Consider the following 115,343-nt stretch of genomic DNA (forward strand, 5'->3'; position numbering starts at 1 on the left):
CAACGGTCTCCTTTACTTTGAATTTATATATTAAATAAGAGAAAGAGGAGAACTAAAACGGTCTCTAAGTTAAGCCTTACTAGACGTATCAGTCCTCTTTTCTCCTAAAAGTTGCATAGAACCAATTGGAATACCAGGTGTTGTAGCACCCAATAAAGGAAATAGTTTTTGCAACATAATTTAACCGTCAATTTTAAAATTATGAAAAATTACAAAGAAGCCATTGGTATCGATGTATCAAAGAAGACTTTAGACGTTAGCTGTCATCTATTGGGCAAGCACAAGGTGTTTACGAACGACATAAGGGGTTATCGTTCCATGTTGTCCTGGGTGGGAAAAGAAGTAAAGGACTCCTTTTTTTACTGTTTTGAAAACACGGGGAACTATTCCTTGAAACTGTCTTGCTATTTAAGTAGGCAAGGTGTTGATTATGTAGAGGAGAATCCGTTGAGGATAAAAAGATCCCTGGGTCTGGTAAGGGAAAAGACTGACAAGGTGGATTCCCGGCTCATAGCAAGATATGCCTGGTTGTGCAGGGAAGAACTGACCGTGAGCGAGGCAAAGAGTTTGGTTTATCAGGAGTTAGGGAGATTATTGGGCCTTCGTGATCAAATGGTACGCAATAGGGCGGGGCTATTGGGCACCTTAAAGGAGATGGAGCATTTGTTGGGGAGTCCTTCCACGGATATAGGCTGTATTTCCATCAAGAGGGCGATAGCTTCACTTGATAAACAGGTCAAGGCCATTGAGGCTAGAATGGATCAGATATTAAGGGAGGATGAGGAATTGTCGGGCAATTACGGACTGTTGCTTTCTTTACGTGGGATTGGTTTTGTGGTGGCGTGCCAGCTGCTCTATCACACCCAAAACTTCCGACAATTCGATTCATGGAGAAAATTTTCGAGTTATTGTGGCCTGGCTCCCTATGACCATCAATCCGGCAGTAGTTTGCGAAAAAGGAAACAGTGTCATTGGATAGGGGACAGGAAGATGAAGACTTTGTTGAGCATGGCCGGTATATCGGCGATACAACATGATCCGGAACTCAGGGCGTACTATAAACGGAAAATAGCGGAAGGGAAGCCTAAGATGGTTGCTTTGAACAATGTCAGGAACAAACTTTTGGCAAGGGCATTCTCTGTGGTTAAAAGAGGGACACCATACGTGGTTTTACAAAAATTCGCTGCTTGAAAAAGGTTGAAATAAGTTTGGATTTGATCTTGGAATACGGCTATGAGTAGTTGCGTGGGTTTGCAATTAACTTTGCAAGTACACACCAAACTGAAAATCCGCAAGGATTTTCAGAAATAGGCGAGAACAAGCAATTACTTATAGCCATTGTTGTAGTGCGTTTTTATTTATTTTCCGATAATAATTTTACAATATTCACTCTATATTCTTCGTCCTTTTCATTCAATTCAACAGTTCCATTTTTCAAGTCAGGATTCAGGAATATTTCTGCGTATAGATTCCGTTCGTCATTCTCGTCAAAGAATAGTTTAAAATGAAATCGTCCATTTTCCAAAACAGCTTTCTCTTTATTTAAGGGAAAAGCAGTAAATGTCAATTTTTCGCTTGTAAATTTTGACTTATTTGGTTGACCATAAAGTTTAGAAATTACCTCGATTAGTTTGTCGCTTTCTTTTCCGATTGAGTGAATTTCAACTCCTTTTGCAGCAAAACTTGTATTGTCGATTTCTTCGTTCACAATTCCTGCTGGAATTTCGTCAGCAATGTTGATTTTCAGTCCGACAATTTGGTTTTCATATTTTGCTTTACATGTTAAACTCCAAAATCCATTGGCTAATTTTTCTTTTTCCTTTATAGAGAAAATTAAATCTTGCCAACCTTCTTCAGCGTCTTGTTTGGCAGTCAATTCAATCAGATTATTATTTTGACCAAATCCGAAAACGCTACTTAAAATTCCCATTATCAATATCAGTTTCTTTATTTTCATTAGGTTGCTCTCAAATGCACTACAACGGTTCTCGGCTATGATTTCGTTGTGGCTGGCGGCTGGTGAGCGACGGCGCGGGCCGGTGCGATTTTCCAGCGAGCCATGGCCGCGTTACGAAAGCATTCCCGTAGTTAATAGTTTTATTAAAAGTAGGGAATTTAGATCAAGGCAGGAGGGAACAATGAATTATAGCCAGTGTTGGCACCAGTTTTTATTTTTTATTTAGCTCATTTTTTAACCAATCCGAATCGTCAATTTTTATTTTTTTCTTTAAATCCAATGACAAACCTGTATTACAAATCAAAGCATGGCGAACTGTTTCCTCTGAATCGGTTTTGAGTAGGTCAAAAATCCGATTATTAATTTTTCTTTTTCTTGCTACGACATATCTAACTTTTACATCTATGTCGGTTGCAAGTAATTCGAGAATTTCAAGCGGAACAGTTTTATTATGAGCTACCCATTCTCTCATACTGGGATAATTTTCAATAATTTTTAACCAAGTTTTCACATCAGCTGAATCAGTGGCGGACTTCCTTTGCTCATCTAAGTTTTCACTTGTCCTTAATCGTATAAATTCTTCTGGTGAATGTATCATTTCAAATTGGTGCCAACGGCCGTGGCTATGTGCAGTGCGGGATTTGAAAGCGATAGTTTCAAATTAGCACGAACATAAGCGAGCTGTGTTTATATTTTTTAATTTTTGTTTCATAAATATACTAACTGCGAGCGGAATAAATGTACAGACCTTTCAGTTTTACACTTCAACCCGCATTGCATATAGCCGATGTTGTAGTGCGTTTTATAATTTAATTTCCGCTAAGAATCTCAGTTCATCAGTTTCTGCATTTTCCGATTCCACGTTTTGGTTATTATAAGTCAGTTTGGTCGGTATATAGTAAGATACTTCACAAGGAAGTTCAACAAACCTTGCTTCAAAGTTCAAAATGATTGATGTCGAGTCGTCCAAATTAATTGTGAACTCAAAATTTGATTCATTAGGAATAAATAGATAAATAGTATTGTCATACTTTTTTATATATTCATCGTCATATTGACTGGGCGGAATATATCGAAAGCCTGGATTTGAAAAGTCACCTTCGACAGTTATATTTTCAGGGTCGATTGTTCCATTTTCAATTAAGTTGGCACCAGTTTCATCAACTAATCTAATATACAATTCCGGAAATGCTGGGTCAAAAAGTGAACAGTCAATTCCGTTGTCATCGTCACTAGAACAACTTGTGAATAAAATTCCAATTAAAAAAAGAGTAAGTAATTTTTTCATAATTCAGATTTCTATTGAAATGCTTTAACATTCGATTGGTTGCGTTCAAATGCACTACAACTTGTTTATATACTGAACTCTTTTGGGTATATGAAATCAAAATGGGTGGCTATGCCCAGGTTTTGCCGTTCACACTTCAGTATAGATTACATGTATTATTTTCTTACAATGCAATATAATCATATTTATAGGTCATCGAACGGATTGCTGATGTTTTTAATACTATGCTCCGTTACATGGGTATAGATCATGGTCGTCTTAGGACTGCTATGTCCCAAAAGCTCCTGTATATACCTTATATCCGTCCCGTTTTCCAATAAATGTGTGGCAAAACTATGCCTAAGAGTATGTAATGTAACTTCTTTTCGAATACCGGACCGGGCTATGGCCCTCTTTAAGATCCATTGCGCGCTACTTGTACTATACGTGGGTGAGTTTTGCCCTTCGAACAAATAATCTTTGGGCTTATACTGCTTGTAGTACAATCGAAGGATTTCCAAAAAACTATGGGACAACAAAGTATATCTGTCCTTCTTGCCCTTAGCACTTTTTATGTGGATCAACATGCGCTTACTATCAATATCGTCGACCTTAAGATTAATCGCTTCTCCTATCCGTAAACCGCCGGAATACACAAGACCCAGTAATGTTTTATGTTTTAAGTTGTAAGTCACGTCCAATAATGTTCGTACCTCCTCCTTGCTCAGAACTACCGGAAGCTTCTTTTCTTTCTTGGGTCGCACCAATTCAAGCAGACCAATATCCATGTGTTTGAACAGAAAATATTTTTTAATCCCATTAATACATTGGTTTTGGTATGATATGGATTTGCCCTCACAAACAATAAACTCATAATTAAAGGATTCTACCAAGCGCTTGGTATAACTTTTGGCCTTTTTGCCAATACAATACCGCATAAAAAAACCAGTTACTTCCACATAAGTGTTCACCGTGTGCGGACTCAACCTTTTCTCTTCCAACCATCTTCGGAACCTTTTTAGCTCCTTATAATGGAAATCATCCATGGGAGGGAGGGTATAAGGTGTTTTCTTTACCGGAAAATCCAAGGGTTTTGGAGTCAGGTCGGAATAATCCACATAACAATTTATCTTTCTTAAATGATGGAATATACGACTAAGATTAATGGAAGTGTTGGCAACGAACCATGTGTTATCGGAGCTGTTAAACTGTATGTCCCTAAAACCAATAAGATGGTTTTCAACCACGGAATCCGTGTCAAAACAGATTTGTATAATTTCTTCTCCCTTATAAGCGCCCCGGATAAGCTTTACCGTTTTCATCCCCATTGTATTAGGTATAAAGGGGATGCTGCACAACGTCAATATCGAAAGGAAATCGATACCAAAGGTCAAATTACAAAAACCATTTGTATTTCAACCCCAATTTTTAAATACTCCGTTTACGTAGCATCCAAAATGAAGCTGATAAAGGGAATTGGGAACTACAGGTCCTTCACGTAGGTACATCTGCGCTTTATCACCTTGGGATCAAAGTGTTTCCACATTTGCTGTATGGCAATATTGTCCTCCAGCTCGGGAGTTCGTATACAATTAACAACCCCACGCTTTTTAAAGGTATGATGGTATTCGTTAAAAATAATGGAAGTCACCCCTTTGTTCTGGTATTTTGGATGAATCCCGATCAAGTAAAAAATAGCATCTTTACTGTGCTTTCTCGCGTTTAGCAAGTGAAAAATTCCAAAAGGGAACAATTTACCTTTCGCTTTTTGCAATGCCTCCGAAAAAGAGGGCATTACAATCGCAAATGCCACAAGATTATCCTCGGCATCCACAACAAATTTGATGTATTCCGGATTTATGAAACTGATGTACTTTTTCTTAAAGTACTCTTTCTGAACATCCGTGATCTTCACAAAAGAAGATAGTTTGGCATAAGTATCGTTAAAAAGGTCGAACATCTTGTCCACCCAGGGCATGATCTCGGAACTCTTTTCAAAATTAAGCTCACGAAGGCCATAACGCTTTTTGATCAACACATTGGCCTTGGCAAATAGTTTTGGGTCCGCATTGGCCGCCAAAAACTTGCTTTCGCGATACTCCTTCTCCTTGGTAAACCCATGCTGTTCGTAATGCGATTGGTAATACGGATGGTTGTACCAAGTTACCATGGTACCGATATGGTCAAAACCTTCGGTAAGTACACCCACTTTGTCCAAATTGGAAAAACCAACGGGACCTTCCATATATTCCAGCTGGTTTTGGTTACCAATTTCACGGACTTTGTCCAATAGAGCTTTGGATACTTCCAGGTCGTCCACAAAATCGAACCAACCAAAGCGCATTTTTTTCAATCCTTGTTCCTTTACTTCCAACCAGTTGATGATGGCTGCAACACGCCCAACCACCTTATTGTCCTTGTAGGCCAAAAAGAACTGTGCCTCGGCAGTCTTAAAAACAGGATTTTCGTCCTTGTCAAAAGAAGCCATTTCATCTTTGATGATAGGGGGTACCCAATACGGGGAATCCTTGTATAGGGAAAATGGAAATTTTACAAAACGCTTAAGGTCGGATTTGGACTGAACCTGTTTAACGGTAACCATAGGTGCAAATTAATGCCCAATATTATGAATATTACTTGCAGTAGAAAAATGAAGTTGGATGAAAACTTAAAAATCTATCTTGCCTCCCTTGTTTTTATTGCGTCTTTTTGATCTTTTATTGGCGTTCTTTTTGATTTTCCCGTTCACTCCCGACTGTTGCTCGTTGATAGGGATCAACTCATCTTTATGGAAATCCAATCGGTAAGAAAACCCAAGTACAACGAATATTCTGGAAGGATCGTTCTTAAATCCCGACCCTAAATGAAAATCCGCCTGAAAATTGGGGTTGATCAAACGGGCCACACCGGTCCTTAAAATAATATCCGAATATCGGTCGCCGGAAATACCTTGGCCTTCAAAGAAAACACTCCATCGTGGATCACGGAAAGCATGGGTAACCGAGAGGGCGTAGCGCCATTCCGGAAAATCGGTGGTAATACGATCATAAGCTATATTGGAAATCAACACAAATCTGGGTGAAAGCCTGCTCTGTGTCTGAATACCGCCTCGATAGGATATGGTGGGCTCACCCGGATAAAATGGATTGTCGCCCAACACAAAATTTGCGCCACCATAAACCGATACGGCCGGAATCAAGTTTTTCCATTGAAAGAGGTTGTTGGCCCTCCAGCTGTACAAATTGGGTTTGTTGCGTTCCGGGTCTTTAAAAGGGTCGAACACCAAGTATTTTAAACCTACCCGGTTTCTCGAAAAATTCGTCAGTTTACCCTCAATGCCCAAATCGGGATACGTGATATTTTGTGTGATAAAAGATCCTTCTGCAATAATTTCCAGTTCTTCAAAAAGCAACCCGTACCTAAACGCATAATCGGCCCCAAAAATATTGGAGTCGGAATTTAGATCGGCATTGTCCTGCTGTTCGTACAACATGCCCACCTCGGCCTGGACCACATTTTTACCAACGGCATAAGCACTCGCAGCCCTTCCGGGTCTGTTGGAGTTGATCACATCGGTGTATTGCGCAAAAATGAAAGTTGGGAATAGAACGAAAAGAAAAAGTGACTTTTTGATCATGGAAACATCCATATAACTGGGTTTTTAATAGTATTTTAAGATACGTTTGCTGGGTTTACGCTACTAACAGTGTAAATTTGATTCAATAACTAACGGTTATATGGTTTTATTACAAACGATTTTAATTGTCATATTAGTATACTACGGGCTCAAATTACTTTTAAAGTGGTTGGCACCGAAACTATTGAACTATGCGGTAAAAAAGACCAACGAACGTTTTGGTCAACAGTTCGGTACCCATCAAGATTTTGGTAATGAACACGCTAGGGAAGGGGAGACCACTATTTCCAAAAAACCACCCCGTAAATCCAATCCCTCAAAAAAAGTTGGAGAATACATAGATTTTGAGGAAATTGATTAATATTTGCCGAATCAAAACCTATCCATGAATCTTTCTCCAAAAGCCATTATCACCCATATTTGTGTTATCGCTTTATTTATCCTTGCCTCACTGGTCTACTTTTACCCAGTTTTGCAGGGCAAAGCCATTTTTCAATCCGATATTGCCCAATACAAGGGTATGGCCCAAGAACGGGATGCCTACAAGGATGTAACCGGAGAGGAATCGTATTGGACCAATAGCGCTTTTGGCGGTATGCCCACCTATCAATTAGGGGCCAATTACCCACATAATTACATAAAGGAACTAGATCGCTTAATTCGATTTTTACCCAGACCGGCCGATTATCTTTTTCTCTATTTAATAGGATTTTACATTCTGCTGTTGTGCTTAAAGGTCGATTTTAGGTTAGCCGCATTGGGTGCATTGGCCTTCGGGTTTTCCACCTATATGATTATTATACTTGGGGTAGGACACAATGCCAAGGCACACGCATTGGGGTATATTCCCATGGTTTTGGGCGGAATTGTGCTCGTTTTCAGGAAAAAATACATATTAGGATTTATACTCACAGCATTGGCCATGGCCTTGGAAATCAGCGCCAATCACTACCAAATGACATATTATTTTATGCTGTTGGTGCTTGTGATGGGACTGGTTTATTTGATCTATGCCATTAAGGAAAAGGAACTCAAACACTTTTTTGCCTCCGTCGGTATTTTGATCTTGGCCGTTGTACTTTCCATTTTTACTAATGCAACCAGCCTTTTGGCCACCAAGGAGTATGCTGATTGGAGTACACGCGGAAAATCGGAATTGACCATAAATCCAGATGGCAGCGAAAAGGAAATCTCCACCGGGCTGGACAAGGAGTATATTACACAATATAGCTACGGAATTGCGGAATCCTTGAACCTGTTTGCCCCGCGACTGTTCGGTGGATCGGGCAGCGAAGATTTGGGAACGGATTCCAAAGCTTATGAGTATTTGACCAATCAAGGATTGGCTCCCACAAAAGCCATAGAATTTTCCAGTGGTTTGCCCTTGTATTGGGGGGACCAACCCATTGTGGCTGCTCCTGCCTATGTTGGGGCCATAGTGTTCTTTTTATTTATGCTAGGGGTGTTTTTGGTGGATGGAAAAAAGAAATGGTGGCTGCTTTCCGGTGCAATTTTGTCGCTGTTGCTTTCTTGGGGGAAAAACTTCCCGCTGCTCACCAATTTTATGATCGATTATTTCCCGATGTACAACAAATTCAGGGCGGTTTCTTCCATTCAAGTGGTGTTGGAGCTTTGTTTGCCAGTTTTAGGAATTCTGGGAATTCGGGAACTGTTCATGTCCTCCGTAGATCAAAAGAAAAAACTTAATGCCCTAAAACTGAGTTTCTTTGTTTCCGTAGGACTTGGCATCGTCATTTTCTTGTTGAAAGGCTTCTTCGATTTTGAAGGGATACGAGATGAAATGTATCGTGGCTACTTTGGAGATGAATTAATGACCATGATCCAACGTGATCGTGAAGCAGTTTACGTGAACGATACCATCCGCTCGTTGATTTACGTGGCATTGGCCGCTGCCGCTTTATGGTTCTTTATCAAAGATAAAATCAACAAAAATGTATTGGTATTCGCCCTGGGTGCTCTTATCCTGTTTGATTTGGTAGGAGTGGACCTCAGGTATGTGAACGAAGACGATTTTGTACGTCAACGTCAGGTGAACCAACCGTTCCAAGCCAATCAGCTGGATCAAATGATCATGCAAGATGACTCCATTTACAGGGTATTTGATCCTGAAGAAGGAATCAATGGTGCCAGAACCTCGTATTTTCATAAATCCATTGGTGGATATCACGCTGCCAAACCTAGAGCACTTCAGAATTTGTTCGAGTACCATTTGTACCAAAACAATCTGCAGGTGTTGAACATGTTGAACGTTAAATACATTATTCAACAAGATGAGGAAGGCAACAGCTATCCCGGGGTTAACCCTGATGCCAATGGCAATGCTTGGTTTGTAGATCAATTACTTCCTGTGTCCTCGGCCAATGAAGAAATTTTAAAATTGAAGGATTTCAATTCCAAGACTCAAGCGGTGGTCAATACCAAAGAATACCCCGAATTGACCAAACTTCGCTATACATTGGATTCTGTGGCCAACATTGATTTGGTGGAGTATCGCCCAGATTATTTAAAATATAAATCCAACAATTCCAATGATGGTTTTGCCGTATTCTCTGAAATGCATTATCCATCCGGTTGGAATGCCTATGTAGATGGTGAACCACAAAAGCACTATAAAGTGGATTATGCCCTTCGTGGTATGAAGGTGCCTTCTGGACAACACGAAATTGAGTTCAAGTTTGAGCCCGAGGTGGTAGAAACGGGAAGCCAGATTACCTTGGCTGCCAATATTCTTTTGGGATTGATCATAGTTGGGGGATTGGGCTTTACCCTGTTCCGTGGCAAAAAGGAAGAATCCTAATGCGAAAAGTCTTGGTCATAGCGTACTATTGGCCTCCTGCTGGGGGACCAGGGGTACAGCGTTGGCTCAAGTTTACTAAATACTTGCCCGATTTTAGCATCGAACCTATCGTATACGTTCCGGAAAACCCAAGTTATCCTATTGTGGACGAAAAATTGGTCGAGGAAGTTCCAGCATCTATCAAAGTCCTGAAACAACCCATAAAAGAACCGTATGGTTTGGCTTCATTAGTATCCAAAAAGAAGACCAAGACCATTAGTTCGGGTATCATCAAAGAGAAGAATCCATCATTTATAGAGAAAGTCTTGCTTTGGGTTCGTGGCAACTTTTTTATCCCAGATGCACGGAAACTTTGGGTTACACCTTCAGTCACATATTTGGCCAAAGTAATTGCGGACGAAGGGATAACTACCATTATTACTACAGGGCCTCCACATAGTTTGCATTTAATCGGACTGGGCCTTAAAAAAAAATATAACCTCCAATGGATTGCCGATTTTCGCGATCCTTGGACCTCTATTGGTTATCATAAAAAATTACGATTGACCCAGTATGCTCGGCTAAAGCATAAAGCTTTGGAAAAAGCTGTCCTTTTAAAGGCGGACAAAATTGTAGTAACAAGTAACACTACCAAATTAGAGTTTGAGGCAATCACTCCTAAACCTATTAAAGTAATCACCAATGGTTTTGATGATGAACTTGAGCCAATCAAGCTTGATGCAAAGTTTACAGTTTCTCATATTGGTTCTTTATTAACTGGAAGAAACCCTTTAGGGTTTTGGCAGGCCTTACAAGAATTAATCGCGGAAAACGAAGCATTCAAAAAATCACTTAAAGTACAATTGGCAGGGGTTGTAGGGGAAGAAGTCCTGCAATCTATCCAGGATTTTGGACTGGATGATCATGTGGAACAGTTGGGATATCTGTCGCACGATAAGGTTTTGGATACACAACAAAAATCGCAGTTGCTTTTATTGTTGGAAATTGATTCGGAAGAGACCAAAGGCATTATTCCAGGAAAATTGTTTGAATACTTGAACGCCAAACGACCTATTTTGGCCATTGGACCTAAGGGGTGGGAGGCAGGTGCCATGGTAGAAGCACACGGTGCAGGAAATATGTGCCTGCATTCCGATGTTCCCTCCTTAAAAAATGTACTTTTGGAAGCATTCCACCTTTACGAGAATAAGACTCTGGTGTGTAATTCTAAAGGGGTGGAGCAGTATCATAGAAAGGCGTTAACGGAATCTTTGGCTAAATTTATCTAATGGGCGTTGTTCTAAAACAATCCATACAAAATACTGTGGTAACGTATTTGGGGTTCTTTTTTGGGGCCATCAATACGTTGTTTCTCTACACTAAAATCCTACCGGACGAATATTATGGACTTGTAACCTTTATTTTGGCATCCGGTGCCATTTTAATGCCCTTAATGGCCTTTGGTGTACACAATACCTTGGTAAAGTTTTATAGTACTCATAAAGAGACAGAAAAAGACGGCTTTTTCACCTTGATGTTGCTTATTCCCTTGTTGGGGATATTGCCTGTCGCTTTAATAGGCTTGGTATGGTACGACCCCATTGGTGACTGGGTATCCAAAGTAAATCCCATGGTTAAGGATTACCTCTGGTATGTCTTTTTTGTGGGATTGGCCATGGGCTATTTTGAAGTATTCTATTCCTGGACCAAGGTGCATTTAAAGTCGGTTTTTGGCAACTTTATGAAAGAGGTTTTTGCGCGTATCGGAGTGTCTGTTCTATTAATTCTATTTTATTTTGATGTCATTTCGTTGGACATTTTCTTTAAATGTTTGGTAGGCCTTTACCTTTTGCGAACGGTAGTGATAAAAATATATGCATATACCTTACGGAGACCAAAATTGGATTTTAGGTTTCCACCCTTTACCAAAGAAATTCTTTCCTATTCCTTTTTGATTATTCTGGGTGGTTCCGCTGCCTTGATATTGTTGGAGATTGATAAGGTGATGCTCAACCAGTTTATTAGTATTGAGAATGTTGCCTATTATGGCGTTTCCGTGTATATCGCAACTGTGATTATTGTGCCATCGCGTGCAATGCACCAGATCACGTACCCTTTAACTGCGGAATTATTGAACACCAATAACCATAGTGGACTGGATAAATTGTACAAAAAGTCCTCACTGACCCTGTTTATAGCATCTGGGATAATATTTGTACTGATCATCCTAAACCTGAATGACTTGTATTTGATGCTGCCCGAGAATTATAGAAATGGGTTTACGATAGTATTTTTAATAGGGTTGGCCAAAGTCATGGATTCCCTGTTGGGGAATATCAATTCCATTTTGTACAATTCCCAATATTATAAAACGGTCTTGGTTTTTGGCGTGTGTTTGGCTGCCCTCACCATACTATTGAACTATATTTTAATTCCAACGATGGGGTTGGAGGGTGCTGCATTGGCCAGTTTTATATCCATTTTTATCTTCAATTTGGTAAAGTTTTTTTTTGTAAAGATGAAATTTGGCATTGTTCCTTTTACATCAGCTACTTTTAAAGTGTTTGCAACATTGATTCTATTAACTGTACTTTTTGACCTATTGCAGTTTCAATTTCACCCGATTATTAATATTGGATTAAAATCCCTTCTGGTAATAGGGATGTATGTAGGTATTTTGTACAGATTCAACATTTCTGAAGATGTCACCGGGTTTTTGTCCAAATGGCTCAAAAAAAATACCCCGTAGCGAATAAATTCAACTACGGGGTAAACAACTAACCAACCTAAAAAAATCTATCTAATTATTTCTTCTGGAAGAACCTCTAGAGCTACTTGTTCTAGCGCTGCTTTTTCTTGCACCTGAACTTCTGCTCACACTAGGCCTGGAACTACTCTTACTACTTACCGAGGTTTTCCTTGGGCTAGGGTTGGAACTTCTGGAAACGGCTTTCCTTGAAGAGTTTCCCTTGCTCACCGCAGACCTGCTTGCTGTTCTCGATGTGGTCTGTGGTTTTCTGTAAGTACTTTGTGCAGAACGATTTACTGTTCTGTTGTTTGTACTTGGGGCCACTTTTCTGGCATTGGAGCTACTGTTGTTAGAAGCTCTTGTTGCCTTATTATTGGAAGCCGTTGTTCTTCCAGATCTTGTTACATTATTTGACTTTCTATAATCATTGCTTCTTGCATCTCTGGTAGCAACATTTGGACGTCGAACGGTATTACTGGAACGGTTTGCCATTGTATTGCCTCTTCTTGAGGAATTTTTGGAAACAGTTGCGTTGCTTCTACCGTAATCTGCTCTACGCATGTTATTGTCCCTAACTGCTACTCTTCTATCATTTCTATAGATATTTTCTCTTCTATAGGTATTATTGTTTCTATATACTTTACCCAATCTGGCATATGTTCTTCTGGTATTATGTCTGTAAGGAGCATAGTAAGTATATCTCACTGGTCTGTAATACCTACGGTAAGGTCTTGCATAAACATTACAGAATCCTACTGATGGTCTCATAAAGTACCTGTGGAACGGTCTGTACACATATCTTCTGTTGTAAATGTTGATATATCCTGTGTAGTGACTGAAAACACCTCCGTTATAGTAAACGTGCAATCCACCTATTCTTCGTACTCTACCATTATTATACCAGATGTTTACGTTTCCAATTTGAGATACTCTACCGTAATAGTCATAAAATACAGGTGTATTTTCTACTTGGATTACAGCTCCATAATCATCATACTGAACATAAGGGTTGTAATTATAACCGGAGTTAAAGGTTATACCTACATTTCCAATTTGTGCGCCAACACCTACATTAACCCTGTTGTCCATATAGAAATCGAATTCACCATCTGGATAAACGGAGAACGTTACTCCACCTTCCACAAAAATGAAAGAATTGCCATATCGGTAATTAGTGGTGGTAGCCACATTGTTGGTTGTTTCTGCTTGGATACTTGGTATTGCCAAAACAACCGCTGCTATAAGGAGTACTAACTTTTTCATACTACAAGGTTTTAAATTCTAGATGCAACTATTTACATCCACCCTGTATTATACAATCAGCGTGCCAAAAAATGTAACACGCTGATATACAGTATAAAAAGTATGTTTAAATGTCTATTGGATAATAAACATCGACCTTCTGTTCAATTGATGGTCTTCTTCGGAACAAGTTTCTCCATTGGCACAGTTATTAACGAGTTGTGATTCTCCATAACCTTTGGATGTTAACCTATTTCTATCTATTCCCTTGTTAACCAGCCATTCCAAAGTAGATTTTGCTCTTCGATCGGATAAAAGCATGTTGTAGTCATCATTTCCTCGAGAATCGGTGTGGGACTCGATATGTATTTTTAACTGTGGGTATTCCTTCATGGCCTGCAAAATTTTGGCCAATTCCACTTCTGCGTCTGGTCGAATGTTATGCTTGTCAAAATCAAAGTAAATTGGTTGTAGATCCAATCGGCAGCCTAAATCGTTTACCGGGCAATCGGGTGGGGTTAACGCAATGTCTACCTGCAGCATATTGGATCCTTGAGGTGTGTTTATTAGCTTTTCATTCGGCAGATACTCTTTTTCCTCATTGGATGCCCTTACTACATATTGCTTTTGGCAATCAATATTATCTTCAAACTTGTAGTTTCCATTGGAACCAGTAATCTGTTGGGCAACCACTTTATTGTTATCATCCAACAGGTATACAATGGATCCTTCCAGAGGCTCTTTGGTATTGGCATCTGTAATTGCTCCAAAAACTACAGTAATGCAATTTTCGGTTATGGCATAGATGTCATCGGAACTACTGCCTCCAGTGCCACCTCTATTCGAGGAAAGATATCCGATTTTTTCTTTTTCCTTTACTATAAACCCAAAATCATCTTGATTGGAATTAATGGGTTGACCAAGGTTTTCAACCAAAGAATTTCCATTTGAGTTGTTCAATGATGTTTTAAAAATATCCAACCCTCCAAGTCCAACATGACCATCACTGGAAAAAAACAAGTGGTTCTCGTCACTTATAAAAGGGAATGATTCTCGTTCGGGCGTATTGATTCCGGGACCGAGATTCACTGGCGCCCCATAAGTTCCATTTTTACGTATATCCACATACCAAATATCGGATGCTCCCAAAGTACCTTCCATATTTGAAGAAAAATACAGTTTAGTTTCGTCAGGGTTTAAAGCCGGGTGTGCGGTTGAATAGGAGTCGTTGTTAAAAGGCAGTTCCTTAACATTGCCCCATGTTCCATCTTCTTGTAGGGATGCTTTATATATTTTTAAACTCACCAACCTTTTTTTGCCTCGTTTTTTCTTTCCATCCAAATAGTTGTTTCTGGTAAAGTATACGGTTTTTCCATCTTTGGTGAATGTAGCGGAAGATTCGTGATAGGGTGAGTTGATTTCACCTTCCAATTGCTTCATATTTGTAAGTCTCGTATTATTCTCAAGATCAGCTTGGAACAAATCAAGATAGGGGAGACCATTCCAGTCATGAACTTTGTTGCCTTCTGTATTAATGGAGGAAGAAGCAAATACAATTTTGTTTCCATAAAAGGCTGGTCCAAAATCGGAACCTTTCATTTCGGATGTTATGTTCGTCACTTTGAACCTATCGTTCTTAGAGTTGGTAAGTTCTTCGAAATAATCCCAATTATTTATTTGGTTTTGGGCCAGATCGGAACCGTTTGTAGCACTGGTGAACTTCTCCATCATAACTTTGGAATCCTCGTAACGACCAACACTTTTGAGAGTTTGAGCCATTCGAAAGTAGTATTCGGACTTAACGTCATTCGGATAATTGCTGATCAGTTTTTGATACCATTTGTTCGCTTCCGAGTATTCGCTATTGAAATAATAGGTATCTCCTAACTTTTCAAAAATCTGAGCCGACTCATAGCCATCCTCAACAACATTCAGGTAAATTTTACGAGCGTCGATATAGTCGTAACTATCAAATTCTTCATTGGCTTTTTTAATCTTGCCTTCTTGTGCAAATGTGCTACCTACCAATAAAAAGATGGAAAACACATGTATAATTATTCTTCTTTTCATGGTGATTTTATTAAAAGAATCTTGGGGTTATGATCCTATCTGATTTATTGAAAATGTCGAACCTGAGAAACACTTCGTAAGAACCATCGCTGTATTGTTCTAGATCGGTTGTTTGAAAATCATATCCAATTCCTGCAAAAATTGATTTTGATATTTGAAACCCGGCAAGGGCACTAAGCGAAGCACTCCATCGGTAAGATGCTCCAAGGGTAAACTTTTCGTTGATCAGAAAATTGGCGGACAAATCCCACTGCAATGGTGAGCCACTCACATATTTCACCAATGCTGCAGGTTTAAATTTTAAGTTGGTATTTAAATCAAAAACATAGCCAGTTATAAAGTAATAGTGTAAACGTTCAATAGCGATACTTTCAACATCGGTATTTTCAAGAGAGCTCTCATCATAATGTTTGGTATTCAAAAAATTCGGAACAGATAGACCTGCATAGAATCTATCGGTGTTCAAGTACAACCCAGCACCAATTTGAGGTTGTAGTTTATTGTCCACACTATTTTGAAAATGGGGGTCATTTGGATTAAAGATATTAAGCTTGGTATAATCAACATCTAGCATGTCCAAACCAGCCTTAAGTCCCATGGAAAGTTTTGTTTGGTACGATAGTTTTATCGAATAGGAGTAATCTACCACTATATTGGACTCTACAGCAGGCCCAATTCTGTCATATACAATAGATAGCCCTAGTCCCATATTGTCATAAAGTCCAATGGGTGAGTTTACCGTGAAGGTTCCAGATTCAGGGGAGCCTTCTAAGCTAACCCACTGTGTTCGCCCTAATAAACCAAAGCTCAATACTTCCCGGTTTCCTGCATAAGCGGGGTTCACAACCTGAGTATTGTACATGTATTGTGTGTACTGTGGATCTTGTTGTGCCAAGGATGTAGCTATGGCAAACAGCAACACTACAATGCTCAAGCTTTGTTTCCTATATCTTTTAAGAGTTGTCATTTTTATCTTTGATTCTTTTTTCATGATTGTGTTATCGATGGGTTGATTAATCCCTATTGATGTATAGATAGCCTGAGTAACTTGGTTTTCCAGGGTTTTCCCCTTCAATGGTGAGAATATAGAAGTAGGTGCCACTCGGTAGTTCTTTCTCCTTTTGTAGCGTTGCCCTGCCTTGGGAGATTCCATAGAAAAGATCATTGTCCTGTCCATAGTTCTCTTTTTCGTAGACTAAGACTCCCCAACGATTGAAGATTTTAAGGTGATTGTTCGGATAAGCTTCAATACCGAGAATTCGGAAAAAGTCATTTATATCGTCTCCATTAGGTGTGATACCATTGAAGATTTCGAAATCCGCTACCGAACCTCCATTCGTACAAATTTCCCCAGTGAGGATAGTTGTGGTAGGATTGTCATCAGTTAGGTTTGTGTGGTCGGACAAATCATTTATTTGGGAGTTCAACCCTGATAGATTGGCGATTACATTTGCTTGATTTTCTACCAAACCTTCATCTATATCTTCTTGTTGGATAAGGTATAAGGCCTCGTATTCCCATGATTCTCCAACGGAGAGGATACCATCGTCATTAGTATCAGTTCCAGCCAATGGTCCTTGAATATTATTATTTACAAGTGCATCTTCTATTATAATATTATCAAGGTCAATATCACCAGTATTGGTAACAATGAAGGTATATCGGATACTATCCTCGCAAAGGTCACCATTGTTGTCATTTAGTTCACCCATTTTTATTAATCCTATTCCTGGGCCACTTCCATTATCAAAAGGACATGCATCGTCGGGAACTAGTGTTCTTGTCCATTCATTTTCAAAAAGGCTGTCTTCATCAGATAGATCTAAAACCTGCCCTGGCATTCCTATGATATTCGCTTGAATTACAGCTTGATTCAATACGGCGGCATTGTCAATATCTTGCTGGGTAATTGGATAAAGTGCTTCAAAACTCCAAGTTTCACCAACCGAAAGGACACCATCATTATTTACATCCGATCCTTCTACAGGACCTAGAATGGATTGATCACCAAACAAGTTTTCATCGCTTAAAACAAGTCCGTCTAAATCTATGCTACCGGTATTGGTAACTGTAAAACTGTATAAAATACTATCCAAACAGCCATCATTATTGGCATCTATCACAGTTCCGACTTTTATAAGACCAATACCTGCTCCACCATCCGAACAAGCATCTTCCGGCACAGGTGTTCTTGTTGGTTCGTCTTCCAAAAGACTATCATTGTCGGAATGATCGAAAACTTGATTGTCGAATCCAACTGGTTCTGCAGTTACGGTGGCTTGATTGATTACCGATTGATTATCGATATCTTCCTGGGTAATGGCATATATCGCTTCATAAATCCAAGTCTCACCAACTGATAGAATACCATCGTTGTTGTCATCGGTTCCATCCAAAGGTCCTGGTATATCCAGGTTACCAAATAAGGTGAAGTCATTCAAGGAAACAGCATCTAAATCAATTCCTCCTGTATTTGTGACTGTAAAGGTGTATAGGATGCTTTCCAAACAACCATCACCATCTATATCAACTACTACACCTTCTTTAATCAAGCCAATATCGGCACCATCGGAGCAAGCATCATCGGGTACGGGTGTTCTTGTAGGTTCGTTTTCTAAAAGACTGTCATTATCCGAATCGTCTTCTACAATTATATCATTTAATGTTAATGCACTTACTCTGGCCTGGTTAACCACTGACTGATTGACAATATCTTGTTCGGTTATAGAATAAAGTGCTTCATAGGTCCAAGATTCGTTTACAGACAAAATTCCATCGTTATTCGCATCTGTTCCATCTACTGGTCCCGGTACTTCACCACCAAATAGGTCGTCTTCCAATATCGTACCGATTAAATCTACATTACCGTTATTGGTAACTGTAAAGGTGTACAATATGCTTTCCAAACATCCATCTCCGTTAACATCTACAACCGTACCTTCTTTAATTAGTCCAATGGAAGGATCTTGGCAATTGGTAATATCCGTTATGGTTGGGTCGTCTTCTAGAACACTATCATTATCCGATAGATCCTGGACTAGGGTGGGGTCACCTTCTAAATTTGCCGTTACGGTGGCCTGATTTACAATTTCACCAAGATTTATATCGGCTTGGGTTACATTGTATTCAATTTGATAGATCCAAGCTTCATCGGGGTCTAATAGGTTATTGTTGTTATCATCTCCAGATTCAGGTCCTGTTATAGGGTCTTCCCCCAAAAGTGGGTCTGTGATTTCAATATTTTCCAATGGCACCGATCCTTGGTTAGTAACCGTAAAAACATATAAAATGGCGTCGCATCTAACTTCTGCATCTGGTAGTAATAGATAAGCACCTTGTTTTATAAGACCTATAATAGGGGGACAAGACGTTAATTCGGTAATGGTCGGATCATTTTCATCTACACTATTGTCATCGGAAAGGTCAATAACCACTGCATTTAAATCTCCAAGGATGTTAGCGGACACATTGGCCTGATTAACAACTTGTCCATCGATTTTTTCCTGTGTGGTGGTTATGTGCTGTGCACTATAGGTCCATACTTCCCCTGGATCCAATAAGTTGTCGTTATTTAAATCGCCTGTGTCGGGACCAAAAATGGGCAGAACTTCATTGATCAGTGGATCTCTGAGTACCACATTTTCCAAAACATTTGGGCCTTGGTTCGTTACCGTAAATTGATATAGCACAAGGTTACACCCGGGTCCACTTTCAATATCATCAATAGCTACACCAGCTTTAACCACTGCGATATCTGAATTTGAAGGACATGCGGTCAATGCTACAACAGTGGAGGTTTCATCCGATACAGTTTCATCTGGTTGTCCTAATACATTAGCTGAAACCGAAGTTTGGGTGACGACCTCTTGGTCGACTTTTTCCTCTAACGTAGTGAGATGCTGTGCACTATATATCCATACTTCATCAATGTCGAGTAGATTGTTGTTATTGTCATCACCAGCAATGGGACCTATAATGTCCCCATCCAAAAGAGGATCGGTAACAACAACATTTTCTAAAACTTCGGTACCTGGGTTAGATACGGAAATCTCATAAAGCACAATGTTACACCCAGGTCCAGATTCTACACCTGCTAAAGCATTTCCACCAACGGAAATTGAAATTTCAGGTACAAAAGGGGTATCTGTGTTGGAAGAAGAAATTCGGTCGCCGTGAATTACATTCTTTACTTTGCCATGGTTTTCAATCACACCTAATGTGCTACCATAACATGTTGATGTAGAGTAGAATATAATTAGTAAGGTAGAGGCGAAAAAAGACTTTAATGTGATAGATAGAGTAGATGTATTCATGATCAATGATTATGCATGAAAAATGATTGTAAGATTTGAGTGGGCTACATTATTGACCGCTTAATTAAAATGTGATTCAGCTATTAATGCTACATTTAAAAAAAGAAATCAATATAATTTCGGCCCAAATATCATTTTTAATGTAGGGGCAGGGTCAGGTTAATTGATGAATGGGTAGTTAGAATTGATGTAGAGCAGATATGAATTCATGGATGATTTTATCAGAATTCAAAATCGTGTATTTAGCTTCTCTAAAAGAATAGTTAGGTAGGAAAATAGAATTCCTAAATAAGGAAAAAGATTGTAAAAAATTGATTTACAGTGTACTGATGTTTTTAGCTGGTAAACTTATGAGTGCCTAAGACTACTCTTTAAATAGTTGGCAGTATGAGATTCTGGGCACTCTATAATTTCTTCAGGTGTTCCTTCTACAACCAAATTACCTCCTTTTTCACCGCCTTCGGGCCCCAAATCAATAATGTAGTCAGCACATTTGACCAGTTCCATATTGTGTTCGATAACAATCACGGAATGCCCCTTGTCTATAAGCTCATCAAAGGATTTAAGTAGTTTTTTAATATCGTGGAAATGGAGTCCTGTGGTAGGTTCATCAAAAATGAATAGGGCTTTTTCCTTTGTATGTCCTTTTACTAAAAATGATGCAAGTTTTATACGCTGAGCTTCACCACCAGAGAGGGTAGAGGAGGACTGTCCCAAGGCCACATAACCAAGACCAACATCTTGCAAGGGCTTCAATTTGGTTACAATTTTATCTTGGTTGTGGTTTGTAAAGTGTTCAATTGCATCGTCTATGGTCATATTTAGGATGTCATCAATGTTCTTCCCCTCAAACTGAACCTCCAAAATATCCTTTTTGAACCTTTTGCCATCACAGGCATCACACTCCAAATGTACATCTGCCATAAATTGCATCTCTACCGTGATTTCACCTTCGCCCTTGCATTTTTCACATCGACCACCATCCACATTAAAAGAAAAGTGTTTGGCCTTATACCCACGAAGTTTGCTCAGTTTTTGTGATGCAAATAGACTGCGGATATCATCATATGCCTTTATATAGGTAACGGGATTGGACCTAGAGGAGCGTCCGATCGGATTTTGATCTACAAACTCAACATGTTTGATGTGGGCATATTTGCCTTCCATTTCTGAAAACTGACCGGCCTTTTCACCATAACCTCCAGTTTCTTTTAATATTGATGGATACAATATTTTTCTGACCAAGGTACTTTTTCCACTACCGGATACTCCCGTAACAACAGTAAGTACATTTAATGGAAAAGTAACATCAATATTTTTTAGGTTGTTTTCGCGTGCACCCTTAATCTGAATATAATGTTTGGAATTTCTTCGTTCTTTGGGAACCGGAATTTCCATGTTTCCATTTAGGTAGGATGCCGTTAACGAATCCGACTTTAGGATGGTTTCCCAAGGTCCGGCCGCCACTACATTCCCGCCCAATGTTCCCGCTTCAGGGCCAATATCAATAATTTCATCGGCAGCTTTCATAATGTCCTCATCATGTTCCACTACAATAACGGTATTGCCCAAATCACGAAGCGATTTTAAAACCTCGATTAAATTTTCGGTGTCCCGTGGGTGCAATCCAATGCTGGGCTCGTCCAAAATGTACATAGAACCCACCAAGCTACTCCCCAAGGATGTGGCCAGATTTATCCGTTGACTTTCTCCACCAGAGAGCGTATTTGATTTTCGGTTTAAGGTAAGGTAGCTCAATCCAACTTTATCCAAGAATTCTAAACGGGTGGTAATTTCCTTTAGCAATCTTTTAGCAACAGAAGTATCGTGCTCGGAAAGTTGTAAATCTTCGAAGAATGGTGTCAACTGATCAATGGGCAGTTCAATCAAATCAGAAATGGATTTACCGCCCACTTTTACATAATCCGCTTCTTTGCGCAGTCGTTTTCCTTTACAAACGGAACATCGGGTTTTTCCACGATAACGGGACAGCATCACCCTGTTCTGGATTTTATAACTCTTTTCTTCCAGCTGCTCAAAAAACTTATGGATACCTATAAAATGTTCGTTCCCGTCCCAAACTAGTTGTTTTTGTTCTTCGGACAATTCAAACCAAGGTTTGTGGATGGGAAAATCGAACTTGTATGCGGAATTGACCAATTGATCACGGTACCAACCCATACTTTCGCCCCGCCATGGAAAAACGGCATTTTCATAAACGGATAGGGCCGTGTTGGGAATCACCAAATCCTCATCAATACCGATAACATCGCCATAGCCTTCACACTTTGGGCAGGCTCCATACGGATTGTTAAAACTGAACAAGTGAACGTTCGGTTCCAAAAACTTCATCCCATCCAGTTCAAACTGATTGCTGAATGTTTTAATATCACCTGTTTGAAGGTTTTCGATGGCGCATTGGCCCTTGCCTTCAAAAAAGGCATTGTCCACGGCATTGGCCAAGCGATTGTAAAAGTCCTCGTCATCCTTTACAATGATACGATCCACGACCAAGTCAAACTCTCGACCTATATCTTCAGGGACTTGATCTATCCGGATAACTTCTCCTTTATATTTTATACGTGCATACCCTTGTTTGGAAAAAAGCTCCAACGATTTTAACGGTTCACGTTCTTCGCTAATGGTAATCGGTGCCAATAACAGGAGCTTATCCCTTTCATTCAACTCCTTTATATAATTAATGACATCGGTAACCGTATGTTTTTTCACTTCCTTACCGGAGATCGGGGAAATGGTCTTCCCAATTCGGGCATACAATAACTTTAGGTAGTCATAGATTTCCGTAGTGGTCCCAACAGTGGACCGTGGGTTGGTGGAATTCACCTTTTGTTCTATGGCAATGGCAGGTGCTATACCTTTAATATAGTCAACTTTGGGTTTGTCCAGTTTTCCTAAAAACTGTCGCGCGTAAGAGGATAGGCTCTCCACATATCTACGTTGACCTTCGGCATATAATGTATCAAAAGCTAAACTAGACTTCCCAGAACCCGATAATCCAGTGATAACCACTAACTTATTTCGGGGTATAACAACATCAATATTTTTAAGGTTATGCAGTTTGGCACCTTTAATAATAATATTCTGCTTGGGATCTACGTTGATATTGATTGCCATTTGTTAAAATTAGGGTCTCAAAGATACGATACACCACACTTAATACGTATATTGTATCAGTTAACATATAAAAATCGTCAACTCACAACATAGATTTTAGGTCGCCTGCCTATTTATCTATATTTGAAGTGTAATTAAAATCCTGATAGGCCTATACAGAATAATTACTTTTTTAAAGATTAAAAACTGAATAACTATAGTCTTTCTTGACAAAGGGAGGACTGTGATTTTAACCCAAAAAAAGTAATTTGTATGGAACAACTACAGATTAATGACTCGATTTTAGTAAAGAACTACATTGACGGAGACGAAAAAGCTCTTGAAATCCTGATCAACAGGCACAACCAAAGAATCACCAGTTTTATTTACAGCAAAGTTTTGGACAGGGATGTTGCAGAGGACATCTTCCAGGACACGTTTATCAAGGTGATCAAAACCCTTAAAAAAGGAAGATACAGCGAAGAAGGTAAATTTTTGCCTTGGGTAATGCGTATTGCGCACAACTTGGTTATCGACCACTTCCGCAAAAATAAAAGAATGCCCAAATTCGAGGGTAGCGACGACTTCAATATCTTTTCCGTTATCCACGACGAAAAGTTGAACGCCGAAAAACAGATCATTAAAGATCAAATCGAAAGCGATCTTACCCTTTTGATCGATGAATTACCGGATGATCAAAGAGAAGTACTGATCATGCGTATTTACAAGGATATGAGCTTCAAGGAAATATCCGAAAACACAAACGTTAGCATCAACACAGCTTTGGGTAGAATGCGTTATGCACTAATTAATCTTAGAAAAATCGTAGAACGTAAAAATATCGTTTTAACGAATTAATTGGCATTACGTCGAAGCCAACAATATTTCCAATCTAGCGCCGTTATATAATGGAAACAATTACTTACGCTAGAATATGGAAAACATTTACTCTGAAGAACAAAAATCCGTAAAAACGGTAAAAGCGAGTCAGAAAACTGTAGATTTCTTACTTAGCTTTTCAAAATCGATTCATGTAGTTGACTACAAAAAACACCAGTTTGAAGTAACATTGAATTAATTTAAGGATCAAACTGACGAAAAGAGCCGCAATTAGCGGCTCTTTTTGTTTTTATAATAGTCGTTGATCACCGATTTTCTTCCTATGGTCTTGGTTATAATATCCTTTTCCAAGTCCCAACCTCTTGCCGGAGAATATTCTCGGCCATACCAAATAATTTGAAGATGTAATCGGTTCCATAATTCTTTAGGAAACAATCGCTTGGCGTCCCGCTCGGTTTGTACCACATTTTTTCCATTACTAAAGCCCCATCGGTACATTAACCTATGTATATGTGTATCCACAGGAAAAGCAGGGATGCCAAAAGCTTGGGAAACCACTACACTTGCCGTTTTATGGCCAACTCCCGGTAATTCTTCCAATAATGCAATATCCTGTGGCACCTTGCCATCATATTTATCTATCAATATTTTGGAGAGCCCATATATTCCTTTTGATTTCATAGGGGAGAGCCCCACAGGTTTAATTATTTCACTTATCTCTTCCACAGTAAGTTTTACCATATCATATGGATTATCAGCCTTGGCAAACAACAGCGGGGTAATCTGGTTTACCCGCACATCGGTGCTTTGTGCGGATAATAAAACTGCAATCAATAAAGTATATGGGTCTTTATGATCTAAAGGAATTGGTATGGTTGGGTAGAGCTCGTCCAAGGTTTTGATGGCAAAATCTACCTTTTCTTTTTTCGTCATATTTGTTTAACTTTGATAAAGTAAATATTAAACAATAAATTCAATCACATTGATCATGAATATGTTAAAAGTAGGAGATAAAGTACCTGAATTTTCAGCAAAAGACCAAGACGGCAATACAATTAATCTTAACGATTATAAAGGAAAAAAGCTGGTAGTGTTTTTTTACCCTAAGGCGAGCACGCCAGGCTGTACAGCGGAAGCTTGTAATCTAAGGGATAACTACAAAGAACTACAGGACCAAGGATTTGAACTATTGGGAGTTAGCGCCGACTCGGAGAAGAGACAATCCAATTTTAAAAATAAATATGAATTTCCTTTTCCATTATTGGCCGATGAGGATCATACTGTAATCAATACCTTCGGAGTTTGGGGACCTAAGAAATTCATGGGCAAGGAGTATGATGGAATCCACCGGACAACATTTATTATCGATGGTGATGGGGTAGTGGAGAATGTGATTGAAAAGGTGAAGACCAAAGATCACGCGGCTCAGATATTGGGCTAGACCAATTGCAGATATAAGAAAAGGCGCTGATTCAGCGCCTTTTTTGTTATTCTTTTTCTTCGAGAACCTTTCGTGTAAACAAATTCTTCTCTTTTATAATTTCGGCAATACCCTCAGGTAGCTCTTTTTCCCACCCTTCATCTTTCTTGATGATTTTTTTGAGCACATCTCTTGAAAAAATGTGGAGCACCTCAGGATCGTAATCAATAATATCCATCACTTTTCCATTGTACTTAAAGAATTTGTACAATTCCTTCATTCTCGGGTGTACCTTTACATTGTTGCTGGTAAGCACTTGACCCGTTTCCGGGTCTTTCATTGGATAAAGGTAAACCTTCAGATCTTTAAAGAACAATTTCCCGAATGCCTCCAAAATACCACCGCTTAGGTGTCGATAGTATTTTTCATCAAATACATCAACCAAGTTGTTCACACCCATGGTTAGACCAATTTTTGCCTTGGTATAATTATTAAAGTATTCTACCAGTTTATAATATTCTTGGAACTTGGAAATCAATACCGTATGGCCAAGGGAACAAAGTAGTTCCGCACGATCCATAAAATCTTGTTCGTCAATTTCCCCCGCAGCTTTAAGGTTGGATAGGGTTATTTCGAAAACAACAATGGCATTTTCCATATCCACTGTTTGTTCCCGAATAAAAATATCGTAGGACTTCTGGAACATATCCATATTCACCTTGGTCACAGGCCTAAAACTTCCACGCAATGCCAAGATGTTTTTCTTGTAAAGTACGGCTGCAGGCAACAAGTTGTTTCCGTCAGGGCCGAACATTACTGCATCGGTCATATCGTTTTTGATCAACTGTAAGCTCATCAAACGGTTGTCTACATCGGCAAAATTGGGACCGGTAAAGTTGATCATATCAATTTCCAAGGTATCATGGTCGATATGATCGTACAGATATTTTAGAAGTTTCTTAGGTTTATGGAATTTGAAGAATGCCCCATACATTAAGTTTACCCCCAATATACCTAGGGTTTCTTGCTGTAATCTTGCTTCATTTTGTTTAAAGCGGATATGTAGCACAATTTCATCATACTCCTTTTGGTCGGGATCTAACTGAAATCGTAGTCCGACCCAACCATGTCCTTTATATCTTTTGGAAAAATCTATAGTAGCAACTGTATTGGCATAGGTAAAGAACAGATAATCAGGATTATTGTCCCTGCTGATTCTTTCCTCGACCAAGCGCATTTCGTGATCCAACATCTTTTTTAATCGAGATTGGGTCACGTAACGTCCATCTTCCTCAATACCATAAATGGCATCACTAAAGGACTTATCGTAAGCGCTCATCGCTTTTGCAATAGTCCCGGAAGCACCACCAGCTCTAAAAAAATGTCTAGCGGTCTCTTGCCCTGCACCAATTTCGGCAAAAGTTCCATAAATGTCACGGTTCAAATTGATCCTAAGGGTTTTTGCCTTTATGGATGGAATGTTCTCGAAAGCATTTTCTTTGCTTGGTATGCTGGGCATGTTCGTTTTTTTAATGAATAGCAAAGTTACACTCTTCAAGCAATCTATTAAATAAATAAGTTATAATTTTGGTTTTAATGGATAATAAGATGACCATTACTTTTTTGGGAACGGGAACTTCACAGGGAATCCCCGTTATAGGTAGTAACCATCCGGTGTGCTTGAGCAACGACCCAAAGGACAAGAGGCTCCGTGTATCTGTATTGATTTCTTGGAAAGACTATAACTACGTTATTGATTGCGGCCCCGATTTTAGACAACAAATGCTCACCAATCCTATTGACAAATTGGATGGAATATTGTTTACTCATGAACATGCGGATCATACTGCTGGGATTGATGATATCCGCCCTTTTTTCTTTAGACAGGGAGATATTCCGATCTATGCACACCAAAGAGTGATAGAATCCTTGAAAAGACGGTTCGATTACATTTTTGCGGATGAGGATAGATATCCGGGTGCACCGGCAGTTCAGGTGAACGAGGTGGTTAAGGACAAGGCTATACCTTTGGGAGATTTGGATGTGATCCCAATAGAGGCGTTTCATAACAGATTACAGGTTTTCGGATACCGATTCGGCGAATTCATTTATATGACAGATGTAAAAAGGGTGGAAGAAGAGGAAATAAAAAAACTACAAGGCGCTAAAATACTGGTAGTGAACGCACTTCGACTAGAGCCACATCATTCGCACTTTAACTTGGAAGAAGCCTTGGAGTTTGCCGAAAAAGTTGGTGCGGAACAAACCTATTTCACTCATATAAGTGCATTGTTGGGATTCCATGAAGAAGTAGAAAAAAGTCTTCCCAAAAACATACATTTGGCCTACGATAATCTACAGATAAAAATATAGAAGTTCTTAATTCGTTATGATAACATGTTACAAAATAATGGATTTTCATCTTGATCGCAGTCGAAAGGTAGACAATACATCTCTACTTCGCTCGATGTGACATTAATAGGAATTAAGTATTGATAAAATATTGAAATACATGAAAAAAAACATATTTCTATACCTGTTTGTCTTTGCCGCCCTCTTGGCGCTTTTTCAATTTGTAACAGGAAACAATATGCAAAAAGCACTAAGCTCAGATGTAAAACAACTTGAAGAAGAGGTTGTAAAACTCGAGGATTCGCTACAGACCATGCACTTAAAAGTATTGGACATGCAGTACTTTACTTTGGAAAACAATGATGATGCCTTGGCTTACTACGACCATTTGAATTTGGAAAACCCTTCCCTCTATATTCAAGATAAATTATTGGAAACCAACGAGAGTAAAGGGGATAACCCTTTGATTCCGTATGAAGGTATGGAAAGTGATTTTAAGATCAACAAAATTAAGGTACTCAACCATAAATGGATTTTAGCAGATTTCTCCGATGGAAAATATTGGGGAGATTTAATTATAAAATATGAGCTAAAAGATGATTTAAGCGTAGATTTTACCTTGGCCCAACATTTGTTGTACGCACCGCAGGAGTACTAATTTGTATGTTGTTATCCTGAACTCGTTTCAGAACTCAGTTTGTGGGATGAGATTCCATGTAAAGGACGGAATGAGAGACAGGAATTAAATATGCTCCTCTAACCACTTTTTAAAAGAAAAGAAATTTTGCTGGGATACACCGTGACCTACAGGAAATTCTTGATAAGTAGTGTCTATATTCAATTGTTTCAAAAACTCTGGGGATTTTTGGGCCCATTCCAAAGGAATCACTTGATCTACCTGTCCGTGCGAAGCATAAAAATGTAGATTGCTGTGATTCTTCTCCCTGTAGTCATCAGTCAATATTTTCTCGTTAATGTATCCACTTAGGGCAACAACGTTTTTTATTTTTTCTGGATAAGAGAGGGCAACCGAATAACTTAAAATAGTACCCTGGCTAAAGCCCAACAACGTAATGTTTTCCTCATCCAGGTTGTATGCCTCTATAGCTTCATCGATAAAGCGAACAATTTTTTCCCTAGATTCCTTAGCTTGCTCATCATCACTCCATTTACCCTGTTCCGCATCAAAATTAATGGCGTACCACGCATGGCCAAAAGGCTCTAGATCATATGGGGCTTTAACTGAAAAAATCATTAATTCCTCTGGGAGTTCAGATGCAAAAGAGAATAAATCTTCTTCGTTGCTACCATATCCATGAAACATGAACAATGCGGGTACTTTTCCTGATTTTATTGACGATGGACGGAGCAAATATGTAAGGGATAAAGATTTTTGGGACATGTTGTTAGTTTAGGAGATGAATGTGAACCATTTTTGAAAATACTTGCCCAAAACTGGCAAAGGTTTGGTTTTCCCGTTTAATGCTTGCAAAAAACCAAAAATCCAAATAGCGATATAAAATAGATAAACCGGTATTGCCAAATAGGCGTATCCCGCATAGGTCATTAAAATGGCCAAAGCATGAAAAAGCACATGGATTCCAAATGCCTGTCGAATATGAAAACGAGCAAAAGCGTTTTTCTCTTCAATGTTCATGGTAATGGCGATTAAACAGCCTACAATAGTAATATATGCTACAACTGCCGTGGTTTTCCCTGGGCTTGTGGGGTCACTCATTATAATGTACTTAGGTCGTTATTTATGATTCCGTAGACTTTTCCTTTTAAGTTGGCACCAACAAACATGCTATTTTTGGATGTTGATAGTATATCCTCAACTTTAAAAGTATATTCAATATCGGGATTGAAAAGAGTAAGACATGCTTTGGACCCTACTTCGAGCTTGGGTGATGTAATTTGGTAGCGTTCGCGCCCTTTGGTTAACAGTCCAATGGTTTCATCAAGTTCAAAAATGGTGTTTAAACCACCAAAGGCAGTTTCCAGTCCAAGACTACCACTTTTTGCATTATCGAATTCCACACGTTTATGTTCAATATCCATTGGAATGTGATCCGAGGTTACAAAATCAATAGTTCCATTTTTAACCCCTTTGATCAGGGCCTTACTATCTGATTTGGTGCGCAGTGGAGGAGAAACCTTATAATGTGTGTCAAATCCTTCCAAGGTTTCATCCGAAAAAAACAGGTTATGAACAGCAACGCTGCATGTTACATCCAAGCCTTTTTTCTTGGCCTCGGCAATAAGCTTAACCGAGCCAGAGGTTGAAATCGTGGGTATATGGAGTTTTCCGCCTGTATATTCCAGTACAAACAGGTCCCTAGCAATTTGCAGTTCTTCTGCCATTGCAGGGATTCCTTTTAGTCCAAGCTTTGTGGATACTTCTCCTTCGTGAACCACACCTTTTCCTTTTATATCCCCATCTTGTGGAAAAGAGTATACCAATCCTTCAAAATTTTGGGCATACAGTAAAGCAATTTTAAGAAGGTTCGGATTAGAAATCTGCTTCTTAAAGTCGTAATAGGCTACCGCACCTGCATTTTTCATATCAAAAAGTTCTGCAAGATCAATTCCCTCGGCATTCTTTGTCAATGTTCCCAAAGGATAGATATTTGTAGCCTTACCTTGGCCACGCTCCTTTAAAAACACAATATCCGAACTGGTATCGGGAACTGGATAGGTACTTGGGTTGAGGACTATATCGGTGAAACCACTTTTGCCTGCTGTAAAAAGTCCATTCGTAATGGTTTCCCGTTCCTCAAAACCGGGCTCACCAAAACTTACACTGCTATCGAACCATCCTAACGAAACGTGTAGATTTTCCTTTTCTAAAATCTTTGTATTGGAAGAGGCTTCTAGAGAGGCTCCAATAGTTTCAATTATCCCTTTTTTAATAAGGATATCTCGCTTTTTCAAGTGAAGTTCCTTGTTCTCTGGGCATACAATTTTTGCAGACTTCAGGAGAATGTTCATGTAACAAGTTTTTGAATGAGTACCTCTATAAGCGCCAGAAGCAACGCTAAAATAACAAACCATTTCCAATATCCCGTAATGTTGTTTTCGGCTTTCAAGTATTCGAACAACTCAGGAATTGAATCCATGGTGTTAATATTTTCCAATGTTCCGACATCCAGATATTTAAGCTGGCTTTCTGTTCGCGGATAATTAAAGCTAATATTTTGTAATATGCTATTGTCTTGTTCAATGGAATAAATCCCGTCTTCAATGGGGTTTTGATCAAAGGTGAGGCGAACCCGATTCGGGTAAGTCTGTTGTAGCGGAATAAATTCGTAATTATCCTTGGAGACCTTTAAAATCTCATCCGTGCCTATTTCTACAGGAATATCCACAGTATTTACTTTTCCCAGGGTTTGATAGGACTTTGGAGTTTGTAAACTGGACTGGGCCATGTTATAAAATGTCGGCACGATCAAAGGTGAATTAATGAAATTTGAATTGTCCAACTCCAAGGGAGCGGTGAATACATAGAATCCATCATCACCTACTAAAAATGAATTTCCTCCATCCATGGACAGCGCTTTGGGAAGATTGGATTGTATTCCATAGTGCGTATTTATATACGGATATTGAAAATTGGTCACTTCCTGTTCAAAAACGTTCCGGTACAAGGGATGGTCAAATGCTATGGTCGTTAGTTGGGTCTCGGAGCTTATTTTTTCGCTGAACTGTGTAGAGGATAAACTGGACAACAGGTTATTATAAGAACCCAAATCAATATTTAGAGAAGGAATAATTATTAAGGTGCCACCATCATTTTTAAAGGTCCGAAGAATGTTTTGAAGACTATTCGGAATCGCATATTGGTTGTCAATGATCACAACATTCCGATCACTCAACGTACTATAGTCCAATTGATTTAAGCGGTACTTTTGAAACTCGAATTCCTCACCACGAAACAAACGGTTCAAGTAATCATTATCCGATTCACTAATAGCAAGTACTTTAATTTTTTCCCTTTCATTAATGTTGAAAAAGAAACGATTATCGTAGCCCAAGGCGTTGTCGATAATACTTAACCGTCCATTTAAAATAGCATTGACAGGAATGGTGAAATCAACCACGGCATCACCAGCGGAATTGAATTTTGCTGCGGCTTTGGCAATTAGCTCATCCCCGTTGTAAAGTGATATGGGTAATGGGTCGTCCGTATTTCCTCCGGATAAAAAAACATTGAGTTGGGACTGGTCGCTCGTATTATCGTTCACAAATACGGAATCAATGGATACATTTTGGACTTCTCTTGCACTGAGAGGTACAAAATAGGTTTTCAGTGCCGAATTCCAATCTGCTTTAGTTTCTGCTATCCGCTCTTGAAAATCGGATATTACAATCAAATTTTTCACCGAACCATTATTTTGAGAAAATAAGATATTTGCTTTAAGATGAATCTCATTGAGGTTCAATTGCTTGGAGGTGTAGGGTAGGGATAGTAGAGCATTTTGGATGTCTGTTACCCGAATATCGGCAAAAGTTCTTTCGTTGGTAAACAGACTAAATTCGTTTTCACTATCTATATTTTTTAAAAGGTCTTGAACAGCTTTTTCCAGTAGCGAAATGCCATTGTTTTTGGCCTGCATACTAAACGAATCATCCAAATAAACAACGGTTTCCTTTACTTGTAGGGCAGTATTTGCAGCGGTAAAAGGTTGTGCGAAAGCTAAAATAATAGCTGCTAGTAATAATAGTCGCGTACATAGTAGCAGCCATTTTTTCAGTGTATTACTTTTTCTGGATTCAGAAACCACCCTTTGTAGCATAGCTACATTGGTAAACGGTGTTTTTGTAAAACGACGTAATTGAAATAAATGGATTAAAATGGGTATGATTAGAAGAAAAAGTGCCCAAAGAATTTCTGGATGTTTAAACTGCATTCCCATTATTTCTTGATCAAAGATAGGCATTAATACATTCTGATTTCAAACTTCAGTGATCAATGGTCAATTAACGATTAAAAATAAACTGTTATTCTACGCGAAGGGAAGAATCTTGTTTTTAGAACAAGAGTTAAAACTTAGCAAAAAAAGAAATAATCCTGCATTGGTGATTGTCCCAAATCCGTAAAATAATCTCGAATTTCCTTTTGTGCATCCTCATTTGCTACAGTAATAATACTCTGTGGATTGCTCAAACCTTGCAAAGCCTCAAAGTGCACCATTTTCTTTCCGTAAATTTTCTTTCCTATTTTTTTTGGATTGTCACATAACCAAACAAAATCAAGGTCTTTCTTTTTAAGACCCTTTGCAATTTTTTTTCCCTTGAATCCAGCGCCCCAAACTACTAATGGGCGATTTATATCTCGATTTAATTTTAAAAAATAATGGAGTTTAATGTCCAAGAAGTAATTCTGGGCGTAATGTTCATGGGTCCTGGAAGTACGCGTGTCATAATCTCGCCAAAGATGCAACACTTGGTTGCAGGGAATAATTTTAAAATCCTGCTCATAAAACCGGAAAGTAAGATCGTAATCCTCCGGATACCTCTGGGGAGCAAAACCGTTGCACTTTTCAAAATCATCACGATGAACCATCCAGCAAGGGGACGGGATGACACATTCTTTGTAGATTTCATCAAAATTATTGCCAGTAGCCGTCAAAAGGTTCAGCCACTCCTCGTATCTTTCGTAACCGTTGCTGATTCCTCTGTTCGAAAAATATTTTACCTGTCCGACCGCAACATATCCTTTACCGTTATCAATTAAAGAATTTGTCATTGCCGCCAAACGTTCAGGTTTCATGATATCATCCGAGTCCATTCGTGTAATAAATTGCCCACTACTTTTTGAATAAGCGGTTTGTAGGGCGGGGATAATCCCGTTCCCTTTATTGTGAAGGACCTTAATACGTTCGTCTTTGATGGAGTAGGAGGTGAGCAACTCAAAACTCTCGTCAGTAGAATGGTCGTTTACGGCCAATACTTCCCAATTTTCATAGGTTTGAGCTATGATGGAATTTAGACATTCAGGTAAAAAATGCGCAGTATTTTTAAAAGGAATTATAATGCTGACCTTGCCGTTTTGCATGTTGCAAGGTAACTAAATTCTATGCAAGCAATTTAAGTGAACGGAAGTAAATCGGGTTCTAGGTAAGTGGTTTTTGCTCGTGGATTGGTAATTGTATCTTTTCCATAATGTTGATAAAGAAGTTCCTTGAAAGAGGTGACCAGTTTAGGGAACTCGTTTACAAATCCCTCAAATGTGGTTGCACTTGATTTTTGCCTGAAATGGTGAACCACTTTTACGGCCGCCACGGTAAGGGTTGTGTGGTATTTTGTTCCGCCACCATATAGTTGGTCAAAATTTTGAATGGCCTTACATGTTTTCGAAATTGCAGTTTCTTCATCGTACAGGTCGAGGTAAATCCAAGCTAATTTTATATGCGCCTTGTGATCGATTTTTTTTGGAGGATATTCCCCAGATTCGAAAGCATGGATAAATTCTAGATCCTGCATAACTTGGACTAAAGGGCTTTATCGATTGCTTGTTTTACCATTCGCTCCATAATTTCATAACCAGCTTTGGTCACATGTACCTCGTCTGTGGTCAACTCGGAGGGCAACCCATTTCTATCATCTGTCATTTCGGAAAAATAGTCCAAATAAATGGCTCCCTTTTCACTGGCCATGGTCTTAAGCATTAGGTTTAGCTTTGGAATTTTAATATTTGGTTCCAATCCTGGTCGCCATGGATAATCGTAGGCAGGCAATACTGAGCAAACTATAGGTTTAATACCATTGGCGATCGCCAATTCTACCATGGAAAGTATATTGTCGTGTATTTGCTCCAGGGTCATGGGCCCTGTATTACCCGCGATATCGTTGGTGCCAGCCAAGATTACCACCACCTTGGGGTTTAGATCAATAACATCTTGCCGAAATCGAAGTAACATTTGTGGCGTGGTCTGTCCGCCAATACCTCTATTTATATAAGGATTGTCCGTAAAAAATTCTGGATGGGCATCTTTCCACATTTCGGTAATAGAGTTACCCATGAAAACCACACGGTTTTCTTCTGCTTCCGGTGCCTTGAGTTCGGCGTTGGCATTTTTATACTTTTCCAAGTTGGGCCAATCCTGTGCGTTGATTTTTGAGGTATTCGATATTCCTAAAATCGAAATCATGATGCAGAGTAAAGTTTGTTTTTTCACGATGTGCGGTTTTTGTTAAAAATAGAAATTATCGTGGCACAAAAAGTAAATACAAGACAAAAAAGAGAAGTATAGTGGCAAGTATTGCATAAAACATCTGTCTTTTCTCTTTTTCCTTTTGGATAAACATTTTTTTTCTCACGCGATCTAGATCTCGTCGGGTTGATTTTTTAAAGCTTAGTTCGGTTACACTTACTTTACCATAAACATCGTCCTTGGTTCGTTTACGTCTTCCTTTTGAACGTAAAAGAGCTCTGTTTCCTTCAATAACATTTTTAGCATGTTGTGCAAATCCTCCTCCAGCCATAATTTATATATTTTAATATATATGTGCTGAAAAATGAATTTTTGTTACAAAAAACCGAGTATATCAAATAATAATACAATAAAAAAGCGGCGTGACATTAAATATCACACCGCTTAAAGTTTTAAATACTGTGTTGCTTAGTACTTCGCGCTCTTCCCGTTGGCTTGGGTTCTTAATATAAACTCGCGAATATCTTCATTGGCAGTTTTCAAGTCTTCTTTTCTCAAATACATCATATGACCAGAGCGGTATCCTTTCCAATCAAATCTATCTTTCATTTTACCACTAGGGTCAACTTGAGACATGGTATACTTGGCGGCAAAATAAGTACATGCCCCATCATAGTATCCAGATTGAACCAAAACATTCAAGTATGGGTTCTGAGCCATAGCTTGTCTTAAGTCATCACGAACACTATCATTGCTGTCATCCCAAGGATGTACAGGCCCAAACATGTTGTATTTGATGTCTGTTTTAAAATTAAGCTCTTCTTGCAGGTAATAGTTGATAGCTGGAGTAAAACTGTGCAGCCAAGAAGTTAATTCAGGGGAATAATCCGGACGGGTTCCGGCAAGGGTTTTGTCTATCCCTAAATAACGGCTATCCAAACGGCCAATGGTATAACCACCATTTTTCCTCATCAAAGCCTTCCAGAAATATTGAGTCGGTACATCCAAGTTGTGATCAAGAATATCCTGAACTTCCAATCCAGAGTAACGTGCCATTTTATTGGCAATGGAAGTACGCTCCGAATCAGCTATAAAACCACCTTTGGCAATTGCAGGCAACAATTCGTTAATGGTAAACTCTTCCACCTCAGGTAATACTTCCAAAAGGTCTTTGCTTTGCAAATCGGAGGGCAATGCTTTATGATGCCATGCGGTAGCGGCAAAGTAGGGCATATTCAAAGCGCTGGAAACAGGATCGTTGTCACGGAATACCTTATAATCAGCAGGGGAAACCATGATCACACCGTTCAAATACATCCATTGTTGGTTTTGAAGAGCCAAAGAAAGCCCCATAACACGGGTACCACCGTAGCTTTCACCAACTATGTACTTGGGCGATCTCCAACGATTGTTTCTAGAAACAAACGTATTTAACCATTCGGCCAAATATTTGGTATCCGCATTAATACCGAAGAATTTTTTACGGTCCACTTCTTTTCCGGTTTCCGGAATAGTGCGGGAATATCCAGTATTTACGGGATTTACGTATACAATGTCAGTAACGTCGAGCACGGAATACGGGTTTTCTTTAACCCCATAAGGTTGAACAGGATAACCTTCATCATCAATTTTAAGGATTCTTGGACCTGTATAGGCCAAGTGCATCCAAACGGAACCTGAACCAGGTCCACCATTAAAAGAAATCAGCAAAGGTCTTGAAGCCCTATCTTTTACATCGTTCTTAGTATAGTAAGTGTAATGTAAAGATGCTATGGGTTCTCCTAGTTCGTCCCAAACTGGTTGGGTTCCAGTGGTCGCCGTATAATTAATGCGAGCTCCATTAATGGTTACGGAATGTTGTGTAGTTACAGTAGTGTCAACAGGAATTTTTCGTTCTTGGGCAAAGGCGATGGACGTACATAATGCCATGCCTAATAGTAAGAGTTTTTTCATTATTATTTGGTTGAATTAGTCTAGTCCATAAAAATAGGGAATTTGAAGGTTCTTACCTTGTTAAAAGAATCGAAAATGCCATGATTGAGCTATTATTCTTAATTTTAATGGAAACGCACTAAATCCAATTACATGAAGCCAATTACTCGAAGAAATTTTAATAGTATAACTGCAAAAGGGATAGGAGGCGCGGCTTTGTTATCCTCAGCTCCCTTTGCCTGTGCCATGGGGGCAAATCAAGATAAGAAGAAGTTGGGTATTGCCTTGGTAGGACTTGGTGGTTACAGTACCTATCAATTAGCTCCTGCATTGCAAGATACACAGTATTGTTATTTAGCAGGAATTGTAACGGGAACACCCGAAAAGGAAAAGGTTTGGGCCGATAAGTATGGTATTCCTGAAAAGAATATTTACAACTATCAAAATTTTGATGATATCGCTAATAACAAGGACATTGATGTTGTTTATGTTGTGCTCCCTAACAGTATGCATGCCGAATTTAGTATTCGAGCTGCAAAAGCGGGCAAGCATGTAATCTGTGAAAAGCCTATGGGCATTAGTGTAGAGGAGTGTGATGCTATCATAAATGCATGTGACGAAGCAGGTGTAAAATTGGGAATGGGTTATCGTTTACATTCCGAGCCATATACTCGTCAAGTAAAGGAGTTTGTGCGTGAAAAGACTTTTGGTGATATATTATTTGTGTCTGCGGATGCCTCGTACCGTTCTATGGGCAATCCAGACCAATGGCGTTTAAACAGAGAACTGTCTGGAGGTGGTGCTTTGGTAAACATGGGTATATATGCGGTACAAAGTACCATTTATGGTACCGGGGAAAACCCAATTTCCGTTGCTGCACAAGAGTTTAGTACCCGACCTGAATATTTTAAGGAAACTGATGAGACGATCACGGCACAATTTCAATTTCCAAGTGGGGCAGTAGGTAATATCACCACTTCCCATAATTTTAATGCCAATGCAATGTATGCTTCGGGTACCTCTGGCTGGTTTAGATTACAGCCTGCCAACAATTATGGACCTTTGAGCGGAGTGACCTCCAATGGGGATGAAATCAAATTTCCGCACGAGAGCCAACAAAAATTACAAATGGATGATTTTGCAAGGCATGTATTATTTGATGAACCGAACAAAGCGCCGGGAGAAATGGGCAAGCGCGATATGATAATTGTGGAAGCTATTTATAAATCCATTGCCAATGGGGGAGAGACCATTCCTTTGGATTTGAAACCCGGTTATGGGTTTGGAGGCTAGGAATGCTGACTAATTTTTTTATAGTCTAAACTCAGTAATATTTTCAGCTTTGTCAAAAATGTGGGGGTAGTGCTCTTTAATGTTCTTTTTCATGAACTCCAGGGGAACGTCCTCAAAATGCCCATAGTCTTCTGTGTATTCCATAAATCTAGTGCCGGCACTGTTATATGCTTGCAAGAAGGAGTTGTTTTCTCCATCGAACTCCAAAGGTTCTACATTTAATTTTTCACATAAGCTTTTATTGAATGCAGGAGACATTTTTAACCACTTATTGTTGAGATTTACATTAACCATTCCGTGCGGTGTAAGTTCGTTGGAACCAAACTTTTCGATTAGCCTTTCTACGGCAATGTGGTTTTTTACTTTCCCCAAATGAAGCCTCGCAGGTATTCCCATACCCCTTAGCCCGGCAATCAATAAAATGGATTTCTCCACACAATTGCCCGTGCTTTTTTGCACAATGTGGCTAGCCCTGTAATTTTCTTTGGCAAGGCTTATATGGTATGGGTCATATTTCCAATCATCCCGAACTTTGGTATACAGTCCGATAGTTTTCTCTTTATCGGTGAGTTCAGGTGCCATAAATTCGGATATCAATTCTTGAATGGAATGGTGTTCAAAATCAAAAAAGTAAGAAGGGGACGAATATTTCATTGCATCATAAATCTACAAGGTTCAAATTACCTAAAACTTTTCAAAAACCCCTAAGCCGAATAATGCAAAATCATATTTCACAGGGTCGTTAGGGTCTAATTTTCTCAGATTTTTATCCAATTCCTGTAGTGCTTTGGCATCATTCTGTTTGCGTTTGAGCAATTTTAACTTTCGAGCTACATTGCCAGAATGTACATCCAATGGGCAGGAAAGTTTAGCAGGGGAGATATTTTTCCATAATCCAAAATCAACTCCAGCACTGTTGTCACGGACCATCCAACGTAAAAACATATTAATTCGCTTTGCAGCAGAACCTTTACTAGGGTCGGATACATGTTTTTGTGTCCGGTGTTGGTGTGGTAGTTCAAAAAACAATTCCTTGAAGTTTGTAATGGCAGGTTGCATGGAGTCTTTGTTCTGATGTTCACTAAAAACAAGCTCTAAACCACCATGGTTTTTATAGATATTTTGTAGGCTGGTTACAAAGTAACCAAGGTCGATGCCGTTGAAGGTACGGTGTACAAAAGGGGAGAGCATGTCCAGGTCATCCTCGGTATGACCCATCACAAAATCGTAAGGCGTATTGCCCATCAGTCCCATTAATTTTGTTGCATTGTTAATAATGCTCTTACGGTTTCCCCAAGCAATGGTCGCCGTTAAAAATGCACTGATTTCAATATCTTCTTTTAGGGTGAACTGGTGTGGAATTTGAATAGGGTCATCCTCTAAAAATTTGGGATGATTGTATTCCAACACCTTGGCATCCAAAAATTCTTTGAGTTCTGCTTTGGTCATATCAGTCCTTGGAAACGATCAATCCATCCACCATGGTCAATTTTCGGTCCGCCATATCGGCCAATTCCAAGTTGTGGGTAACCAAAACAAAGGTCTGCCCGAACTCGTCGCGCAACTTAAAAAATAGTTTATGCAGGTTGTCCGCACTCTCAGAATCCAAATTACCACTGGGTTCATCGGCGAAAACCACGGAAGGATTGTTCATTAAGGAACGGGCTACGGCCACACGCTGCTGCTCACCGCCGGACAATGCATTGGGCTTATGATCGTAGCGGTCCTTTAACCCCAAGAAATCCAATAGCTCTTTGGCCCGCTTTTCGGCTTTTGCTTTAGGTGTTTTTTTAATAAAAGCAGGGATACAAACATTCTCTAAAGCTGTAAACTCGGGCAACAACTGGTGAAACTGAAAAATAAATCCAATATGCTCGTTTCGGAATTGGGCCAAGCTCTTATCGTTGAGTTGGTTTACATCGGTGTCGTTTATGACCAAAGTACTTTCTCCCTTGTTGGTAGGAGTGTCCAAAGTACCCAATATTTGCAATAGCGTTGTTTTTCCGGCTCCCGAGGCCCCTACAATGGAAACTACTTCACCTTTTTTTATTTCTAGATCAACTCCTTGTAAAACCTTTAGGTCTCCGTAACTTTTTTGAATATTTGTGGCCTTTATCATAAGTACGTCTTCGTTGGTCGAAGATAATGATTACTGTTGTATCGCAAAGATGATCGTTTTGATGCGATTCCACAATTTTTCACAAAGTATCCGGATATTGCTTTGGAGGAAATAAAAAACATCAATTGGTCAGTAGATATAAGTTGATGACTTTAAATTCGACCAATCAACATATAAATATTTGTTAGGATTCATATTTCCAATCAAATATTGTTTAACTTTGATTAATAATGAATGAACAAAATAATATTCAATTGAGTACTGCTATTTTCGCGGGAGGTTGTTTTTGGTGTACTGAAGCAGTATTTCAGCGTCTGGATGGAGTGGAGGAAGTTGTTTCCGGATATACTGGCGGAACCATTAAAAATCCAGCGTATCGTGAAATTTGTACTGGAAGAACCGGCCATGCAGAAGGGATTAAAATCACCTTCAACCCTTCAAAAATATCATACCCGGAATTATTGGAGGTGTTTTTTGCGACACATGACCCCACAACACTGAACCGACAGGGCAATGATGTAGGTACCCAATACCGAAGTGAAATATTTTACACTAATCCAGAACAAAAGCAACAGGCTGAAGATTTCATCGCGTTATTGGAAAAGGAAAATATCTTTGATTCGCCTATTGTTACCGCTATTTCCGAAGAAAAACCCTTTTATCTTGCAGAAGAGGAACATCATAATTATTACAATGACAATAAGCTACAACCATATTGTCAATTTATTATAGATCCAAAGATCAAGAAACTAAATACTTATTTTTCAAAAAAGCTAAAGCATGGCACCATATAGAAACCTCGAGGAATACAACATTGAAATTACCAATGAGGTAAAAGATCATTTCTCCAAAATAATGGATGATATTGGAGAGGACGTTACCCGAGAAGGATTGGTAAAAACGCCAGAGAGAGCTGCAAAAGCAATGCTCTTCCTTACCCAAGGGTACAAACAAGATGCCGAGGAAATACTCAAAGGCGCCATGTTTGCGGAAGATTATGACGACATGGTAATCATAAAAGATATAGAGCTTTACTCGCTCTGTGAGCACCATATGTTGCCTTTTTTTGGCAAAGCCCATGTGGCTTACATTCCCAATGGCCATATAGTTGGTCTTAGTAAAATACCACGTGTAGTGGATGTGTTCGCTAGGAGATTACAGGTACAGGAACGTTTGACACACGATATTTTGGAATGCATCAACAAAACACTAAAACCCAAAGGGGTAGCCGTAGTTATTGAAGCGGCCCATATGTGTATGATGATGCGCGGGGTTCAAAAACAGAATTCCGTAACCACTACTTCCGGCTTTAGGGGGCAATTCGAAAAAATAGAGACCAGAAACGAGTTTTTGAAGCTGGTTAGTGCCGATTTGTCCTAAAGCACTTTTTCAATTTGGCGGGAATTACTATTTTTCCCTTATGGCAAAAGAAAAAGACAATAAATACCGAAACCTTTTAATGGGTTTGCTGTTCGATGGTATCGGTATGTTATCCTTTGTAATTCCTGGGATAGGCGAATTTTCCGATGTAATTTGGGCCCCGGTCGCAGGCTGGCTAATGACGCGGATGTACAAGGGCAGGGTAGGACAGGCTGCAGGCTTGATAACTTTTGCCGAAGAGCTAGTTCCAGGACTGGATGTGATTCCCACTTTTACCCTTACTTGGGTATACACCTATTTATTGCGCAAGAAAAAAGGTCAACCTATAAAAGATTGACCTTGATTTTTTCAGTGTTTTACCTGTGATTATAAAGGCACATTCAAACTAAAGGAAATATTCCTGCCAATATTGGCTATACCATCAGCTTTTAGCCTGGATAGGTGAGAAATATAATTCTTATCAAATAAGTTGTTTCCTGTGATGGAGTAGCCCACTTTCTGATTGAAGATTTTCATATCTCCGCCAATACCCACATTAAATAGATTGTACCTTGGTGTTTTGGTTTCAAAATCTGCTACTTTGTTTTGATCAAAAAAGGTTTGAAGCGTTACAAAGGCATAGCATTTATAATCTTGATTTCGTTTTTTCCATTCTACTCTAAAGGTGTTTGTCCAGCGGTTCGCGGGTATCAAAGGTAGATTGGAATTGTCCTCCAACTCACCAAAAACAATATCGTAACTACTTTCCAAATGCAACCAATCAATAGGGTGGGGGTGTAAATGGAATCCAAATTCACCACCATATAGAATAGCATTTTGTTGTTGGAAATCGTAAATCGGGTCCAATTCCCTGAACTCTCCTGTTGGCTCCAAATAAATATAATCGTTGACAATATTGTAGAAAGAATTGATATAGGCCTCAAGGTGTTTGTTGCTATATTCCAATGCCAAATCAATCTGGAAATTTTGCTCACTGTCCAAATCTGGATTTCCAATTTCTACCCTGTTTGCTCCACTGTGCAATCCATTGGAAGATAATTCGGATAAGTTGGGAGCCCTGAAACCAGTGGCCAAATTTAACCTACCCATTATGTTTTTGGTCATATCCAATCGGTAACCAACAGCAGCATTAAAACTATTGAAATTTCTGTCCAATGCCGGAATGTACTCTTCATCTCCTTCTATTCCACTGGCTTCACCGTTAATGGATCGTAGGTCGTATCGCAGACCTATTTGAAGGTCGCTTTTATCAAAATGGATATGTGACGTTGCCAAAACTCCAAAATCGTTGGTGGTGGCGTTGGGAACCAATACCTCTTCCCCAAAATTTTCATTGGTCTGATGCATACCCTGAACCCCAAAAATAGTGGTCATTTTTCCCCACTGTGGATTAAACTGGATATTATAGTTGAAAGTACTCAAGCGCATGTCCAAAGCTGCCCCTTCGTGGCCCTCTTCCTCATGTTCCTCCTCTGCATGCTCTTCTTCGGCATGCTCTTCTTCTTCGGCGTGTTCCTCACCCTCATGCTCCTCATGGTGGTGTTCTTCAAACTCTTTTCTATTATTGACCGTGTATCCAAAAGTGGCCTCCAAACTAGATTTTTTGAAGAAGAAGTTATTTTTGGAACTTATAATATGTGTCGATAGTTCTTGATACGGCATTAAAGGATCACGATCGTTGTTCTGCACCCCTATCTCTTCAGGAATACCTAAATCGGATGTGTTGTAATTGTACCGTAATTCAGTTTTAAATTTTGATGCTTGGTAGGCCAGCCCTGTCTTTAAATCGGCTTCCTTAAACCTGGAATTGGTTACACTGGTTCCGTCACCTGTTTCATAGTCGGCATTGGATGCATAGGCACCACGTACCAAAAACTTAAGTTTTTCTCCAGAAGTCTTAAATCCAGCATTGGCATTGTAGCCCAAGGTATTGGTAAAGTATCTCATGTTAACGTCCCCTGAGGTTTCTCCAGAAGTCTCAAACTTCTCAGGGTTTAAATAAAGTACACCTCCAAGAGCATCGGAACCATACAATAAGGATGCAGGCCCTTTAATGACCTCAACACTGGAAATACCGGCATCGTTTATACCCAGACCATGCTCGCCGCCATATTGTTGGTTCTCTAGGCGAACTCCTTGTGTATAAACCAAAACCCGATTAAAACTCAATCCACGTATTACAGGTTTTCCAATTCCCACACCTGTTGATACGGAGGATACTCCAGGAATGTTGGTAATGCCCTCGGATAAGGTAATGCCCCCTTGCTGCTTGAGTTCTTCCATTGATTTCTGCTCCACCTTCATCACGTTTTCACGTTGTAGTTTATGGAATGGAGTGGAAAGTACTACTTCATCCATCTCTATTGCTGAAGCAGTCATCTGATAGTCAAATTGATTGTTTCCGGAATTAATTTCAATGGAAGTGGAGTAGGTTTCAAAACCGATATAGGAAATAACCAGTTTATAATTGCCTTCTGGCAGGTTCCTTAAGGAGAAATCTCCATTTTGGTCGGTTACGGCGCCATTTTCCAATTGTGGAATGTAAACCGAGACCTGTTCTAGAGGTTCGCCTGTTTCTGCATCGGAAATGTTTCCCGTCAGTGTATTTTGTGAATAGGTATAAATAGATGTCAATGCCAAAAGCATTGAGATATAGAATTGTTTCATCGTAAAAATTAAATGGTTTAAAACTTAAATCAATCGGTAATTACTACGAAACTGATGGGGGACCGCGAAGAGCACGGAAAGAAACCTCTTTGGGTTTATAAATGAATTGATAAATGGAAGTCTCATACCTAATTTCCGGTATTTCAACAGGAATGTAGGTAAAAGAAGTGTTGAAGAGCACCTTGTTGGCCAAAGTGAAATCATGGAAATCACAATCTAGGTTACCATCGTGTATATGATTGGTGCCGTAAGCGATACAATGCTCTTCTTGATTGTGCTCATATAAAGCATGTCCCAATTTTATAATGGTTGGGGCCAAAATGGCCGCCGCCATCAAAAGGGAACTTAATATGAGAATGCGTTTGTGGAGGTTGGTCATCATACTATCGCAAAAGTAACTAAGGTAAACCCTCTTTTTATGTTAAAAAAACTATAAACTATCTAAGGAAGCTCCCTAAACCCATACGTTTTAGCATCTTTTTCTCAAAATTCCAGAAAAATTGATACTGACCGAACAACCATCCTATACAAACAAGAAGTATTTGATAAATAGGGAAAATAAGTAAGATTCTAAGTGTCCAGTACACCATTCCGGGAACATTTTCATCATCCAGCCCAATCCAATGAACCAAAGGTCCGGCCAGTTTTCCGGCGGCACTTCCAGTTATGGCGAACACAATAAAAATGGCGATCATTTCCCATTTATAGTCCACTTTCCATCTATTTTCCACTTTTTTAAAACACCAAAGAAAAAACTTGATCATGGCATAATACAATACTATGGTCAATCCTGCGGTGAAAATCCATTCATAAATGGTGTTGTTGAGATTAAAAAGATGTAAAAGGCTTCTTGCAATGGTATAGGACGTTAATAAAACCAATAATACGCCAAGTATAGGAAAAAGGATTTGCCAGTTCTCTTGAATTTCCCAGCGTTGTTTTAGTTTTTGCATTTCTTACTTTAATTCCTGCAAAAATAGCATATTAAATTCTGGGAATAAAAGGACCCAATCGTTGGTTGTATTTTCTTTGAAAATAAATGAAGTAATTATAGAGCTTGTAGTTTACCTCGTACCCATAATCTATGCTGGGGTCGTAGTTTATCTGCATTTCATATAAATTGGGATTGAAACGTTGCGGCTGCAAGACCCGTTGGTTCCAAGTGGTCACCATTATAGCGTTTCTATTTTCCAAAAAAGATTGGGAATAGTATCCTTCCGGCCGCGCGATGGAATTTAACCAAGTATTGAACCCAGGTTCTATGATAATAATTTCATACTCTGTTTCATCGTCTGCTATTTCAACGGGTGCCTCATCATTGGAATCAAAAAGGGCTTTTTCCTCACTAGAAACATCCAAGGTCGATTGTTGGGATGTACAGGATAATAAGCTGAAGCTAAGAATCAAACCGAATAATAGTGGACGCAATTTTTTCTTTTTCATATTGATAAATTACAAAAAAAGCCGCTTGACTTATCAAACGGCTCTGTTAAATATCGTTAAGGTAATTGGCTACTTTCCAAAAAGTCCACCCAGCACTCCACCTAGACCGCTTTTTTTCTGTCCACCTCCATTTAAGACCATACCGGCCAAATCATCGATGACACTACCATCACCATCGCTGTCCAAAAAGGTTTCGATAAGTGATTGTTGCTTATTGGCAGCTTTGTTGCCGCCCATTAATCCACCCAAAAGACCATTAAGACCATCGGGGCTGCTTACATTTTGTTGTCTTGTCTGCTTACCCAAATATCCCAATAGTATGGGAGCAGCAATTTTTAGAATTTGGGCAATGGACCCGGCATCGATTCCAGATTTGGCGCTCAAGGCATTTTCTACCTGTGATTGTTTGGAGCCTAAAACGTGGCCAAGTATCCCGGCGCCATCATCCATAACATTTTGGTCGACACCTCCGCCAAAAAGGCCTCCCAAATCATCTAAAATACCACCATCGTGCTTGGAAGACAGCGCGTCCATTAGCCCTTGGGCCCCGCCTGGTGTTGATGCATTCTTCTTCATGGCCCCCATTAAAAGAGGCATGGCCATGCTTAAAACTTCGGCTGTTTTATTTTCTGGTTGACCGGTTTGTCCAGCAACTCCACTGATCAATTGTTTGCCCACAGGGCTGTTGATCAAGTCTAATAATCCTGACATTGTGTTAGTGTTAAGGTTAAAGGAACAATGTACGAAAAACTGCCTTTTGAAAGTACAGTAAACACTAAAAAACCTATGGTTTTAGCAATTTGATAACCTTTTCTGCCAATTCTACACCAATCCGCTCCTGTGCTTCGATTGTTGAACCTCCTATATGTGGACTGAGTGAAATCTTGGGATTCATCAAAATCTGAATTTCCGGCTTGGGTTCCGATTCAAAAACATCGAGCCCGGCAAAGGAAAGGTGTCCGGAATCCAATGCTTCGGTTAAGGCAACTTCGTCCAAAACCCCACCTCGAGAAGTGTTTATGATTCCCGAACCAGGTTTCATAAGCCCGAGTTCTTTTTTCCCAATCAAATAGTTGTCTTGCGCCGGAACATGCAGACTTATAAAGTCAGCATTGGCCAACACTTCTTTTATTTCGCTACTTTTTAGAATGATTTCCACGGATTGCCCATCAAAAAATGAAAGTGTCAAGTTAGTTTCTTGAATGTGATGGTCTGTAAACAAAACCTCCATACCAAGGGCCAGTGCCATCTTTGCCGTTGCTTGTCCAATCCTTCCAAAACCAATTATTCCCAAGGTTTTGCCCCTAAGTTCCATCCCTCCGGAATAACTTTTCTTGAGCTGTTTGAACTGTTGGTCACCTTCCAATGGCATATTGCGATTGGCGTCGTGCAAGAACCGTACACCATTTAATAGGTGTGCAAAAACCAATTCGGCCACGGACTCGGATGAAGCTTCGGGCGTATTAAAGACCTTGATTCCTTTCGATTCAGCATATGCAACATCAATATTGTCCAAGCCAACACCGCCGCGTCCTATTAACTTTAAACCGGGGCAGCTGTCGATCAATGCCTTATCAACTTTGGTTGCGCTGCGCACCAATAAGCCTTCAATCTTATTTTTATTGATATAGTTTGTTAATTGCTCTTCGGCTACGCGTGTGTTTTTAACCTCGAAACCTTCTTTTTCAAGTAAATCGATACCAGATTGTGCTATCCCGTCGTTCGCTAAAATCTTCGCCATTAAATTTATCCTTTCTTTTCAAGTTCACTCATAATGTCCACCAAAACACCTACACTTTCCATAGGAAGTGCATTGTACATGGATGCACGATAACCGCCTACCGAACGGTGTCCATTAATTCCGCTTATCCCAGCTTCCTTGCACATGTCATCGAATACATCCTTTAGCTCATCATCTGTTATGTTAAATGTCGCGTTCATAGTTGAGCGGTCTTCTTTGGCAGCAATTCCGGAGAAAACCGGGTTAAGTTCAATTTCCGAGTAGATTAAATTGGCCTTACGCTCATTGATCTCTTCAATAGCTGCTATTCCACCCAAATCTTTTAACCATTGCATTGTGAGCATAGATACATACACCGCAAAAACTGGTGGAGTGTTGAACATACTTTCTTTGGCTACATGTACCGAATAGTCCATCATGGATGGAATCTTACGGGTAAGTTTACCTAAAATATCCTCTTTTACCACGACAAGGGTAGCTCCTGCTGGACCCATATTTTTCTGAGCTCCAGCATAGATCAAATCAAACTGGGAGAAATCCAATTGACGAGAGAAAATATCAGAACTCATATCGCATACCAATGGAACATCCGTTTTAGGGAATTCCTTAAACTGCGTACCGTAAATCGTGTTATTCGAGGTAAGGTGCAAATAATCTAAATCCGCTGGGATTTCGTAACCTTTGGGGATGTACTTGAAATTATCCTCCTGCGAAGATGCAACCTCTATGATCTCTCCAAAAAGTCTCGCTTCTTTTATTGCTTTTTGACTCCAAGTACCTGTGTTTACATAACCTGCTTTCTTATCCAGTAGATTGAAAGCCGTCATTAAAAACTGCATACTGGCACCACCTTGTAAAAATAGGGCTTGGTAACCTTTACCTTCCAGACCCAATAATTCCAAGGCAAGCGATCGTGCCTTTTCCATGATGTCCACAAACTCTTTGCTTCGGTGAGATATTTCTATAAGTGAAAGTCCTATGCCGTCAAGTTCTAAAACGGCTTCGGATGCCTTTTGCATTACCTCTGCGGGTAAAATACATGGGCCTGCGCTAAAATTGTGCTTTTTCATTGCCTAGGTTTAAAGGGTAAAGGTCTAAAAAATTGTGATATCTAAAAACGTTTCCCATGGTTAGGGTTTTCTTAAAGTTGGAGCAAGAACTGCATGGTATCGATTCCGTCCGCATAGTCGCTTAAACTTGGTTTTTGGGTATCCCCAAAGTTTATGTCGCCTTCTAAGGTGCTAGAGGAAACTACGCATTGGATTTGTTCTTCCATCTCATCCAGTTTCTTTCTCAAGTTCGATTCATTTTCATAATGGGAATAAAACAAAGCCGAAATAGGGGAGGTAAGGGCTTCATCTTCTTTTAAGATTAAAAATCCATTGTCCAGGATCTTGAATTCACTCATTAAATAAACCGCTTTGTTGTAATCGTAATTGTTGGCGTACTTATGTTGGTGTATAATGTCCTTGTAGTGGAAAAGCGCATTGAACAAGCCATCAAAATCATAATCCTTTGGGACATAAATTTTAGACACATTACGGCAGCCCAATCCATAATATCTGAATATATCCTCTCCCAATGCCTTTAGTTCATCATGAGTCTCATTTCCTGTAAGCACGGCCACCGAATTTCTGTTTTTTCTAATGATGTTCGGCTTTTTGCCAAAATAATATTCAAAATAGCGACTGGTGTTGTTGCTGCCGGTAGCAATTACGGCGTCATAATTTTCCAATTTAGCATCGGTGAATTCTATTTTTGCTTCAAGGGATGGTTCTTGTTCTATCAGATATTTGGCTATAAACGGAAGCAACAACTTGTCGTTGGAGGACAGCTTGGCCAAAACCTTGTTTCCTGAAAGCAAAACGCAAATAAAATCGTGAAAACCGACCAACGGGATATTCCCCGCCATAACAATCGCAATTGTTTTTGGTTCTTTTTCCTTAGTAAAGGAGTACTGGGACAACCAATCGTTTAATTTTTTTTCGGTAAGCAAATCTCCCCATTGTTTTAGGGAAAAAAGGACATTTTCTTCGGTAAACCATCCGTTGTGATGACCTGCTCGAGCAATGACATCCTTTAAATTTGAATCAGCTTCTGCATCATTGGAATAACATTTTTCACAAAAATCCGTTAGGTATTTTCCAAGTTTAACAAAAGCATCTATGGTATTTCTATCTGGTGCCATTAAATTTGTACACTAATTTACTAGGGTTTATTTTTGTCAAAAGTAAGCATGCTGACCAAAATCAGCCCAAAAGGAAAAGAAAAATATGGCAATAATTATAACGGATGAGTGCATAAATTGTGGTGCTTGCGAGCCAGAATGCCCAAATACAGCAATTTATGAAGGTGCAGATGAATGGAGATATAGTGAAGGAACTTCATTGGCAGGTGACGTAGTGCTTCCCAATGGCAAAGAGGTGAACGCAGACGAGGCCCAAGAACCCGTAAGCGACGAACTTTATTACATAGTTCCGGACAAATGTACAGAGTGTAAAGGTTTCCACGAAGAACCTCAATGTGCTGCTGTGTGTCCAGTGGATTGTTGTGTGCCAGACGAGGACCACGAAGAAACAGAAGATGAGCTATTGGGCAAGCAAAAGTTTATGCATCCCGATGGCTAGGCAATAAAAATCGATTAATTTAGCCCCGAACAAATGTTCGGGGTTTTTTTATGCAAGAAAAAGAAAAGGAATACAACGGTATCTGGAAGCAAGCGGGATGTATTTTGTCCCTGATTGCCATTTTCGGCATCATTGGGTTAATGATCATGGGACTTTATTTACTCATTCAGGGTTATTGATGACCAGTACCAAAACTTCAACTTATATTTGCACCCTCAAAACACAAAGTAATTAGATGAAAGCAGGTATTGTAGGATTGCCAAACGTAGGAAAATCAACTCTTTTCAACTGTTTGTCCAACGCAAAGGCACAAAGTGCCAACTTCCCATTTTGTACTATTGAACCCAATATTGGCGTGGTGAACGTACCGGACCAACGTTTGGAGAAATTGGAAGAATTGGTAAATCCGGAGCGCGTAATACCCGCAACAGTGGAAATCGTGGATATTGCCGGACTTGTAAAAGGTGCTAGCAAGGGTGAAGGACTTGGAAACCAGTTTTTGGGAAATATCAGGGAAACCGATGCTATCCTTCATGTACTTCGTTGTTTTGATAATGATAATGTTGTGCATGTTGATGGATCAGTAGACCCTATAAGGGACAAGGAAACCATTGATATGGAATTGCAGTTGAAAGATTTGGAGAGTGTAGAAAAGAAACTCGATAAAGTAAAGCGTGCCGCCAAAACAGGAAACAAAGAAGCACAGAAGGAAGAGGCAGTACTTTCCGCTTTAAAAGAAGGTTTGGAAGCCGGAAAATCTGTTCGGGCCATTACCTTGAGTGAAGATGACCGAGAAGAATTTGTTCGACCTATGCAGTTGATCACGGACAAACCAGTGATGTATGTTTGCAATGTAGATGAAGGGGCTGCAGTGGATGGAAATGCTTATGTTGAAAAAGTAAAACAGACCGTTGCGGACGAAAACGCAGAAGTCATCTTTTTGGCCGTGGGTACCGAAGCTGACATCACTGAATTGGAAACCTACGAAGAACGACAAATGTTCTTGGAAGATCTTGGACTTTCCGAGCCGGGGTCAGCCAAATTGATTCGTGGTGCATACAAACTACTTGATTTGGAAACGTATTTCACCGCAGGGGTAAAAGAAGTCCGTGCTTGGACCATTCCCGTTGGAGCAACAGCACCACAGGCTGCAGGTGTCATCCATACCGATTTTGAAAAAGGTTTTATCCGTGCCGAAGTCATCTCCTATGACGACTACGTAAAATACGGGAGCGAAGCCAAAGTAAAAGAGGCCGGTCGTATGCGCGTGGAAGGCAAAGAGTACATTGTTAAGGACGGTGATGTGATGCACTTTAGGTTCAACGTGTAACCACTGGGCATTGTAATCCATAATATTTTTGAATTCCCATTCCTCGGACATAAAATAGCTTTGCTATATGTCCAGTAAAAGCTTAGGGGTTTTATATGGAGTCTTGGGAGTGGTATTGTTTTCCTCCAAGGCCGTGATGGTGAAATTGGCATATCGTTACAATGTCGACACACTCGATTTACTGCTGTTCCGTATGCTTTTTTCCCTTCCTAGCTATGTTTTTATCCTATTCTTGATTCGGAAGAAATCAGCAAAAACAGAGATTGGAGCAAAAGACTATGCTTGGCTGGTTGTATTTGGCTTTGTGGGCTATTATCTGGCCAGTTATTTTGATTTTTTAGGCTTGAACTACATCAAGGCTGGCTTGGAACGCATTATTCTTTTCGTGTACCCGACCATTGTGGTATTCTTGAGCTGGTTAATATTTAGACAAAAGATAACAAGAGTACAATTCATTGCTATTCTCGTAACTTATGTAGGCGTACTCATTACATTTTGGGACGAATTGGATGTATCCGGTAACGCAGTGCTACTCGGAGGTTTTTTGGTTTTGTTGAGTGCCATTACTTACGCCTCCTATTTAGTGGGCAGTGGCTGGTTAATTCCTAAGTTCGGTGTGCTCAGGTTCACTTGCTACGCCATGATCGTATCCACCATTTGCATTGTGATTCATTATTTGGTATCGGGCCATTGGGGGTTTATGGACTATCCTTGGCCAGTATATGCCTACGGCTTGGCTATGGCCATTTTTGCAACACTGATTCCATCCTTTTTGGTCTCAGCAGCCATTGAACGATTGGGAGCTTCGAACTTTTCGATTCTGGGAAGTTTGGGACCTATATCCACCATTTTGCTAGCCTTTGTGTTTTTGGACGAAAAACTAACATATTGGCAGTTGGTTGGAATGTTGGTTGTTATTTTTGGTGTGACCTACTTGTCAATCCAAGGCAAAAAGCGGGCTAAAGGCTGATATATATTAACAATTATTGTTTTTCATTGTTGATTACTTTCTACCGTTCACCCTTTTATTTTTGCTCCTAAATTTTATATTGCAATGATTAACCCTTAACTCATGGCAGATACCCAATATACTGAGGATAATATCCGTTCGCTGGACTGGAAGGAGCATATTCGTATGCGTCCGGGGATGTACATTGGAAAATTGGGCGACGGTTCCTCTGCAGACGACGGCATTTACATTCTTCTAAAAGAAGTTTTGGACAACTCCATCGACGAATTTGTGATGGGGGCCGGGAAAACTATCGAAATCAGTATTAAGGAAAATACGGTCCACGTGCGCGATTTTGGTCGCGGAATACCAATTGGAAAAGTGGTGGACGTTGTTTCCAAAATGAACACTGGTGGTAAGTACGATACCAGAGCGTTCAAGAAATCTGTTGGTTTGAACGGGGTAGGTACCAAGGCCGTGAATGCACTTTCCACCTATTTTAGGGTTGAATCCAATAGGGACGGTCAATCAAAATCTGCCGAGTTTGAAGCAGGTAACCTGGTCAACGAAGAACTTCTGGAAGAATCTTCCCGAAGAAAGGGGACCAAGGTGAGTTTCACACCAGATGAAACCATTTTCAAAAAGTACAAATACCGCAATGAGTATGTAGAGCGCATGCTCAAAAACTATGTTTACCTAAATCCCGGACTTACCATTGTATTTAATGGTGAAAAATATCATTCGGAGAATGGTCTAAAGGATTTATTGGAAGACAACAATAACAATGAGGATTTTCTTTATCCCATTATACATTTAAAGGGGGATGATATTGAGGTTGCCATGACGCATAGCAAAACTCAATACAGTGAGGAATATCACTCTTTTGTGAACGGACAGCATACCACTCAAGGTGGTACGCACCAATCAGCCTTTAGAGAAGCGATTGTGAAAACTATCCGTGATTTTTATGGAAAAAATTACGACGCCTCCGATGTTCGTAAGTCCATTATATCTGCGGTTTCCATTAAAGTGATGGAACCTGTTTTCGAAAGCCAGACCAAGACCAAGCTTGGCTCTACCGATATGGGTGGGGACTTGCCTACAGTGCGTACTTACATCAACGATTTTATTGGCACGCAATTGGACAACTACCTGCATAAGAACCAGGCAACTGCCGATGCACTCCAAAAGAAAATAGTACAGGCTGAAAAGGAACGTAAAGAACTCTCCGGAATTCGAAAGCTAGCGAGGGACCGTGCCAAAAAAGCGAGTCTTCACAATAAAAAATTACGCGATTGCCGTATCCATCTTCAGGATATGAAAAAGGACCGAAGACTGGAATCGACCTTATTTATTACCGAGGGGGATTCCGCATCGGGTTCCATTACAAAATCTAGGGATGTAAACACACAAGCTGTTTTTAGCCTACGCGGTAAACCTTTGAACTCTTATGGAATGTCCAAAAAAATCGTTTACGAGAACGAGGAATTCAATCTGTTGCAGGCCGCACTCAATATTGAGGATTCCATGGAGGATCTTCGATACAATAATATTGTGATCGCAACCGATGCCGATGTGGATGGAATGCACATTCGTTTATTGCTGATCACCTTCTTTTTGCAATTTTTCCCAGAATTGATCAAGGAGAATCATTTATATATTCTTCAGACCCCACTATTTAGGGTGCGCAATAAAAAAGAGACCATTTATTGCTATAGTGATGAAGAAAGAAAACAAGCCATAGAAAAACTCACTGGAAAACCAGAAATCACTCGATTTAAGGGATTGGGTGAAATTTCTCCGGATGAGTTCAAAAACTTTATCGGTGATGATATCCGTTTGGAACCCGTAATGCTGGATAAAGCCATGAGCATTGATGGCCTATTGAAGTTTTATATGGGCAAAAACACTCCGGACAGACAGGAATTCATCATCAATAATCTTAAAGTGGAGCTTGATCTTGTTGAAGAAAACCAACTACAACCCAAATAAATGCCGCCTTTCTAAATGGAAGAGAACGAAGAACTGAACGATGAAAGTTTAGAAAACCAAGACGAGTCCCAAGATAGCCTGGTAAAGGTGACCGGGATGTACAAGGATTGGTTCTTGGATTACGCTTCGTATGTAATATTGGAGCGTGCCGTACCTGCTATCGAAGATGGATTTAAGCCTGTGCAGCGAAGAATTATGCACTCGCTCAAAGAATTGGACGATGGACGATACAACAAAGTGGCCAATGTGGTAGGGCATACCATGCAGTACCACCCACATGGCGATGCCAGTATTGCCGACGCCATGGTGCAAATTGGACAAAAGGATTTGCTTATCGATACCCAAGGTAACTGGGGAAACATTTTAACGGGTGATGGGGCCGCAGCACCCCGTTATATCGAGGCCAGATTGTCCAAGTTTGCCCTTGAAGTAATTTATAGTCCAAAAATTACCGAGTGGCAGCTATCCTATGATGGAAGAAAAAAGGAACCTGTTAATTTACCCGTTAAGTTTCCGCTTTTGCTCGCGCAAGGAGCAGAGGGTATAGCAGTAGGACTTTCCACAAAAATACTTCCACACAACTTTAACGAACTCATCGATGCTTCAATAAAGCATTTGCAAGGCAAAAGGTTCACCATTGTTCCAGACTTCCCTACGGCGGGAATTATCGATGTGACCAATTATAACGATGGGATGCGTGGTGGAAAAATAAGGGTCAGGGCCAAAATTTCAACTTTGGACAAGAATACCTTGGTCATCAACGAAATACCTTACGGCACCAACACATCCTCTTTAATCGACTCCATCTTAAAGGCTAACGATAAGGGGAAAATCAAAATAAAAAAGATAGAGGACAACACGGCAGCCGAAGTTGAAATCTTGGTGCATTTGCCCAATGGCATTTCTCCGGATAAAACCATTGATGCCCTATATGCCTTTACAGCTTGTGAATCTTCCATTTCACCTTTGGGGTGTGTGATAGAGGATAACAAACCATTGTTTATCGGGGTCAAGGAGATGCTGGAAAGATCTACAGATAATACTGTAGAGTTACTTAAAGCAGAACTTCAGATTCAATTGGACGAATTGGAGGAGCAATGGCACTTTTCTTCACTTGAGCGAATTTTTATCGAAAATCGAATTTATCGTGAAATCGAAGAAGAGGAAACGTGGGAAGGTGTTATCCAAGCTATTGACAAAGGATTGAAGCCGCATATTTCGCATTTAAAACGAGAAGTGACTACGGACGACATTGTAAGGTTGACCGAAATTCGCATCAAACGTATTTCAAAGTTTGATTTAGATAAAGCACAACAACTTATTGAAAGTTTGGAAGATAGAATTGCACAGACCAAGCATCACTTAGAACATTTGGTGGAGTTTGCAATCGATTATTTCAAAGAACTCAAAAAGAAATATGGAGCAGGACGCGAGCGCAAATCCGAAATAAAAATATTCGATGATATTGAGGCCACTAAAGTGGTGATAAGGAACACAAAACTTTATGTGAACCGTAAGGAGGGATTTATCGGAACTTCTTTAAAAAGAGACGAATACGTAACGGATTGCAGCGATATTGACGATATCATCGTTTTCACCCAAAAAGGGGAGATGATGGTAACCAAGGTGGATTCCAAAGTGTTCATTGGAAAAAATATTATACACGTAGCAGTCTTTAAAAAGAAAGATAAGCGTACTACCTACAATATGATCTATAAGAGCATGAAAGGCGGTCCAAGCTATGTTAAGCGTTTTAATGTTACGAGTATGACCCGAGACAAGATGTACGAACTTGCTGGGGACAAACCTTCTTCTGAAGTACTATATTTTTCCGCAAACCCGAACGGTGAAGCAGAGGTAGTTACTGTAATGTTGCGACAGTCTGGAAGTATCAAAAAACTAAAATGGGACTTGGATTTTTCCGATGTCTTGATCAAAGGAAGAAGCTCCAAAGGTAACCTGGTCACCAAATATCCCGTAAAACGCATCGAGCTTAAGGAAAAGGGCGTTTCCACATTAAAACCGAGAAAAATTTGGTTTGACGATGTGGTAAGTCGTTTAAACGTTGATGGAAGAGGGGAGTTGCTTGGAGAGTTCAAAGGAGATGACCTATTATTGGTGATTGATCAAAAAGGAATTGTAAAAACCATTCCTCCGGACTTATTGACCAGGTTCAGTGATGATATGATCGTGCTCGAAAAATGGAATCCGGATAAACCGATTTCCGTTGTACATTACGTAGGGGACAAAGAACGTTATTACCTGAAGAGATTTTTAATCGAGAACCCCAACAAAGAGGAAGTTGTAATCGATGAAGATTCGAAATCCTACATGGAGCTGGTTTCTACCGACTGGAGACCCAGATTGGAAATTGAGTTTGTAAAACCGCGGGGCAAGGACCCAAAACCCAACATGGAAATAGATGTTGAAGATTTTATCTCCGTTAAAGGAATAAAAGCACTTGGCAATCAACTGACTCCCGAAAAAGTAAAAAACATAAATGTATTGGACCCTCTTCCTTATGAAGAGCCCGAAGAACAAAAAACGGAGGATATCGAGGTGGTGGACGAAGAGCAAATAGACAATAATGATGATGATATAGGGACAAAGAATGACAGTAATGACCAAACCTCTTTGTTTTGATTCTTTTTCTGATTAATTTTCGCAACAACAGATACCTAAAGCTTACGGCTTAAATTTTCTATATGGATTTTACAAACCCCCTGGTGTATGGCGTACCAGTTTTTATCGCCTTTATCTTACTGGAATTAACTTATAGCAAGACCCACAACGACGATCAATTGTATAATTGGAAGGATTTGGCAGCCAGTAGTTTTATGGGTGTTGGTTCTGCTATTTTAGGCCCATTATTTAAGGTAGCATTTGCAATTCTTCTTTTTGAAGGCACTTATGAACTTTTTAATCCCGTGGTGGAAGGAGTAAGGACCAACATAATGGGATACGAATCGTTTGGATATGCTTGGTATATCTGGATTTTATGCCAATTGGCAGATGATTTCACCTATTATTGGTTTCATAGGGCCAACCATGAGGTGAGAATTTTGTGGGCAGCTCATATTGTACACCACTCCTCGGATAATTTTAATTTAGGTACCGCCATTAGAAATGGCTGGTTCACAATACTTTACAAGCCGTTCTTTTACATATGGATGCCGGCCATTGGATTTCCTCCAGAAATGGTTTTGGTTTGTTTAGGAATTGAGGCCCTGTGGCAATTTCAGCTTCACACGGTATATGTTCCAAAACTTGGCTTTTTGGAGAAAATATTCAACACACACACAATGCACCAAGTACACCATGCGCAAAATGTGGAATATCTGGATAAGAACCATGGTGGTTTCCTAAACATCTTTGATAGAATTTTTGGAACGTGGAAAGAGCTGGATGATGATATCGATGTAAAGTACGGTGTAATACATGCTCCAAATTCCTATAATCCAGTGGTTATTCTAACCCACGAGTTCAAGGATATTTGGAACGACGTTAAAAAATCGAAAAAGCTTTCCCACAAACTCATGTATATCTTTGGACCTCCAGGTTGGAGTCACGATGGCAGTACTTTAACGGTAAAACAGCAACAACGCTTGTTTAAACAGCACAAAGAGTCCAGTCCGGAATTGGCATACCAGAGGCCGAACTAGTGTTCTTCCCAGGTGCTTGTTTCATGTTCTTCTTCGGAATTTTTCTGAATACGAAGGTTGATAAACTCAACCATTAAAGAAAAGGCAATGGCAAAATACAGGTAACCTTTTGGTATTGCACCAACTTCGTTACCAAATATTACCAAATGGGATAGGTGTGCCGATTCAGCAATTAGCATAAACCCGATAAGAATCAAAAAGGATAAGCCCAAAACTTGAATCGATGGATGTTTATTCACAAATTCCCCAACAGGATTTGCAAAGAGCATCATAATTACAACGGAAATAACAACAGCAGTAATCATTAAGACCAATGCATCCGTTGGATTTGGCGATATGCCGTTTGTCATACCAATGGCAGTAAGAATGGAGTCAAACGAAAATACAATGTTTATAACCGTAATCTGTACAATGGCATTTACCAAAGAAGTAGATCGGGATTTTTCCACCTCACGCTCGTCATGACCACGGTCTTCTATTTTCTCGTGAATTTCATGGGTGCTTTTATAAAGCAGAAACAATCCTCCTCCAAAAAGAATCAAAGCCTGCCAGCTTATCCCTCCTGTAACCCAAGATTCATGGAATACCAAAAACGGTTTTTTCATCTTGGTGAGCCAAGTAATACCGAACAACAATAAAATACGCAACACCATGGCCAGCACTAATCCCAGATTTGTAGCTTTCCTTCTATCTTTTTTTTCCAGCTTGCCGGCAGCAATGGAAATGAAGATTATGTTATCGATACCCAAAACAATTTCTAAAAAAGTAAGGGTGAGCAGCGCCATCCAGGCATCGGGACTCGCAAAAATATCGAACATGGTTAGTCTATTTTATGGGCAGTTCCTTTAAATTTTCGATTATCCCCAACAATGTTATATTCAAATGTGTACGAGGATTCTGTGGTTGTGAGTATTTTTATGTGAATAGGCTTTTCTTCAGCTTTGTTCTTTGGATTTAGGTTTTTTAGAACGTATTCACAATCGTTTATCCATCTAACCGAAGAAGAGTCCTTTTTCCCTTCAAACTCATCAACCTCCAAATCCAGCGTCCTTTTGAATGTGGTCACTTTTTCTTCACCATCAATGGTTGCGGTAAAGGTAAATTCACCCGTTTTAAACTCTTTACAGTCACGTTGTGGAGGTTGTCCACAGGCTAAGAACAATAGAGGAATAAATCCTAAAAAAAAGTATTTTATCATACCTACAAAGTAACGGAAAGTAGGGCAAAGGGTCAATCCTTTTTTATGTTGAATGTTTTAAAAGTTCCGTTGGAATAAAACATTACAATTTTGTCGGGTTCCAATTCACCCGCTTCATTTTTGGTTGATTCGCTGAGGCGACGTTCCTCAATTACCTCGGTGTTCTCTTGAGTCAAAGGTTTCGATATTTCCCGTTCATTTAAAGATGGTTCTTTATTCTCTTGCTTTGGAAAATTGCCTTCACCTTTTAGCAGCCAATACAAATCGACTTCGGGGTAGGCGTTCACCAATTTCATCACAAAATCCAAACTGGGTTTATTTCTACCATTTAATAAATGGGACATGCTGGAACGCTGTACGCCAATCTCATCAGCAAAAGCAGAAACAGAGATGTCCAAGTGCTGGATGATAGTTTCAATACGTGATATTATTTCCTTATTCACAAATGTAAATTATAGTGATGTAAAAGTAGTAAAAACAGAAACAATCTAAACATTGATATCAAGATAACTATTCATAAACTTAAACTAATACACCACATATTCTAGCTTAATAAGCTGAAATATAGAACATAAAAGATGTTTAGTATTTTCTAGTTTACAATTCTAAATTATCGCACTAATTACATAGATGGTAACGTTGCTACTTGTTTACATATGTATATTTTATTTAATTACAATTGTAAATCAAAGGATGGTTACTTTTGTAAACTTTAATGAAATCCGCATGATTGATTATTCCTTATATAAGGAGGGTTCCATACAGGGTAGGTATATTACAATGGAATCTTTAGCCAACTGTTTTTCCAATTTAGAAACTCCAATAATACACATAGGTGATTCCGTTAATGGTTTACCTATTAAAGGATTTAAACTAGGGTCAGGAACAAGAAAGGTTTTGATGTGGTCCCAAATGCACGGCAATGAATCCACAACAACTAAAGCGGTTTGGGATTTGGTTAATTTTTTATCACAGGACAAAGAGTTAGGAAAAACCATTCTGGCTAATTGTACCTTAATTATAGTTCCTATATTAAATCCTGACGGTGCTAAATTATACACTCGAGAAAACAGTAATGAAATCGATTTAAACCGGGATGCAAAAAACTTAACGCAACCGGAAAGTATTGCATTTAGAAAACTGTTCGAATCGTTTGCACCTGATTTCTGTTTTAACCTACATGATCAGCGTACGCTTTTTAGTGCGGGAAACAATGACAAACCGGCCACAGTTTCTTTTTTATCGCCGGCCAGCAATAAAGAGCGACATATTACACCAACACGAGAGACAGCCATGAAACTTATTGTTGCCATGAACAATATGCTTCAGAATGAAATCCCTGGTCAGGTTGGTAGATACGACGATGGTTTTAATGATAATTGCATTGGAGACACCTTGCAAATGCTCGGGGTGCCCACAATTTTATTCGAGTCAGGACATTATCCAAGGGACTATGAGCGGGAAAAGACACGTGAATATATTTTTAAAGCTATGGTAGAGGCGCTAAAAATCATAGCTCACGACAAAATCGAAACGTACAAAACTGGAGATTACTTCTCCATACCTGGAAACAAAAAGTTGTTTTTTGATGTACTGATAAAGCATCCGGAGTTGGTGAACAGCGAATTTGAAGCCGGACATTCCGTTGGAATCCGATATAAGGAAGTCTTGAAAGAACAAAAAATCATTTTTAAACCAGAAATAGCCGAAATTGGCCCTCTTGAAGGGTATTTTGGTCACGAAACCATAGAATGTATTGATATCAAGGATTTTGGCTTTACTTCAAATCAGAAAGATATCCTGAATTTGCTCTTGAATTTCAATAAATAGAAGCAATTTTCAGTCGCGTCTTGCATATTATTTAAAAAAGAACCATTTTTATTACGTAAATTTCCTTTTTTAACTACTTTTGCTGCAAAATTCAATGTAATGAACAAAGTTAAGCTAGACGAGATAGATCACCAGATATTGGATATGTTAATCGATAACACCCGTACACCTTTTACGGATATCGCAAAAAAATTGCTGATTTCTGCAGGTACGGTTCATGTCCGAGTCAAAAAAATGGAGGAGTCAGGAATCATTAAAGGTTCTTCTTTGACTCTTGACTATGTAAAATTGGGCTATTCCTTTATTGCTTATGTCGGTATATTTTTAGAGAAAACCCACCAGACAAAATTTGTATTGGAGCGTTTGAGCCAAATACCATACGTAACCGTTGCCCATATTACAACTGGTAAGTTCAATATTTTCTGTAAAATAAGAGCACGGGATACTACGCATGCCAAGAATATCATTTTTAAGATTGATGATATTGAAGGTATCAGTAGAACAGAAACCATGATTTCTTTGGAGGAAAGTATCAACGATAAGAGACGTTTGATGCATACCATCTTCAACGAACTATAATCTTTAAACCTTAATGGTTCTTTCGGAACTTCCCACTTCAGAATACAATCCATTTTACCAAACCTATGTAATGGCCCTTGGCAATGTGGATTTATTTGAAGAGTTGAAAAATGGGAAAGCAGATTTTTTATCCCTTTTGAAGGATATTCCCGAAGAAAAACTTAATTATGCCTACGCTGAGGATAAATGGTCCTTGGCGGAGGCTTTAGTGCATATGATAGACACGGAGAGGATTTTTCAATACCGGGCCCTACGTATTGCACGAAACGACAATACTCCACTTCCTGGTTTTGATCAGGATAATTATGTTCCTTATTCCAACGCCAAGAATCGATCTAAACAAGATCTGTTGGAGGAGTACAAAGCTGTTCGGGATGCTACAATTACCCTTTTTAATTCGTTTGATGGGGAAGCCATAAAAAGAATTGGCACTACAAGTGGTTCAAAAATGAGTGTACGCGCCCTTGGTTTTATAATTAGCGGGCACCAAGCTCATCACATTCGAATTATTAATGAACGATACCTGGACTAATTTAATATTGGTCTTCGGTTTCCAGGTCTTCAGATGAGGATTCCAAGTTTTCTAACGTTTCGCCTTCAAAATCAGAGGTTACCAATTCCTTGTCCAATTCCTTTTCAATGGTTTCTTCGAAATTTGCGATAAAGTTGGAAAGGCTTTTACTGATTTTTACCAAGTAAATAGTATCAACCGTCCTTACTTCTACGGCCTCCAAGACCTCGCCATTCGGCTTTTTTATGGTAATTATATCATCATCGCCGTAACCGTCCGGATAACAATCGATTAATTTTGCCGCCACTTCGTGGTCCAGTTTTTTGTAGTCTATCAGAATTCGTTTCATAATGGTTAGTTATTAAAAGCATTCCTAAACTAGACATTTTTGAACCTGATGGATGCAAAGAGTTGTAAACATAAAAATAAAGTATGCGAAGTGGTTATTCCTTGTAGTAAGCAAAAGCCTTTTGAAACAATTCTTCAGGTATTTTAATATCCGTAACGGCTTCGCCTATAGCTTGCAACAAAACAAAATTCACATTGCCATGGGAATTCTTTTTATCATATTTAAGCAGTTGGAGAATAGCATCAATATCATCCTCCGTGAATTCCACTTTATCAAAATGGGTTAAAAAGGTGGATTTTATCTCATCCAACGATAATTTGGAGAGACCTCTTAGTTCGTGGGATAAATATCCCTCCAAAATCATTCCTGCAGCAATTGCCTCTCCATGCAGTAATGTTTTCTTGTCGTGACTATCCAAACAGTAGGATTCAATGGCATGGCCCAAAGTGTGCCCAAAATTCAAAATTTTTCTGAGTCCTTGTTCTGTAGGGTCTTCAAGTACCACCTTGTTTTTTATAGCAATGGAATGCTGTATACAAGAGGCATCCGTAAAATTGGCTTCATGCACCAGATTGTCCCAATATGCTTTATCTTGGATCAGGCCATGCTTAAGCATTTCAGCATAACCACTTACAACTTGTCTTTTTTCAAGAGTTTCTAAAAACTCGGGGAATATCAAAACCATTTGCGGCTGGTTGATAACCCCAACTTGGTTTTTGAGGGCACCCAGGTCAACACCCGTTTTTCCGCCTATGGATGCATCCACCATGGAAAGTAAGGTTGTAGGGATATTGATAAAATCAATGCCACGCTTAAAGGTAGAGGCCACGAATCCCCCCATATCGGTTAAAACTCCACCACCAAGGTTTAAGAGCAGACTCTTACGGTCTCCATCCAAATTGGAAAGGTCTTCCCATAACTGCAAACAAGTATGAATGTGCTTGTTTTCTTCTCCGGATTTAATTTCAAGAATGGAATCTATGGAAAAATCGATGATCTTATTAAAAATGGGCAAACAATGTTCTTTTGTGTTTTCATCCACTAAAAGAAAGATCTTGGAATACTCTTTTTTTGCAATATGCTGGTTAAGAGCAGCTTTTGCCAACTCGTTAATATGTACCTCGTAAGACTGCGATTTTACTGACTCCATAATTTTAAATACTACGCTAAATAAAGATTATTTTTATATATAAGGTTCTAGTTTGCGTACTTATCTTTGAATCTTTAATGGATATTTAAGAATGCGACCAAATTTTGAGAATACTGCAATAGCTTTCGAGCTTAAGTCGGACTCCCAGTTGGAGCGAGCCTACTTTCTTTTTAAAATGATTTCCAAAGAACCCTTGGTTCGGATAGGAACTGCGGTGACCAATTTTGCCATCAAGGCCCATTTACCTGTGGAGGGTTTGATCAGGGCTACGGTGTTCGACCATTTCTGTGGCGGGGTCAGCGAAAAGGACTGTCTCCCCATTATAGATAATATGTATGGTAATGGCGTTTATTCCATTTTGGATTATTCTGCAGAGGGTAAAGACGCGGACAATCAGTTTGATTTTGCCTTGGAAAAAACCTTGGAAATACTAGATTTTGTCAAGGAAAAGGATGCGATGCCCTTTGCTGTTTTTAAGCCAACCGGGTTTGGACGCTTTAAATTGTTTGAAAAAGTAACGTCGGGTGCTGATTTAAATGACAAAGAGCAGGCAGAGTGGGGGCGCATTGTCAATCGTTTTGATAAGGTATGCCAAAAAGCGCATAAGCTCGATGTCGCCCTATTGATTGACGCTGAGGAAAGTTGGATGCAAGATGCTGCCGACGATTTGGTGCTGGACATGATGCGCAAATACAATAAAGAGAAGGCCGTAGTTTTCAATACGTTCCAAATGTACCGTTGGGACCGCATGGATTATATTAAACACCTGCACAAGCTAGCTATCGACGAAGGTTTTAAAATTGGCGCCAAAGTAGTAAGGGGGGCATATATGGAGAAGGAGAATGAAAGAGCTGAAGACAAAGGATATGAAAGCCCGATTTGTAAAAACAAAAGTCATACGGATGAAAACTTTAATGCATCCCTGGATTTTATGATGGAACACTTGGAGCATTTCATCATTTTTTCCGGAACCCATAACGAGCAAAGTTCCTTTAGATTGATTGATTTAATGGAAAAATACGGTCTTGCCACAAACGATCAAAGGGTGTGGTTTGGCCAATTGTTCGGTATGAGCGATCATATTACTTACAATTTGGCTGCTGAAGGATATAATGCGGTTAAATATGTGCCTTACGGTCCTGTACGGGACGTTATGCCTTATCTAATCAGAAGGGCGGAAGAAAATACATCGGTAGCTGGACAAACATCCCGGGAGCTTGCCCTGATCACCAAAGAACGGAAGAGGAGGAAATTAACGGATTAGGAGCAATATCTTCACTATCAGACCTATAAAAAATAATTAAGAGAATTTTTCTGTCTGATTCATGTAACAATTGGGTGCTATTATATACCAATAGGGTAAACATACCCAAATGGAATTAGATCTACTTAAAAAGAACTGGCAAAAAATAGATTTTGCTTCAGAACAAAAAGACGCATTTTCTATAAAAGAGTTTAAAGGTCATAAATCAATTTTTATGGCCAAAACCATTACAAAAAAACTTTTCCTGTACTCTCTAATTGAATTTTCACTCTGGGGAGTTGCAGCAATAGGGCTGCAGTACTATTTTCAAGAATTTACCCCACAATCTTTCCTGGAGTTTCAACCATTGATATATATTGAAAAACTAAACTTTGTGGTTCTTCTCGCTTTTCTTGCCTTGTTCTTTTGGAGCTTCAAATCAATTGATACAGTGAATAATGTTGTAAACTTAATCACAAGAATTCTTAGAGTAAAAAAAGTGGTCAAAGGATATATCACATATAACCTAATCATTTTCAACCTCTCATTTTTGGTGAGTTATATTTGGGAATTGAACAATAATGAAGAGATTGGTGAAATATTAAAAAATGAATCTAGTTTTATGTATATAGCACTAATATTTTTTGGTGCCACTTTGGCGATTATTTTCACCTTATTAGTTTACAGAGCCTACAACTTCATTTACGGCTGCTTTATTTTGAATTTTGATGATTTGACACAGAATTTAAAACATTTAATTAATCAAAAATAAAAAGGCCGGTTAAATTCCGGCCTTTAAACAATTACTTTAGTTTAAATTAAAAAATCAATGATGTCAATGAGGACATCAACTACTTTTTTAGCAAGTGCTGCCATATTACATAATTTTTGTAGGTTAATAATTGTGAAGATTTTACTTCACTTACTACAAGAAATGTAATACAGAATGAACGCTTTGATTTGTCAAAATTGATGGATGCCTAGTTTGAATTGACTTATACCTGATATCAATTGATGAATTAATTTATACTTTCAATCACTACCTCCTCCTTACAATTCTTGGCCTGCAACTCCAATTCTTTGCCATTTTGTTCGTGTGAGATAAAATAGGTTTTGCATGGTTCGGATTTGGTATCGCTCTTCCCAAAATCCACATTGCCGTCTTCTAAAAACGATTGTATCAACAATGTGTCTTTGTATTCTTCGGGCAATGACTCCGAAAAGGTCAACGTTTTGGAGCGCATATCTTTAAGGACCCTGCAATTGGGAAAATAGCAAAAATCAATACCTTCTTCACCTGATTTTTTCTTTAAGAAGAAAACCAAAAAAATCAATCCTATGGATAGTCCTACCAAGTACCATCCCAATCGCTTTAAAAATGCCATTTATATTAAAAAATAAGAAAGTTAATGTCGTTGTAGCTCATGCCGAACCAATCACCGACGGACTTGTTCGTTAAAATTCCGTGGTACATATAAAGTCCGTTCCGCAATCCTTTATCAAATCGAAGCGAGTGCTCCAAACCTCCCTCTTCGCCAATTTTCAATAAATAGGGTGTAAATATATTACTAATTGAAATTGAAGATGTACGTGGGTATCTCGATGGAATGTTCGGTACTCCATAATGGATTACCCCATATTTTTCAAAGGTTGGTTTGCGGTGTGTTGTAATTTCAGATGTCTCAAAACAACCGCCCATGTCGATACTCACATCAATGATCACTGCTCCTTTTTTCATGTTTTCCACCATGGAACTGGAAACCACGACCGGAGACCTGTCCTTGCCCCGCGTAGCACCAATGGCCACATCGCAACGTTTTAAGGACTTAATCAAGTTTTTTGGTTGTACTGTGGAAGTATACAGTGTTTGGTTCAGGTTTGTCTGTAAATTTCGAAGTTTACTAATGGAATTGTCAAATACCTTTACATTGGCTCCAAGTCCCAGAGCAGATCTAGCAGCGAACTCACCAACGGTGCCCGCTCCAATAATTACAACTTCTACAGGTGGCACACCACTTATGTTTCCGAACATTAGCCCATTGCCCTTGCTTGGGTCGGACATTAATTCGGAAGCAATTAAGATGGAGGATATGCCCGCAATTTCGCTCAAGGAGCGTACCGCAGGGTAATTACCGTCATCATCCCTGATATATTCAAAGGCAATGGCAGAAAGACGCTTCTTTGCCATTACTTCAAAATACTCTTTGTTCTGGGTTTTTATTTGCAGTGCGGAAATAACAATGGTCTGCGGGTTCAATAAGTCAATTTCCGAAAGAGTAGGGGGCTCAACTTTTAATATTATTGGACATGAAAAAACCTTTTTGGTGTCTTTGGTTATCTCGGCTCCGGCATTGGTATAGTCCAAATCCGAAAAATTGGCTCCTTCTCCTGCTCCTGATTCCAAAAGAACTCGATGTCCGTTTGCTGTAATCGCATTGACCGCATCCGGTGTTAGACACACCCTTTTCTCCTGATATTGGTTCTCCTTGGGGATACCAATGAAAAGTTCCCCTTTTTGTTTGACTATTTCAAGGGTTTCTTCTTGTGGTAGCAGTTGTTGTTTGCTGAAAGGGGAGGAAGCGTGGCTCATACAGGGTAAATCTATTCAAAATACCATAGGGTATTAAAACAAATTTACATTTTTTTTGATACCGTTTTTTGGCGTTGTTCCAATTTCTCGCGCTCTTTGCGCAATTCCTCTTTTTCCTTTAGGATCTGTAGTTCGGTGTCCATGGCATCTAGGTCTATTCCATGTACGTGTTTATCAACTAGTTTTATCCTAATAAAGTATACCACTGGAATAATAACCATGGTTACGGCTATTACGTATAAAATCTCATTTTCATCTATACGCTCGCTGTTGGAATAATTCAGAACCGTAAATAATTGAAAGGCATACATGGCAATCGGAATCAATATGGCATGGTACCACCAGTTCTTGGAAGTAACGAACCAAATCACCAGTAAAAATAGAGGGACAACCTTGCTCAAATAAAAGTAAATAGCTGTGCTAACATCTCCGAAATTGTTCTCTGTTATGGTAATGCCCAAAAATGTCCAAGTAGTCACTTCTTGCGGCAAGTATTTATAACTGTAGAACAATAGGGGGGATACAGCTATAAATAGGGCAATAGCCCCTTCGATAACAAAGCGCTTTTTAATTGTAGATTTTTTGCTCATTACTTTGTTAACTCTAAAAATCCAGGATTATTGTAAAAAAAAATCCCTTTTCGAAAAAAGGGATTGTCGATTGTAGGATAAAAGCCTAATTAAACCTTAACGATTTTTGACTTTTTAATACTAGTTGTCTGATTGTCGTCAAAAGTTACTGTAGTTGATACAGCGGTCATTGCCAAAAATGCAACAGCTAGCAATCCAAAAAAAACTTTTTTAGTGTTCATCGTAAAAGAGTTTTTGGTTAATAAATGAATTCATTCACAGAACAAATGTAGGAAAATATTTCAACTTGCCATACCTTTTATCGATAAAATTGGTTTTTTAACGTTAAAAAAGCTCACTTTATCGAAATCGGCCTGTTCTGTGCAATAATTTCAATGAAGATATAGGGATTGCTTTTTAGGAAACATTTAACTCGATTGAACGCGTGCTTTCCTCGATAAAGTGCAAGAATACCCCCACAGCATCCTCAGGCAACAAAGAGGCAATCTTGTCGGGCCACTCAATAAACAACCAGGCATCTGAATTTAAATAATCTTCAAACCCCATGTCCAAAGCTTCCATTTCGTCATTTAACCTATAAAAATCAAAATGATACGCCAGTGGTACACCGTTGTTATCGGAATATTCGTTTACCAAACCAAATGTGGGACTATTGGCCGTGTCGGCCGCTCCAAGCTCTGCAACCAATGCCTTTACCAGTGTTGTTTTTCCAACCCCCATATCGCCATATAGACAAAGAACCTTGCTTGGGGCTTTGTTCAGCAACTCTTTGGCCACATCATGGATTTCATCCAATTTAAAGCTTCTTTTCACTACAGTTTTATTTTGGGTCCAAAACTACAAAAGGAACAATCATTTCCTCCAACGAAACCCCTCCATGTTGGTAGGTATTTCGATAATAACTTACATAATGGTTATAGTTGTTCGGGTAGGCAAAAAACAAGTCATTCTTTGCGAATATGAAGCTACTGCTCAGATTAATGTTGGGCAAATGAATTTCTTGAGGATTTTTGGTGGCCAACACATCTTTATCTTGATAGGTGAGGCTTCTTCCTGTTTTGTACCTTAGGTTTAAACTCGTTTCTCGATCGCCTATCACCTTTGAAGGCTGCTTAACATTAATTGTTCCATGATCTGTGGTCAAAATCAATTTCATTCCAAGACTTTGTGCCTGTTGAATTATCTCCAGCAAGGGAGAATTTTTGAACCAACTTAAGGTAAGTGATCGATACGCCTTATCGTTGGACGCGAGTTCTTTTACCACTTCCATTTCCGTTTTGGAATGGGAAAGCATATCCACAAAATTGTAGACCACCACGGTTAGGTCATTATCTTTTTGGGATTTAAAATTGGAGGCCAACTGTTTCCCTTGTTTCAGGTTGCTGATTTTATGGTACTCCCATTTAAGATCAAGCCCCAATCTTTTGAGCTGTTCTCCAAGAAAATCGGATTCATGAAGATTTTTACCCCCTTCATCCGTATCGTTTTTCCACCAATCGGGGTATCGCTTTTCCATTTCTGATGGCATAAGACCCGAAAAAAGTGCGTTACGTGCGTATTGGGTAGCTGTAGGTAAAATACTGAAATAGGCACACTCTTGTTTCTTTTTATAATGTACCGATAGTGTTTTCTCGAACGCCAACCATTGGTCGTAACGTAAATTATCAATAACAACCAATAGCGTTTTGTTTTCTTCTAATTCCGGCTGAACCTTATTTTTGAACAAAGTATGCGACATTACAGGAGCATCTCCATCTTGAAACCATCCCTTGTAGTTTTTGTCCACAAATTTGCCGAACTGTGAGTTGGCCTCAACTTTCTGTGACTCCAATATTTCGAACATTCCGGAATCTTCTATTTGCTCCAGTTCCAGTTCCCAATAAATCAGTTTTTTATAAAGGTCCACCCATTCCTCTTGGGTATTGATCATGGATAGATCCATGGCGATCTGCCGGAACTCCTGTTGGTAATTGGCGGTTGTTTTTTCCGACACCAAACGAGAATTGTCCAAACTCTTTTTTAAGGACAATAAAATTTGATTGGGATTGACTGGTTTTATAAGATAATCCGCAATTTTTGAACCGATGGCCTCATCCATGATATATTCTTCCTCGCTCTTGGTGATCATCACAACGGGAATAGATCCATCGTATTTTTTTATTTCTGTCAACGTTTCCAAGCCAGAAAGTCCGGGCATGTTTTCATCCAAAAAGACGATATCAAAAAAAGCCTCCTTGATCTCTTCAATGGCATCCTGTCCACTTTGACTGGTGACCACCTTATATCCTTTACTTTCTAAAAATAATATGTGAGGTTTTAGTAGGTCTATTTCATCATCGACCCAAAGAATTGTTATCTTGTTCATATAGTGATTATCTTTGTTGGAATTAAAACAAAAAACTTTGGTAAAAACCAATAAGCTTAATGTTTTCAACGATCCAATTTACGGTTTTATTGGAACTCCCAACGAACTAATTTTTAGTCTGATCTCGCACCCTTACTTTCAAAGGCTGAGGCGAATATCCCAAATGGGGCTCTCATATCTGGTATACCCGGGAGCTCATCACACACGATTTCATCATGCACTGGGAAGCATGCATTTAATGACCAAGGCCATACAGGTACTAAAATTAAAGGATGTTGAAATTACCGATGAAGAAGAAACCGGCCTTTTGTGTGCCATATTGCTGCACGATATTGGTCATGGCCCCTTTTCCCACGCCCTTGAGGGCTTTGTTGCCAAAGAAATCAGTCATGAACAGATTTCCCTTCGTTTTATGATGGAATTGAACAATGAGTTCAATGGTGAGTTGGATACGGCCATTTCCATCTTTAAGGGTGATTATCCCAAACCTTTTTTAAATCAATTGGTGTCCAGTCAACTCGATATGGACAGATTGGATTATTTAAAAAGAGATAGTTTTTACTCTGGCGTCACCGAAGGAAATATTAACTCGGAACGTTTGATCTCTATGCTCAATGTAGTGGATGGAGACCTGGTAGTGGAGGAAAAGGCCATATATGCCGTGGAAAAGTTTTTGATGGCCCGTAGATTTATGTACTGGCAGGTTTACCTGCACAAAACAGGTCTTGTGGCAGAGCAATTGTTGGTTCGAATTATGCAAAGGGCCAGATTACTGTTAAGTGCTGGAGAGAATTTGGAAGCTAGCAAGCCCTTGTTGTTCTTTTTAAAGAATAATGGCGCACTATCTTTTAATAAAGAAGTACTGGAGACCTTTGCCGAACTGGACGATATCGACATTATGAGTGCTCTTAAAAATTGGCAGTTCCATGAAGATTTTGTGCTTTCCAAATTATGTAAAATGATCCTGGACAGGAAACTTTTGCATGTAAAGGTTAAAAAGAGACCTATGACTCCAGAAAAAATCAAGGAAAAATTGGATTGGATCATTAAAAATCATGATCTTTCAGTAGAGGAAGCGTCTAATTTTGTGTTCCAAGGAGAGATTTCGAACAAGGCATACAGCAAGGAGCAGGCCATTCATATTTTAAAAAAGAGTGGAAAAATATCGGATGTACTAAAAGAGTCCGATCAACTTAGTTTAAAAGCTTTGGCTAAAAAGGTGACCAAATATTACAGTTGCTATCCAAAGAAAGCCGTTTAACAAATTTTGTTACTTTTGCATCAATGAAATTTACAGCTACCCAAATTGCCGGAATCTTAGAAGGGGAAGTTGAGGGAAATCCTCAAATCGCTGTCCACAAATTGTCCAAGATAGAGGAGGGTGAAAAAGGGTCGTTGACCTTTTTGGCCAATCCAAAATATACATCTTACATATATTCCACAAAGGCATCCATTACCATAGTAAACAAGGATTTTGTTCCCGAACAATCGGTTACCACTACATTAATTAAAGTAGATGACGCATACAAGTCCTTCTCCAAACTATTGGAGTATTACAATCAAGTAAAAAACAATAAAACCGGAATTGAAAACCCATGTTACATTTCCGAATCAGCAACTTACGGTGAGGAATTTTACCTGGGTGCATTTGCATATCTAGGTGAAAAGGTGACCATTGGGGACAATGTTAAGATTTATCCGAACGCCTACATTGGGGATAATGTAACTATTGGAAACAATGTGATTGTTTTTGCTGGGGCGAAAATTTATTCAGAAACCGTTATCGGCAATAATTGTGTAATCCACGGTGGAGCCATTATTGGTGCAGACGGGTTTGGATTTACCCCAAATTCCAACGGGGAATACAGTAAGGTGCCACAAACTGGAAATGTGATCATTGAGGACAATGTGGATGTAGGTGCAGGTACAACAATAGACCGTGCTACATTAGGCTCTACCATATTGAGAAAAGGCGTAAAACTGGATAATCAGATTCAAATTGCCCATAACGTAGAAATTGGTGAACATACGGCAATTGCCGCACAAACGGGAGTTGCAGGGTCCACCAAAATTGGGAAAAACTGTTTGATAGGAGGCCAGGTTGGAATCGTTGGACATATTACTATTGGTGATAGAGTTCGAATCCAAGCCCAATCCGGAATAGGAAGAAACGTAAAAGATGATGAAGTACTCCAAGGATCACCAGCGTTGAACTACGGAGACTTCAACAAATCATATGTACACTTTAAGAATTTGCCTAAGTTGGCAAATCAAATCTCCAACATAGAAAAAAGAGTTGAAGGTGAGCAAACCAAGTAACAAACAACGCACCATAGCTAAAAAAGTAACGCTACAGGGTGTCGGATTACATACAGGGGAAAACGTAACCATGAGTTTTCTTCCTGCGGACGATAACCACGGTTATGCGTTCAAAAGAATTGATCTAGAAGGGGAACCCATAATAGAAGCTGATGCAAATTATGTGGTAAACACCCAACGAGGAACCAATCTAGAGAAGAACGGAGTTAAAATACACACCTCCGAACATGTGCTTGCCGCACTCGTTGGATTGGACATAGACAACGTTTTAATAGAATTGGATGCGCCAGAGCCTCCAATTATGGACGGTTCTTCCAAATTTTTTGTAGAAGCTTTGGAAGAAGCAGGAATTGTTGAGCAAGAACAGGAGCGCGAGGAGTATGTGGTCAAAGATGTAATCTCCTATAAAGATGAGACCACAGGAAGTGAAATCACGATCATACCCGCAGACGAATATCAAGTGACCACCATGGTAGATTTTGGGACCAAAGTATTGGGTACCCAGAATGCCACTTTGGAAAGGATGTCGGATTTTAAAGAACAGATTTCCGATTCGCGTACATTCAGTTTTTTGCATGAATTGGAAATGTTGTTGGAAAACGGCCTGATCAAAGGTGGTGATTTGAACAATGCCATCGTTTATGTGGACAAGGAAATTTCCGAATCCACCATGAAAAAATTGGAAAAGGCTTTTGGTAAGGAGAAACTTTCAGTAAAGCCGAATGGCATTTTGGATAACTTGACCCTTCATCATCCCAATGAAGCTGCAAGGCATAAACTATTGGATGTTATCGGGGATTTGGCACTTGCTGGAACCCGTATCCGAGGAAAAGTGATTGCCAACAAGCCAGGACACTTTGTGAACACACAGTTTGCAAAGAAACTGTCCAAAATCATAAAAATAGAAAAAAGGAACAAGGTTCCCAGCTACGATTTGAATCAAGAGCCATTAATGGACGTGAACGAAATCATGGCAAGGTTACCGCACCGCCCGCCATTTTTATTGGTGGATAAAATTTTAGAACTCTCCGATACCCACGTAGTAGGGGTAAAAAATGTAACGATGAACGAACCGTTCTTCGTAGGGCATTTTCCCGGAGCTCCGGTAATGCCGGGTGTGCTTCAGGTTGAAGCCATGGCGCAAACAGGAGGGATCCTTGTATTGAGCACCGTACCGGACCCAGAGAATTACCTGACTTTCTTTATGAAAATCGATAAAGTAAAGTTTAAGCAACAAGTAGTTCCAGGGGACACTTTAATTTTCAAATGCGATTTGATTTCGCCAATAAGACGTGGAATTTGTCATATGCAAGCCTACGCCTATGCCAATGGGAAATTGGTTTCAGAAGCTGAATTGATGGCACAAATCGTTAAAACAAAAAATACAGATTCGTAGATGAACCAACCATTAGCATATGTGCACCCAGGGGCCAAAATAGCCAAGAATGTGGTTATCGAGCCTTTTACCACCATACATAATAATGTTACCATAGGTGAAGGTACTTGGATAGGTTCCAATGTTACTATCATGGAGGGCGCAAGAATCGGAAAAAACTGCAGTATTTTCCCCGGCGCTGTAATTTCAGCCATGCCGCAAGACCTAAAATATCAGGGAGAAGATACTACAGTGGTTATTGGTGACAATACAACCATTAGGGAGTGTGCCACAATAAACAAGGGTACCTCCGACCGGATGAAAACCGTAATCGGCAACAATTGTTTGATTATGGCCTACTGCCACGTAGCTCACGATTGTTTGGTGGGCGATGGCTGTATCTTCAGTAACAATTCAACTTTAGCAGGACACGTAACCATTGGTCAAAATGTGGTTTTGGCAGGTATGGTCGCTGTACACCAGTTTGTATCCATCGGAAACCATGCTTTTGTAACAGGTGGTTCTTTGGTTCGTAAAGATGTACCTCCTTATGTAAAGGCCGCAAGAGAGCCATTGTCTTATGTAGGAATCAATTCTATTGGACTGCGCAGAAGAGGTTTCGAATCCGACAAGATTCGTGAGATTCAAAATATTTACAGACTACTATATCAACAAAACTATAACAATTCCCAAGCGGCATCTATTATTGAAGCCGAGATGGAGGCAACTCCTGAGAGAGATGAAATCCTTCAATTTATAAGAGATTCGCAGCGTGGAATTATGAAAGGTTATTTCAGTTCAAATTAAATTTATGGCAAGTACTTCTGATATAAGAAAAGGGTTGTGCATTAAGTACAACAACGATATCTACAAAATTGTAGAGTTTCTTCATGTAAAACCAGGTAAAGGACCAGCTTTTGTCCGTACCAAGTTAAAAAGTGTAACTACGGGTAAAGTAATCGACAATACTTTTTCCGCAGGTCACAAGATTGAAGATGTTCGTGTAGAAACACGCTCCTACCAATTTTTGTACAATGATGGGGAAACCTATCACTTTATGAACACCGACGATTACACGCAGATTGCTTTGCAAAGAGATGCACTTGATGCATACGACCTGTTAAAGGAGAGCGAAGTTGTTACCATTATATTCAATGCCGAGGATAACATGCCACTATCGGTTGAAATGCCGGCAAGTGTTGTTTTGGAAGTAACCCACACAGAACCAGGTGTAAAAGGGAACACCGCTACAAACGCCACAAAACCAGCTACTGTGGAGACAGGAGCAACGGTCAATGTACCTCTTTTTATTAACGAGGGGGACAAAATCAAAATTGATACAGAGAAAGCAGCGTATTTGGAACGAGCCAAAGAGTAGCATTAAATGAAATTCCCTAAAACCCATACCTTAAAGGAAATATCGGAGATTATAGATGCCGATTTTGTTGGAAGTGAAGATTTTCCGGTCTTGGGCATGAACGAAATTCATGTGGTGGAAGAAGGTGACATTGTATTTGTGGACCATCCCAAATATTATGATAAAGCCCTTCAATCCAAAGCTACGGTGGTACTCATCAACAAAGAGGTGGAATGCCCGGAAGGTAAGGCGTTGCTCGTTTCTGATGATCCGTTTCGAGATTTCAATAAATTGACTCGCCATTTCAAACCTTTTGAAAGTGCAGCATCTACCATTGCTGAATCCGCCCAAATAGGGGAGGGTACTATAGTTCAGCCCAACGTTTTTATCGGTAATCATGTGAAAATCGGAAAAAACTGTCTGATTCATCCCAACGTAACCATTTATGATGGCTGCATTCTTGGTGATAATGTCACGATTCATGCAGGAACCGTATTAGGAGCCGATGCGTTCTACTACAAAAACCGGCCCGAGGGATTTGACAAATTACTTTCCGGAGGAAATGTAGTTATAGAGGACCACGTTGACATTGGTGCTGGATGTACTATTGATCGTGGTGTGACAGGTTCGACTACTATCAAAGAGGGAGCTAAATTGGATAACCAGATTCAAGTTGGCCATGATACCGTTATCGGAAAAAAATGTTTGATCGCATCCCATGTAGGAATTGCAGGTTGCTGTATTATTGAGGATGAAGTGACACTTTGGGGACAAGTAGGTATTACGAGTGGAGCCACCATCGGCAAAAAAGCGGTAATCTTGGCTCAATCAGGTATTTCAAAATCCCTTGAAGGAGGCAAAACCTATTTTGGTTATCCGGCAGAGGAAGCACGGGAAAAACTCAAACAAATCGCATACATCAAAAAGATTCCAGAAATCTTGAAAAAACTGAAAAAGATTTAAGAAATCAATAGAAAAAAACTTTAGTAAACCATATTTTTGTATCTCTACATTAAGTTAAATATATGAGCGTCTTAGTAAACAAGGATTCAAACATAATTGTACAAGGATTTACCGGTAGTGAAGGAACTTTCCACGCCGAACAAATGATTGAATACGGAACCAACGTAGTTGGTGGTGTGACCCCCGGAAAAGGTGGTCAAGAACATTTGGGAAAACCAGTTTTCAACACAGTTGAAGAAGCTGTAAAAGAAGTTGGGGCCGACACCACTATTATTTTTGTTCCACCCGCATTTGCTGCGGATGCCATTATGGAAGCTGCAGATGCAGGAATCAAGGTAATCATTACCATTACCGAAGGTATTCCTGTTGCTGACATGGTAAAAGCCAACGATTACATTAAGGATATGGATTGTACATTGATCGGTCCTAACTGCCCAGGTGTAATTACCCCTGGTGAAGCAAAAGTTGGTATTATGCCAGGATTTGTTTTCAAAAAAGGAAAAGTAGGAATTGTATCCAAATCTGGAACATTGACTTACGAAGCTGCTGATCAAGTTGTTCGTCAAGGTTTGGGAATTACAACAGCTATCGGAATCGGTGGTGACCCTATAATCGGAACTACAACAAAACAAGCTGTTGAGCTATTGATCAATGACCCAGAAACCGAATGTGTTGTTATGATCGGTGAAATTGGAGGTCAATTGGAAGCCGAAGCTGCAAGATGGTACAAAGAAAGTGGTAGCAAAAAACCTATTGTTGGGTTTATTGCTGGTGAAACTGCTCCTGCAGGACGTACCATGGGCCATGCCGGTGCCATTGTAGGTGGTAGCGACGATACAGCCCAAGCCAAGAAAAGAATCATGAAAGAATGTGGTATTCACGTTGTTGATTCTCCAGCTGAAATTGGCGTAAAAGTGAAAGAAGTGGTTGGGTAACCAACCGTTAAAACCATACTAAATCCCGTTTTATGCGGGATTTTTTTTCGTCTAAACATAAAACAACAACTATATTTGGTTAATAACCATTCAAACACAATCATAGTATGAAACTTTTGGAAGGGAAAAATGTAATTATAACTGGTGCCAGTAGAGGTATTGGTAGAGGAATAGCCGAAGTATTTGCAAAACACGGAGCAAATGTGGCTTTTACCTACAGCTCTAGCGAAGCTCCCGCTTTGGAATTGGAAAAAGAGTTGACGGATATGGGTGTAAAAGCCAAGGCTTATAAAAGTAATGCCGCCAGTTTTGAAGAATCTGAAGCTTTGGTTGCCAAGGTTTTGGAAGATTTTGACGGTAAAATAGATGTGCTTATCAATAATGCAGGTATTACCAAGGACAACTTATTGATGCGTATGGGTGAAGAGGATTTTGATACAGTTATCGAAATCAATCTCAAGTCCGTATTTAATATGACCAAAGCCGTTCAGCGTACTATGTTGAAACAACGTAAAGGTTCTATTATCAATATGAGCAGCGTTGTGGGTGTAAAGGGTAATGCTGGACAAACCAACTACGCTGCGTCCAAAGCAGGTATGATTGGTTTCACCAAATCCGTAGCATTGGAATTGGGATCTAGAAACATCCGTTGCAATGCCATAGCTCCCGGTTTCATAGAAACTGAAATGACCGAGAAATTGGACGAAAAAGTAGTTCAAGGATGGAGAGAAGGCATTCCGTTAAAACGTGGTGGTAGCCCCGAAGATGTAGCTAATGCATGTGTTTTCTTGGCATCTGACCTATCGGACTATGTAACAGGACAAGTATTGAATGTTGATGGTGGAATGTTAACCTAAATGAATGGAGTTGAGCACGGTACTTCTTATTGTTTTAGCAGTTGCTGCCGCGCTTACCCTTGTCTATTTTCAATACATTTATAAAAACCCAAAAAAGGGTTCGCTTAAGATAATATTGGCCGCATTAAGGTTTATCACCTTGTTTTGCGGCCTTTTACTTTTAATAAACCCAAAGTTTGTCAGCAAGGATTATTTTGTTGAAAAGGCAAATTTAATCCTGCTTGTTGATAATTCCACCTCCATGGACGATGCTTCTTCGAGGGAGGAGATTTCCCAAGTTATTGAGCAAATCAAGCAGAATAGCGCCATAAACGAAAAATTTACTGTGCATCAATATGGGTTTGGAAATTCGATAACATCTACCGATTCCATTCAATTCAATAAAGGTAATACCGACATTTCCCAAGCACTTTCTACCCTAAATGAAGTTTTTGTAAATGGGAACAACGCTATTGTTTTATTCTCTGATGGAAATCAAACGCTGGGAAGAGATTACGAATACACCACATTAACTGAAAATTCATCAGTATTTCCTGTAATCGTTGGGGATACAACACAATATGAAGATGTATCCGTTGGGCTCATCAATGTGAACAAATATGCTTTTTTGCGAAATAGTTTTCCAATTGAAACTACCATCCGCTACCAAGGTAGCCGTACAGTTTCGAGTACGGTAACCATATTTATAAATGGTGGCAGGGTGCATCAAGAACGTATAAATCTTAGTGCAACAAATAACAGTCAAACCCTTAACACTTTGGTCGAGGCTCAAAGTGTAGGTATCAAAACCATTAAAATTGATGTTAGTGCCCTTGAGAACGAACGCAACTCGGCCAATAACTCTAAAGAAACTGCGATAGAGGTAATAGATGAAAAAACCAATGTTGCCATAATATCGGACATGCTGCATCCGGATATTGGAGCACTGAAAAAGTCCATAGAGTCCAATGAACAGCGCACGGTAACTCTTCTAAAACCCACCGCAAGTCAAGCCGAATTGGAAGATATGGGTTTGTTGGTTTTATATCAGCCCAATCTTAATTTTAGGAGTGTCTATGAATTTTTAAATAATTCAGGAGGCAACTATTTCACCATTACAGGAAGTAAAACAGATTGGAACTTTTTAAATCAGACTCAAAAAAGCTTTACCATTTCCGGGAGTCGTCAACCAGAGGATATTCTACCGGTTTTAAACAATACATTCGGGTTGTTCGGACTTGGAGATTTTAATGTGGATGGATTTCCACCTTTAAAAGGAACCCTTGCCGATATTCAACTCAAAAAAGAAAATGAATTAGTAATGACCCAACAATTACAGGGAATTAACTTGGAAAAACCTTTGTTTGCTTTTTTAAGCGAATCGGGGACCAGGGAAGCTGTATTATTTGGGGAAGATATTTGGCGATGGCGTGCACAAGTCTACCGAAATGATCAAAGTTTTGACAGTTTTGACGATTTTATCGGTAATTTGATGGTTTACCTCAGTTCCAATAAAAAGAGGAACCGGTTGGAGCTGGACTACGAGTTGGTTTTTGATAATGCCAGCATGGCCAAGATCAGGGCTTCATACTTTGACGAGAGTTATCAATTTGACGCCAATGCCACTATTTCCATAAGTTTAACTGGAAAGGAAAATGAATTTTCTAGAGTATCACCCTTATTGTTGAAAGGCTCTTTTTATGAAGTGGATTTAAGTGATTTGGAAGCTGGGGAGTATGAATTTACGGTTACTGTTCAGGACGAAAACCTAAACCGTTCAGGTACTTTTAGAATTCTGGATTTTAATCCGGAAAAGCAAATTATTTCCTCTAACTATGTAAAAATGGGGCGTCTCGCTGATAAAAACAACGGACAACTCTTCTATTTGGATATGTTGGAAGAATTACAGAATACTTTAACTACATCACAGCAGTTTCTACCTGTTCAAAAGAGCAGGGATAATGTTGTATCTTTAATAGATTTCCGTATTTTACTGGGACTGATCATACTTTCCCTTACTACGGAATGGTTCATCAGAAAATATAACGGATTAATATAAATCAGAGTAAACATGGATAAATTACCAAAGATTGCGTTGCCAGCTTTGGCGGCGATTATTTTCATAATCATTTTTGCATCAAGGTCAACCATTACCATTGGTTCCGGAGAAGCAGGAGTTTTATATAAATATTTCGGAGGAGGAGTTGTTACAGACGAACCCCCTTTGGGAGAAGGATTCCATTTGGTCGCTCCTTGGAATCGGGTATATATTTATGAAGTTCGTCAGCAAGAACGATTGGAGAAAATGAATGTGCTTTCATCCAACGGTCTGGATATTAAACTGGAGGCCTCTGTATGGTTTCAACCCAAATATGACGAACTTGGAAAATTACATCAAGAAAAAAGTGAGCAATATATTGAACGTGTATTACTTCCTGCAATCAGGTCTGCCGCACGTAGCGTAGTTGGGCGTTATACCCCTGAGCAATTATACTCGAGTAAACGTGATGCGATTCAACAGGAAATTTTTGAGGAAACCCAAAAAATTGTGGATGACCAGTACATTCAATTGAACGAAGTATTGGTAAGAGACGTGACATTGCCACCGACTATTAAGGATGCCATTGAACGTAAACTTCGCCAAGAGCAAGAATCCTTGGAGTATGAATTTAGATTGGTGACGGCAGAAAAAGAAGCAGAAAAAGTTCGTATTGAAGCACAAGGTAAGGCAGATGCCAACCGAATCTTGAGTGCCTCTTTAACAGATAAGATACTGCAGGATAAAGGTATAGATGCAACTATAAAGCTTGCTGAATCGCCAAACGCCAAAGTAGTTGTTGTAGGATCTGGTGATGATGGATTGCCATTAATTTTGGGAAATAACTAAATTCCGCTTTTTTGATATAAAAATATATCCTACTTTTGAAGCATCATGAGAAACAAAAACACACATCATCATTTTTATACTTGCCCTCAAGCGAGATAGAAATGTATTGTTGTTTTTAAAATATATTCTAACCCGTTTGAGAAATCAAACGGGTTTGTTTTTTGTACCCATTTGGTTTTTCAGACAAAACGATTGAAAAATGACAAAAATTAGAATTGCTGTCCAAAAAAGCGGCCGTTTAAATGAGGATTCTTTAGCCATTTTAAAAGACTGTGGTATATCCATCGACAACGGAAAGGACCAATTAAAGGCTACCTCACGCAATTTTCCTTTAGAAGTATTTTATTTACGGAATGGTGATATACCTCAATATCTTCGTGATGGGGTAGTGGATATTGCCATTATTGGGGAAAATGTGCTCATTGAAAAAGGCAAGGATATATCCATTGCAGAACGATTGGGTTTCTCCAAATGCCGCGTTTCACTGGCCGTTCCAAAAGGAGTGAACTATAGTTCCATCAAGGATTTTGAGGGAAAAAAGATAGCCACTTCGTACCCGAATACAGTGAAAGAGTATTTGGCTTCAAAAGGGGTGGCTGCTGACCTGCACATCATCAATGGTTCAGTGGAGATTGCCCCCAACATTGGTTTGGCTTATGGAATTTGTGACATTGTTTCCAGTGGCAGTACCCTTTTTAAAAACAACCTCAAAGAAGTGGAGGTTATGTTGAAAAGTGAGGCTGTTTTGGCCGTATCGCCTTCTATTTCAGAAGAGCGAAAAGAATTATTAAAGAAAATCCAGTTCAGGATCAAGTCGGTTTTACAAGCGAGACAGAACAAATACGTGTTGATGAACGCTCCGAACGACAAGTTGAATGAAATCATTTCGATTCTTCCAGGAATGAGGAGCCCCACGGTTTTGCCCTTGGCCGAGGAGGGTTGGAGTTCAGTACACACCGTGATCAATCGAGAAACTTTTTGGGAGGTGATCGATGAACTAAAGGAAGCTGGTGCAGAAGGGATATTAGTTTGCCCGATTGAAAAAATGGTACTGTAATGCAACGAATCAATTATCCACAACCTAAGGAATGGGACGAAATCTTAAAGCGTCCCACCCAGACTGTATCCGATATCGAGGCGATTGTCTACAGTATATTTAAAGAGGTGGAGGCCGATGGTGATACAGTCATCAAAAAATATACAACCCAATTTGATAAAGTGACGTTGGATTCCCTTGTTGTATCCGAAAGTGAAATTGAACAGGCGAGCAATTCTGTTTCTGATGCTCTAAAACAGGCTATCAACCTTGCTAAATCCAATATTGAAAAGTTTCACGCTGCGCAGAAAACATCAAAAGTTGCAGTGGAAACACTGCCAGGTGTGGAGTGTTGGCAGGAAAAACGCCCTATTCAAAAAGTGGGATTGTACATTCCGGGTGGCACAGCACCTCTGTTCTCAACCATTTTGATGTTGGCCATTCCGGCAAAACTAGCTGGGTGTAAAGAAATTGTGCTTTGCAGCCCTCCTGATAAAAATGGTGAAATCAATTCAGCAATTTTATATGCTGCCCAAATATGCGGCGTAACGCAAATATTCAAGGTCGGAGGAATTCAGGCTATCGCAGGGATGACCTTTGGTACGGAGAGCATTCCGAAAGTGTACAAAATTTTTGGTCCGGGCAACCAATACGTTACTGTTGCAAAGCAATTGGCGACTAAATACAACGTGGCCATTGATATGCCCGCAGGCCCTAGTGAGTTATTGGTAGCTGCTGATGATACGGCCAACCCTGCTTTTGTTGCTTCAGATTTATTAAGTCAGGCCGAGCATGGTGTGGACAGTCAAGTTATATTGGTCTCCACATCGGAAAAATTAATTGAAGCTATTGGAACAGAAATAGAAAATCAGATTCAACAATTACCTAGAAAGGATATTGCCCGTAAATCCATAGGCAACAGTAGGTTGATTTTGGTAAAAGATGATAAAGAAGCCATGGCCCTCATAAACGAATATGGTCCGGAACACTTTATCGTTTGTGTGGAAAACGAGAACTTTTATCTCGAGAACATCCAAAATGCCGGTTCCGTTTTTATTGGTAATTACACTCCAGAAAGTGCAGGGGATTATGCTTCTGGAACTAATCACACCTTGCCCACTAACGGTTACGCCAAACAATACAGTGGTGTAAATCTGGATAGTTTTATGAAAAGCATGACCTTTCAAAAAATATCCGAAAAGGGTATCAAAGGTATTGGAACTGCTATTGAGTTGATGGCCGAAGCGGAAGGACTGCAAGCACATAAAAATGCAGTAACCTTGAGATTAAAAAGTTTGAAATAATGGAGGGGTTTGATTTAAATAGATTGATCAGAGAATCGGTTAGCAAGCTGCAACCATACTCTTCGGCACGTGACGAATATGTTTCCGATGGTTCTGAAATGATATTTTTGGACGCCAACGAAAACCCTTTCGATAATGGGGTCAACCGTTATCCAGACCCATATCAGCGTAGTTTAAAATCGCTGTTGGCAGAGCAGAAAGGTGTATCTGAAAATCAAATATTACTCGGGAATGGGAGTGACGAAGTACTGGATTTGATTTACCGGGTTTTTTGCGAACCGAATAAAGACAATATCATCACTTTACCGCCTACCTACGGCATGTATAAGGTGTTGGCAGGAATCAATGCGGTGGAGAATAAGGAAGTTCTTCTAACTGCTGATTTTGAGCCGAATGTGGATGAAATTCTAAAATTTATTGACGCCAATTCAAAGTTGCTTTTTATTTGTTCTCCTAACAATCCCACTGGAAATTCCTTTAAAAAGGATAGGATTGAAAAACTATTAAAGTCGTTCAATGGACTAGTGGTGATTGACGAAGCATACATCGATTTCTCGAAAGATGAGAGTTGGTTGTCACAACTAAACAACTATCCCAACTTGATTTTGACTCAAACTTTGTCAAAAGCCTATGGATTGGCAGGAATACGGTTGGGCATATGCTATGCTTCCGAAGAAATTATTAGTGTTTTAAATAAGATTAAACCGCCGTATAATGTCAACCAACTGACACAGCAACGTGCATTACAACGGGTTTTGAACCAAGATTTGGTGAATCAGGAAGTAAAACAGATTCTAGAAGAGAGAACCGAGTTGATTAAAGCATTGGACAGTTTAGAATTTGTTTCAGAATTATATCCAACCGATGCCAACTTTGTATTGGCCAAAGTGGATGATGCCAATAAGCGCTACCAACAACTGTTGGAAAAACAAGTGGTAGTGCGAAACCGAAGTACACAGCCGCTCTGTGAAAGCACTCTACGATTTACGGTGGGTACACCAGAAGAGAATAAAAAATTGATAGCCATTTTAAAAGAATTGAACTAATGGGCAAAAAAGTACTATTCATTGATCGTGATGGAACCATCATCAAGGAAACTGCGGACGAGCAGATAGATTCCTTTGAAAAGATGATTTTTTATCCCAAGGCATTTACGTATTTAGGAAAAATTGCCAAAGAATTGGATTATGAATTGGTAATGATTACCAACCAAGATGGGTTGGGCACCGATATTTTTCCAGAAGACACCTTTTGGCCCGTGCACAACTTCATCATCAAATCCTTTGAAAATGAAGGTGTAGTATTTGATAATGTTTTTATCGACAGGACATTTCCAAAAGATAATTCGGATACCCGTAAACCGGGTACAGGAATGTTGACTTCTTATTTTTCCGATGAATATGATTTGACAAATTCATTTGTGATTGGTGATAGGTTAACCGATGTGGAATTGGCCAAAAATCTTGGTGCCAAAGGTATTTTTATTAATGACGAAACTCATTTAGGTACTGGAGAAACCACAGTAAAACACGAAGAACTGGAGGACTACATTGCCCTTGAAAGCAACGATTGGGAAAAAATCTACGAGTTCTTAAAATTAGAGAATCGTATTGCTGAAATATCCCGGAAAACCAACGAGACCGATATTCAAATAAAAATCAACCTCGATGGTACTGGAAAAAGTGATATCAATACAGGTTTAGCTTTTTTTGACCATATGTTGGACCAATTGGCCAGACACGGGCAAATGGACTTGGATATCAAAGTAGATGGTGATCTGGAGGTGGACGAACATCATACCATTGAAGATACCGCCATTGCTTTGGGCGAACTGTTTTCTAAAGCCCTCGGCAACAAACTGGGTATAGAACGCTATGGGTTTGCTTTACCTATGGATGATTGTTTAGCACAGGTTGCCATTGATTTCGGCGGCCGAAATTGGTTGGTATGGGATACCGAATTCAAGCGTGAAAAAGTGGGGGATATGCCAACGGAAATGTTTATGCACTTTTTTAAATCGTTTACCGATGGTGCCAAGGCCAATTTGAATATAAAAGCGGAAGGCACCAATGAACATCATAAAATTGAGGCGATATTCAAGGCCTTTGCCAAGTCCATTAAAATGGCAGTGAAACGAGATGCAGAAAAAATGGTGTTGCCATCAACTAAAGGAATGCTATAAAAAATGTCATTTTGAAAGAGCTTGTGACTGAAAAATCTAGATTTCTCGCTATGCTCGAAATGACAAAAAGACGAAACATTAATGAAGATTATAATAATCGATTACGGTGCTGGAAATATTCAAAGCATCATGTTTGCCATAAAACGGCTAGGTTTCGAAGCTATTTTGAGTCATGATGCCGATGAAATCCGCAATGCGGATAAAGTAATTTTTCCTGGTGTAGGGGAGGCCAGTTCAGCCATGACGAAATTAAGGGCCACAGGGTTGGACAAAGTAATTCCAACCTTAAAACAACCTGTTTTGGGTATTTGTTTGGGCATGCAGCTCATGTGTCACTCATCCGAAGAGGGGAATACCGAAGGTCTGGGCATTTTTGATTTGGATGTGGTGAAATTCTCCAATGCAGTCAAAGTCCCTCAAATTGGATGGAACCAAATCTCTAATTTAAAAAGTGAGCTGTTTACCAATATTCCTGAGAAATCCCACATCTATTTAGTGCACAGTTTTTATGCGCCGATTGGAGTGGAAACCATTGCTACATCTGAATATGATGTGGAATACAGTGCCGCTTTGCAGAAAGATAATTTTTATGGGGTACAATTCCACCCCGAAAAGAGCAGTGAGGTAGGTAGTGAAATCCTGCAAAACTTCTTAAACTTATAACATGAGAATCATTCCAGCCATAGATATTATTGACGGGAAATGTGTTCGTCTTTCCAAAGGCGACTACAGTACCAAAAAAGTCTACAACGAAAATCCATTGGAGGTGGCCAAGGAGTTTGAAGCTCATGGTATTCAGCATTTGCATTTGGTGGATTTGGACGGTGCTAAATCCAAACATATTGTCAATTACAAAGTGTTGGAGTCCATCGCCTTAAAAACAGGTTTACAAATTGACTTTGGTGGTGGATTAAAATCAGGAGATGACCTGCACATTGCTTTTGAAAGCGGAGCGCACCAAATTACCGGTGGAAGCATTGCAGTAAAGGATAAGGATACGTTTTTGGGCTGGTTGTCTACATACGGGGCAAGAAAAATTATTCTTGGCGCCGACGCCAACAATGAAAAAATAGCCGTTTCTGGATGGCAAGAAGAATCGGATTTGGAATTGATTCCTTTTGTTCAACAATATCAATCAGAAGGAATCGAATACGTGATATGCACGGACATCAGTAAGGATGGCATGTTGCAAGGTCCTGCATTTGACTTGTATCAAAAAATGTTATCCGAAACCAAAAAAGGCTTAAATTTAATTGCCAGTGGTGGAATCTCCACTTTTGACGAACTCCCCAAACTTGCCGAGATTGGTTGTGAAGGCACAATCATAGGAAAAGCCATTTATGAAGGCAAAATCAGTTTAAAACAATTGGAACATTATATTCTAGAAAATGGATAAAGAACGAGAACTCCAGGAAGAATTGGTTTGGAACGCAGGCTATAGAATGAAAGAATGTCTGCGAATGATCAAGATTTGTTTAGATCAGTTGACAGAAGAGCAAGTTTGGCAAAAACCAAATGAATCGACCAACAGTATAGCAAACCTTATTCTTCATTTGTGTGGGAATATTACCCAATATGGAATTGCTTCAATCCAAGATTTGGAAGATGAGCGTAAACGGGATGAAGAATTTTCAATTGAATCGGGTTATACGAAGTCAGAACTCATAAAAAAATTGGAAGACACCATATCCGATGCAAAAAGAGCATTTTACGACGCTCCTCTAAAGGAGCTTTTGCGTAAAAGAAATGTTCAGGGCTTCAACTTTTCCGGTGTGGGCAACATTATTCATGTTACGGAGCATTTATCTTACCACACAGGTCAAATTGCCTTGTATACCAAATTGTTGAACAACCAAGATCTGGGTTTTTATTCCGGTGTAAACTTGAATGTTAAGAATGAATAACTAAAAGATGTCATGCTGAACTCGTTTCAGCATCTCACCAATGCAAGAAAGTTTTGTTTACATAATGACAAACAAGTATAGAACGACATTTTATATTGGTGTAACATCAAATCTAAAGAAAAGAATTGTAGAACATTATGATGGAGCGGGTTCAAAGTTTACAACAAAATATCAGTTGACGGATTTAGTGTATTTTGAAACTTATACAGATATCAACCAAGCCATAAAAAGAGAAAAACAAATAAAAAATTGGCGTCACGATTGGAAAATTAACTTGATTAAAGAACTAAATCCAACTTTAGAAACGCTTGATTATGGATAACGAACGTCATGCTGAACTCGTTTCAGCATCTCATCAATATGACCTGTGAGACCCTGAAACAAGTTCAGGGTGACGGCAATCCTTAAGTGATGGCTCAATAAAAAAGAGAAATGCTTACAAAAAGAATCATACCCTGTCTGGATATTAAAAACGGGCGCACCGTAAAAGGAATCAACTTTGTTGACCTTCGTGACGCAGGAGATCCTGTGGAACTGGCATCCATTTATGCCAAAGAAGGCGCAGACGAATTGGTGTTTTTGGATATTTCCGCCACCGAGGAGAAAAGAAAGACTCTGGCCGAACTGGTCTATCACGTAGCTGAGACCATCAATATCCCTTTTACAGTTGGAGGAGGTATTTCGTCTGTGGAAGATGTGGACATTCTTCTTAAAAATGGTGCTGATAAGGTTTCCATCAACTCATCAGCAGTAAAAAGGCCTGAATTGATTAATGAATTGGTGTCCAAATTCGGTTCACAATGTATCGTTGTGGCGATTGATGCTAAACAGATTGATGGACAATGGAAAGTCCATTTGGTTGGAGGGAAGGTTCCCACTGAACTGGACCTTTTTGAATGGGCCAAGGAAGTAGAGAAGCGAGGAGCAGGGGAAATTTTGTTCACTTCCATGGACCACGATGGTACCAAGAATGGCTTCGCAAACAAGGCGCTGGCTGAATTATCTAAGTTGGTCAATATTCCTGTGATTGCCTCCGGTGGAGCTGGTACCATCTCTCATTTTTCCGATACATTTAAGGATGGAAAGGCTGATGCCGCTTTGGCTGCCAGTGTTTTTCATTTTAAGGAAATCGAAATCAATGCACTTAAACAAGAATTAAAGGAAGAAGGAATTCCTGTAAGATTATAATAATGCAAATAGACTTCAATAAAAATTCGGACGGACTTGTGCCAGCCATTGTACAAGATGCTAACACCAAAAATGTATTGATGCTGGGCTACATGAACCAGGAAGCGTTTGAAAAAACCAAAGAAACCCAAAAAGTCACATTTTATAGCCGAACCAAACAGCGGTTATGGACCAAAGGCGAGGAAAGCGGTAACTTTTTAAACCTTGTCGACATGCAGATAGACTGCGATAACGATACGCTTTTGGTAAAAGTAAATCCCGTTGGCCCTACCTGTCATAAGGGAACCGACACCTGCTGGGCTGAGGAAAATGTTCAAGGCTATGGTTTTTTATCAACTCTGGAAGGAGTCATAGAATCCAGAAAGAATGACCAAGAGAACCCCGATAGTTATGTAGCTTCCTTATTCCGAAAAGGTATCAATAAAATTGCTCAAAAAGTAGGCGAAGAGGCTGTAGAAACAGTTATAGAGGCCAAAGACGATAACGAAGAACTCTTCTTGAACGAGAGTGCAGACTTATTGTTCCACTACTTGATTCTTTTACAAGCCAAAGGCTATACACTGGATGATATTGCTCAAGTACTCGAAAAACGCCATTAAACAAATCCGTTAAGTTTTTTCTAAACGTTTAGCCTTTACAGTGAAATGCCGTAAATTTATGTGATGGCTATGAACACAAGAAAAGGGTTTCGTTTTACCAATTACGAGGCGCCGGACCAAACTCCGTTCGAAAAACTCTTTGAGATTTTTCAGGAACTTGTTACGCACACTTCGGGTGATGTGGAGGAAGCACTGGATTGGCTCCGTGAATTGGACAAGGAATACGAGCTTACCGACGATGATTACACTATTGATGATTTTATAGAAGACCTCAAGGCCAAAGGATATATCCGTGAGGAATTTGACATGGATGGTCCACAAGGTGGCGAGAGCGAAGAAGGCGATGAGAATGGTGGAGGTGGAACTCTTTCCGTTACTGCCAAGTTAGAACGCATGCTTCGTCAAAGGGCCTTGGACCAAATTTTCGGAAAAATTAAACGGAGTGGTTCGGGGAACCACAAAACGGGCAAATCTGGCAAAGGTGATGAGCATACAGGTGAGTTTCGCGAATACCGTTTTGGGGATTCGTTGGAGCACATTAGTATGACGGAGAGCCTCAAAAATGCCCAGGTAAACCACGGCTTGGACAATTTTTCACTTAGCGAGGAAGACTTGGTTGTAGAAGATACCATGCACAAAGCCCAAATGAGCACCGTGCTTATGATTGATATCAGCCATAGCATGATCTTGTATGGTGAGGATAGAATCACTCCCGCCAAAAAAGTGGCGATGGCCCTTGCCGAACTCATAACGACCCGTTACCCCAAGGACACCTTGGATATTTTGGTTTTTGGAAACGATGCTTGGCCTATTCCGATAAAGGATTTACCCTATTTAAAAGTAGGTCCTTACCATACCAATACAGTAGCGGGATTGCAACTTGCGATGGACATGCTCCGAAGAAAGCGGAACACCAACAAGCAAATTTTTATGATCACGGACGGAAAACCATCATGTTTACGACTTCCGAATGGTGATTATTATAAAAATAGCGTAGGCTTGGACGAGTATATCGTGGAGAAATGCTACGCCATGGCCCAACAGGCCAGAAAACTTCATATTCCCATTACAACCTTTATGATTGCAGAAGACCCATATCTGATGCAATTTGTACGTGAATTTACCAAAGCCAACAAAGGAAAAGCCTTTTACACAGGGCTTAAAGGTTTGGGCGAAATGATTTTTGAAGACTACGAACAAAACAGAAAACGAAGAATTAAAGGATAACACAACATATGAAATTGGATCACACCAACATTAAAACCCTCGGTGAACTTAAAGCCGCGGGATATACAAGCAAAAGCATAAAAGACGAACTCAGGGATAACCTTTTGGAAAAAATTTCCAAGGGAGAACAAGTGTTCGAAGGTGTTTGGGGGTATGAAAATTCGGTAATCCCAGAATTGGAAAGAGCCATTTTATCTCGTCACAATATTAATTTATTAGGATTGAGAGGGCAGGCAAAAACCCGCTTGGCTCGTTTGATGGTGCAACTATTGGATGAATGGATGCCCATAGTGGAGGGCTCTGAAATCCATGATCACCCGTTGAATCCCATTTCACGATATGCTACGGAGCTTATCAAAGAAAAGGGCGATGATACTCCAATAAGCTGGGTTCACAGAAGCGAGCGTTTTTATGAAAAATTGGCCACACCCGATGTTACTGTGGCGGATTTGATAGGTGATGTAGACCCGATAAAAGCGGCCAATCTGAAGCTTTCTTATGCAGATGATCGTGTTATCCATTTTGGAATGATACCAAGGGCCAACCGCTGTATTTTTGTCATCAATGAGCTTCCTGACCTTCAAGCAAGAATTCAAGTAGCGCTATTTAATATACTGCAAGAGGGGGATATACAAATTCGAGGGTTTAAACTTCGTTTGCATTTGGATATTCAGTTTGTGTTTACTGCAAATCCAGAAGATTACACAAACAGAGGAAGCATTGTCACCCCATTAAAGGATAGAATCGGTTCACAAATTTTGACCCACTATCCGGAAAGCATCGAGATTGCGAAGAAAATAACAAAGCAAGAAGCACAGTTGGATAAACGTCAATCCGATTTCGTGTATGTACCCGAAATTGCGATGGATTTATTGGAGCAAATCAGCTTTGAAGCCCGAAATAGTGAATATGTGGATGCCAAAAGTGGGGTAAGTGCCCGTATGAGCATAACTGCTTTTGAAAACTTATTGAGTACCGCTGAGCGCAGGGCCATTGTTGCTGGTGATAAGAAGACCGCTGTTCGTTTAAGTGATTTTATGGGCGTTGTGCCATCCATTACAGGTAAAATTGAATTGGTATACGAAGGAGAGCAGGAGGGAGCAGGTTCGGTTGCAGAGAATTTGATTGAAGATGCCGCTAAATCATTATTTCCAAATTACTTTCCTAAAATAGACAAGCTTCAGCGTAAAGAAGAAGAGAACGAATATGATGAATTGGTGAGTTGGTTCTTTGATGGTGAGGGCTTTGATTTGCTGGACGACGAAAAAGAGGAAGAATACAAATCTAAATTGGATTCCATTGGTCCGTTGAACAATTTAATCAAAGAATATCAACCGGAAGCATCAAAAGAGGATGCGTATTTCCTAAAAGAATTGGTGCTTTGGGGATTGGTGGCCCACAAAAAGTTAAGCAAGCATCGTTTTCAACAAGGCTATCAATTCAAAGATTTGTACGGTAGCTATATTAGAGGACTGTAGCTTTTAATGCCAGACATTTAGATTGTCGTTGTAGTTCTCAAAATTGTATTCGCCAATATATCTTTTTCTAAGCCAAAAGGTATACAGCGTTAAAATTGGTAAAATACTATAAAGTACCAATGAAAGCGTGGCCATTGGTTTAAAAGAAGATGGTATTACATGTTCGCCGTAGGTATGAATGGAATTGAGTACAGTTACGCTATCATAAATTTTGAATACATACACAATCATAATGGCATATAGTACGTACTCTATGTTTCTCATTTTTGGATCGGGAAGCTCATCTTCGGTTATCTTGAACCATACTACATACAGGTAAATAAAATGTACGGAGGTGAGAATAGGGAATATGTAGTTATCGGGTTTCAGAAAATAAAACTGATCTGTATAAACACCGTAAAAGCTTAATACAATTAAAGTTAGCAACACAGCTACACTAGCAAGGATGTTTCTTTTCCAAGTAATAATTTTTGACAGCGTATTCATATCGATTGAAGATTTGGGACGTTATTCAACATAAAGAACGGGCTTTTTAAATGTCTATTTCAAAGAAATCGATGACCCGTAAATAATGTTGGATAATCCGAAAAATCCGACATGAAAGTCGTGAAAAGTGTTATGAAAACGATTCGTCTAATCAAACAAATCTGACGATAAATAACGATCACCTCTGTCGCACACAATTGAGACAATAACCCCGCTTTCCATAGTTTCTGCTAAACGTAGTGCCACTGTTGCAGCACCACCACTACTCATACCAGAGAAAATACCTTCTTCTTTGGCCAATTTTTTGGCCATCTCAGTCGCTTCTTGCTCGCTGACCTCCATAACGGTATCTACCTTGTCTGGGTTGAAGATTTTTGGCAGATACTCTTTGGGCCATTTGCGTATACCCGGTATTTTGGAATTATCAGTGGGTTGCACACCTACAATTTCCACCTTGGGATTTTGCTCCTTCAAATAAGTGGAAGTCCCCATAATGGTTCCTGTAGTACCCATACTTGACACAAAATGGGTTATTTGGCCGTCGGTGTCTCTCCAAATTTCAGGGCCTGTTGTTTTATAATGGGCTTTCCAGTTATCATCGTTGGCAAATTGGTTCAACATTTTAAAACCATCTCCTTTTACCTTGGCTTCCGCATAATCGCGAGCTCCTTCGATACCTACATCTGCAGGTGTTAAGGTAACTTTAGCGCCATAAGCACGCATGGTCTGCACACGTTCTTTGGTTGAGTTTTCGGGCATTACCAATTCAATGTCAAGACCAAAAAGGCCTGCGATCATAGCCAATCCAATGCCTGTGTTTCCACTGGTTGCCTCAATTAATTTAGTGTCTTTAGTAAAATCACCCCGTTCCAGACCGCTTTTAATCATATTATAGGCCGGTCTGTCCTTTACACTGCCTCCAGGATTGTTTCCTTCGAGCTTAAACAGAACTTTTACGTTGGGATTTGTATTCAATACTTTGGATTCCACCAAAGGTGTATTACCAATAAGGTCTAGGATATTGTTAGACATTTGGGGTTGTCTTTATTTTAATTTCTGGTGTATGATAAACTTTTGAATTAGGCGGAACAGAAGATGTGATCCAAGCGTTACCGCCAATTATGGAATTCTCCCCCACAACGGTTTCTCCTCCTAAAATTGTTGCATTTGCATAGATGGTCACATTGTTTTCAATAGTAGGATGTCGTTTGGTTTTTTCCAAATTCTTGGCAACATATAAAGCTCCAAGGGTCACTCCTTGATATATTTTCACATTATCATGGATAACCGCAGTTTCTCCGATTACAACACCTGTTGCGTGATCTATAAAAAAGGACTTACCGATTTTAGCACCAGGGTTAATGTCTACCCCTGTCTGTCTGTGGGCATACTCAGTCATCATTCTAGGGATCAACGGGACCCCTTCTTCATAAAGTTCGTGGGCCAAACGGTAAATGGCAATGGCGTAAAAACCAGGATAGGCCATATATATTTCTTGAATGGAAAGGGAGGCAGGGTCACAATTAAGAATTGCTTCTGCATCCAAATTCAAATTTTCAAGAATACCGGGAAGGTGGGCTATATAGTTGCCCCAAAGCTCCTCACTGGGCTTTTCCAAGTCCCAGCATGCCATATCCATTAGCTTGTTGAACTTATTTTCCAACAATTCCAAGTTTACGGCAACCGGAGTATTGGCATCAAATAAAGTGTAAAAAAGAGTATCTGTAAAATCTTCGGTTTCCTGTTTTAACCTAAAATCCAGATAAGGCAGTTTTTTGTGCCTGTTAAGTTCGGCTATTATCTTTTCCTTGTCCATACTGCTCTTTATTGTCTTAAATTTAGACAAAACCTTACCAAGCACTGGTATAAAAGGGTAACTTTAGTTTAAAAATAACATATTATCGATATATGGCCTCCAATGTTGCAATTTCCAAAGAAGTTTTTGAATTTTTAACAGCACTTAAAAACAATAACAATAAAGAATGGTTCGAAGAAAACAAGGCTACTTTTAAAAAACACCAAGGAGAAATCAAGAACTTTTTAGAGGCAGCAAAGGACCATCTGAACCATCATGATGATATAGAAAAAATGAAGCTGTTCCGGATTTATCGGGATGTACGATTCTCCAAGGACAAAACCCCATACAAAGCTCATTTTGCTGGATTCTTTTCTCGTTTAGGCGCCCACTTAAGAGGCGGATATTACATCCACATAAAACCAGGTGAATCTTTTTTAGGTGCAGGGTTTTGGGCTCCGAACAAGGAAGATCTGTTCCGTATAAGAAAAGAACTGGAAATGGATGCAGAAGAGTTTAGGGAGGTCATCAATCAAAAATCGCTAAAAACAATTTGGGGCGAACTTCAAGGGGACGAGGTTAAAACCGCACCAAAAGGATTCGATAAAGAACACCCCGATATAGATTTGATAAGAAAAAAACAGTTTGTATTTATGCGCCCTCTTACGGATGCAGAGGTGCTTTCGCCAACTTTCTTGGAAGAGGTAGACAACTCGTACAGGGCAATACGCCCTTATTTTGACCTCATGAGCGAAATCCTCACTACAAACTTAAACGGGGAATCAATTTTGGAATAATGCCTCTTCTTCCAAAAGCTGTATCTGGTCTTTTAAACGTTCGACCACCATATTCATCATTCGCTTGTTCAAAGCTGAAGAATTAGTGATATAATCCCTGTATTCCTCAACGGTAAACTGACCAATGACCATACCTTTAAGAGAGTTTCTAAATTTGATGTCCTTTTGAATCGCCCTTTCAATGTATTGCATCTTTTTCTCCAAAGAAAGTTCGTAAAAAGCTCCTTTATGCTTGTTCGCATAATTCTTGAAAGCCTCTACCAATAAATAGTTCTGGAGTTTGATCACGGGTCGAAGGGTCTGGTTCTGAAAGCGCTCATCGAAACCCATTTGGCTGTTAAAATGTGACTCTGGAATTGTGGGACGAATATCAAGTCTAGGGTCGGATTGTGAGTCCATGGTTGTGATTTTTAATAAAATTACAGAATGATCAACCCCACACTTTTAAATGTTGCAATAGTTGTCAACGATGTTATGAACAAGCCGAAAATAGCATTAATTATCTGAATTACTGAAACTTACATGCACTCGAGTAGGATTAGGGCAAGAAATAAGAAAATCCATATTCAACGATGGGACAGCTTTAAAAAATCTTTTGGAATCAAAAACGGTGCGTTTTAATCAAGTTTAAAATCTTGGACCATCAAAATTATTTAGTCGCTATAAGCGGGCCTACAAATATTTCAAATTCGTAATTCGCATTAATTAAAGAGGTTATCGATAAATTCTTTAATGGATTCCGCTAACTTTGCACTCACAATCACTAAAGTTTCAATTATGAGATTTCATTCAAGAAAATGGGTGAAGCCAGAGGATTTGAACGCCAATGGAACTCTTTTTGGAGGAAAGGTCCTTGCCTGGATAGACGAAGAAGCCGTACTATATACCATTATACAATTAGAGAACAAGAAAATCGTGACCAAGTACATGTCCGAAATTAATTTTATGAGTACTGCCCACGAAGGCGATATCATAGAAATTGGGATTGAGGTCATTAAATTCGGGGTCACCTCAATTTCACTTAATTGTGAAGTTAGAAATAAGATGACCCACGAAAGTATAGTTACGGTAGATAATATTATTATGGTAAACCTAGATGAGAACGGTAACCCGAAAGCTCATGGGAAAACCAAAATAGAGTACGTAAAGGACCGATTGGCCAAAAAGGAAAAAGAAGAGCAAAAAGCTTCTTCTTAATCCATGGATTCAGCTACGGCTTGAACCTCGTCCAATACCCTTAATAGATTTTCGCCCCATAATTTGGCTATTTCTTCTTCGGTATAACCTCTTTTTACCAATTCCAAGGTAACATTGAAGGTTTCCGAAGCGTCGGACCATCCTTCGATTCCACCACCACCATCAAAATCGGAGCTGATACCAACATGGTCGATACCTATAAGTTTTACCATATAATCAATATGGTCAACAAAATCGGATACGTTTACAGCAGGTGGTACATTAGGATCGGTCTCTGCCATTTCTTCACCAAGGCTCCTAATTTTGCGGTAATTGGCAAAAAATTCTTCGCGTTGCTCATCCGTTAAAGTTGAAAACTGGGAACGCTCGTACCAAGCTACGCCTAACGAGTCTGCCACTTTCTTATAAATTTCCGTCATGTATGCTGAACGTGCATCATTCTTTTCAGTGTTCAGATAAGAACTGAATGCCACAGTTTGGACCACACCGCCATTTTCTTTCATCATCATCAATTGTTCATCATCCAAATTTCTACTATGATCGCAAAGTGCCCTAGCAGAAGAATGCGATGCAATTATAGGCGCTTTTGTAAGTTCTATCATTTGTTTCATTGCTTCTTTGGACGGATGGGACACATCGATCATCATTCCCACTCGGTTCATTTCGGCAACAGCTTTTTTTCCAAGTTCGCTCAAACCATTATGTAGCCATATGCTATCGCCTTCCCCTGTGTTGGAGTCGCTTAACTGGCTATGGCCATTGTGGGCAAGTGACATGTAACGGGCGCCTCTTTTTTGGTATTCCTCTATTTTGGAAAGGTCTTCACCAATGGGGTAGGCATTCTCCACACCGATCATAGCTACTTTTTTGCCAGCAGCAACAATTCTTTTAACATCTTCGGAGGTAAGTGCCAGCTCGATTTGATCGGGTGCTATTTCCTCACAAAGCTTGTGGATGGCCTCAAATTTTGAGATAGCATTTTCTGATGCCTTCGCATAGCCCTCGGCAGTCAATGTATCTTGACCGGTATACACAATAAACCATGCAACATCCAAACCACCTTCGTTCATTTTGGGAAGGTTTACCTGGGTGTCCAGGTTTTGGGTATAGTTAATGCTGTCCGTAAAATTCTGCACGTTGATATCGTCGTGCGTATCAATCGTAATTACGGAATCATGGATTCTTTGGGCTTTCTCTTCCAAGGTTTCGGTTTTTTCTGGTTTTTTTTCTCCGCAGGAGATGAATAGTACTGTACTAAGGAGTAGATAAAAATATTTCATGGTTGGTTTTTTACACATACAAATAACGCAATTTGACAACAAAAACCGAATGCTACGGAACAATAAATTGTAATCCCTTGGTATAATCTACATTTTTAGAAGGATTTATAACCATTAACGCTTAAAAATTGGGAACACGAGAATTGTTAACATACCTGGAAAAACTTGAAATAGGATTAAGTTCTTTTTCTTATGAAGAATTAGGTGTTGTTGAAGCCGGAGAGCTAAAAAAATCTTTCGAAGTCTTTAAAGTTGGATTGGAAAACAAGGTTTTTGGTATCTCTGAAATGAAACAACTAGAGCGCATTTACGAAAAGGTAGGGATTCAAAGTTTGGATAACCGAACCTTTACGGAGAGTGACTCCAACAAATTTCTCTCCCTAGTTAAAGCATTGGAAAACACCACACTTACCAAAGAACAAAGGGAGCTTGTGGATGAAATAAGAAAAATGGCAGAGGAATCCCAAAAAGATGAACCTCGAAAATTTGATAATAATCGTGACACCATGTCCTCAGATTTTGAATTTATAGAGAAAAGCTTACAAGCAGGCTTTGCTGCCCAAAACATTGATCTAAAACCCGTTTTGGAAGATTGTATGGGGCAAATGGAGCTATTGGAAGTGTTGGTACGCATGTTTAAACAGAACATATTCGAATTTATCGGAAGTGCCAAAGTGAATCTTTTAAATGAAAACTTTATAGAATTGGAATTGGCCTGTCAAAAAATTATGCCCTCGTTGCGCATGATGAAAACTTATGGCCTCCTAGAAGTAACACAACAGATTTCCAGACTTTGTAAGACAGATAGGGACCTTAAGCACCTATCCTTTTTATACGATCAATTTCTTCAAGAATATCCGCGTTTACAGGATCAGATAGATTTTGAAATGGAAATGTACCGAGCAATGTAAAAACAAGAATGCCATGGCCAATAAAGAACTTCCGGAGTATTTACAAAGTATTTTTTATCCATTGTTCCAACATGCCAAGGATCTTGAATGCCGTTTAATGTTATTGGACGAGATGTTGGAAGTAGGGGACAGTAAGGAAATACCTTTTCTTTCCGAGCTTGAATCACACGAAGATCCAAAAATCAGCAACAAAGCTTTTGAAGTAAAAAGTGAGTTACATACTAAGCTGGGTATTATTTCGGAAACCGAGCGTAGAAGACTGCCTATGAACCTTTGTTTTATTTACGACGAGTTCAATATACGACCCAGCAAAGTGGACAAGGACTTGGATTTTGAAGTGCAACTGGACATTTTAAATATGAAAGAATAAAAGATTTCACCACCCAAAGTAGGTGTTTCACCACAATTTGTGCGGACCATATAATCTTTAAACCTAAATAGCGTTATACGTAAAACCCCGAACAAAAACCAAAGATTACCATGTTATACGATACCTACGGAGAAGAATACTTGGCATTTTTACAAGAACTGAACGAAATCTTGACAGTAAACGAACTAGCCGAGCTCGATTATCTATAGTTGACAAACACCCCAAAATTTGTTACCATGAAAAACCATAACAAAGAAAACACCGCTTACATGAATTTTATTCAAGATTTGAAAGACATGCTCACAGATTTTGATATTAGTCTTTTGAGCAAACAATGATGTTTAAGTGTATATCATAAAAAAGGGGAGGTTGTAATCAACCTCCCCTTTTTTATTGGGCATCATTTATTATACTATCCCAAATAAGATTTCAATATCTTACTTTTAGAGGTATGCCTCAATTTTCGTATTGCCTTTTCACGAATTTGTCGAACACGTTCTCTGGTGAGGTCAAAAGTGCTACCAATTTCTTCCAAAGTCATGGAAGGCTGATCACCAATTCCATAATAAAGCCTAACCACATCCGCCTCTCTAGGGGACAAGGTGTCAAGGGCCCTATTGATTTCCGTATTTAAAGACTGATGCATCAATCCTTTATCTGGTTTTGGAGAATCCCCGGCGTTCAAAACATCATATAAATTAGATGTTTCCCCTTCTTTTAAGGGTGCATCCATGGACACGTGACGTCCAGTATTCTTTAATGATTGTTTTACCTCGGAAACGGTCATATCTAGTTCCTTAGCAATCTCTTCCGGAGACGGCGGGCGCTCATGTGCCTGTTCTAGATAAGAGAAGGTTTTCTTTATTTTGTTAATGGACCCAATTTTGTTCAAAGGCAAACGTACAACACGGGATTGCTCCGCCAAAGCCTGCAGAATGGACTGGCGAATCCACCAAACTGCATAAGATATAAACTTAAATCCGCGGGTTTCATCAAAACGTTTGGCTGCTTTTACAAGGCCAACATTACCCTCATTGATTAAATCAGGTAATTTTAAACCTTGATTTTGGTACTGTTTAGCTACAGAGACCACAAACCTTAGGTTCGCATTGGTCAATTTTTCCAAAGCAGCTTGATCACCGGCCCTAATCTTCTGTGCTAACTCAACTTCTTCCTGTGCAGTAATCAAATCAATTTTACTGATGTCCTGCAAATATTTGTCAAGTGATTTAGATTCTCGGTTCGTGACCTGTTTAATGATTTTTAGCTGCCTCATTCTTGTATCTGGTTTACTAGTGTTATAAGCTATCATTATACATTATAATCTCCATTTTTCCAAGTCGAAAATGTTATTGTTATCAAAATGTTATGAGCAAATAAGGCAAAAACGAAAAAAAGGAGCTGTTTTTTAATTGTTGATACAATTTTGATAGAAAAGCCTCGGAGTATTGGTCTCAAGCACAAAAAACCCCTAATTTTGTAGGGTTTTTTATTTAAGAATCCATAACGCATATTCCCTTTGGAGGTAAACAAAGAAGTCAAGAAGAAAACATTATACGATTACCAGGAAGAAGACCTGAATAAAATCTTCACTCAACTGGACAAGCTGCCAGATGGTACAAACATTTTGTATCAACTGCCTACCGGTGGAGGAAAAACAGTGGTGTTTTCTGAAATTACCAGACGGTTTATTGAGCAGACCGGTAAAAAAGTGATGGTTTTGACCCACCGCATTGAGCTCAGTAAACAAACCTCTAAAATGCTCAAAGGTTTTGGAGTGGCCAATAAGGTCATCAATAGTGAAGTGAAAGAACTTTACGATCAAGATGACTATATGTGCTTTGTGGCCATGGTGGAAACCTTGAACAATAGATTGCAGGAAGAAAAGGTAAAGATCAACAATATAGGCTTGGTCATTATAGATGAAGCCCACTACAATTCTTTTAGGAAGCTTTTCAAATACTTTGATAAGTCCACCATTTTGGGAGTTACGGCCACGCCGTTGAGTTCCAATATAAAACTCCCCATGAAGGATAATTACAAACACTTGATCATAGGGGAGTCCATACAATCATTGATCGATAAGAATTTCTTGGCCAAAGCCAACTTATATAATTACGATGTTAGCCTACGTACCCTAAAATTGGGCATCAACGGGGATTATACCGTAAAATCCTCCGACGAATTTTACAGTGCCCATAGTATGCTTGGTAAATTGCTCACAGCCTACGAGGAAATTGCCAAGGGCACCAAAACTTTGATTTTCAACAATGGTATCAATACGTCTTTGTACGTGTACGAGACCTTTAAAAAAGCTGGCTATAACGTTAGGCACCTGGACAATAAAAATACGGCAACAGAGCGGAAAGAGATTTTAGAGTGGTTTGCAGAGACGCCAGATGCCATCTTAACTTCGGTCAGTATCTTGACCACAGGTTTTGATGAACCCACGGTGGAAAGCATCATTTTAAACAGGGCCACACGTTCACTTACCTTATATTTTCAAATGATCGGACGTGGTTCCAGGGTACTGCCGAACAAAAGTGAGTTCAACGTCATTGACATGGGAAACAACATTGCCCGTTTTGGGCCTTGGGATGCTCCCGTAGATTGGCAGGAAATCTTCCATTTTCCTGATTTCTATTTGGAAAACATTAAAAATGATGAAGAAATTGAACGTGACTTTGTTTACGAAATGCCGGATGACTTAAGAGCTAAGTTCAGCAATTCGGACAATATTACTTTTGATGTAAAAGAAGAATACAAAAAAATCTTTGCACAAGGCAAAAAGTCCAAACTCGTATTGGAAAAAAGTATTGAGCAACATGCCCAAATCTGTGTGGAGAATAGCGAGGATGTTTTCGATGCCCGTATTCTAGCAAAGGAGCTGAAAGATGAAATCCAATATCGTGTAAAGCAATATTCCTATTGCATAATGAACAACACCAAAAACTACAAAGAGTGGTTGGAAGAGGACTACGAGCGAAAACTACGTTCCAGTATATCTAAAAAGTTTGCTGCAAGAATGTAAATCCGGATTACTGATTATTATATAGATCGATTCTTGAGCTTGGATTTGAACTTGTATTTTAATAGTTCCAACTTCGTACATTTACCCGTATGTCAAAAACACTGCTTGTTATTGGTTACGTATGGCCAGAGCCCACCACTACAGCTGCGGGGTGTCGCATGCATCAGCTATTGGAAGGGTTTCAAAACTTTGGCTATAACATAACCTTTGCCAGCACGGCCAGTAAAACTGAGTATAGCCTGGATTTGGGTAAAATGGGCATCAAAGAAGTTGCCATACAACTCAACCATTCCAGTTTTGATGATTTTGTAAAAGAGCTTTCACCTGACATTGTGCTATTTGATCGTTATATGGTCGAAGAACAGTTTGGATGGCGTGTGGCAGAGTTTGCCCCAAGAGCCATTCGTATTTTAAACACCGAAGACCTCCACGCTTTGCGAAAGAGTAGGGAAGAGGCACATAAAAAAGGAAAATCCTTTAAGATTGGTGATTGGAAAAACCATCCTATGACCCTACGGGAAGTGGCCAGTATATACCGATGCGATATTAGTTTGATGATTTCCACCTACGAAATGGAAATTTTACAGGAAGAACTTCAAATTCCATCAAACCTTTTGCTGCACTTGCCTTTTATGGTTGATGTTACAAACATAACCGAAGTAAAAAATCCTCCTTTTGAAGGCAGAAACGGTTTTGTGAGTGTTGGTAATGGCAAACACGCGCCAAATGTAGATTCGATTAAAGTTCTAAAACAAGAAATTTGGCCTCGAATAAGAAAGCAACTGCCCGATGCGGAAATCTATATTTATGGTGCTTATTTACCACAGCAAGTAAGTGAGATGCACCATCCAAAATCAGGATTTTATATAAAAGGTTGGACCGATAATGTAGATGCAGCACTCCAAAAAACTAAAGTACTATTGGCTCCCATACAGTTTGGGGCGGGCATTAAAGGTAAATTATTGGATGCTATGCGAACAGGTACTCCTAGTGTGACCACCTCCGTAGGTGCAGAAGGAATGCATGGAGAATTACCTTGGAACGGAACCATTACCGATGATTGGGACGAATTTGCACAAGCTGCCGTGGAACTGCACCAAGATCGGGATTTATGGGTAAACGCCCAAGAAAAGGGCATGGGATTACTACAGACTTTTTATGATAAAAATGCTTTACAGAATAAGTTAAAGGATCATGTAAACCAACTGATACATACTTTGCAAACCCATCGCAAAGAGAATTTTATTGGAAAACTACTACAACATCAATCCATGGCCAGTACCAAGTATATGGCCAAATGGATCGAAGAAAAGAATAGGGAGTAAAGCATCCCAAAGCCTTTACATGCACGGAGGCTCTTCCACCACCTTAAATTGATCCTTGTATTCCTCAGGAACCATATTTATGGAATATTCCACCATACTGCCATCATAATCCTTCTCTTCCCAAGTCCAATTGTATAAATATGAACTGATTTCCGTCACCATGAAGGTGATTTGGACATCATCTGGCCTAGTTACAGTGATTTTTGTGGTTTTATCATCAATAGGTACAATCTCTTCAAGTACGTTTACCCAGCCATCTTGCCCAGTAACTTCGGTGAACTTGTTTTCTCCATTGGTGCTCTCAATAATGAATTCCGTATTCTGATAATCACAAGGGATAAAGATTACTTGCTCGCCATTTATGGTAGAAACCTCATGCCAATGCTTTGGAAACTTTTGTTCAACATTATACCCATCATCAACAGTTTTAGCTTGAAATAAGGAAATGGAAAAAATAAATAAATAAAGAAATTTTATGGAACTCATATTTTAAAATAGTTTATACTCAAGATTATTTGTTTTGATAGCCAGGTCCTTTTACCACTTGCCCAGGCATATTTCCCGTGTGCTCCCCATCTTTTAAGACCTGGATGCCGTTCACAAAAACGTGTTTCATTCCTTCGGAATATTGATGTGGCTCTTCAAAAGTTGCTTTATCTATTATCGTATTCGAATCAAACAAAACAACATCGGCATAGTACCCTTCAGTTAAACTCCCTCTTTTTTGGATTTTAAGATTGGTCGCAGGCTGTTTTGTGAGTTTGTGTACAGCTTCCTCTAACGAAATCACTTTTTCTTCACGTACATATTTGCCCAACAAACGAGCAACGTTACCATAGGTTCTTGGATGGGTGCTCGATTTTAAGAAAACACCTTCCGTAGCGGGGGAACCGGCATCTGAACCAAAGCTCATCCAGGGGAGGGCAATCTGTTTTTTCACATTGTCCTCGGACATTAAAAAATAAATGGTACCAACACGGCTTCCATCTTGTACAACCAAATCCATGGCTGTTTCCTCTGGTGAGGTTCCGCGCATTTCGGCAACCTCTTTCAATGTTTTTCCTGTTAAATATTTTAATGAATCCGCCCTAAATCCTACCAACAGAATTTTACTAGGGTCTCCTGCGGCTTGCATCAAACTTTCCCATTTATCGGTAGGAGTAATCATCTCTTCTTTTACTTTTTCTCGAATAGCAGGGTCTTGTAAGCGTTCCGCCCATTTTTCATAACCGCCTTCTTGTACCCATGGTGGCATGGATGCGTCCAACCCCGTAGATCCAGCAATATAGTTGTACATGTCCGCGGTGATATGTAGCCCGGCCGCGTTGGCGGAGTCCACTTTGGCCACCACTTCGTCAAACTTGTCCCAATTATCCTTACCACTTTGTTTGAGGTGATAAATTTCGGCCCGGATATCGGCCTCATCCGCAATACGAATCAATTCATCCAAACTTTCCAGTAATCGAGAACCTTCACTGCGCATATGGCTAATGTACATACCATCATACTCCGCTGCGACTTTGCACAGCTCGATCAATTCTTCCGTGCTGGAATAGAAAGCGGGGGCATAGATGAGCGAAGAACCTACTCCCAAAGCACCTTCTTCCATGGCTTGCTTCACCATCATCTTCATGCTATCCATTTCCTGTGGAGTAGGGGCACGGTCCTCATAACCAACCGTATTTACCCTAAGGGTAGTTGCACCGACAAAAGAAGCTACATTGGGAGAAATCCCTTTAGTGGTCAAATATTCCAGATATTCGTTCAAGGTGTTCCATTCAATTTGATACGTAATGTCTCCTTGACTTTCCTGCTCTTCTTTTTTCATGGATTCGTTGAGTGGTCCCATGGACCACCCCTCTCCAAAAACTTCAAGAGTTACGCCTTGTTTTATGTCCGCCATGGATCTTCCATCTTCAATCAAAGATTCAGTGGCCCAACTTAGCATATTTATAAAACCCGGAGCAATGGTCAATCCAGTTGCATCAATTTCGGTAGTTCCTGTTGCATCCCCCAAATCGCCAACGGCAGCAATCGTATCCGCATTGATTCCCACATCTCCGAGATAGGAAGGATTTCCCGAACCATCCACTATTTGACCATTTTTAATGAGTATATCAAAACTTTGAGGCTGAGAACAGCTGCCCAAAAACAATAAAATGATCAGAAATCGGAAATAGAGGTTGGTTTTCATGGTTTGGCTATTAAGAGAGATAACCAATTTATGCTATTTTCGGCGCATACCAAAGGTGAAATTCTGAGCTTATAGGATTTTGTTTCTTTTTTCCATAGTGACTTTTATTCGCTTAAGCCCATGTAGCGTGGTATAACGTATTTTTTCCTTGTACAACATCCAACCTCCAAAGGCACCTAAAACACTACCGATAACTATTTCCCAAAAACGAAGCTCTATCAAATCCTTTGGACTTGCCATTAATGGACTAGCTGCCTCTGAAAGAAATATCGTCATTGGGGTAATAAAGATTACCGCAAGTGCATAGTGCCGGATTATAAGCAATTCAATAATGAACTGGAGTACTATAATGGAAACACAAATTTCCAAAGGAGTATCCACAAAAGTTAAAAGCAACCAACATAGTCCAAGCCCAACAAAGGTTCCTAAAATACGATAGGCCGTTTTTTGTCTAATATGATAGAGTGAAGCACCTTGCATTACCGCTGCGGTCGATACGGGAATCCAATAGGGATTTTGGTATCCCATCAGGTAGCCAATACCCATTCCACCTGCCATAAAGGCTGCCATAACTATGGCTTCCCAAATATCAGCGAAATCGTTCTTTGTGAAAACCGATGGCTCCGAATTATCTTGTTCTGGATTATCGGATGGATTTGTTTTCCAAATTATGTGTATGGTAGCCAAAATGGAAGCCAACATGGTTCCCAGAGACAATGCACCTATTTTGGTTGGAATGGTTTCTAAATGAAAGGGCTGACAAATGGATAGCGCGGCAATCATGATAAAGAAAAAACTACGCGGTGGAGAGGTCTTGTAAACCAATACGATCCAATGCACTATAAAGGTAAACAGGCCCATGGCAATTACTGCAGCAACGGGATGAAAACTAAAAAATTGGCCTACGGAAAATGAAATGATAAAAGCAAATGAAGCAACCAAAATGGTCACAAAACGATTGGTTCGGGAGCCTGTTTCCGGTAAATACAGGATAACCAATCCGCCCAAACTCCCCATTAACCCTAATCTTAAGTTTTCAAAATATAGTCCAACCAATAAGGGTATACCTACGCAAATTGCGGCCAATAAAGGAATATACCATTTTTTGGATGTCTGTCTTAAAGTGAAGAACAGAGAGAGCTCGTCACCGATTTTCTTTTTCAATTCCATAGTAAATGCAAAGTTCGGCCATACTTAAATCAAAGCCAAAAGGAACAAGCCTTTAATTACTGTCCCAAACCATAAAACTCCATCTAATAACAGATGGAGTTTTTGATTTTCTTTTTCAATATTTTTTTAATGATTAAAACATAAATCCAAGCCCAGCTGAAAATACGGAATTGTGGATGTCAACATCTTCTATCATTTCAGAAAATCCATAGGAATATCTTCCTTGGATAAAAAATCCTGAAGGAAATTTGTACTCAACCCCAGCGGCTCCCTGAAAATCAAAGCTGTTAATGGAATCCGTATCAAAACTTCCTGAATCTTCTCCTGAGGCAAAATCCAACGATTCGTTCACTTTAAATCCAAATTGTGGACCAGCCTGTAGGTTTAGTCCATCAGCTATATAAAATTTTAGCAGTACAGGAACTTGGATATAATCCACTTTGAATTGTGCATCTGGTGAGTCGGGCTCATCGGTGATATCAAATCCCTGAGCAGAATAATAAACCTCTGGTTGTAAGGATACATGATCGGACAATGGAGCTTCCGCCAAAAGTCCTAGGTAAAGGGAAGTTCTTGAGTCCGGGCTATCATAGTTGTCACCGGCCACAGTAGCAAAGTTGGTACCCCCGCGAACACCGAGTTGAACATTATTGGTATTTTGAGCAAATGAGGTGATTCCTATTAACAGAGCACCGATCAACATTACATTCTTCTTCATGATATTCATATTTTGGAATTTTAAGTTGTCACGAAAGTAGAATGGTCCTATCCCTTTAATTGATGCATTCCATAGAATTATTGACTCAAAAAGTCAACACACTGATAATCATTTATTTAAATAACAACCCAAGAAATTCCCTTGGGTTGTTAGTATGTCTTTGGGTCTCCACTAAGCATAAGAACCTTCCAAGAAATCACTGATTGACTGGGTTTTCCTGCCCAAAACTTTCTCCAAATCATCTGATTTTTGGTCAAATTCACCATTGGCAATACCCAAACTGAACATGGTCAGCATTCCAATGATATCCTCTGGCAATTGATAGGAGGCCATGGTTTTTTTAAACTCATCTACTTCAGGGGAAACATAATCAATAGTTTCATCCAAGGTAGTACTCAATAGTTTTGAAACATCTTCAAAACTTGTTTGTTCGCTCCCGTTAAACTCCAATATTTTATTTTCATAATTACTTGTATCAGATAAGATAATAGCTTCCGCCTCCGCAAAATCTTTACGCGGAACAAATGATGTTTTCCCATCACCGGTTGGCAGGTAAATGGTTTTTGACTGTAAAAGCTGTTCTTTTTCTCCTAAAAACATGGGGATGACTTCGGCGTACAGGTTATGCCTAAGAATTGTATAAGTAATACCTGATTCCTTTATCCATTCCTCGGTTTTTACGTGGGCATCAACTACAGCGAACAATGGTGCTTCAGTTGATTCATCCTTGCGTACGGTGCTGGTATACAATATATGCTTGACTTGGGATGCTTTTGCCGCCTCTACAACATTCTTGTGTTGTGGAATACGTTTGCCAATATCACTGGCAGATACAAAATATAAGGTTTCAATGCCTTTAAAAGCTTCTTTTAAACCATCAAGATTGTCATAGTCTGCAATTCTGAGATCAAAACCAAGTTCAGCCAAAGCTTTTGCTTTATCGCTTTCCTTGTCCCGAACCAATACAGCAATGTCCGCCACATTTATTCTATCTTTTAGAAATCTTGCTGTTGCTCCTCCGAGTCCTCCGGTTGCACCGGTAATCAATATTTTTGCCATTTTATAATTTATTTTAGTTATTTACTTACTTTTGGTAAGTCAAAGGTAATGGGTTAGTTACTTTTCAACAAGAACAAACCTGAAATTCAGATACTTACCTTTAAGTAATTAATGCTGATTTTAAGTTAGTTATGGAAAATGAAGTGAAAAACTATGCAGATGAAGAGCATTGCCCGGTTCGTAATGTACTAGATCGTTTTGGAGACAAATGGTCTATGTTGGTGTTGATGTTGTTAAGTGATATGGGGGTTTTAAGATTTAATGAGATTCATAAATATATTGGTACCATTTCACAAAAAATGTTGACCGTAACTTTAAAGAAATTGGAGGTTGATGGTTTGGTACAACGAAAAGCATATCCAGAAATACCACCAAGAGTAGAATATTCGCTCACGCAGCGTGCGCAGAGCTTAATGCCCATTATTCAGGAATTGGCACAATGGGCCAATAAGAATATGGCCGATATTCAAAATTCGCGGAGTAAAGCGGTATAATTATTTCTTTCTTGCAAAAAAACGGATTACGGACCCCGTTCCTACGTGTCCTTCACCTTCATTGAGTTCTACCGTAGTTTGTTGGAGCTCCATTATTTCATAATCTGCAAAATCCCGCTGAAGTTCTTCAATAGAGAATAGAGAGTCCAAATTTCCAGGTCCTCCTACTTTGGGGTTTTCTTTTTTGTACGCTAAATGCGCCTTACTGAAACCTTCGAAAATTATCACACCACCTTTCTTTAAGCTATCATGCAGCAGTTTATGGTAGCTAGGACGAATATCCGGCGGGAAATGGGAATATATCAACGCTATGGCATCAAATTGCTCTGACTGATATCCAAGATTTGGTAGTTCACCAATTTTATAATCAATGGAAACTTGTTTTTTATTCGCAAGTTTAAGAGCTTTTTGCTGTCCTTGTTCGCTTATATCGAAAGCATAAACTTTCCATCCTTTTTGCGCCGCGTAAACTGCATTTCGACCCTCTCCCTCGGCGGCGAACAAAATGGAACCAGTTTTTAGCTCGTTTAATTTTTCCTTTAAATATTCATTCGGTTGTGTGCCATAAGCATAATCTGTTTGACCAAATTTGGTGTTCCACATTTTTAGCCATTCACTTTCCATATCCCTGTTTTTTTTACAATATAAAATTACAAGGAATACAGTAATTAAAAGGTATGCTTTTGTCTTATTTCCCGAATATTCCAGATTTCTCACCACTGTCCATATGCCCATAATTTTGGTAGAGTAGGAGGGTATCCCCTTTAGGGGATGTTATTATGGTCCGTTCTTGATGACTGTATTTGTTTCCACCACTTGTCATCATGGTAAATTGAATAGGAACATAATAAGGGAACAAACCTCTAGTATATTCATGTTGGCCTTTATATTCCTCGGGCAACCTAACTCGATACAAATCTGTTCCGAAGTGCTCATTATAAGTTTTTTCATCGATCTTGCCGATCAACATGGATTGTTGGCGTACAAGGTCATTGAGTATGATGTTTTCCTGATCATCAATTTCAAAACTGAATTCACCATATGGCAATCTATAACCATTATTAATGGAGTAACTTATTTTTCCCGAAGCTCGATAACGAAAATTATCTCCAATCTTAGGTGAAATCCTGATTCTCCCACTAAAATTACTTATACTAATATGCGTAAAGGCAATTGGGTCCATTCTTTTAACAAATATGTGGTCCGGGTTTATTTTGCGCGTGATAATAAGGTGCCAGAAGCCAATAAACAGGGCGATGGCCAATATTAGGTACAACATTATTTTTTTAAAGGACATCCTATACTTTAAATTACCTGGTCAATCTTCTTGCTCAATTTGAAATGCGTCATAATTCTCCATATTTAATTCCGTATTTGTTCTAATGGTCTCCAAAAAGTCAAACATTAAATTCAAATGTTCAGAATACCCTTTAATTTGACTCAATAGTACTTCGGAATCAGGATTTTCCACTTCTTTTGGCGAAAAATATCTCGACATGTAGAATGAAGTGTAACTGTTATGCGTAAACGGCTTTAAATAAGAAGCATAAAAGGTTTTCGCAGTTCCTACACTTCTAAAAAAATTAAAATTGGTTTCTTTTTCCTTTGCTGCAAAAAGTAATAATGGAATGGTGAACTTGTTCTTCTTTATTTTGATGGCATCGTATACATAAGGCCATTTTTCTTGGATCTCTGTTAGATCTGTTTTGAATTCAATAGTTGTTTCCATTGAAATAAATCCATCGGCCAAATCTTCCTCGTGCAAAAAACACCAACCTTCTTGTGCTCCCCAACTATGACCAATAAAAAACAACCTATTAGGGGTAGTGACCTCATAGCTACGAAAAGTATCAATTCAGCTCATAAGCCCCATAAATACAAGGGTTGGTAATTTAGCATAATCCTTAAATTGTCAAAAAGTCAAAAATGGAAGACAATTTAAGCACAAACTGGTTTATAAGTTACGACGAAGCAGAACTACTTAAAAACAAGAGATACCCACATAAACTGGCATTTGCACTGCAGTTAAAGAATTATTCGGAAACCGGTGCCTTCATATCGAAAGAAAAGGACATAAGATCTGATTTGATCGATCATCTCTGTACCCAATTACATACGAATCCATCGATTTTGAAAGATTATAATTGGATGTCAAGTACGGCCAAAAGGCACCGTTCAGAGATTCTGATGTTCTTAAAAATTGGACGTCCAGGCGCAGTCGACCAACAAGAATTGAGATTTTTGATGTGCGACCAATTGTTCCCGACAGGCATCCAAAAGGAAGAGGCGAACGATCTTGCCAAAAAATGGTATTTCGAGAAAAGGTTAAAGTGTCCTCCGGAAAATGCCCTTTACAGAGAAATAGCGTCTGCCTTTGCCGACTTTGAAAATAAGCTGTTCACCCATGTTGCCTCACTTTTGGGAAGAGGAACGACTGAACTGTTCGACCGCTGCCTTAGAAGTGAACCACATGAAAATGGTTCGTTCACCTGGATTCGTTCCGACCCTGGCCGTACCAGTCTAGCTACCATTCTCAGCGAACTGGACAAATTGTCGTTTATCGAGGACTGCGGATTGCCCGCAAAAGAAATCGGCGGGATACATCCCAAGATTCGGGAAAGGCTTTACAAAAGGATAGCCTCCGAGTCGGCCTGGGAAATAAGGCGGCACCCACCATACATAAGGGATACCTTGATGTGCATCTTTCTTTATGTCAGAAGGCAGAAAATCATCGATGACCTTGTGGACCTGTTCATCCTCCTAGTGGGAAAGCTATCAAAGAAGGCGAAAAAGAAAGTGGAGACCGTATTGGTAAAGGAAATGAAACGGGTCTATGGCAAGACGACACTTTTGGCACGAATTGCTAAGGCATCATTGAAAGACCCTAAAGGCACCATCACCAAAGTAATATTTCCAATTGCCAGCAAAGCGAAACTCTCCGATATCGTCAAAGAGCACAAATATTCCGGAAAGGGTTTTAAAAATGAGATACACAACTTGGTGCGTTCCAGTTATTCCTCCCACTATCGGAGAATGGTGCCACAGATATTGGGCAGTCTGACCTTTAGGTCAAATAATGATTCACACGCGCCCATCTTGGATGCCATCGACTGGCTCATGGAGAACCCAGTACACAACTCAAAGTTTTCTCTTGCCGATGGTTCGGTTCCCACATCGGATATTATCAGGCCCAGTTTTATAAAACTTATCAAAGGGATGGGCAAAGGTGATATGGACCGAGTGGATTATGAAATAGCCGTCCTCGAAGCTTTGAGAAAACGACTTCGGTGCAAGGAGATATGGGTGGAAGGGGCGGATAAATACCGTAATCCCGATGAGGACGTTCCCATGGATTTCAATATTAACAGGAAATTCTACTATGACCGGTTGGGCGTTGAGAACGACCCGGCAGAGTTTACTAGCGGACTGAAGGAAGAAATGGAGACCGCATTGAGAATGTTGAACGAGAACCTGCCATCCAACAAATATGTAAGGTTAAGGCAGTCGGGAGTTAAGAATATCGTACTCTCTCCCTCGGATCCTCTCATGGATCCACCTAATATAAGTGCGCTCAAGGGAGAGGTCCAATCCAAATGGCCAATGACCTCCCTTTTGGATATACTTCGCGAGGCGGACAGTTGGTCCAGCTTTACAAAATCGTTCAAAAGTGTGAGGACTTCGGAACGGTTGTCGCCCGAACAGCTCAGGAAAAGGTTGCTTTTGGTGCTCTACGGCCTTGGAACCAATATGGGGCTCAATCGTCTGGCATCGGGCAACCAAGTCAGTTACAAGGAGCTCCGCCATGTCAAGAACGCCTATATCCATAAGGATTCCCTGCGTAGGGCGATCAGGGAAGTCGCCAATGGGACATTCTTGGTCAAGGACACCAAACTTTGGGGCGAGGCCACCACCTCATGTGCCTCGGATTCAAAGAAGTTTGGTTCTTGGGACCAGAACCTGATGACGGAATGGCACATAAGGTACGGGGGAAAAGGTGTAATGATCTATTGGCATGTCGACACCCGCTCAACCTGTATCTATTCCCAACTGAAGAAATGCTCCTCCTCTGAGGTGGCAAATATGATAGAGGGGGTGCTCAAGCACTGTACCGATATGAAGGTTGAAAAACAGTTTGTGGACACCCATGGCCAGAGCGAGGTCGCCTTTGCCTTTTGCAGGCTATTGGGGTTTGAGCTGATGCCAAGGTTGAAGAGCATCGCCTCACAGAAACTTTACCTTCCGGATATTTCCCTAAAGAAAGAGCTCAAAAACCTTTTGCCCATACTAAATAGGGGCATTAAATGGGAAATCATAGAAAGGCAATATGATGAAATGGTAAAATACACCGCCGCCCTGGAACAGGGAACGGCCGACCCCGAATCGATTTTGAAAAGGTTCACTAGGGGAAACGAAAGCCATCCGATCTACAGGGCCCTTCAGGAATTGGGGAAGGCCGTGAAAACGATATTCCTTTGCCGTTACTTGGCCGATGAAAATGTTCGGAGGGAAATACACGGGGGCCTGAACGTGATAGAGAATTGGAACTCTGCGAACGGTTTCATCTTTTTCGGAAAAAGTGGAGAGGTTTCATCGAACCGTTTGGAAGAGCAGGAACTGTCGGTACTGGCATTACATCTGCTCCAGAACTGCCTGGTCTATGTCAATACACTTATGATACAACGTGTGGTGGCCGAAAACGGATGGATGGAAAGATTTGACAAGGAAGATTATCGTGCATTGAGCCCATTGATACATGCCCATGTGAACCCCTATGGAAAGTTTGAGTTGGATATGGACAAAAACCTTGGACTTGCTGTATAGGTCGATTATCTCTGTGCCAAAAAAGGTTCCTTTCATGAAACTCAATTAGTTCATCTGAAATTAAATTAGCTTACAGACTTTTTATTTTAAGAGGTTGTCATGAATAATTAAGATATATTCCAAATAACGCAAAATACTCTAAAAATTTTGTTAAATAAGAATCATATTCTTATTTTCATTACTTTTAAAATAAATATCAAATGACTTATGGCAAATGTACTATGGTTACAAGGAGGTGCATGTAGTGGCAACACAATGTCCTTTTTGAACGCCGAAGAACCAACGGTGGTAGAACTTATTACCGATTTCGGGCTAAACATTTTATGGCACCCAACAACCGGTTTACAGATTGGGGACCAAGTTCAAGACCTATTAAAGGATATCCTCGCAGGAAAAGTGCAGATGGATATTCTTGTTTTTGAAGGCTCGATAATTCAAGGCCCGGATAACACAGGAACCATGAACTTATTCGCTGACCGTCCGATGAAGGACTGGATTAAGGAACTCTCAGAAGTTGCGGGCTATGTCGTCGCTATTGGCGATTGCGCAACATGGGGAGGCATACCTGCAGTTCCGCCAAACCCTAGTGAATCTACTGGAATGCAATTCCATAAAAAGAACAAGGGTGGGTTCTTGGGCCCTGACTATGTTTCAAAAGGTGGTTTGCCAGTAATAAATATACCAGGTTGCCCTGCGCACCCAGATTGGATTACTCAAATTCTTGTCGCGATTTCTGTGGGAAGGATAGGCGATGTGCTTATTGATGATTACCACAGGCCAAAAACGTTTTTTACCGACTTTGTTCAGACAGGTTGTACCAACGTAGTCAACTTTGCACAAAAAGTCGATGGTGGATTTGGCCAAAGGGGTAACGGATGCCTCTTTTACGAGGTTGGATGTAGAGGCCCAATGACAAGAGCGAGTTGTAACAATATATTGTGGAACAGACAATCTAGTAAAACCCGAGCTAATCATCCTTGTTTGGGCTGTACCGAACCTGGCTTTCCACATCACGACCTTATGAAAGGTAGTGTTTTTAAGACCATGAATTACATGGGTACATTTCCTAAAGAAGTCCCAGAGGGTAGGAACAAATTGGCTTACTATTTAGAGGCCGGTTTCCAGAAAGTATTACCTACAAACCATAGGGTTAAGGAAGGTTCAAAATAATAGCAACGAAAAAGAATAAAAATGTCAGTAACAGAATTAAATATATCTCCCGTTGGTCGTGTTGAGGGCGATTTGGATGTGAAGGTCTATATTGACAACGGCAAAGTCACACGCGCCCATACGCAAGCAGCGATGTTCAGGGGTTTTGAGAAAATCATGGCAGGCAAGGATCCACAATCGGGACTCATTGTTACTCCTAGAATTTGTGGTATTTGTGGAGGGTCGCACCTATATTGTGCATCCTCGGCATTAGATACTGCTTGGGGAACAAAGCTAACCCCAAATGCTCTTTTGTTGAGAGCGATTGGTCAGGCTTCGGAAACCCTTCAAAGTATCCCAAGATGGTATTATGCGATTTTCGCCACGGATTTAGCTAATAAAAAGTATGCCGATAAACCTTTATATAAGGAAGTGGTAAAACGCTGGTCCGCCTATGTCGGAGAAACCTTTCAAAAGGGATTGACGGCAAGTGGACTGCCA

General features: G+C 39.6%; 114 protein-coding genes (1 of these 114 running past the window's edge). 57 read left to right on the top strand and 57 right to left on the bottom strand.

Annotated features, from left to right (window positions below; all coding sequences use genetic code 11):
* Positions 1 to 201: 201 nt before the first annotated feature.
* Positions 202 to 1,191: an IS110 family RNA-guided transposase gene (locus tag PY091_RS00005; protein ID WP_136567684.1), complete on the top strand. Its 990-nt coding sequence runs from the start codon at positions 202 to 204 to the stop codon at positions 1,189 to 1,191.
* Between the two features lie 163 nt (positions 1,192 to 1,354).
* On the opposite strand, the gene PY091_RS00010 is transcribed toward PY091_RS00005, so the two are convergent.
* From PY091_RS00010 to PY091_RS00035, 6 genes are all read right to left on the bottom strand, one after another.
* Positions 1,355 to 1,930: a hypothetical protein gene (locus PY091_RS00010; RefSeq protein WP_275647713.1), complete on the bottom strand. Its 576-nt coding sequence runs from the start codon at positions 1,928 to 1,930 to the stop codon at positions 1,355 to 1,357.
* A 238-nt stretch (positions 1,931 to 2,168) separates the two neighbouring features.
* Positions 2,169 to 2,555: a hypothetical protein gene (locus PY091_RS00015; RefSeq protein ID WP_275647714.1), complete on the bottom strand. Its 387-nt coding sequence runs from the start codon at positions 2,553 to 2,555 to the stop codon at positions 2,169 to 2,171.
* 204 nt (positions 2,556 to 2,759) lie between these two features.
* Complete coding sequence (locus tag PY091_RS00020) at positions 2,760 to 3,245, bottom strand: hypothetical protein (RefSeq protein ID WP_275647715.1); 486 nt, start codon at positions 3,243 to 3,245, stop codon at positions 2,760 to 2,762.
* 185 nt (positions 3,246 to 3,430) lie between these two features.
* Entirely contained in the window at positions 3,431 to 4,546 is a 1,116-nt protein-coding gene (locus tag PY091_RS00025) for a tyrosine-type recombinase/integrase (protein ID WP_275647716.1), read from the bottom strand.
* A gap of 161 nt (positions 4,547 to 4,707) precedes the next feature.
* Positions 4,708 to 5,826 (bottom strand): GTP cyclohydrolase, encoded by a 1,119-nt coding sequence (locus PY091_RS00030; protein WP_275647717.1) that lies wholly within the window; start codon positions 5,824 to 5,826, stop codon positions 4,708 to 4,710.
* Between the two features lie 66 nt (positions 5,827 to 5,892).
* On the bottom strand, positions 5,893 to 6,873 hold the full coding sequence (locus PY091_RS00035; RefSeq protein WP_275647718.1) for a transporter: 981 nt from the start codon (positions 6,871 to 6,873) through the stop codon (positions 5,893 to 5,895).
* Positions 6,874 to 6,961: 88 nt separating this feature from the next.
* Between PY091_RS00035 and PY091_RS00040 the strand changes: the two genes are divergently transcribed.
* The 4 genes from PY091_RS00040 to PY091_RS00055 are packed head-to-tail and all read left to right on the top strand — an operon-like array spanning position 6,962 to position 12,407.
* Positions 6,962 to 7,222, top strand: coding sequence for a DUF4834 family protein (locus tag PY091_RS00040; RefSeq protein ID WP_275647719.1), 261 nt, complete (start codon positions 6,962 to 6,964; stop codon positions 7,220 to 7,222).
* A gap of 24 nt (positions 7,223 to 7,246) precedes the next feature.
* Positions 7,247 to 9,679, top strand: coding sequence for a YfhO family protein (locus PY091_RS00045; protein ID WP_275647720.1), 2,433 nt, complete (start codon positions 7,247 to 7,249; stop codon positions 9,677 to 9,679).
* On the top strand, positions 9,679 to 10,947 hold the full coding sequence (locus tag PY091_RS00050) for a glycosyltransferase family 4 protein (RefSeq protein WP_275647721.1): 1,269 nt from the start codon (positions 9,679 to 9,681) through the stop codon (positions 10,945 to 10,947). Before PY091_RS00045 ends, PY091_RS00050 begins: the two co-directional genes overlap by 1 nt.
* Entirely contained in the window at positions 10,947 to 12,407 is a 1,461-nt protein-coding gene (locus tag PY091_RS00055) for a lipopolysaccharide biosynthesis protein (protein WP_275647722.1), read from the top strand. Before PY091_RS00050 ends, PY091_RS00055 begins: the two co-directional genes overlap by 1 nt.
* Before the next feature lie 51 nt (positions 12,408 to 12,458).
* Here PY091_RS00055 and PY091_RS00060 read toward each other — a convergent pair whose 3' ends face one another.
* From PY091_RS00060 to uvrA, 5 genes are all read right to left on the bottom strand, one after another.
* Positions 12,459 to 13,670, bottom strand: a complete 1,212-nt coding sequence (locus PY091_RS00060) for a hypothetical protein (protein WP_275647723.1) — start codon at positions 13,668 to 13,670, stop codon at positions 12,459 to 12,461.
* 114 nt (positions 13,671 to 13,784) lie between these two features.
* Positions 13,785 to 15,719, bottom strand: a complete 1,935-nt coding sequence (locus PY091_RS00065) for an OmpA family protein (RefSeq protein WP_275647724.1) — start codon at positions 15,717 to 15,719, stop codon at positions 13,785 to 13,787.
* A 10-nt stretch (positions 15,720 to 15,729) separates the two neighbouring features.
* A complete protein-coding gene (locus PY091_RS00070; RefSeq protein ID WP_417956711.1) occupies positions 15,730 to 16,686 on the bottom strand; it encodes a PorP/SprF family type IX secretion system membrane protein in 957 nt (318 codons plus the stop codon).
* A 46-nt stretch (positions 16,687 to 16,732) separates the two neighbouring features.
* A complete protein-coding gene (locus tag PY091_RS00075) occupies positions 16,733 to 20,032 on the bottom strand; it encodes a gliding motility-associated C-terminal domain-containing protein (RefSeq protein ID WP_275647726.1) in 3,300 nt (1,099 codons plus the stop codon).
* 348 nt (positions 20,033 to 20,380) lie between these two features.
* A complete protein-coding gene (uvrA, locus tag PY091_RS00080; protein ID WP_275647727.1) occupies positions 20,381 to 23,167 on the bottom strand; it encodes an excinuclease ABC subunit UvrA in 2,787 nt (928 codons plus the stop codon).
* Between the two features lie 252 nt (positions 23,168 to 23,419).
* Here uvrA and PY091_RS00085 point away from each other — a divergent pair, with 252 nt between their 5' ends.
* The gene (locus PY091_RS00085; protein WP_108246137.1) at positions 23,420 to 24,004 is read left to right on the top strand and encodes an RNA polymerase sigma factor; all 585 of its coding nucleotides are present in this window, start codon (positions 23,420 to 23,422) and stop codon (positions 24,002 to 24,004) included.
* Positions 24,005 to 24,256: 252 nt separating this feature from the next.
* Here the strand turns inward: PY091_RS00085 and PY091_RS00090 are convergent, their stop codons facing one another.
* Positions 24,257 to 24,919: an endonuclease III domain-containing protein gene (locus PY091_RS00090; RefSeq protein WP_275647728.1), complete on the bottom strand. Its 663-nt coding sequence runs from the start codon at positions 24,917 to 24,919 to the stop codon at positions 24,257 to 24,259.
* Positions 24,920 to 24,974: 55 nt separating this feature from the next.
* Here PY091_RS00090 and bcp point away from each other — a divergent pair, with 55 nt between their 5' ends.
* A complete protein-coding gene (gene bcp / locus PY091_RS00095; protein WP_275647729.1) occupies positions 24,975 to 25,427 on the top strand; it encodes a thioredoxin-dependent thiol peroxidase in 453 nt (150 codons plus the stop codon).
* A gap of 46 nt (positions 25,428 to 25,473) precedes the next feature.
* Here the strand turns inward: bcp and PY091_RS00100 are convergent, their stop codons facing one another.
* Complete coding sequence (locus tag PY091_RS00100) at positions 25,474 to 26,925, bottom strand: TonB-dependent receptor (protein ID WP_275647730.1); 1,452 nt, start codon at positions 26,923 to 26,925, stop codon at positions 25,474 to 25,476.
* Positions 26,926 to 27,014: 89 nt separating this feature from the next.
* On the opposite strand from PY091_RS00100, the gene PY091_RS00105 reads away from it, so the two are divergent.
* Complete coding sequence (locus PY091_RS00105) at positions 27,015 to 27,779, top strand: MBL fold metallo-hydrolase (protein WP_275648756.1); 765 nt, start codon at positions 27,015 to 27,017, stop codon at positions 27,777 to 27,779.
* Between the two features lie 139 nt (positions 27,780 to 27,918).
* Positions 27,919 to 28,416, top strand: a complete 498-nt coding sequence (locus PY091_RS00110; protein WP_275647731.1) for a hydrolase — start codon at positions 27,919 to 27,921, stop codon at positions 28,414 to 28,416.
* Positions 28,417 to 28,500: 84 nt separating this feature from the next.
* On the opposite strand, the gene PY091_RS00115 is transcribed toward PY091_RS00110, so the two are convergent.
* The 9 genes from PY091_RS00115 to PY091_RS00155 all read right to left on the bottom strand — a co-directional run bounded on the left by PY091_RS00115 (position 28,501) and on the right by PY091_RS00155 (position 36,868).
* Positions 28,501 to 29,160 carry an alpha/beta hydrolase gene (locus PY091_RS00115; RefSeq protein WP_275647732.1) on the bottom strand — a complete coding sequence of 220 codons (660 nt, stop codon included), beginning with the start codon at positions 29,158 to 29,160 and terminating at the stop codon, positions 28,501 to 28,503.
* Positions 29,161 to 29,169: 9 nt separating this feature from the next.
* The gene (locus tag PY091_RS00120) at positions 29,170 to 29,496 is read right to left on the bottom strand and encodes a hypothetical protein (RefSeq protein ID WP_275647733.1); all 327 of its coding nucleotides are present in this window, start codon (positions 29,494 to 29,496) and stop codon (positions 29,170 to 29,172) included.
* Positions 29,496 to 30,749 carry a dihydroorotase gene (locus PY091_RS00125; protein WP_275647734.1) on the bottom strand — a complete coding sequence of 418 codons (1,254 nt, stop codon included), beginning with the start codon at positions 30,747 to 30,749 and terminating at the stop codon, positions 29,496 to 29,498. The genes PY091_RS00120 and PY091_RS00125 overlap by 1 nt, the downstream gene beginning before the upstream one ends.
* A complete protein-coding gene (locus PY091_RS00130) occupies positions 30,746 to 32,668 on the bottom strand; it encodes a BatA domain-containing protein (RefSeq protein WP_275647735.1) in 1,923 nt (640 codons plus the stop codon). Before PY091_RS00130 ends, PY091_RS00125 begins: the two co-directional genes overlap by 4 nt.
* A gap of 140 nt (positions 32,669 to 32,808) precedes the next feature.
* Positions 32,809 to 33,816 carry a glycosyltransferase family 2 protein gene (locus tag PY091_RS00135; RefSeq protein WP_275647736.1) on the bottom strand — a complete coding sequence of 336 codons (1,008 nt, stop codon included), beginning with the start codon at positions 33,814 to 33,816 and terminating at the stop codon, positions 32,809 to 32,811.
* 32 nt (positions 33,817 to 33,848) lie between these two features.
* On the bottom strand, positions 33,849 to 34,244 hold the full coding sequence (locus PY091_RS00140) for a hypothetical protein (RefSeq protein ID WP_275647737.1): 396 nt from the start codon (positions 34,242 to 34,244) through the stop codon (positions 33,849 to 33,851).
* An 8-nt stretch (positions 34,245 to 34,252) separates the two neighbouring features.
* Complete coding sequence (locus tag PY091_RS00145) at positions 34,253 to 34,912, bottom strand: SGNH/GDSL hydrolase family protein (protein ID WP_275647738.1); 660 nt, start codon at positions 34,910 to 34,912, stop codon at positions 34,253 to 34,255.
* A 55-nt stretch (positions 34,913 to 34,967) separates the two neighbouring features.
* Positions 34,968 to 35,246, bottom strand: coding sequence for a hypothetical protein (locus PY091_RS00150; RefSeq protein ID WP_275647739.1), 279 nt, complete (start codon positions 35,244 to 35,246; stop codon positions 34,968 to 34,970).
* A gap of 137 nt (positions 35,247 to 35,383) precedes the next feature.
* Entirely contained in the window at positions 35,384 to 36,868 is a 1,485-nt protein-coding gene (locus PY091_RS00155) for a S10 family peptidase (protein WP_275647740.1), read from the bottom strand.
* Between the two features lie 132 nt (positions 36,869 to 37,000).
* On the opposite strand from PY091_RS00155, the gene PY091_RS00160 reads away from it, so the two are divergent.
* The gene (locus PY091_RS00160) at positions 37,001 to 38,140 is read left to right on the top strand and encodes a Gfo/Idh/MocA family protein (RefSeq protein ID WP_275647741.1); all 1,140 of its coding nucleotides are present in this window, start codon (positions 37,001 to 37,003) and stop codon (positions 38,138 to 38,140) included.
* A gap of 18 nt (positions 38,141 to 38,158) precedes the next feature.
* Here the strand turns inward: PY091_RS00160 and PY091_RS00165 are convergent, their stop codons facing one another.
* Genes PY091_RS00165 through PY091_RS00175 form a run of 3 tightly spaced genes read right to left on the bottom strand, consistent with a single transcriptional unit; the run spans position 38,159 to position 40,259 of the window.
* Positions 38,159 to 38,794, bottom strand: a complete 636-nt coding sequence (locus PY091_RS00165; protein ID WP_275647742.1) for a transglutaminase-like domain-containing protein — start codon at positions 38,792 to 38,794, stop codon at positions 38,159 to 38,161.
* Between the two features lie 30 nt (positions 38,795 to 38,824).
* Positions 38,825 to 39,589, bottom strand: a complete 765-nt coding sequence (locus tag PY091_RS00170; RefSeq protein WP_275647743.1) for a TIGR02757 family protein — start codon at positions 39,587 to 39,589, stop codon at positions 38,825 to 38,827.
* 1 nt (position 39,590) lies between these two features.
* Positions 39,591 to 40,259: an ABC transporter ATP-binding protein gene (locus PY091_RS00175; protein WP_275647744.1), complete on the bottom strand. Its 669-nt coding sequence runs from the start codon at positions 40,257 to 40,259 to the stop codon at positions 39,591 to 39,593.
* A gap of 230 nt (positions 40,260 to 40,489) precedes the next feature.
* Between PY091_RS00175 and msrA the strand changes: the two genes are divergently transcribed.
* Genes msrA through PY091_RS00190 form a run of 3 tightly spaced genes read left to right on the top strand, consistent with a single transcriptional unit; the run spans position 40,490 to position 41,976 of the window.
* Complete coding sequence (gene msrA / locus PY091_RS00180) at positions 40,490 to 41,053, top strand: peptide-methionine (S)-S-oxide reductase MsrA (protein WP_275647745.1); 564 nt, start codon at positions 40,490 to 40,492, stop codon at positions 41,051 to 41,053.
* Complete coding sequence (gene folE, locus PY091_RS00185) at positions 41,040 to 41,639, top strand: GTP cyclohydrolase I FolE (protein WP_275647746.1); 600 nt, start codon at positions 41,040 to 41,042, stop codon at positions 41,637 to 41,639. Before msrA ends, folE begins: the two co-directional genes overlap by 14 nt.
* A gap of 40 nt (positions 41,640 to 41,679) precedes the next feature.
* Positions 41,680 to 41,976, top strand: coding sequence for a hypothetical protein (locus PY091_RS00190; protein ID WP_275647747.1), 297 nt, complete (start codon positions 41,680 to 41,682; stop codon positions 41,974 to 41,976).
* Between the two features lie 29 nt (positions 41,977 to 42,005).
* Here PY091_RS00190 and PY091_RS00195 read toward each other — a convergent pair whose 3' ends face one another.
* From PY091_RS00195 to PY091_RS00230, 8 genes are all read right to left on the bottom strand, one after another.
* A complete protein-coding gene (locus PY091_RS00195; RefSeq protein WP_275647748.1) occupies positions 42,006 to 44,306 on the bottom strand; it encodes a TonB-dependent receptor in 2,301 nt (766 codons plus the stop codon).
* Between the two features lie 43 nt (positions 44,307 to 44,349).
* Positions 44,350 to 44,688: a hypothetical protein gene (locus PY091_RS00200; protein ID WP_275647749.1), complete on the bottom strand. Its 339-nt coding sequence runs from the start codon at positions 44,686 to 44,688 to the stop codon at positions 44,350 to 44,352.
* 55 nt (positions 44,689 to 44,743) lie between these two features.
* A complete protein-coding gene (locus PY091_RS00205) occupies positions 44,744 to 45,259 on the bottom strand; it encodes a DUF6787 family protein (RefSeq protein WP_275647750.1) in 516 nt (171 codons plus the stop codon).
* 31 nt (positions 45,260 to 45,290) lie between these two features.
* Positions 45,291 to 45,749, bottom strand: coding sequence for a DUF6146 family protein (locus PY091_RS00210; protein ID WP_275647751.1), 459 nt, complete (start codon positions 45,747 to 45,749; stop codon positions 45,291 to 45,293).
* A 69-nt stretch (positions 45,750 to 45,818) separates the two neighbouring features.
* Positions 45,819 to 46,460, bottom strand: coding sequence for a DUF937 domain-containing protein (locus PY091_RS00215; RefSeq protein WP_275647752.1), 642 nt, complete (start codon positions 46,458 to 46,460; stop codon positions 45,819 to 45,821).
* Between the two features lie 73 nt (positions 46,461 to 46,533).
* Entirely contained in the window at positions 46,534 to 47,490 is a 957-nt protein-coding gene (locus PY091_RS00220) for a D-2-hydroxyacid dehydrogenase (protein ID WP_275647753.1), read from the bottom strand.
* A gap of 5 nt (positions 47,491 to 47,495) precedes the next feature.
* Complete coding sequence (gene serC / locus PY091_RS00225) at positions 47,496 to 48,560, bottom strand: 3-phosphoserine/phosphohydroxythreonine transaminase (protein WP_275647754.1); 1,065 nt, start codon at positions 48,558 to 48,560, stop codon at positions 47,496 to 47,498.
* A gap of 71 nt (positions 48,561 to 48,631) precedes the next feature.
* Positions 48,632 to 49,678: an acyl-CoA reductase gene (locus PY091_RS00230; protein WP_275647755.1), complete on the bottom strand. Its 1,047-nt coding sequence runs from the start codon at positions 49,676 to 49,678 to the stop codon at positions 48,632 to 48,634.
* 85 nt (positions 49,679 to 49,763) lie between these two features.
* Here PY091_RS00230 and PY091_RS00235 point away from each other — a divergent pair, with 85 nt between their 5' ends.
* From PY091_RS00235 to PY091_RS00265, 7 genes are all read left to right on the top strand, one after another.
* Complete coding sequence (locus PY091_RS00235) at positions 49,764 to 50,117, top strand: 4Fe-4S dicluster domain-containing protein (protein WP_275647756.1); 354 nt, start codon at positions 49,764 to 49,766, stop codon at positions 50,115 to 50,117.
* Positions 50,118 to 50,167: 50 nt separating this feature from the next.
* Entirely contained in the window at positions 50,168 to 50,296 is a 129-nt protein-coding gene (locus PY091_RS00240; RefSeq protein ID WP_275647757.1) for a hypothetical protein, read from the top strand.
* Between the two features lie 56 nt (positions 50,297 to 50,352).
* Complete coding sequence (ychF, locus tag PY091_RS00245) at positions 50,353 to 51,447, top strand: redox-regulated ATPase YchF (RefSeq protein ID WP_275647758.1); 1,095 nt, start codon at positions 50,353 to 50,355, stop codon at positions 51,445 to 51,447.
* 67 nt (positions 51,448 to 51,514) lie between these two features.
* Positions 51,515 to 52,417 (top strand): DMT family transporter, encoded by a 903-nt coding sequence (locus PY091_RS00250; RefSeq protein WP_275647759.1) that lies wholly within the window; start codon positions 51,515 to 51,517, stop codon positions 52,415 to 52,417.
* A 102-nt stretch (positions 52,418 to 52,519) separates the two neighbouring features.
* A complete protein-coding gene (locus PY091_RS00255) occupies positions 52,520 to 54,388 on the top strand; it encodes a DNA topoisomerase IV subunit B (protein ID WP_275647760.1) in 1,869 nt (622 codons plus the stop codon).
* A 15-nt stretch (positions 54,389 to 54,403) separates the two neighbouring features.
* Positions 54,404 to 57,031, top strand: a complete 2,628-nt coding sequence (locus tag PY091_RS00260) for a DNA gyrase/topoisomerase IV subunit A (RefSeq protein WP_275647761.1) — start codon at positions 54,404 to 54,406, stop codon at positions 57,029 to 57,031.
* A 62-nt stretch (positions 57,032 to 57,093) separates the two neighbouring features.
* Positions 57,094 to 58,050, top strand: coding sequence for a sterol desaturase family protein (locus PY091_RS00265; RefSeq protein WP_275647762.1), 957 nt, complete (start codon positions 57,094 to 57,096; stop codon positions 58,048 to 58,050).
* Here the strand turns inward: PY091_RS00265 and PY091_RS00270 are convergent.
* Genes PY091_RS00270 through PY091_RS00280 form a run of 3 tightly spaced genes read right to left on the bottom strand, consistent with a single transcriptional unit; the run spans position 58,047 to position 59,691 of the window.
* Positions 58,047 to 58,868, bottom strand: coding sequence for a TerC family protein (locus tag PY091_RS00270; protein WP_275647763.1), 822 nt, complete (start codon positions 58,866 to 58,868; stop codon positions 58,047 to 58,049). The two genes, PY091_RS00265 and PY091_RS00270, sit on opposite strands and share 4 nt — an antisense overlap.
* 2 nt (positions 58,869 to 58,870) lie before the next feature.
* Positions 58,871 to 59,248 (bottom strand): DNA topoisomerase IV, encoded by a 378-nt coding sequence (locus PY091_RS00275; RefSeq protein WP_275647764.1) that lies wholly within the window; start codon positions 59,246 to 59,248, stop codon positions 58,871 to 58,873.
* Positions 59,249 to 59,280: 32 nt separating this feature from the next.
* Complete coding sequence (locus PY091_RS00280) at positions 59,281 to 59,691, bottom strand: helix-turn-helix transcriptional regulator (protein WP_275647765.1); 411 nt, start codon at positions 59,689 to 59,691, stop codon at positions 59,281 to 59,283.
* A 337-nt stretch (positions 59,692 to 60,028) separates the two neighbouring features.
* On the opposite strand from PY091_RS00280, the gene PY091_RS00285 reads away from it, so the two are divergent.
* The 3 genes from PY091_RS00285 (at position 60,029) to PY091_RS00295 (ending at position 62,189) form a co-directional block, all read left to right on the top strand.
* A complete protein-coding gene (locus PY091_RS00285) occupies positions 60,029 to 61,078 on the top strand; it encodes a M14 family metallopeptidase (protein WP_275648757.1) in 1,050 nt (349 codons plus the stop codon).
* A 99-nt stretch (positions 61,079 to 61,177) separates the two neighbouring features.
* The gene (locus PY091_RS00290) at positions 61,178 to 61,657 is read left to right on the top strand and encodes an Lrp/AsnC family transcriptional regulator (RefSeq protein ID WP_108246105.1); all 480 of its coding nucleotides are present in this window, start codon (positions 61,178 to 61,180) and stop codon (positions 61,655 to 61,657) included.
* Positions 61,658 to 61,670: 13 nt separating this feature from the next.
* Positions 61,671 to 62,189 (top strand): DinB family protein, encoded by a 519-nt coding sequence (locus PY091_RS00295; RefSeq protein WP_275647766.1) that lies wholly within the window; start codon positions 61,671 to 61,673, stop codon positions 62,187 to 62,189.
* A 1-nt stretch (position 62,190) separates the two neighbouring features.
* Here PY091_RS00295 and PY091_RS00300 read toward each other — a convergent pair whose 3' ends face one another.
* Together PY091_RS00300 and aroB are read right to left on the bottom strand one after the other, a co-directional pair.
* Positions 62,191 to 62,517: a hypothetical protein gene (locus PY091_RS00300; protein ID WP_275647767.1), complete on the bottom strand. Its 327-nt coding sequence runs from the start codon at positions 62,515 to 62,517 to the stop codon at positions 62,191 to 62,193.
* 94 nt (positions 62,518 to 62,611) lie between these two features.
* Positions 62,612 to 63,667 carry a 3-dehydroquinate synthase gene (gene aroB, locus PY091_RS00305; protein ID WP_275647768.1) on the bottom strand — a complete coding sequence of 352 codons (1,056 nt, stop codon included), beginning with the start codon at positions 63,665 to 63,667 and terminating at the stop codon, positions 62,612 to 62,614.
* A gap of 91 nt (positions 63,668 to 63,758) precedes the next feature.
* On the opposite strand from aroB, the gene PY091_RS00310 reads away from it, so the two are divergent.
* Both PY091_RS00310 and PY091_RS00315 read left to right on the top strand, forming a co-directional pair.
* Complete coding sequence (locus tag PY091_RS00310; RefSeq protein WP_275647769.1) at positions 63,759 to 64,931, top strand: proline dehydrogenase family protein; 1,173 nt, start codon at positions 63,759 to 63,761, stop codon at positions 64,929 to 64,931.
* Positions 64,932 to 65,040: 109 nt separating this feature from the next.
* A complete protein-coding gene (locus PY091_RS00315) occupies positions 65,041 to 65,682 on the top strand; it encodes a hypothetical protein (RefSeq protein ID WP_275647770.1) in 642 nt (213 codons plus the stop codon).
* A 247-nt stretch (positions 65,683 to 65,929) separates the two neighbouring features.
* Here PY091_RS00315 and PY091_RS00320 read toward each other — a convergent pair whose 3' ends face one another.
* From PY091_RS00320 to porX, 5 genes are all read right to left on the bottom strand, one after another.
* Positions 65,930 to 66,295, bottom strand: a complete 366-nt coding sequence (locus tag PY091_RS00320; RefSeq protein ID WP_275647771.1) for a DUF4258 domain-containing protein — start codon at positions 66,293 to 66,295, stop codon at positions 65,930 to 65,932.
* A 5-nt stretch (positions 66,296 to 66,300) separates the two neighbouring features.
* Positions 66,301 to 67,500 carry an alanine dehydrogenase gene (locus PY091_RS00325; RefSeq protein ID WP_275647772.1) on the bottom strand — a complete coding sequence of 400 codons (1,200 nt, stop codon included), beginning with the start codon at positions 67,498 to 67,500 and terminating at the stop codon, positions 66,301 to 66,303.
* A 44-nt stretch (positions 67,501 to 67,544) separates the two neighbouring features.
* A complete protein-coding gene (locus PY091_RS00330) occupies positions 67,545 to 68,090 on the bottom strand; it encodes a hypothetical protein (protein WP_275647773.1) in 546 nt (181 codons plus the stop codon).
* Positions 68,091 to 68,486: 396 nt separating this feature from the next.
* A complete protein-coding gene (gene tsaE, locus PY091_RS00335) occupies positions 68,487 to 68,903 on the bottom strand; it encodes a tRNA (adenosine(37)-N6)-threonylcarbamoyltransferase complex ATPase subunit type 1 TsaE (protein ID WP_275647774.1) in 417 nt (138 codons plus the stop codon).
* Positions 68,904 to 68,910: 7 nt separating this feature from the next.
* Positions 68,911 to 70,455, bottom strand: a complete 1,545-nt coding sequence (gene porX / locus PY091_RS00340; RefSeq protein WP_275647775.1) for a T9SS response regulator signal transducer PorX — start codon at positions 70,453 to 70,455, stop codon at positions 68,911 to 68,913.
* 37 nt (positions 70,456 to 70,492) lie between these two features.
* Here porX and PY091_RS00345 point away from each other — a divergent pair, with 37 nt between their 5' ends.
* The 22 genes from PY091_RS00345 to PY091_RS00450 all read left to right on the top strand — a co-directional run bounded on the left by PY091_RS00345 (position 70,493) and on the right by PY091_RS00450 (position 92,045).
* A complete protein-coding gene (locus PY091_RS00345; protein ID WP_275647776.1) occupies positions 70,493 to 71,716 on the top strand; it encodes an HD domain-containing protein in 1,224 nt (407 codons plus the stop codon).
* A 23-nt stretch (positions 71,717 to 71,739) separates the two neighbouring features.
* Complete coding sequence (gene lpxD, locus PY091_RS00350; protein WP_275647777.1) at positions 71,740 to 72,774, top strand: UDP-3-O-(3-hydroxymyristoyl)glucosamine N-acyltransferase; 1,035 nt, start codon at positions 71,740 to 71,742, stop codon at positions 72,772 to 72,774.
* Positions 72,758 to 74,170, top strand: coding sequence for a bifunctional UDP-3-O-[3-hydroxymyristoyl] N-acetylglucosamine deacetylase/3-hydroxyacyl-ACP dehydratase (locus PY091_RS00355; protein ID WP_275647778.1), 1,413 nt, complete (start codon positions 72,758 to 72,760; stop codon positions 74,168 to 74,170). The genes lpxD and PY091_RS00355 overlap by 17 nt, the downstream gene beginning before the upstream one ends.
* The gene (lpxA, locus tag PY091_RS00360) at positions 74,171 to 74,956 is read left to right on the top strand and encodes an acyl-ACP--UDP-N-acetylglucosamine O-acyltransferase (RefSeq protein ID WP_275616385.1); all 786 of its coding nucleotides are present in this window, start codon (positions 74,171 to 74,173) and stop codon (positions 74,954 to 74,956) included.
* A gap of 4 nt (positions 74,957 to 74,960) precedes the next feature.
* A complete protein-coding gene (gene efp / locus PY091_RS00365; RefSeq protein ID WP_275647779.1) occupies positions 74,961 to 75,527 on the top strand; it encodes an elongation factor P in 567 nt (188 codons plus the stop codon).
* A 6-nt stretch (positions 75,528 to 75,533) separates the two neighbouring features.
* Complete coding sequence (locus PY091_RS00370) at positions 75,534 to 76,469, top strand: UDP-3-O-(3-hydroxymyristoyl)glucosamine N-acyltransferase (RefSeq protein WP_275647780.1); 936 nt, start codon at positions 75,534 to 75,536, stop codon at positions 76,467 to 76,469.
* 62 nt (positions 76,470 to 76,531) lie between these two features.
* Positions 76,532 to 77,404 carry a succinate--CoA ligase subunit alpha gene (gene sucD, locus PY091_RS00375; RefSeq protein ID WP_275647781.1) on the top strand — a complete coding sequence of 291 codons (873 nt, stop codon included), beginning with the start codon at positions 76,532 to 76,534 and terminating at the stop codon, positions 77,402 to 77,404.
* 107 nt (positions 77,405 to 77,511) lie between these two features.
* Positions 77,512 to 78,261, top strand: coding sequence for a 3-oxoacyl-[acyl-carrier-protein] reductase (fabG, locus tag PY091_RS00380; protein WP_275647782.1), 750 nt, complete (start codon positions 77,512 to 77,514; stop codon positions 78,259 to 78,261).
* Between the two features lie 4 nt (positions 78,262 to 78,265).
* Positions 78,266 to 80,299, top strand: coding sequence for a VWA domain-containing protein (locus tag PY091_RS00385; protein ID WP_275647783.1), 2,034 nt, complete (start codon positions 78,266 to 78,268; stop codon positions 80,297 to 80,299).
* 12 nt (positions 80,300 to 80,311) lie between these two features.
* Positions 80,312 to 81,127 carry a prohibitin family protein gene (locus tag PY091_RS00390; RefSeq protein WP_275647784.1) on the top strand — a complete coding sequence of 272 codons (816 nt, stop codon included), beginning with the start codon at positions 80,312 to 80,314 and terminating at the stop codon, positions 81,125 to 81,127.
* Between the two features lie 199 nt (positions 81,128 to 81,326).
* Entirely contained in the window at positions 81,327 to 82,184 is an 858-nt protein-coding gene (gene hisG / locus PY091_RS00395; protein ID WP_275647785.1) for an ATP phosphoribosyltransferase, read from the top strand.
* Positions 82,184 to 83,467 (top strand): histidinol dehydrogenase, encoded by a 1,284-nt coding sequence (gene hisD, locus PY091_RS00400; RefSeq protein ID WP_275647786.1) that lies wholly within the window; start codon positions 82,184 to 82,186, stop codon positions 83,465 to 83,467. The genes hisG and hisD overlap by 1 nt, the downstream gene beginning before the upstream one ends.
* The gene (gene hisC, locus PY091_RS00405) at positions 83,467 to 84,513 is read left to right on the top strand and encodes a histidinol-phosphate transaminase (RefSeq protein WP_275647787.1); all 1,047 of its coding nucleotides are present in this window, start codon (positions 83,467 to 83,469) and stop codon (positions 84,511 to 84,513) included. Before hisD ends, hisC begins: the two co-directional genes overlap by 1 nt.
* Positions 84,513 to 85,649, top strand: a complete 1,137-nt coding sequence (hisB, locus tag PY091_RS00410; RefSeq protein WP_275647788.1) for a bifunctional histidinol-phosphatase/imidazoleglycerol-phosphate dehydratase HisB — start codon at positions 84,513 to 84,515, stop codon at positions 85,647 to 85,649. Before hisC ends, hisB begins: the two co-directional genes overlap by 1 nt.
* 81 nt (positions 85,650 to 85,730) lie before the next feature.
* On the top strand, positions 85,731 to 86,312 hold the full coding sequence (gene hisH / locus PY091_RS00415) for an imidazole glycerol phosphate synthase subunit HisH (protein ID WP_275647789.1): 582 nt from the start codon (positions 85,731 to 85,733) through the stop codon (positions 86,310 to 86,312).
* Between the two features lies 1 nt (position 86,313).
* Positions 86,314 to 87,045 carry a 1-(5-phosphoribosyl)-5-[(5-phosphoribosylamino)methylideneamino]imidazole-4-carboxamide isomerase gene (gene hisA / locus PY091_RS00420; RefSeq protein WP_275647790.1) on the top strand — a complete coding sequence of 244 codons (732 nt, stop codon included), beginning with the start codon at positions 86,314 to 86,316 and terminating at the stop codon, positions 87,043 to 87,045.
* Positions 87,038 to 87,553, top strand: a complete 516-nt coding sequence (locus tag PY091_RS00425; RefSeq protein ID WP_275647791.1) for a DinB family protein — start codon at positions 87,038 to 87,040, stop codon at positions 87,551 to 87,553. Before hisA ends, PY091_RS00425 begins: the two co-directional genes overlap by 8 nt.
* A gap of 40 nt (positions 87,554 to 87,593) precedes the next feature.
* Positions 87,594 to 87,875 (top strand): GIY-YIG nuclease family protein, encoded by a 282-nt coding sequence (locus PY091_RS00430; protein WP_275647792.1) that lies wholly within the window; start codon positions 87,594 to 87,596, stop codon positions 87,873 to 87,875.
* Positions 87,876 to 87,985: 110 nt separating this feature from the next.
* The gene (gene hisF, locus PY091_RS00435; protein WP_275647793.1) at positions 87,986 to 88,741 is read left to right on the top strand and encodes an imidazole glycerol phosphate synthase subunit HisF; all 756 of its coding nucleotides are present in this window, start codon (positions 87,986 to 87,988) and stop codon (positions 88,739 to 88,741) included.
* Between the two features lie 2 nt (positions 88,742 to 88,743).
* Positions 88,744 to 89,340: a bifunctional phosphoribosyl-AMP cyclohydrolase/phosphoribosyl-ATP diphosphatase HisIE gene (gene hisIE, locus PY091_RS00440; protein WP_275647794.1), complete on the top strand. Its 597-nt coding sequence runs from the start codon at positions 88,744 to 88,746 to the stop codon at positions 89,338 to 89,340.
* A gap of 63 nt (positions 89,341 to 89,403) precedes the next feature.
* Positions 89,404 to 90,567: a vWA domain-containing protein gene (locus PY091_RS00445; protein ID WP_275647795.1), complete on the top strand. Its 1,164-nt coding sequence runs from the start codon at positions 89,404 to 89,406 to the stop codon at positions 90,565 to 90,567.
* Positions 90,568 to 90,575: 8 nt separating this feature from the next.
* Positions 90,576 to 92,045: a magnesium chelatase gene (locus PY091_RS00450; RefSeq protein WP_275647796.1), complete on the top strand. Its 1,470-nt coding sequence runs from the start codon at positions 90,576 to 90,578 to the stop codon at positions 92,043 to 92,045.
* Between the two features lie 3 nt (positions 92,046 to 92,048).
* On the opposite strand, the gene PY091_RS00455 is transcribed toward PY091_RS00450, so the two are convergent.
* From PY091_RS00455 to epsC, 3 genes are all read right to left on the bottom strand, one after another.
* Positions 92,049 to 92,531 carry a hypothetical protein gene (locus tag PY091_RS00455; protein ID WP_275647797.1) on the bottom strand — a complete coding sequence of 161 codons (483 nt, stop codon included), beginning with the start codon at positions 92,529 to 92,531 and terminating at the stop codon, positions 92,049 to 92,051.
* Positions 92,532 to 92,678: 147 nt separating this feature from the next.
* Positions 92,679 to 93,563: a cysteine synthase CysM gene (gene cysM / locus PY091_RS00460; RefSeq protein WP_275647798.1), complete on the bottom strand. Its 885-nt coding sequence runs from the start codon at positions 93,561 to 93,563 to the stop codon at positions 92,679 to 92,681.
* Positions 93,556 to 94,347: a serine O-acetyltransferase EpsC gene (gene epsC / locus PY091_RS00465; RefSeq protein ID WP_275647799.1), complete on the bottom strand. Its 792-nt coding sequence runs from the start codon at positions 94,345 to 94,347 to the stop codon at positions 93,556 to 93,558. Before epsC ends, cysM begins: the two co-directional genes overlap by 8 nt.
* A gap of 92 nt (positions 94,348 to 94,439) precedes the next feature.
* Here epsC and PY091_RS00470 point away from each other — a divergent pair, with 92 nt between their 5' ends.
* Positions 94,440 to 95,123: a DUF2461 domain-containing protein gene (locus PY091_RS00470; RefSeq protein ID WP_275647800.1), complete on the top strand. Its 684-nt coding sequence runs from the start codon at positions 94,440 to 94,442 to the stop codon at positions 95,121 to 95,123.
* Here PY091_RS00470 and PY091_RS00475 read toward each other — a convergent pair.
* Positions 95,109 to 95,522, bottom strand: a complete 414-nt coding sequence (locus PY091_RS00475; protein ID WP_275647801.1) for a glyoxalase — start codon at positions 95,520 to 95,522, stop codon at positions 95,109 to 95,111. The genes PY091_RS00470 and PY091_RS00475 overlap by 15 nt on opposite strands.
* Before the next feature lie 378 nt (positions 95,523 to 95,900).
* Between PY091_RS00475 and PY091_RS00480 the strand changes: the two genes are divergently transcribed.
* Positions 95,901 to 96,320, top strand: coding sequence for an acyl-CoA thioesterase (locus PY091_RS00480; protein WP_275647802.1), 420 nt, complete (start codon positions 95,901 to 95,903; stop codon positions 96,318 to 96,320).
* On the opposite strand, the gene PY091_RS00485 is transcribed toward PY091_RS00480, so the two are convergent.
* A complete protein-coding gene (locus PY091_RS00485) occupies positions 96,317 to 97,600 on the bottom strand; it encodes a dipeptidase (protein WP_275647803.1) in 1,284 nt (427 codons plus the stop codon). The two genes, PY091_RS00480 and PY091_RS00485, sit on opposite strands and share 4 nt — an antisense overlap.
* A 128-nt stretch (positions 97,601 to 97,728) precedes the next feature.
* Here PY091_RS00485 and PY091_RS00490 point away from each other — a divergent pair, with 128 nt between their 5' ends.
* Together PY091_RS00490 and PY091_RS00495 are read left to right on the top strand one after the other, a co-directional pair.
* Positions 97,729 to 98,511, top strand: a complete 783-nt coding sequence (locus tag PY091_RS00490; RefSeq protein ID WP_275647804.1) for a hypothetical protein — start codon at positions 97,729 to 97,731, stop codon at positions 98,509 to 98,511.
* Positions 98,512 to 98,524: 13 nt separating this feature from the next.
* Positions 98,525 to 98,881 (top strand): hypothetical protein, encoded by a 357-nt coding sequence (locus PY091_RS00495; RefSeq protein ID WP_275647805.1) that lies wholly within the window; start codon positions 98,525 to 98,527, stop codon positions 98,879 to 98,881.
* Between the two features lie 412 nt (positions 98,882 to 99,293).
* Here the strand turns inward: PY091_RS00495 and PY091_RS00500 are convergent, their stop codons facing one another.
* Positions 99,294 to 100,157: a sigma-70 family RNA polymerase sigma factor gene (locus tag PY091_RS00500; RefSeq protein ID WP_100818963.1), complete on the bottom strand. Its 864-nt coding sequence runs from the start codon at positions 100,155 to 100,157 to the stop codon at positions 99,294 to 99,296.
* Between the two features lie 243 nt (positions 100,158 to 100,400).
* Here PY091_RS00500 and PY091_RS00505 point away from each other — a divergent pair, with 243 nt between their 5' ends.
* Positions 100,401 to 101,912 carry a DEAD/DEAH box helicase gene (locus tag PY091_RS00505; RefSeq protein ID WP_275647806.1) on the top strand — a complete coding sequence of 504 codons (1,512 nt, stop codon included), beginning with the start codon at positions 100,401 to 100,403 and terminating at the stop codon, positions 101,910 to 101,912.
* Positions 101,913 to 102,001: 89 nt separating this feature from the next.
* Positions 102,002 to 103,237 carry a glycosyltransferase gene (locus tag PY091_RS00510; protein ID WP_275647807.1) on the top strand — a complete coding sequence of 412 codons (1,236 nt, stop codon included), beginning with the start codon at positions 102,002 to 102,004 and terminating at the stop codon, positions 103,235 to 103,237.
* Between the two features lie 15 nt (positions 103,238 to 103,252).
* Here PY091_RS00510 and PY091_RS00515 read toward each other — a convergent pair whose 3' ends face one another.
* From PY091_RS00515 to PY091_RS00535, 5 genes are all read right to left on the bottom strand, one after another.
* Positions 103,253 to 103,723, bottom strand: a complete 471-nt coding sequence (locus tag PY091_RS00515; protein WP_275647808.1) for a hypothetical protein — start codon at positions 103,721 to 103,723, stop codon at positions 103,253 to 103,255.
* A gap of 25 nt (positions 103,724 to 103,748) precedes the next feature.
* The gene (locus PY091_RS00520) at positions 103,749 to 105,431 is read right to left on the bottom strand and encodes an N-acyl-D-amino-acid deacylase family protein (RefSeq protein WP_275647809.1); all 1,683 of its coding nucleotides are present in this window, start codon (positions 105,429 to 105,431) and stop codon (positions 103,749 to 103,751) included.
* Between the two features lie 69 nt (positions 105,432 to 105,500).
* The gene (locus PY091_RS00525) at positions 105,501 to 106,601 is read right to left on the bottom strand and encodes an FUSC family protein (RefSeq protein ID WP_275647810.1); all 1,101 of its coding nucleotides are present in this window, start codon (positions 106,599 to 106,601) and stop codon (positions 105,501 to 105,503) included.
* Positions 106,602 to 106,734: 133 nt separating this feature from the next.
* A complete protein-coding gene (locus PY091_RS00530) occupies positions 106,735 to 107,319 on the bottom strand; it encodes a porin family protein (RefSeq protein ID WP_275647811.1) in 585 nt (194 codons plus the stop codon).
* Positions 107,320 to 107,490: 171 nt separating this feature from the next.
* Entirely contained in the window at positions 107,491 to 108,378 is an 888-nt protein-coding gene (locus tag PY091_RS00535; RefSeq protein WP_275647812.1) for an SDR family oxidoreductase, read from the bottom strand.
* A gap of 131 nt (positions 108,379 to 108,509) precedes the next feature.
* Here PY091_RS00535 and PY091_RS00540 point away from each other — a divergent pair, with 131 nt between their 5' ends.
* Entirely contained in the window at positions 108,510 to 108,872 is a 363-nt protein-coding gene (locus PY091_RS00540) for a winged helix-turn-helix transcriptional regulator (RefSeq protein WP_275647813.1), read from the top strand.
* On the opposite strand, the gene PY091_RS00545 is transcribed toward PY091_RS00540, so the two are convergent.
* The 3 genes from PY091_RS00545 to PY091_RS00555 form a co-directional block, all read right to left on the bottom strand.
* Entirely contained in the window at positions 108,873 to 109,496 is a 624-nt protein-coding gene (locus tag PY091_RS00545) for a class I SAM-dependent methyltransferase (RefSeq protein WP_275647814.1), read from the bottom strand.
* A gap of 64 nt (positions 109,497 to 109,560) precedes the next feature.
* Positions 109,561 to 110,151 carry a hypothetical protein gene (locus PY091_RS00550; protein ID WP_275647815.1) on the bottom strand — a complete coding sequence of 197 codons (591 nt, stop codon included), beginning with the start codon at positions 110,149 to 110,151 and terminating at the stop codon, positions 109,561 to 109,563.
* A 39-nt stretch (positions 110,152 to 110,190) separates the two neighbouring features.
* Positions 110,191 to 110,637 (bottom strand): hypothetical protein, encoded by a 447-nt coding sequence (locus PY091_RS00555; protein ID WP_275647816.1) that lies wholly within the window; start codon positions 110,635 to 110,637, stop codon positions 110,191 to 110,193.
* A gap of 161 nt (positions 110,638 to 110,798) precedes the next feature.
* Here PY091_RS00555 and PY091_RS00560 point away from each other — a divergent pair, with 161 nt between their 5' ends.
* The 3 genes from PY091_RS00560 to PY091_RS00570 all read left to right on the top strand — a co-directional run.
* Positions 110,799 to 113,693 (top strand): Tn3 family transposase, encoded by a 2,895-nt coding sequence (locus PY091_RS00560; protein ID WP_116183696.1) that lies wholly within the window; start codon positions 110,799 to 110,801, stop codon positions 113,691 to 113,693.
* A 207-nt stretch (positions 113,694 to 113,900) separates the two neighbouring features.
* The gene (locus tag PY091_RS00565; protein ID WP_275647817.1) at positions 113,901 to 114,863 is read left to right on the top strand and encodes an NADH-quinone oxidoreductase subunit B family protein; all 963 of its coding nucleotides are present in this window, start codon (positions 113,901 to 113,903) and stop codon (positions 114,861 to 114,863) included.
* 21 nt (positions 114,864 to 114,884) lie between these two features.
* A protein-coding gene (locus PY091_RS00570) for a nickel-dependent hydrogenase large subunit (protein ID WP_036382135.1) crosses the window boundary here: on the top strand, positions 114,885 to 115,343 show its 5' end (the start). The gene runs 1,134 nt beyond the window's last position; only the first 459 of its 1,593 coding nucleotides appear in the window; it begins with the start codon at positions 114,885 to 114,887; its stop codon lies beyond the right edge, outside the window.

Source organism: Flagellimonas okinawensis (genome assembly GCF_029194005.1).
GTDB lineage: Bacteria > Bacteroidota > Bacteroidia > Flavobacteriales > Flavobacteriaceae > Flagellimonas > Flagellimonas okinawensis.

What these genes read in the sequence shown, in the direction of transcription:
- porX (WP_275647775.1), bottom strand. Translation starts at nt 70,455, where the DNA reads ATGAACAAGATAACAATTCTTTGGGTCGATGATGAAATAGACCTACTA.
- PY091_RS00135 (WP_275647736.1), bottom strand. Translation starts at nt 33,816, where the DNA reads ATGCAAAACGGCAAGGTCAGCATTATAATTCCTTTTAAAAATACTGCG.
- PY091_RS00125 (WP_275647734.1), bottom strand. Translation starts at nt 30,749, where the DNA reads ATGAACATTCTCCTGAAGTCTGCAAAAATTGTATGCCCAGAGAACAAG.
- PY091_RS00150 (WP_275647739.1), bottom strand. Translation starts at nt 35,246, where the DNA reads ATGGCTGGAGGAGGATTTGCACAACATGCTAAAAATGTTATTGAAGGA.
- PY091_RS00195 (WP_275647748.1), bottom strand. Translation starts at nt 44,306, where the DNA reads ATGAAACAATTCTATATCTCAATGCTTTTGGCATTGACATCTATTTAT.
- uvrA (WP_275647727.1), bottom strand. Translation starts at nt 23,167, where the DNA reads ATGGCAATCAATATCAACGTAGATCCCAAGCAGAATATTATTATTAAA.
- folE (WP_275647746.1), top strand. Translation starts at nt 41,040, where the DNA reads ATGGCACCATATAGAAACCTCGAGGAATACAACATTGAAATTACCAAT.
- hisD (WP_275647786.1), top strand. Translation starts at nt 82,184, where the DNA reads ATGCAACGAATCAATTATCCACAACCTAAGGAATGGGACGAAATCTTA.
- PY091_RS00250 (WP_275647759.1), top strand. Translation starts at nt 51,515, where the DNA reads ATGTCCAGTAAAAGCTTAGGGGTTTTATATGGAGTCTTGGGAGTGGTA.
- PY091_RS00110 (WP_275647731.1), top strand. Translation starts at nt 27,919, where the DNA reads ATGAAAAAAAACATATTTCTATACCTGTTTGTCTTTGCCGCCCTCTTG.
- lpxD (WP_275647777.1), top strand. Translation starts at nt 71,740, where the DNA reads ATGAAATTTACAGCTACCCAAATTGCCGGAATCTTAGAAGGGGAAGTT.
- PY091_RS00085 (WP_108246137.1), top strand. Translation starts at nt 23,420, where the DNA reads ATGGAACAACTACAGATTAATGACTCGATTTTAGTAAAGAACTACATT.
- PY091_RS00565 (WP_275647817.1), top strand. Translation starts at nt 113,901, where the DNA reads ATGGCAAATGTACTATGGTTACAAGGAGGTGCATGTAGTGGCAACACA.
- PY091_RS00205 (WP_275647750.1), bottom strand. Translation starts at nt 45,259, where the DNA reads ATGCAAAAACTAAAACAACGCTGGGAAATTCAAGAGAACTGGCAAATC.
- PY091_RS00390 (WP_275647784.1), top strand. Translation starts at nt 80,312, where the DNA reads ATGGATAAATTACCAAAGATTGCGTTGCCAGCTTTGGCGGCGATTATT.
- hisF (WP_275647793.1), top strand. Translation starts at nt 87,986, where the DNA reads ATGCTTACAAAAAGAATCATACCCTGTCTGGATATTAAAAACGGGCGC.
- PY091_RS00255 (WP_275647760.1), top strand. Translation starts at nt 52,520, where the DNA reads ATGGCAGATACCCAATATACTGAGGATAATATCCGTTCGCTGGACTGG.
- ychF (WP_275647758.1), top strand. Translation starts at nt 50,353, where the DNA reads ATGAAAGCAGGTATTGTAGGATTGCCAAACGTAGGAAAATCAACTCTT.
- epsC (WP_275647799.1), bottom strand. Translation starts at nt 94,347, where the DNA reads ATGGACAAGGAAAAGATAATAGCCGAACTTAACAGGCACAAAAAACTG.
- PY091_RS00320 (WP_275647771.1), bottom strand. Translation starts at nt 66,295, where the DNA reads ATGGCATTTTTAAAGCGATTGGGATGGTACTTGGTAGGACTATCCATA.
- PY091_RS00210 (WP_275647751.1), bottom strand. Translation starts at nt 45,749, where the DNA reads ATGAAAAAGAAAAAATTGCGTCCACTATTATTCGGTTTGATTCTTAGC.
- hisIE (WP_275647794.1), top strand. Translation starts at nt 88,744, where the DNA reads ATGCAAATAGACTTCAATAAAAATTCGGACGGACTTGTGCCAGCCATT.
- PY091_RS00270 (WP_275647763.1), bottom strand. Translation starts at nt 58,868, where the DNA reads ATGTTCGATATTTTTGCGAGTCCCGATGCCTGGATGGCGCTGCTCACC.
- PY091_RS00485 (WP_275647803.1), bottom strand. Translation starts at nt 97,600, where the DNA reads ATGAAATATTTTTATCTACTCCTTAGTACAGTACTATTCATCTCCTGC.
- PY091_RS00170 (WP_275647743.1), bottom strand. Translation starts at nt 39,589, where the DNA reads ATGACCAAAGCAGAACTCAAAGAATTTTTGGATGCCAAGGTGTTGGAA.
- PY091_RS00510 (WP_275647807.1), top strand. Translation starts at nt 102,002, where the DNA reads ATGTCAAAAACACTGCTTGTTATTGGTTACGTATGGCCAGAGCCCACC.
- PY091_RS00130 (WP_275647735.1), bottom strand. Translation starts at nt 32,668, where the DNA reads ATGCAGTTTAAACATCCAGAAATTCTTTGGGCACTTTTTCTTCTAATC.
- PY091_RS00535 (WP_275647812.1), bottom strand. Translation starts at nt 108,378, where the DNA reads ATGGCAAAAATATTGATTACCGGTGCAACCGGAGGACTCGGAGGAGCA.
- hisB (WP_275647788.1), top strand. Translation starts at nt 84,513, where the DNA reads ATGGGCAAAAAAGTACTATTCATTGATCGTGATGGAACCATCATCAAG.
- aroB (WP_275647768.1), bottom strand. Translation starts at nt 63,667, where the DNA reads ATGGAGTCAGTAAAATCGCAGTCTTACGAGGTACATATTAACGAGTTG.
- PY091_RS00295 (WP_275647766.1), top strand. Translation starts at nt 61,671, where the DNA reads ATGGTTCTTTCGGAACTTCCCACTTCAGAATACAATCCATTTTACCAA.
- PY091_RS00065 (WP_275647724.1), bottom strand. Translation starts at nt 15,719, where the DNA reads ATGAAAAGAAGAATAATTATACATGTGTTTTCCATCTTTTTATTGGTA.
- PY091_RS00075 (WP_275647726.1), bottom strand. Translation starts at nt 20,032, where the DNA reads ATGAATACATCTACTCTATCTATCACATTAAAGTCTTTTTTCGCCTCT.
- PY091_RS00035 (WP_275647718.1), bottom strand. Translation starts at nt 6,873, where the DNA reads ATGGATGTTTCCATGATCAAAAAGTCACTTTTTCTTTTCGTTCTATTC.
- PY091_RS00060 (WP_275647723.1), bottom strand. Translation starts at nt 13,670, where the DNA reads ATGAAAAAGTTAGTACTCCTTATAGCAGCGGTTGTTTTGGCAATACCA.
- PY091_RS00455 (WP_275647797.1), bottom strand. Translation starts at nt 92,531, where the DNA reads ATGAATACGCTGTCAAAAATTATTACTTGGAAAAGAAACATCCTTGCT.
- msrA (WP_275647745.1), top strand. Translation starts at nt 40,490, where the DNA reads ATGAATGAACAAAATAATATTCAATTGAGTACTGCTATTTTCGCGGGA.
- PY091_RS00520 (WP_275647809.1), bottom strand. Translation starts at nt 105,431, where the DNA reads ATGAAAACCAACCTCTATTTCCGATTTCTGATCATTTTATTGTTTTTG.
- PY091_RS00500 (WP_100818963.1), bottom strand. Translation starts at nt 100,157, where the DNA reads ATGAGGCAGCTAAAAATCATTAAACAGGTCACGAACCGAGAATCTAAA.
- PY091_RS00330 (WP_275647773.1), bottom strand. Translation starts at nt 68,090, where the DNA reads ATGAGCAAAAAATCTACAATTAAAAAGCGCTTTGTTATCGAAGGGGCT.
- PY091_RS00100 (WP_275647730.1), bottom strand. Translation starts at nt 26,925, where the DNA reads ATGCCCAGCATACCAAGCAAAGAAAATGCTTTCGAGAACATTCCATCC.
- PY091_RS00470 (WP_275647800.1), top strand. Translation starts at nt 94,440, where the DNA reads ATGGCCTCCAATGTTGCAATTTCCAAAGAAGTTTTTGAATTTTTAACA.
- PY091_RS00090 (WP_275647728.1), bottom strand. Translation starts at nt 24,919, where the DNA reads ATGACGAAAAAAGAAAAGGTAGATTTTGCCATCAAAACCTTGGACGAG.
- PY091_RS00450 (WP_275647796.1), top strand. Translation starts at nt 90,576, where the DNA reads ATGAAATTGGATCACACCAACATTAAAACCCTCGGTGAACTTAAAGCC.
- PY091_RS00480 (WP_275647802.1), top strand. Translation starts at nt 95,901, where the DNA reads ATGAGATTTCATTCAAGAAAATGGGTGAAGCCAGAGGATTTGAACGCC.
- PY091_RS00385 (WP_275647783.1), top strand. Translation starts at nt 78,266, where the DNA reads ATGGAGTTGAGCACGGTACTTCTTATTGTTTTAGCAGTTGCTGCCGCG.
- PY091_RS00525 (WP_275647810.1), bottom strand. Translation starts at nt 106,601, where the DNA reads ATGGAATTGAAAAAGAAAATCGGTGACGAGCTCTCTCTGTTCTTCACT.
- hisA (WP_275647790.1), top strand. Translation starts at nt 86,314, where the DNA reads ATGAGAATCATTCCAGCCATAGATATTATTGACGGGAAATGTGTTCGT.
- PY091_RS00495 (WP_275647805.1), top strand. Translation starts at nt 98,525, where the DNA reads ATGGCCAATAAAGAACTTCCGGAGTATTTACAAAGTATTTTTTATCCA.
- PY091_RS00030 (WP_275647717.1), bottom strand. Translation starts at nt 5,826, where the DNA reads ATGGTTACCGTTAAACAGGTTCAGTCCAAATCCGACCTTAAGCGTTTT.
- PY091_RS00155 (WP_275647740.1), bottom strand. Translation starts at nt 36,868, where the DNA reads ATGAAAAAACTCTTACTATTAGGCATGGCATTATGTACGTCCATCGCC.
- PY091_RS00550 (WP_275647815.1), bottom strand. Translation starts at nt 110,151, where the DNA reads ATGTTGTACCTAATATTGGCCATCGCCCTGTTTATTGGCTTCTGGCAC.
- serC (WP_275647754.1), bottom strand. Translation starts at nt 48,560, where the DNA reads ATGAAAAAGCACAATTTTAGCGCAGGCCCATGTATTTTACCCGCAGAG.
- PY091_RS00560 (WP_116183696.1), top strand. Translation starts at nt 110,799, where the DNA reads ATGGAAGACAATTTAAGCACAAACTGGTTTATAAGTTACGACGAAGCA.
- efp (WP_275647779.1), top strand. Translation starts at nt 74,961, where the DNA reads ATGGCAAGTACTTCTGATATAAGAAAAGGGTTGTGCATTAAGTACAAC.
- PY091_RS00145 (WP_275647738.1), bottom strand. Translation starts at nt 34,912, where the DNA reads ATGATTTCGATTTTAGGAATATCGAATACCTCAAAAATCAACGCACAG.
- PY091_RS00530 (WP_275647811.1), bottom strand. Translation starts at nt 107,319, where the DNA reads ATGAAGAAGAATGTAATGTTGATCGGTGCTCTGTTAATAGGAATCACC.
- cysM (WP_275647798.1), bottom strand. Translation starts at nt 93,563, where the DNA reads ATGTCTAACAATATCCTAGACCTTATTGGTAATACACCTTTGGTGGAA.
- PY091_RS00260 (WP_275647761.1), top strand. Translation starts at nt 54,404, where the DNA reads ATGGAAGAGAACGAAGAACTGAACGATGAAAGTTTAGAAAACCAAGAC.
- PY091_RS00055 (WP_275647722.1), top strand. Translation starts at nt 10,947, where the DNA reads ATGGGCGTTGTTCTAAAACAATCCATACAAAATACTGTGGTAACGTAT.
- PY091_RS00430 (WP_275647792.1), top strand. Translation starts at nt 87,594, where the DNA reads ATGCAAGAAAGTTTTGTTTACATAATGACAAACAAGTATAGAACGACA.
- sucD (WP_275647781.1), top strand. Translation starts at nt 76,532, where the DNA reads ATGAGCGTCTTAGTAAACAAGGATTCAAACATAATTGTACAAGGATTT.
- PY091_RS00515 (WP_275647808.1), bottom strand. Translation starts at nt 103,723, where the DNA reads ATGAGTTCCATAAAATTTCTTTATTTATTTATTTTTTCCATTTCCTTA.
- PY091_RS00275 (WP_275647764.1), bottom strand. Translation starts at nt 59,248, where the DNA reads ATGATAAAATACTTTTTTTTAGGATTTATTCCTCTATTGTTCTTAGCC.
- PY091_RS00120 (WP_275647733.1), bottom strand. Translation starts at nt 29,496, where the DNA reads ATGAGTGACCCCACAAGCCCAGGGAAAACCACGGCAGTTGTAGCATAT.
- PY091_RS00165 (WP_275647742.1), bottom strand. Translation starts at nt 38,794, where the DNA reads ATGAAATATTCGTCCCCTTCTTACTTTTTTGATTTTGAACACCATTCC.
- PY091_RS00010 (WP_275647713.1), bottom strand. Translation starts at nt 1,930, where the DNA reads ATGGGAATTTTAAGTAGCGTTTTCGGATTTGGTCAAAATAATAATCTG.
- PY091_RS00050 (WP_275647721.1), top strand. Translation starts at nt 9,679, where the DNA reads ATGCGAAAAGTCTTGGTCATAGCGTACTATTGGCCTCCTGCTGGGGGA.
- PY091_RS00015 (WP_275647714.1), bottom strand. Translation starts at nt 2,555, where the DNA reads ATGATACATTCACCAGAAGAATTTATACGATTAAGGACAAGTGAAAAC.
- PY091_RS00290 (WP_108246105.1), top strand. Translation starts at nt 61,178, where the DNA reads ATGAACAAAGTTAAGCTAGACGAGATAGATCACCAGATATTGGATATG.
- PY091_RS00235 (WP_275647756.1), top strand. Translation starts at nt 49,764, where the DNA reads ATGGCAATAATTATAACGGATGAGTGCATAAATTGTGGTGCTTGCGAG.
- PY091_RS00070 (WP_417956711.1), bottom strand. Translation starts at nt 16,686, where the DNA reads ATGACAACTCTTAAAAGATATAGGAAACAAAGCTTGAGCATTGTAGTG.
- PY091_RS00300 (WP_275647767.1), bottom strand. Translation starts at nt 62,517, where the DNA reads ATGAAACGAATTCTGATAGACTACAAAAAACTGGACCACGAAGTGGCG.
- PY091_RS00175 (WP_275647744.1), bottom strand. Translation starts at nt 40,259, where the DNA reads ATGATAAAGGCCACAAATATTCAAAAAAGTTACGGAGACCTAAAGGTT.
- PY091_RS00475 (WP_275647801.1), bottom strand. Translation starts at nt 95,522, where the DNA reads ATGGACTCACAATCCGACCCTAGACTTGATATTCGTCCCACAATTCCA.
- PY091_RS00045 (WP_275647720.1), top strand. Translation starts at nt 7,247, where the DNA reads ATGAATCTTTCTCCAAAAGCCATTATCACCCATATTTGTGTTATCGCT.
- PY091_RS00310 (WP_275647769.1), top strand. Translation starts at nt 63,759, where the DNA reads ATGCGACCAAATTTTGAGAATACTGCAATAGCTTTCGAGCTTAAGTCG.
- PY091_RS00200 (WP_275647749.1), bottom strand. Translation starts at nt 44,688, where the DNA reads ATGATGACCAACCTCCACAAACGCATTCTCATATTAAGTTCCCTTTTG.
- PY091_RS00545 (WP_275647814.1), bottom strand. Translation starts at nt 109,496, where the DNA reads ATGGAAAGTGAATGGCTAAAAATGTGGAACACCAAATTTGGTCAAACA.
- PY091_RS00265 (WP_275647762.1), top strand. Translation starts at nt 57,094, where the DNA reads ATGGATTTTACAAACCCCCTGGTGTATGGCGTACCAGTTTTTATCGCC.
- PY091_RS00140 (WP_275647737.1), bottom strand. Translation starts at nt 34,244, where the DNA reads ATGCAGGATCTAGAATTTATCCATGCTTTCGAATCTGGGGAATATCCT.
- PY091_RS00040 (WP_275647719.1), top strand. Translation starts at nt 6,962, where the DNA reads ATGGTTTTATTACAAACGATTTTAATTGTCATATTAGTATACTACGGG.
- PY091_RS00230 (WP_275647755.1), bottom strand. Translation starts at nt 49,678, where the DNA reads ATGGCACCAGATAGAAATACCATAGATGCTTTTGTTAAACTTGGAAAA.
- PY091_RS00190 (WP_275647747.1), top strand. Translation starts at nt 41,680, where the DNA reads ATGGCAAAAGAAAAAGACAATAAATACCGAAACCTTTTAATGGGTTTG.
- PY091_RS00315 (WP_275647770.1), top strand. Translation starts at nt 65,041, where the DNA reads ATGGAATTAGATCTACTTAAAAAGAACTGGCAAAAAATAGATTTTGCT.
- PY091_RS00160 (WP_275647741.1), top strand. Translation starts at nt 37,001, where the DNA reads ATGAAGCCAATTACTCGAAGAAATTTTAATAGTATAACTGCAAAAGGG.
- PY091_RS00115 (WP_275647732.1), bottom strand. Translation starts at nt 29,160, where the DNA reads ATGTCCCAAAAATCTTTATCCCTTACATATTTGCTCCGTCCATCGTCA.
- PY091_RS00220 (WP_275647753.1), bottom strand. Translation starts at nt 47,490, where the DNA reads ATGGCGAAGATTTTAGCGAACGACGGGATAGCACAATCTGGTATCGAT.
- PY091_RS00540 (WP_275647813.1), top strand. Translation starts at nt 108,510, where the DNA reads ATGGAAAATGAAGTGAAAAACTATGCAGATGAAGAGCATTGCCCGGTT.
- PY091_RS00240 (WP_275647757.1), top strand. Translation starts at nt 50,168, where the DNA reads ATGCAAGAAAAAGAAAAGGAATACAACGGTATCTGGAAGCAAGCGGGA.
- PY091_RS00445 (WP_275647795.1), top strand. Translation starts at nt 89,404, where the DNA reads ATGGCTATGAACACAAGAAAAGGGTTTCGTTTTACCAATTACGAGGCG.
- PY091_RS00025 (WP_275647716.1), bottom strand. Translation starts at nt 4,546, where the DNA reads ATGAAAACGGTAAAGCTTATCCGGGGCGCTTATAAGGGAGAAGAAATT.
- PY091_RS00370 (WP_275647780.1), top strand. Translation starts at nt 75,534, where the DNA reads ATGAAATTCCCTAAAACCCATACCTTAAAGGAAATATCGGAGATTATA.
- PY091_RS00005 (WP_136567684.1), top strand. Translation starts at nt 202, where the DNA reads ATGAAAAATTACAAAGAAGCCATTGGTATCGATGTATCAAAGAAGACT.
- PY091_RS00105 (WP_275648756.1), top strand. Translation starts at nt 27,015, where the DNA reads ATGACCATTACTTTTTTGGGAACGGGAACTTCACAGGGAATCCCCGTT.
- PY091_RS00215 (WP_275647752.1), bottom strand. Translation starts at nt 46,460, where the DNA reads ATGTCAGGATTATTAGACTTGATCAACAGCCCTGTGGGCAAACAATTG.
- hisC (WP_275647787.1), top strand. Translation starts at nt 83,467, where the DNA reads ATGGAGGGGTTTGATTTAAATAGATTGATCAGAGAATCGGTTAGCAAG.
- PY091_RS00425 (WP_275647791.1), top strand. Translation starts at nt 87,038, where the DNA reads ATGGATAAAGAACGAGAACTCCAGGAAGAATTGGTTTGGAACGCAGGC.
- lpxA (WP_275616385.1), top strand. Translation starts at nt 74,171, where the DNA reads ATGAACCAACCATTAGCATATGTGCACCCAGGGGCCAAAATAGCCAAG.
- PY091_RS00020 (WP_275647715.1), bottom strand. Translation starts at nt 3,245, where the DNA reads ATGAAAAAATTACTTACTCTTTTTTTAATTGGAATTTTATTCACAAGT.
- hisG (WP_275647785.1), top strand. Translation starts at nt 81,327, where the DNA reads ATGACAAAAATTAGAATTGCTGTCCAAAAAAGCGGCCGTTTAAATGAG.
- PY091_RS00325 (WP_275647772.1), bottom strand. Translation starts at nt 67,500, where the DNA reads ATGAGCCACGCTTCCTCCCCTTTCAGCAAACAACAACTGCTACCACAA.
- bcp (WP_275647729.1), top strand. Translation starts at nt 24,975, where the DNA reads ATGAATATGTTAAAAGTAGGAGATAAAGTACCTGAATTTTCAGCAAAA.
- fabG (WP_275647782.1), top strand. Translation starts at nt 77,512, where the DNA reads ATGAAACTTTTGGAAGGGAAAAATGTAATTATAACTGGTGCCAGTAGA.
- PY091_RS00285 (WP_275648757.1), top strand. Translation starts at nt 60,029, where the DNA reads ATGGAATCTTTAGCCAACTGTTTTTCCAATTTAGAAACTCCAATAATA.
- hisH (WP_275647789.1), top strand. Translation starts at nt 85,731, where the DNA reads ATGAAGATTATAATAATCGATTACGGTGCTGGAAATATTCAAAGCATC.